At 60.2% G+C, this 115,343-nt stretch carries 97 protein-coding genes, 1 tRNA gene and 4 pseudogenes (1 of these 102 running past the window's edge); 42 read left to right on the forward strand and 60 right to left on the reverse strand.

Annotation, left to right across the window (positions count from 1 at the left end):
• Positions 1-94: 94 nt before the first annotated feature.
• Positions 95-718 carry a hypothetical protein gene (locus BEN47_RS11190; RefSeq protein ID WP_125921628.1) on the reverse strand — a complete coding sequence of 208 codons (624 nt, stop codon included), beginning with the start codon at positions 716-718 and terminating at the stop codon, positions 95-97.
• A 16-nt stretch (positions 719-734) separates the two neighbouring features.
• Here BEN47_RS11190 and BEN47_RS11195 point away from each other — a divergent pair, with 16 nt between their 5' ends.
• The 3 genes from BEN47_RS11195 to BEN47_RS11205 all read left to right on the forward strand — a co-directional run bounded on the left by BEN47_RS11195 (position 735) and on the right by BEN47_RS11205 (position 5,563).
• Positions 735-1,037: a hypothetical protein gene (locus tag BEN47_RS11195; RefSeq protein WP_070728510.1), complete on the forward strand. Its 303-nt coding sequence runs from the start codon at positions 735-737 to the stop codon at positions 1,035-1,037.
• A gap of 242 nt (positions 1,038-1,279) precedes the next feature.
• On the forward strand, positions 1,280-4,852 hold the full coding sequence (locus BEN47_RS11200) for a DEAD/DEAH box helicase (protein WP_070728511.1): 3,573 nt from the start codon (positions 1,280-1,282) through the stop codon (positions 4,850-4,852).
• A gap of 117 nt (positions 4,853-4,969) precedes the next feature.
• Positions 4,970-5,563: a Riean_0653 family protein gene (locus BEN47_RS11205; RefSeq protein ID WP_070728512.1), complete on the forward strand. Its 594-nt coding sequence runs from the start codon at positions 4,970-4,972 to the stop codon at positions 5,561-5,563.
• Positions 5,564-5,857: 294 nt separating this feature from the next.
• On the opposite strand, the gene BEN47_RS11210 is transcribed toward BEN47_RS11205, so the two are convergent.
• The 4 genes from BEN47_RS11210 to BEN47_RS11225 all read right to left on the reverse strand — a co-directional run bounded on the left by BEN47_RS11210 (position 5,858) and on the right by BEN47_RS11225 (position 12,193).
• Entirely contained in the window at positions 5,858-6,727 is an 870-nt protein-coding gene (locus BEN47_RS11210) for an FKBP-type peptidyl-prolyl cis-trans isomerase (protein WP_070728513.1), read from the reverse strand.
• A 164-nt stretch (positions 6,728-6,891) separates the two neighbouring features.
• Complete coding sequence (locus BEN47_RS11215; protein WP_070728514.1) at positions 6,892-8,055, reverse strand: serine hydrolase domain-containing protein; 1,164 nt, start codon at positions 8,053-8,055, stop codon at positions 6,892-6,894.
• A gap of 89 nt (positions 8,056-8,144) precedes the next feature.
• On the reverse strand, positions 8,145-9,566 hold the full coding sequence (locus BEN47_RS11220) for a Glu/Leu/Phe/Val family dehydrogenase (RefSeq protein WP_070728515.1): 1,422 nt from the start codon (positions 9,564-9,566) through the stop codon (positions 8,145-8,147).
• Positions 9,567-9,856: 290 nt separating this feature from the next.
• On the reverse strand, positions 9,857-12,193 hold the full coding sequence (locus tag BEN47_RS11225; RefSeq protein ID WP_070728516.1) for an efflux RND transporter permease subunit: 2,337 nt from the start codon (positions 12,191-12,193) through the stop codon (positions 9,857-9,859).
• A gap of 161 nt (positions 12,194-12,354) precedes the next feature.
• On the opposite strand from BEN47_RS11225, the gene BEN47_RS11230 reads away from it, so the two are divergent.
• The 3 genes from BEN47_RS11230 to BEN47_RS11240 all read left to right on the forward strand — a co-directional run bounded on the left by BEN47_RS11230 (position 12,355) and on the right by BEN47_RS11240 (position 14,189).
• The gene (locus BEN47_RS11230) at positions 12,355-12,594 is read left to right on the forward strand and encodes a hypothetical protein (RefSeq protein ID WP_070728517.1); all 240 of its coding nucleotides are present in this window, start codon (positions 12,355-12,357) and stop codon (positions 12,592-12,594) included.
• Positions 12,595-12,885: 291 nt separating this feature from the next.
• On the forward strand, positions 12,886-13,680 hold the full coding sequence (locus BEN47_RS11235; RefSeq protein ID WP_070728518.1) for a thymidylate synthase: 795 nt from the start codon (positions 12,886-12,888) through the stop codon (positions 13,678-13,680).
• Between the two features lie 86 nt (positions 13,681-13,766).
• Positions 13,767-14,189, forward strand: a complete 423-nt coding sequence (locus tag BEN47_RS11240) for an energy transducer TonB (protein ID WP_204378310.1) — start codon at positions 13,767-13,769, stop codon at positions 14,187-14,189.
• Here BEN47_RS11240 and BEN47_RS11245 read toward each other — a convergent pair.
• The 4 genes from BEN47_RS11245 to BEN47_RS11260 all read right to left on the reverse strand — a co-directional run bounded on the left by BEN47_RS11245 (position 14,176) and on the right by BEN47_RS11260 (position 17,086).
• Positions 14,176-14,979 carry an aminotransferase class IV gene (locus BEN47_RS11245; protein WP_070728520.1) on the reverse strand — a complete coding sequence of 268 codons (804 nt, stop codon included), beginning with the start codon at positions 14,977-14,979 and terminating at the stop codon, positions 14,176-14,178. The two genes, BEN47_RS11240 and BEN47_RS11245, sit on opposite strands and share 14 nt — an antisense overlap.
• Before the next feature lie 52 nt (positions 14,980-15,031).
• On the reverse strand, positions 15,032-16,156 hold the full coding sequence (dprA, locus tag BEN47_RS11250; RefSeq protein ID WP_070728521.1) for a DNA-processing protein DprA: 1,125 nt from the start codon (positions 16,154-16,156) through the stop codon (positions 15,032-15,034).
• Between the two features lie 9 nt (positions 16,157-16,165).
• A complete protein-coding gene (locus BEN47_RS11255; RefSeq protein WP_070728522.1) occupies positions 16,166-16,627 on the reverse strand; it encodes an endonuclease domain-containing protein in 462 nt (153 codons plus the stop codon).
• Between the two features lie 96 nt (positions 16,628-16,723).
• Entirely contained in the window at positions 16,724-17,086 is a 363-nt protein-coding gene (locus BEN47_RS11260) for a MerR family transcriptional regulator (RefSeq protein ID WP_070728523.1), read from the reverse strand.
• 82 nt (positions 17,087-17,168) lie between these two features.
• Here BEN47_RS11260 and alaS point away from each other — a divergent pair.
• The 5 genes and pseudogenes from alaS (at position 17,169) to BEN47_RS11285 (ending at position 24,982) form a co-directional block, all read left to right on the forward strand.
• Positions 17,169-19,860: pseudogene (gene alaS / locus BEN47_RS11265) on the forward strand (alanine--tRNA ligase).
• A 352-nt stretch (positions 19,861-20,212) separates the two neighbouring features.
• Positions 20,213-21,085, forward strand: a complete 873-nt coding sequence (locus BEN47_RS11270) for an energy transducer TonB (RefSeq protein WP_083322342.1) — start codon at positions 20,213-20,215, stop codon at positions 21,083-21,085.
• Between the two features lie 191 nt (positions 21,086-21,276).
• Entirely contained in the window at positions 21,277-22,140 is an 864-nt protein-coding gene (locus BEN47_RS11275) for a TonB family protein (protein ID WP_125921630.1), read from the forward strand.
• A gap of 120 nt (positions 22,141-22,260) precedes the next feature.
• Complete coding sequence (gatB, locus tag BEN47_RS11280; RefSeq protein WP_070728526.1) at positions 22,261-23,718, forward strand: Asp-tRNA(Asn)/Glu-tRNA(Gln) amidotransferase subunit GatB; 1,458 nt, start codon at positions 22,261-22,263, stop codon at positions 23,716-23,718.
• A gap of 253 nt (positions 23,719-23,971) precedes the next feature.
• The gene (locus tag BEN47_RS11285) at positions 23,972-24,982 is read left to right on the forward strand and encodes a TlpA disulfide reductase family protein (RefSeq protein WP_070728527.1); all 1,011 of its coding nucleotides are present in this window, start codon (positions 23,972-23,974) and stop codon (positions 24,980-24,982) included.
• A gap of 137 nt (positions 24,983-25,119) precedes the next feature.
• Here BEN47_RS11285 and BEN47_RS11290 read toward each other — a convergent pair whose 3' ends face one another.
• The 3 genes from BEN47_RS11290 to BEN47_RS11300 all read right to left on the reverse strand — a co-directional run bounded on the left by BEN47_RS11290 (position 25,120) and on the right by BEN47_RS11300 (position 27,311).
• Complete coding sequence (locus tag BEN47_RS11290) at positions 25,120-25,893, reverse strand: hypothetical protein (protein ID WP_070728528.1); 774 nt, start codon at positions 25,891-25,893, stop codon at positions 25,120-25,122.
• A 67-nt stretch (positions 25,894-25,960) separates the two neighbouring features.
• Entirely contained in the window at positions 25,961-26,476 is a 516-nt protein-coding gene (locus BEN47_RS11295; RefSeq protein ID WP_070728529.1) for an acyl-CoA thioesterase, read from the reverse strand.
• Between the two features lie 178 nt (positions 26,477-26,654).
• Positions 26,655-27,311, reverse strand: coding sequence for a protein-L-isoaspartate(D-aspartate) O-methyltransferase (locus tag BEN47_RS11300; RefSeq protein WP_070728530.1), 657 nt, complete (start codon positions 27,309-27,311; stop codon positions 26,655-26,657).
• Positions 27,312-27,473: 162 nt separating this feature from the next.
• Between BEN47_RS11300 and BEN47_RS11305 the strand changes: the two genes are divergently transcribed.
• From BEN47_RS11305 to BEN47_RS11315, 3 genes are all read left to right on the forward strand, one after another.
• Positions 27,474-28,895 carry a sugar transferase gene (locus BEN47_RS11305; RefSeq protein ID WP_239691570.1) on the forward strand — a complete coding sequence of 474 codons (1,422 nt, stop codon included), beginning with the start codon at positions 27,474-27,476 and terminating at the stop codon, positions 28,893-28,895.
• A gap of 158 nt (positions 28,896-29,053) precedes the next feature.
• Complete coding sequence (gene mnmA / locus BEN47_RS11310) at positions 29,054-30,211, forward strand: tRNA 2-thiouridine(34) synthase MnmA (RefSeq protein ID WP_083322343.1); 1,158 nt, start codon at positions 29,054-29,056, stop codon at positions 30,209-30,211.
• A gap of 30 nt (positions 30,212-30,241) precedes the next feature.
• Positions 30,242-31,048, forward strand: a complete 807-nt coding sequence (locus BEN47_RS11315; RefSeq protein WP_125921631.1) for a hypothetical protein — start codon at positions 30,242-30,244, stop codon at positions 31,046-31,048.
• A 39-nt stretch (positions 31,049-31,087) separates the two neighbouring features.
• On the opposite strand, the gene BEN47_RS11320 is transcribed toward BEN47_RS11315, so the two are convergent.
• The gene (locus tag BEN47_RS11320; RefSeq protein ID WP_070728533.1) at positions 31,088-31,297 is read right to left on the reverse strand and encodes a hypothetical protein; all 210 of its coding nucleotides are present in this window, start codon (positions 31,295-31,297) and stop codon (positions 31,088-31,090) included.
• On the opposite strand from BEN47_RS11320, the pseudogene BEN47_RS23100 reads away from it, so the two are divergent.
• From BEN47_RS23100 to BEN47_RS11340, 5 genes and pseudogenes are all read left to right on the forward strand, one after another.
• Positions 31,236-31,421, forward strand: a pseudogene (locus tag BEN47_RS23100) (peptidase S8); the annotation flags it as partial. The gene BEN47_RS11320 and the pseudogene BEN47_RS23100 overlap by 62 nt on opposite strands.
• A gap of 191 nt (positions 31,422-31,612) precedes the next feature.
• Positions 31,613-32,782 (forward strand): S8 family serine peptidase, encoded by a 1,170-nt coding sequence (locus BEN47_RS11325; RefSeq protein ID WP_070728534.1) that lies wholly within the window; start codon positions 31,613-31,615, stop codon positions 32,780-32,782.
• Between the two features lie 139 nt (positions 32,783-32,921).
• On the forward strand, positions 32,922-33,242 hold the full coding sequence (locus BEN47_RS11330; protein ID WP_125921632.1) for a hypothetical protein: 321 nt from the start codon (positions 32,922-32,924) through the stop codon (positions 33,240-33,242).
• Between the two features lie 112 nt (positions 33,243-33,354).
• On the forward strand, positions 33,355-33,945 hold the full coding sequence (locus tag BEN47_RS11335) for a riboflavin synthase (RefSeq protein WP_070728536.1): 591 nt from the start codon (positions 33,355-33,357) through the stop codon (positions 33,943-33,945).
• A 73-nt stretch (positions 33,946-34,018) separates the two neighbouring features.
• A complete protein-coding gene (locus tag BEN47_RS11340; protein WP_070728537.1) occupies positions 34,019-34,678 on the forward strand; it encodes a hypothetical protein in 660 nt (219 codons plus the stop codon).
• Positions 34,679-34,828: 150 nt separating this feature from the next.
• On the opposite strand, the gene BEN47_RS11345 is transcribed toward BEN47_RS11340, so the two are convergent.
• From BEN47_RS11345 to hemF, 3 genes are read right to left on the reverse strand one after another with little or no spacing between them, the layout of a single operon-like run.
• Complete coding sequence (locus tag BEN47_RS11345) at positions 34,829-35,416, reverse strand: flavodoxin family protein (RefSeq protein ID WP_070728631.1); 588 nt, start codon at positions 35,414-35,416, stop codon at positions 34,829-34,831.
• A gap of 11 nt (positions 35,417-35,427) precedes the next feature.
• Entirely contained in the window at positions 35,428-36,006 is a 579-nt protein-coding gene (locus BEN47_RS11350) for a phosphatase PAP2 family protein (protein WP_070728538.1), read from the reverse strand.
• Positions 35,999-36,931 carry an oxygen-dependent coproporphyrinogen oxidase gene (gene hemF, locus BEN47_RS11355; RefSeq protein WP_070728539.1) on the reverse strand — a complete coding sequence of 311 codons (933 nt, stop codon included), beginning with the start codon at positions 36,929-36,931 and terminating at the stop codon, positions 35,999-36,001. Before hemF ends, BEN47_RS11350 begins: the two co-directional genes overlap by 8 nt.
• A gap of 285 nt (positions 36,932-37,216) precedes the next feature.
• On the opposite strand from hemF, the gene BEN47_RS11360 reads away from it, so the two are divergent.
• Entirely contained in the window at positions 37,217-39,253 is a 2,037-nt protein-coding gene (locus BEN47_RS11360) for an alpha-ketoacid dehydrogenase subunit alpha/beta (protein ID WP_438830502.1), read from the forward strand.
• A gap of 70 nt (positions 39,254-39,323) precedes the next feature.
• On the opposite strand, the gene tamL is transcribed toward BEN47_RS11360, so the two are convergent.
• The gene (gene tamL / locus BEN47_RS11365) at positions 39,324-42,005 is read right to left on the reverse strand and encodes a translocation and assembly module lipoprotein TamL (RefSeq protein WP_125921633.1); all 2,682 of its coding nucleotides are present in this window, start codon (positions 42,003-42,005) and stop codon (positions 39,324-39,326) included.
• On the opposite strand from tamL, the gene BEN47_RS11370 reads away from it, so the two are divergent.
• A complete protein-coding gene (locus tag BEN47_RS11370) occupies positions 41,996-42,754 on the forward strand; it encodes an RNA methyltransferase (protein WP_070728541.1) in 759 nt (252 codons plus the stop codon). The two genes, tamL and BEN47_RS11370, sit on opposite strands and share 10 nt — an antisense overlap.
• A gap of 145 nt (positions 42,755-42,899) precedes the next feature.
• On the opposite strand, the gene BEN47_RS11375 is transcribed toward BEN47_RS11370, so the two are convergent.
• The 3 genes from BEN47_RS11375 to BEN47_RS11385 are packed head-to-tail and all read right to left on the reverse strand — an operon-like array spanning position 42,900 to position 45,669.
• Complete coding sequence (locus BEN47_RS11375; protein ID WP_070728542.1) at positions 42,900-44,039, reverse strand: porin family protein; 1,140 nt, start codon at positions 44,037-44,039, stop codon at positions 42,900-42,902.
• 18 nt (positions 44,040-44,057) lie between these two features.
• Positions 44,058-45,104 (reverse strand): hypothetical protein, encoded by a 1,047-nt coding sequence (locus tag BEN47_RS11380; protein ID WP_070728543.1) that lies wholly within the window; start codon positions 45,102-45,104, stop codon positions 44,058-44,060.
• A gap of 4 nt (positions 45,105-45,108) precedes the next feature.
• Positions 45,109-45,669, reverse strand: a complete 561-nt coding sequence (locus tag BEN47_RS11385; protein ID WP_083322345.1) for an RNA polymerase sigma factor — start codon at positions 45,667-45,669, stop codon at positions 45,109-45,111.
• Positions 45,670-45,875: 206 nt separating this feature from the next.
• On the opposite strand from BEN47_RS11385, the gene BEN47_RS11390 reads away from it, so the two are divergent.
• On the forward strand, positions 45,876-46,880 hold the full coding sequence (locus BEN47_RS11390) for an ABC transporter ATP-binding protein (protein WP_070728545.1): 1,005 nt from the start codon (positions 45,876-45,878) through the stop codon (positions 46,878-46,880).
• A gap of 118 nt (positions 46,881-46,998) precedes the next feature.
• Here BEN47_RS11390 and BEN47_RS11395 read toward each other — a convergent pair.
• Positions 46,999-47,832, reverse strand: a pseudogene (locus BEN47_RS11395) (IS5 family transposase).
• 279 nt (positions 47,833-48,111) lie between these two features.
• Here BEN47_RS11395 and BEN47_RS11400 point away from each other — a divergent pair.
• A complete protein-coding gene (locus BEN47_RS11400; protein WP_125921634.1) occupies positions 48,112-48,618 on the forward strand; it encodes a hypothetical protein in 507 nt (168 codons plus the stop codon).
• A 43-nt stretch (positions 48,619-48,661) separates the two neighbouring features.
• On the opposite strand, the gene BEN47_RS11405 is transcribed toward BEN47_RS11400, so the two are convergent.
• Both BEN47_RS11405 and BEN47_RS11410 read right to left on the reverse strand, forming a co-directional pair.
• Positions 48,662-49,021 carry a CoA-binding protein gene (locus tag BEN47_RS11405; RefSeq protein WP_070728547.1) on the reverse strand — a complete coding sequence of 120 codons (360 nt, stop codon included), beginning with the start codon at positions 49,019-49,021 and terminating at the stop codon, positions 48,662-48,664.
• 387 nt (positions 49,022-49,408) lie between these two features.
• On the reverse strand, positions 49,409-50,977 hold the full coding sequence (locus BEN47_RS11410) for an NAD(P)/FAD-dependent oxidoreductase (protein ID WP_070728548.1): 1,569 nt from the start codon (positions 50,975-50,977) through the stop codon (positions 49,409-49,411).
• Positions 50,978-51,131: 154 nt separating this feature from the next.
• Between BEN47_RS11410 and BEN47_RS11415 the strand changes: the two genes are divergently transcribed.
• Positions 51,132-52,454 carry an MFS transporter gene (locus tag BEN47_RS11415; protein WP_070728549.1) on the forward strand — a complete coding sequence of 441 codons (1,323 nt, stop codon included), beginning with the start codon at positions 51,132-51,134 and terminating at the stop codon, positions 52,452-52,454.
• A gap of 98 nt (positions 52,455-52,552) precedes the next feature.
• Here the strand turns inward: BEN47_RS11415 and BEN47_RS11420 are convergent, their stop codons facing one another.
• A complete protein-coding gene (locus BEN47_RS11420) occupies positions 52,553-52,822 on the reverse strand; it encodes a hypothetical protein (RefSeq protein WP_070728550.1) in 270 nt (89 codons plus the stop codon).
• A gap of 135 nt (positions 52,823-52,957) precedes the next feature.
• Positions 52,958-53,986, reverse strand: coding sequence for a tryptophan 2,3-dioxygenase family protein (locus BEN47_RS11425; RefSeq protein ID WP_070728551.1), 1,029 nt, complete (start codon positions 53,984-53,986; stop codon positions 52,958-52,960).
• A gap of 273 nt (positions 53,987-54,259) precedes the next feature.
• Between BEN47_RS11425 and sdaAB the strand changes: the two genes are divergently transcribed.
• From sdaAB to BEN47_RS11455, 6 genes are all read left to right on the forward strand, one after another.
• Positions 54,260-54,940, forward strand: a complete 681-nt coding sequence (sdaAB, locus tag BEN47_RS11430; RefSeq protein ID WP_070728552.1) for an L-serine ammonia-lyase, iron-sulfur-dependent subunit beta — start codon at positions 54,260-54,262, stop codon at positions 54,938-54,940.
• Between the two features lie 70 nt (positions 54,941-55,010).
• A complete protein-coding gene (locus BEN47_RS11435) occupies positions 55,011-56,558 on the forward strand; it encodes a TolC family protein (RefSeq protein WP_083322346.1) in 1,548 nt (515 codons plus the stop codon).
• Positions 56,559-56,658: 100 nt separating this feature from the next.
• The gene (locus tag BEN47_RS11440; RefSeq protein ID WP_070728554.1) at positions 56,659-58,050 is read left to right on the forward strand and encodes an efflux RND transporter periplasmic adaptor subunit; all 1,392 of its coding nucleotides are present in this window, start codon (positions 56,659-56,661) and stop codon (positions 58,048-58,050) included.
• Positions 58,051-58,168: 118 nt separating this feature from the next.
• Complete coding sequence (locus BEN47_RS11445) at positions 58,169-59,158, forward strand: NAD(P)H-dependent glycerol-3-phosphate dehydrogenase (protein WP_094123028.1); 990 nt, start codon at positions 58,169-58,171, stop codon at positions 59,156-59,158.
• Positions 59,155-59,637: a hypothetical protein gene (locus BEN47_RS11450; protein WP_125921635.1), complete on the forward strand. Its 483-nt coding sequence runs from the start codon at positions 59,155-59,157 to the stop codon at positions 59,635-59,637. The genes BEN47_RS11445 and BEN47_RS11450 overlap by 4 nt, the downstream gene beginning before the upstream one ends.
• Positions 59,634-60,062: an EamA family transporter gene (locus BEN47_RS11455; RefSeq protein ID WP_070728556.1), complete on the forward strand. Its 429-nt coding sequence runs from the start codon at positions 59,634-59,636 to the stop codon at positions 60,060-60,062. The genes BEN47_RS11450 and BEN47_RS11455 overlap by 4 nt, the downstream gene beginning before the upstream one ends.
• A 78-nt stretch (positions 60,063-60,140) precedes the next feature.
• Here BEN47_RS11455 and BEN47_RS11460 read toward each other — a convergent pair whose 3' ends face one another.
• The 4 genes from BEN47_RS11460 to pdxH form a co-directional block, all read right to left on the reverse strand.
• The gene (locus tag BEN47_RS11460; RefSeq protein WP_125921636.1) at positions 60,141-61,916 is read right to left on the reverse strand and encodes a hypothetical protein; all 1,776 of its coding nucleotides are present in this window, start codon (positions 61,914-61,916) and stop codon (positions 60,141-60,143) included.
• A 36-nt stretch (positions 61,917-61,952) separates the two neighbouring features.
• Positions 61,953-62,534: a Maf family protein gene (locus tag BEN47_RS11465; RefSeq protein ID WP_239691571.1), complete on the reverse strand. Its 582-nt coding sequence runs from the start codon at positions 62,532-62,534 to the stop codon at positions 61,953-61,955.
• Positions 62,531-63,850, reverse strand: coding sequence for a DUF1015 domain-containing protein (locus BEN47_RS11470; RefSeq protein ID WP_070728558.1), 1,320 nt, complete (start codon positions 63,848-63,850; stop codon positions 62,531-62,533). The genes BEN47_RS11465 and BEN47_RS11470 overlap by 4 nt, the downstream gene beginning before the upstream one ends.
• Positions 63,851-63,916: 66 nt before the next feature.
• On the reverse strand, positions 63,917-64,567 hold the full coding sequence (pdxH, locus tag BEN47_RS11475; RefSeq protein ID WP_070728559.1) for a pyridoxamine 5'-phosphate oxidase: 651 nt from the start codon (positions 64,565-64,567) through the stop codon (positions 63,917-63,919).
• A gap of 374 nt (positions 64,568-64,941) precedes the next feature.
• Between pdxH and BEN47_RS11480 the strand changes: the two genes are divergently transcribed.
• The 9 genes from BEN47_RS11480 (at position 64,942) to BEN47_RS20965 (ending at position 76,055) form a co-directional block, all read left to right on the forward strand.
• A complete protein-coding gene (locus tag BEN47_RS11480; protein WP_070728560.1) occupies positions 64,942-65,499 on the forward strand; it encodes a YqgE/AlgH family protein in 558 nt (185 codons plus the stop codon).
• Between the two features lie 99 nt (positions 65,500-65,598).
• Positions 65,599-68,025, forward strand: a complete 2,427-nt coding sequence (locus BEN47_RS11485) for a DUF349 domain-containing protein (protein WP_070728561.1) — start codon at positions 65,599-65,601, stop codon at positions 68,023-68,025.
• A gap of 131 nt (positions 68,026-68,156) precedes the next feature.
• A tRNA-Thr gene (locus tag BEN47_RS11490) sits at positions 68,157-68,229 on the forward strand.
• Between the two features lie 87 nt (positions 68,230-68,316).
• Positions 68,317-68,910 carry an EamA family transporter gene (locus BEN47_RS11495; RefSeq protein WP_239691572.1) on the forward strand — a complete coding sequence of 198 codons (594 nt, stop codon included), beginning with the start codon at positions 68,317-68,319 and terminating at the stop codon, positions 68,908-68,910.
• Positions 68,911-69,059: 149 nt separating this feature from the next.
• The gene (locus BEN47_RS11500) at positions 69,060-69,707 is read left to right on the forward strand and encodes an HD domain-containing protein (RefSeq protein ID WP_070728563.1); all 648 of its coding nucleotides are present in this window, start codon (positions 69,060-69,062) and stop codon (positions 69,705-69,707) included.
• Between the two features lie 61 nt (positions 69,708-69,768).
• Positions 69,769-69,999: a hypothetical protein gene (locus BEN47_RS20960; protein WP_125921637.1), complete on the forward strand. Its 231-nt coding sequence runs from the start codon at positions 69,769-69,771 to the stop codon at positions 69,997-69,999.
• A gap of 211 nt (positions 70,000-70,210) precedes the next feature.
• Positions 70,211-72,805, forward strand: a complete 2,595-nt coding sequence (gene gyrA, locus BEN47_RS11505) for a DNA gyrase subunit A (RefSeq protein WP_070728564.1) — start codon at positions 70,211-70,213, stop codon at positions 72,803-72,805.
• Between the two features lie 185 nt (positions 72,806-72,990).
• Positions 72,991-74,145: a tetratricopeptide repeat protein gene (locus BEN47_RS11510; RefSeq protein WP_070728635.1), complete on the forward strand. Its 1,155-nt coding sequence runs from the start codon at positions 72,991-72,993 to the stop codon at positions 74,143-74,145.
• A gap of 893 nt (positions 74,146-75,038) precedes the next feature.
• On the forward strand, positions 75,039-76,055 hold the full coding sequence (locus BEN47_RS20965; RefSeq protein WP_125921638.1) for a hypothetical protein: 1,017 nt from the start codon (positions 75,039-75,041) through the stop codon (positions 76,053-76,055).
• 75 nt (positions 76,056-76,130) lie between these two features.
• Here BEN47_RS20965 and hisIE read toward each other — a convergent pair whose 3' ends face one another.
• The 9 genes from hisIE to rpe form a co-directional block, all read right to left on the reverse strand.
• Positions 76,131-76,799, reverse strand: coding sequence for a bifunctional phosphoribosyl-AMP cyclohydrolase/phosphoribosyl-ATP diphosphatase HisIE (gene hisIE / locus BEN47_RS11515; protein ID WP_083322348.1), 669 nt, complete (start codon positions 76,797-76,799; stop codon positions 76,131-76,133).
• A 31-nt stretch (positions 76,800-76,830) separates the two neighbouring features.
• Positions 76,831-77,586, reverse strand: coding sequence for an imidazole glycerol phosphate synthase subunit HisF (hisF, locus tag BEN47_RS11520; protein ID WP_070728566.1), 756 nt, complete (start codon positions 77,584-77,586; stop codon positions 76,831-76,833).
• Between the two features lie 46 nt (positions 77,587-77,632).
• Complete coding sequence (gene hisA / locus BEN47_RS11525; protein ID WP_070728567.1) at positions 77,633-78,349, reverse strand: 1-(5-phosphoribosyl)-5-[(5-phosphoribosylamino)methylideneamino]imidazole-4-carboxamide isomerase; 717 nt, start codon at positions 78,347-78,349, stop codon at positions 77,633-77,635.
• Between the two features lie 32 nt (positions 78,350-78,381).
• A complete protein-coding gene (gene hisH, locus BEN47_RS11530; protein WP_070728568.1) occupies positions 78,382-78,969 on the reverse strand; it encodes an imidazole glycerol phosphate synthase subunit HisH in 588 nt (195 codons plus the stop codon).
• Positions 78,970-79,040: 71 nt separating this feature from the next.
• Positions 79,041-80,141, reverse strand: coding sequence for a bifunctional histidinol-phosphatase/imidazoleglycerol-phosphate dehydratase HisB (gene hisB, locus BEN47_RS11535; protein ID WP_070728569.1), 1,101 nt, complete (start codon positions 80,139-80,141; stop codon positions 79,041-79,043).
• Between the two features lie 46 nt (positions 80,142-80,187).
• Positions 80,188-82,599 (reverse strand): histidinol dehydrogenase, encoded by a 2,412-nt coding sequence (gene hisD / locus BEN47_RS22655; protein ID WP_317039507.1) that lies wholly within the window; start codon positions 82,597-82,599, stop codon positions 80,188-80,190.
• Positions 82,600-82,609: 10 nt separating this feature from the next.
• On the reverse strand, positions 82,610-83,461 hold the full coding sequence (hisG, locus tag BEN47_RS11545) for an ATP phosphoribosyltransferase (protein ID WP_070728570.1): 852 nt from the start codon (positions 83,459-83,461) through the stop codon (positions 82,610-82,612).
• A gap of 589 nt (positions 83,462-84,050) precedes the next feature.
• Positions 84,051-86,639: a TonB-dependent receptor gene (locus BEN47_RS11550; RefSeq protein WP_094123029.1), complete on the reverse strand. Its 2,589-nt coding sequence runs from the start codon at positions 86,637-86,639 to the stop codon at positions 84,051-84,053.
• 29 nt (positions 86,640-86,668) lie between these two features.
• Positions 86,669-87,388, reverse strand: a complete 720-nt coding sequence (rpe, locus tag BEN47_RS11555) for a ribulose-phosphate 3-epimerase (RefSeq protein ID WP_070728571.1) — start codon at positions 87,386-87,388, stop codon at positions 86,669-86,671.
• A 132-nt stretch (positions 87,389-87,520) separates the two neighbouring features.
• On the opposite strand from rpe, the gene BEN47_RS11560 reads away from it, so the two are divergent.
• Positions 87,521-88,117, forward strand: coding sequence for a beta/alpha barrel domain-containing protein (locus BEN47_RS11560; RefSeq protein ID WP_070728572.1), 597 nt, complete (start codon positions 87,521-87,523; stop codon positions 88,115-88,117).
• Positions 88,118-88,202: 85 nt separating this feature from the next.
• On the opposite strand, the gene trmB is transcribed toward BEN47_RS11560, so the two are convergent.
• From trmB to holA, 9 genes are all read right to left on the reverse strand, one after another.
• Positions 88,203-88,868, reverse strand: a complete 666-nt coding sequence (gene trmB, locus BEN47_RS11565; RefSeq protein WP_070728573.1) for a tRNA (guanosine(46)-N7)-methyltransferase TrmB — start codon at positions 88,866-88,868, stop codon at positions 88,203-88,205.
• 41 nt (positions 88,869-88,909) lie between these two features.
• Complete coding sequence (locus BEN47_RS11570; protein WP_070728574.1) at positions 88,910-90,229, reverse strand: bifunctional folylpolyglutamate synthase/dihydrofolate synthase; 1,320 nt, start codon at positions 90,227-90,229, stop codon at positions 88,910-88,912.
• Between the two features lie 112 nt (positions 90,230-90,341).
• Positions 90,342-91,223: a hypothetical protein gene (locus tag BEN47_RS11575; protein ID WP_070728575.1), complete on the reverse strand. Its 882-nt coding sequence runs from the start codon at positions 91,221-91,223 to the stop codon at positions 90,342-90,344.
• Between the two features lie 31 nt (positions 91,224-91,254).
• Entirely contained in the window at positions 91,255-91,671 is a 417-nt protein-coding gene (locus BEN47_RS11580) for an ExbD/TolR family protein (protein ID WP_070728576.1), read from the reverse strand.
• A 116-nt stretch (positions 91,672-91,787) separates the two neighbouring features.
• Positions 91,788-92,483: a MotA/TolQ/ExbB proton channel family protein gene (locus tag BEN47_RS11585; RefSeq protein ID WP_070728577.1), complete on the reverse strand. Its 696-nt coding sequence runs from the start codon at positions 92,481-92,483 to the stop codon at positions 91,788-91,790.
• Positions 92,484-92,491: 8 nt separating this feature from the next.
• Entirely contained in the window at positions 92,492-93,673 is a 1,182-nt protein-coding gene (locus BEN47_RS11590) for an HU domain-containing protein (RefSeq protein ID WP_070728578.1), read from the reverse strand.
• A 96-nt stretch (positions 93,674-93,769) separates the two neighbouring features.
• Entirely contained in the window at positions 93,770-95,494 is a 1,725-nt protein-coding gene (locus BEN47_RS11595; protein ID WP_125921639.1) for a TonB-dependent receptor, read from the reverse strand.
• A gap of 115 nt (positions 95,495-95,609) precedes the next feature.
• Positions 95,610-98,828: a tetratricopeptide repeat protein gene (locus BEN47_RS11600; RefSeq protein WP_070728580.1), complete on the reverse strand. Its 3,219-nt coding sequence runs from the start codon at positions 98,826-98,828 to the stop codon at positions 95,610-95,612.
• 170 nt (positions 98,829-98,998) lie between these two features.
• Complete coding sequence (gene holA / locus BEN47_RS11605) at positions 98,999-100,060, reverse strand: DNA polymerase III subunit delta (protein ID WP_070728581.1); 1,062 nt, start codon at positions 100,058-100,060, stop codon at positions 98,999-99,001.
• Positions 100,061-100,235: 175 nt separating this feature from the next.
• Here holA and tyrS point away from each other — a divergent pair, with 175 nt between their 5' ends.
• Entirely contained in the window at positions 100,236-101,555 is a 1,320-nt protein-coding gene (gene tyrS, locus BEN47_RS11610; protein ID WP_070728582.1) for a tyrosine--tRNA ligase, read from the forward strand.
• Positions 101,556-101,795: 240 nt separating this feature from the next.
• Here tyrS and BEN47_RS22660 read toward each other — a convergent pair.
• Positions 101,796-101,966: pseudogene (locus BEN47_RS22660) on the reverse strand (BF3379 family histone-like protein); the annotation flags it as partial.
• 254 nt (positions 101,967-102,220) lie between these two features.
• Positions 102,221-103,468 carry an aminotransferase class I/II-fold pyridoxal phosphate-dependent enzyme gene (locus BEN47_RS11620; RefSeq protein ID WP_070728583.1) on the reverse strand — a complete coding sequence of 416 codons (1,248 nt, stop codon included), beginning with the start codon at positions 103,466-103,468 and terminating at the stop codon, positions 102,221-102,223.
• Between the two features lie 341 nt (positions 103,469-103,809).
• Between BEN47_RS11620 and accC the strand changes: the two genes are divergently transcribed.
• The gene (accC, locus tag BEN47_RS11625) at positions 103,810-105,321 is read left to right on the forward strand and encodes an acetyl-CoA carboxylase biotin carboxylase subunit (protein ID WP_070728584.1); all 1,512 of its coding nucleotides are present in this window, start codon (positions 103,810-103,812) and stop codon (positions 105,319-105,321) included.
• 337 nt (positions 105,322-105,658) lie between these two features.
• Here accC and BEN47_RS11630 read toward each other — a convergent pair whose 3' ends face one another.
• From BEN47_RS11630 to BEN47_RS11675, 11 genes are all read right to left on the reverse strand, one after another.
• Positions 105,659-106,111 (reverse strand): RES family NAD+ phosphorylase, encoded by a 453-nt coding sequence (locus BEN47_RS11630; RefSeq protein WP_070728585.1) that lies wholly within the window; start codon positions 106,109-106,111, stop codon positions 105,659-105,661.
• Between the two features lie 9 nt (positions 106,112-106,120).
• Complete coding sequence (locus BEN47_RS11635; protein ID WP_083322352.1) at positions 106,121-106,561, reverse strand: Xre family toxin-antitoxin system antitoxin; 441 nt, start codon at positions 106,559-106,561, stop codon at positions 106,121-106,123.
• Positions 106,562-106,717: 156 nt separating this feature from the next.
• Positions 106,718-107,254, reverse strand: coding sequence for a bacillithiol biosynthesis deacetylase BshB1 (gene bshB1, locus BEN47_RS11640; RefSeq protein ID WP_317039508.1), 537 nt, complete (start codon positions 107,252-107,254; stop codon positions 106,718-106,720).
• Positions 107,242-107,436 carry a PIG-L family deacetylase gene (locus BEN47_RS22665; protein WP_317039509.1) on the reverse strand — a complete coding sequence of 65 codons (195 nt, stop codon included), beginning with the start codon at positions 107,434-107,436 and terminating at the stop codon, positions 107,242-107,244. Before BEN47_RS22665 ends, bshB1 begins: the two co-directional genes overlap by 13 nt.
• A gap of 117 nt (positions 107,437-107,553) precedes the next feature.
• Positions 107,554-108,696 (reverse strand): peptidoglycan DD-metalloendopeptidase family protein, encoded by a 1,143-nt coding sequence (locus tag BEN47_RS22670; RefSeq protein WP_317039510.1) that lies wholly within the window; start codon positions 108,694-108,696, stop codon positions 107,554-107,556.
• Between the two features lie 130 nt (positions 108,697-108,826).
• A complete protein-coding gene (gene trxB, locus BEN47_RS11650) occupies positions 108,827-109,762 on the reverse strand; it encodes a thioredoxin-disulfide reductase (protein WP_070728586.1) in 936 nt (311 codons plus the stop codon).
• A 144-nt stretch (positions 109,763-109,906) separates the two neighbouring features.
• Entirely contained in the window at positions 109,907-110,770 is an 864-nt protein-coding gene (locus tag BEN47_RS11655) for a sigma-70 family RNA polymerase sigma factor (RefSeq protein ID WP_035566352.1), read from the reverse strand.
• A gap of 122 nt (positions 110,771-110,892) precedes the next feature.
• Positions 110,893-113,064: a polyribonucleotide nucleotidyltransferase gene (gene pnp, locus BEN47_RS11660; protein ID WP_070728587.1), complete on the reverse strand. Its 2,172-nt coding sequence runs from the start codon at positions 113,062-113,064 to the stop codon at positions 110,893-110,895.
• A gap of 200 nt (positions 113,065-113,264) precedes the next feature.
• Positions 113,265-113,540, reverse strand: coding sequence for a 30S ribosomal protein S15 (gene rpsO, locus BEN47_RS11665; protein WP_070728588.1), 276 nt, complete (start codon positions 113,538-113,540; stop codon positions 113,265-113,267).
• Between the two features lie 146 nt (positions 113,541-113,686).
• The gene (locus tag BEN47_RS11670) at positions 113,687-115,132 is read right to left on the reverse strand and encodes an LptF/LptG family permease (protein WP_070728589.1); all 1,446 of its coding nucleotides are present in this window, start codon (positions 115,130-115,132) and stop codon (positions 113,687-113,689) included.
• A gap of 110 nt (positions 115,133-115,242) precedes the next feature.
• Positions 115,243-115,343, reverse strand: the 3' end of a protein-coding gene (locus tag BEN47_RS11675) for an START-like domain-containing protein (protein WP_070728590.1). 313 nt of this gene lie beyond the right edge of the window; 101 of the gene's 414 nt are visible here — the last part of the coding sequence; its start codon lies off the right edge, out of view — the gene reads right to left on this strand; its stop codon occupies positions 115,243-115,245.

Consider the following 115,343-nt stretch of genomic DNA (forward strand, 5'->3'; position numbering starts at 1 on the left):
AACCCACTTTCAGTGGTTTCTTTCAGTCGGCTTTAGCCGAAACCCGCGAATTCCATTCGCAACCCAAACCTATGGACTTCCAGTCCATAGTCGTTTAGTTCTTATTCTTGCGCCTCAGCGCCACCAGCAAGCCCACGCTCACTACCGCCAACAAGGCAATCAGCGCGTCGCGCACAAACTGGCCTTCCTTGGCTTCGGCTACCTCGGCCTGCAGGTCGCGCTGGCGGTCAAGCTGCTGTTTTTCGCGCTGACGCAGGTTTTCGGACTCATTTTGTAGCTCCGAGAGGCGCTGAGCGGTAAGGTTGCGGTCGTCGCGGCCGGTGCTTTCGAGCGTGGTGGTGGTGGCGGCGAGGCGCACCGAAGTGCTTTGGGCCTTACGGGCCGTTTCGTTCAGCACGTCCACAATTTGCTGGTCTTTGTCAACAATGCCCTGTAGGGCGTTTACCACTTCCTGCAAGTCCTTTTTGGAGGGCTTGTTGCCGAACAGGCTGTGACGCTGGGCCGTGGCGGCAGCGTAGCGGCGGGTGAGCACGCCGCGCTCGCGCAGCAGGCCGGGCAAACGGCTGTCGGGCGGGAGCGTATCGGGCTGCCCGAAAGCGGGCGAAATCAGCGCGCTGCCAAAAAAGGAGAGCAGGGCCAGCACGCCAACAACGGCCAATCTGGGCCGGGGCTGCGTTCTTTGTGGCAACAGGCAGGTGGGGTGCAGGGAAGATGTCATTATAAATTTAGCGGTGATGAAGAACTATACGGGGCTCCTGTGGGGTGTAGTTGGAATGCTGGCAGTGGGGTGCACGGCCAATCAAAAAGTGCCAGCCTTGTACGGGATGGCCGCCATGCCCGGTGCAGCCAGCGAAACCGCGAGCAGCATTAGTCTGCCCTTTGTGCTGCGGGACGTGAGCACGGATAAAACCTGCGGCTACAGCGAGAAAAACCTTGTGCGCGTGGGCGGTGCCCGCTCGGCCAGCCTGCGCAACCAGCTCCGCTACCTCAATGCCCTCAAAGGCCCGCAAGGCCAGGCGGTGCCGTATGAGCGTTAGGCCAGCTGCTGTGCTTTGAGGACCCGGCGCGGCGCTATAGACAATGCCGTGATGATTGATGTGTATGCAGTGACGTAGGCCGGCAAAAATACGCCCGTCACCCTGCACATCAACATGTGCCAGGGCGGAAAATTGCTGGCTCCCGTGGGCTTCACCGGCGCCCGCTAGCAGCGAACACGCGGCCGGGCGTTGGCCACAAATCCGTTACTTTTATAGGTATTGCCGTCGCTATTCTACCTTCAATGCCCACCCGCTACTATCCTCGCCTGGCAGCTTTAGCAGCCGATGCTACGGCCGCCCCCGCCGACCAACTCCCCAAGCTGCGCAAGCTGCTGGAAACGGTGCTGCGCGACGAATGCAAGCAGCAGGAAGCTCCATTTGTGAACCTGAACCAGGCCATTGGCCTGGTGGCGTATGGCCGCAGCCTGCCGCTGCCGCTCCGCCAGGAGCTGCAGGCCCTGCGGCTGTCGGCCAACCTGGTGGTGCACGAAAGCTATGCCGGAACCGTGGCCGAAGTGGCGCGTGGCTTCGCGGCCGTGGCCGCCCTGGTGCTCTACCTGACGGGCAAAGCCTACGAGGGCCCCGCCTGGCACCAGCCGCTGCCGGAAACCGAGCGCCCGGCAACCACCGCGGCCTCCAATAATTTCTTACCCGATGCCGGTGCCGCTGGCCGCGCCTGGCGGGTAAACGTGCTGCACGCTGATGAGGTCACCGGCGTCATCACCGTGGAAATGGCCACTTCCGCCGATGGCTGCCCCAGCGGCCCCTTCCAGCTGGAATTGCCCGCAGCTTATGTAAATGTGCTGCCGCTGGCCGCCGCGCTGCATCCCACGCTGCACCTCATTGGGCCGGTGCTACTGCCTGATGGCAGCGTGCGCGCCCGGCGCGTGGTGCTCGAACCCGACTACCTGATAAGCGTGACCACCGTGGCCGAATGCGCCCAGGCCACCGCCACCATCCCGGAATGGGCCCTGCTGAATGCGTTTCTGCCCGACGAAACTTCGCGGCCATTAGTTCTGGGGAACTTAGTCAATCTGCTGCTGGACGAAGAAGTAAGCCACGCCGCCCGCCAGGTAGAAAAAGCAGCCTTGGCTAAAACTCTGGCTCCGCAACTCATGCCAGCGGGCGAAGAGGAAAGTGCCGATGCCGCGCCGTCGGCAGACCCCAAGGGCGTCACTGCCAGCACCACCGTCGATGACGAAGACTTTAACGTTGATAAGTTTTTGCGGCAGCGGTTGTTTCGGGCGGCGCCGCTGGCCCTGAGCACGCTGCCCGAGTTCCAGACGCGCACCGGCGTGCCCGAGCTGCTCAACGACCTGCGCCGACACCACCGCACCCTGCGCGAAACCCGGGCGCAGGGCTTTGTGGCCCAGAGTCGCACCGGCTACCAGCAGGAGCCGCTCCGTCTGGCCGACTGCTTTCTGGAGCCTACGTTTCTCTCGGCCACCTACGGCCTACAGGGCCGGCTCGACTTGCTGCACGAAAGCGCCACGGGCTACGATTTGGTGGAATTGAAAAGCTCGACCAAAGTGCCTCACGCCGAGCCCTGGAGCAACCACGCCGCCCAGGCGCAGCTCTACCGCCTGCTGCTCGAATCCGTGTTTGGCGCCGATGGCGAAACCGCTGGCCGGGGCCGAACCAGCATCCTTTACTCCAACGCCGCCAGCGGCCAGGCCGCCGTGCGCCGCGTCGACCAGGACCAGGCAATGATTGACCGACTGCTGTCGGCCCGCAACCAGCTGGTGGGGGTGGAGCTGCAGCTGGCCCGCGCCACCGGCCCCCGCCAAACCGCCTACCTCTTGGCCCCGGTGCTCAAGCCCAACCTCGCCGCGCTACCATCCTTCGGCAAAGCCAAAGCTGAAAAAGTAGCCAACGCCTGGGCCGCCGCCGACCCCGTGGAGCGCGCCTACTGCCTGGAGCTGGCCCGCTTCTCGGCCCGCGAAATGCGCCTGACTCTGCTTGGGGATGAGGCCAGGCCCGGCGATGCCGGCGGCCAGGCGGGCCTTTGGCTGCTGCCCCAGGCCCGCAAGCACCAGAACTTCAGCCTGCTCGATGACCTGGTGCTGCTGGGAGACCACAGCAATGCCGATGACGACGCCCGCGACGGGCTGGGGCCGCACCTCGTTTTTCAGCGCCCCGCCGGTGGCCGGGAGGTGAACTTCCGCGCCGGCGATACGCTCATTCTGTACCCGCGCCGCCGCCACCGCAAGGAGGCCGATGGGGCGGGGCCGGCAACATCGCAACTCACGGTGCTCGATGCGCAGGTAGTGAAAGTGGTGCTGGCCGAAGACCTGGGCACCAACGGGCAAGTGGTGCTGAGCGTGCGCAACCGCCGCATGGCTCCGCGTTACCTGATGGGGCATTCGCACTGGGCGCTGGAGCCCGATACCTACGACACCTTTCGGCGGGAGTGGGCCGGCCTTTCGGCGTTTCTGTGCCTGGCGCCGGAGCGCCGCCGCCGCCTGCTGGCCCGCACCGGCCCCCGCGTGCCGGAAGGTTGGGCAGTGGCCAGCGCACCGGCCACCACGGCGCCCGAAGTGGTGGCCCGCGCCCTGGCCGCGCCCGACTGGTTTGTGCTCTGCGGCCCGCCCGGCACCGGCAAGACCCGCGCCGTGCTGCGGGAGCTAGCCGCGAGCCTCTATAAGCAAGACAAGCAGGTGCTGCTGGCTGCTTACACCAACCGCGCCGTGGACGAAATATGCGAGCAATTGGTGGATGCGGGCTTGCCCTTTATTCGGGTGGGGTCGCGGCTGGGCACGGCACCACACTACCGGCCTTACCTGCTGGACAACATGCTGCGCGACTGCCCCAATCGCCAAGCGGTGCGCGAGCGGCTGGGCAACTGCCCCTTTTACGTAGGCACGGTGGCCAGTCTGCTGGGCAAGCCCGAGCTGTTCGTGCTTAAGCAATTCGACGTGGCGGTGGTGGATGAAGCCAGCCAGGTGCTGGAGTCGCCCATGCTGGCGCTGCTAGCCAAGGTGAAGAAGTTTATTCTCATCGGCGACCACCGGCAACTGCCGGCCGTGGTGGCCCAGGAGCCCGAAACCAGCGCCATCGCCCCCGAGGTGGCCGACCTGCTGCGCCACGAGCTGGGCCTCACCAACCTGCGCAACTCGTACTTCGAGCGCCTGTTCCGCCGCGCCGAAGCCCAGTGGCCCCACGCCCACGGCACCTTGGCCGACCAGTACCGCATGCACCAGGACCTGGCCGCGCTGGTCAACCAGGACTTTTACGAAAACCAGCTGCGCTGCCCCCAGCCGTGGCAGGCCGCGCCGCTGGACCGGAATACCTGGCCAGTTCCGGCCGCCACCAATGAGCTGGCCGCCGCTGTGCGTAGCCAGCGGGTGGTGTTTGTGCCCACCCGCCGCCAGCCCGAGGATTTATCCATGAAAGAATCCAGCCAGGAGGCCGAGCTGGCTGCCCAGGCGGCGGCCTACGTGGTGCAGGGCTACGGCCCGCTTTTCAACCCCGAAACCACCCTGGGCATCATTGCCAGCTACCGCAACCAGTCGGCGCGCATCCGGGCCCGCCTGGCGCAGCTGGCCGTGGAACTGGAGTTGCCCGCGCTGGTGCTGGTGAGCGTCGATACCGTGGAGCGGTACCAAGGCAGCCAGCGCGAGGTGATTATCGTGAGCTTCTGCTGCCACCACGAGCACCAGCTGGAGCTGATGGTGTCGCCCGATGAAACGGGTAAAGTGGACCGCAAGCTAAACGTGGCCCTTACGCGGGCCCGCCAGCAGCTGGTGCTGCTCGGCAATGAGGAGGTGCTGAGCCGGGCGCCGCACCACGCGGCGCTGCTGGCCCGGGTGCGGTAAGCCGGTATTTGCTTTCAGCAGCCGGAGCCCTAAATTGTGCGTGAATAGAAACGCGCTGCATTGTGCCTAAGCTGCGTTAGGAAGTGGCTTCCAGTAATTTGTCTTTTGCGTCTGCCCATGAAAAATTATATCCCCGTCCTGCTGCTCCCGGCCCTGCTGGGCCTGACCCAGTGCATCATGCAGCGCGAAGGCGCCTACCCGGTGCAGCCCATGCCCGAAGCCACCCAGACCGGCGCGAACACCGCCGGCTGCCTCGTGGACGGCCTGCCCTGGGTCGCCCACCACAGCGGCACCGGCATTGGGGCCCTTCGCGCGTACGCCCTGACGGCCGAATGGGACAATTTCTCAGTCGGGCGGCCCCACCTCGCGCTTTCCTTCGCCAAGTACATTGACGACCAGGCGCAGGTGCATGACGCCACGGGCGTGAAACTTCACCTGCCCGGCATCACCCGACCCGGCACTTTTGTACTCGACCAGACCCCCCGCCCGCTGGTCAGCAGCGGCCCTATCGGCTACGCTGCCTTCACCTTCTACAAGACCAATCCGAACCGGGAGCTGCTCACGGGCCCCGATGCGCCTGGCCGCGTGGTCGTGACCCGGTTCGACACCCTGGCCCGCGTCGTGTCGGGCACGTTCGAGTTCACGGCCCGCCAGGCTTCGGGCGGAACCACCGTGCGCGTCACCGAGGGCCGGTTCGACTGTAAGTTTTAGGCACCTTACCGGTGCTTCCTCAGCCCGACTTTTAAATTTGTCGCCTTGATTCCATTGTTGATATAAAGAATCTTTTTTCATCCCAAACCCCCTTTACTAAAGAAGCTTTGTACCCTTCAGTTGCTGGCGCTGGGTAGCTCTTTCGCCAGCCGGCCCAGGCCCAATTCCGAGAGATGGCGCGAGATATCCAGTTCGCAGGTCTGCACCACGTAAGAGGGACGGCAGCACGAACTACTCAGTTCGCACTACCGCCCCTTACTTCTGTAGCTTCTTAATAAATTGGTGCTGCGCGGGCTATTTAACGTCTACCAGCTCCACCTCAAACCGAATTACCGAATTAGGAGCAATGACGTTTCCGGCGCCCGTAGAACCGTAAGCCAGGCCCGAAGGAATGATGATTTCGGCCTTTTCGCCTTTGCGCATCAGCAAAATACCTTCCTCGAAGCCCTTAATGACTTGATTGGAACCAATTACGAAACGCAGGGGAACGTTGTTCTGCCGGGAGGAGGCATCGAAAATGGTGCCGGCGGCGTCGAACAGGCGGCCGGTGTACAGCACCGAAACCGTGGAGCCTGCCACAGGCCGCGCCCCGTTGGGGTCGGTAGTGATGGGCAAGAAATACAAGCCAGAAGGCTGTTTCTGAGCCGTGGTAATACTTTTGTCAGTCAGGTACTTTGTGATTAGAGCGTCGTCCACGACTTTGTAATCGACTACTTCCACCTCGAAGCGCACCACCGCGTTGGCCGGAATGGCGCCGCTGCTCGACGAGCCGTAGGCCAGGGCTGAGGGGATATAAATTTCGGCTTTGTCGCCGTAATTCATGAGCGCAATACCCGACTCAAAGCCCCGAATCAACTGGTTGGAGCCCACAATGAAGTTGATGGGCACGTTATTTCGTTTGGAAGATGCATCGAACACCGTTCCCGCGGCATCGAGCAGACGGCCGGTGTAGAGCACTGAAGCGTAAGCGCCAGGCGTGATTTTGGCGCCGGTGGCACTCTTGGATATGGACCGGAAGTAAATGCCGTTGGGCTGCTTCACGGCATCGGTGATATTATTATCGGCCAGGTATTTTTTGATAATGTCGTCGTCGATTCCACTAAAATCCTTAGCCTCGGGAGTGTCTTTCTTGCAGGAGGTGGCGGCCAAGCCCGTGGCAGTCAACGATAGCAGTAAAAGGAAGCGGAGCGCAACCCGGTAAAACGGTGTTTTCATGTTTTGATTTTTGTTGTAAAAATACGCCCTGAAGGGCATAGATGTGCGCCCCGGACCCGCTGCCATAATGCCAGCCGCCTGCTGCTGAGTTCCCGGACTGCTTGCCGCAGTAATTATTTCAGCGCCGTGAGCACCCGCTTAATCAATTCGTTGGGGCTGCCGTTGTGCCAGCGCCACACCACCACAATGTCGTGCTCGGGGTCTACCCACACGGTGTTTTGGCCCGCGCCCAGGGCGGCGTAGCTGGTGGCTGGTGCATCGGGCCAGGCTTTTTGCTCGGTATTCAGCCACCAGAGGTAGCCGTAGTCGGGGCCTACCGGGCCGCGGGTAGTAGCCTGCTTTATCCAGGTAGGGGACACGATTTGGCGGCGGCCCCAGCGGCCCTGCCGGAGCATCAGGTACCCAAACCGGGCCTCGTCGCGGGCATTGATGACCAGGCCACCGCCCCAGCGCGTGCCACCGCTCATGGAGGGCATGGCCTTGCCCTGCACGGTGGCCACGGCGTTGGGGTAGGGCACCCACTGCCAGGTGCCGGAGGCGCCAATGGGGTCCATTATCGCTGTTTTCAGCACCGCGGGCAGGGGCTTCTCCCAGAGGCGCAGCAGCGACAGGGCCAGCCGGTTGATGCGGACGTCGTTGTACTCGTAATACGTGCCGGGGGCCTGAATGGCGCGGGGTTTACGCTCGCCCTTGCCGAAGGCTTCCTTCCCCAGGAAATTGGCGTTTTTGCCCCAGAGCTCGCCTTCCCACTCGCTGGTTTGGCGGGCGTGGTGCTCCCAGGTAATCTGCCGGTTCTGCTCGGAGTCATAGCCGCCGTCCTTGATATACCCGGCCACAGGGTCGTGAATGTCCTTAATCAGGCCACGGTCAAGGGAAATGCCCAGAATGGTGGAAAGTACACTCTTGGCCACGCTGTAGGTGGGGTCCGGGCGTTGGGTGTCGCCCCATTCGGCTACAATGTAGCCGTGGCGCAGGATGAGGCCATTTGTGGCCGCGCGGCTGGTGGGCATGGGCCCCAGGAGCTTCCCGAAAATCTCCTCCTGGGTGGAGAAGTTGGGCGTCATCTGGGTGGTTTCCTGGGTTTGAGCAAAGGCCACGGCGGCTGCCAGGCGGTCCGGGTCGAAGCCGGCTGCAGCGGGAGCCTGCCGCTGCCAGGCGGTACCGGGAGGCGGGAAATAGGCAGCGGGCCCGGCCGTGGCGTCGGTGGTGGGAGTGGCCGGACGGGTGCAGGCCGACACCAGGGGCAGCACCAGTAGCAGGAGTATTTTTCTTACCATAGGCCCAAAGTAAGGCCCCCTGCTATGTATGCCCGTAAAAAAGGGTTTGCGCTTGAGCGCAAACCCCCTTCGGGCCACTCGGAGCAAGCCTACGGAAAGATGCCGAGTGACTGGTAGCTCACGCCCACTTTCTCAATGGCGCTGTAAAACGCCGCCGTGCGCAGGTCCTGGATGCCCTTCACGTCGTTCATCACCGCCCGAATTTCGTGGTAGGCCACTATCATGGTGTCTTCCAGACCGGAGCGGACGAGGTCAATTTCGTCGGTGCCGTGCACGATGAGGGCGCGCTCCTGCGGGCTGATGCTTTTGCCCGTGCTTTGCTCAATGGTGTTCACCAGCCGCTGCAGGGAGGCCTCCTCCGCGCGCTTGCCCATGCGCCCAAAGCGGACGTTGGATAGATTTTTCAGCCATTCGAAGTACGAAACCGTGACGCCGCCGGCGTTCAGGTACAGGTCGGGCAGCACCACGATGCCGCGTTCGAGCAGAATCTTTTCGGCGCCCCGGGTAACGGGTCCGTTGGCTCCTTCGGCAATTACTTTTGCCTTGATGCGGGCGGCGTTGCCCTCGTGAATCTGGTTTTCGAGAGCAGCGGGCAGGAGCACGTCGCACTCATATTCCAGCAGCTCGGCGGTATCGGGCACGTTGGTGGCCCCCGGATAATCCAGAATCGAGCCGCTGTCGGTGCGGTGCTGCACCACGGCTTCCACGTCGAGGCCATCGGCGTGGTAGATGCCACCTTCCCGCTCGGCAATGCCGGTTATCAGGGCGCCGTCTTTTTGCAGGAAGTGCGCCGCGTGGTAGCCCACGTTGCCCAGGCCCTGCACGATGATGCGCTTGCCGCTGAGGCCGCTGCCCAGGCCGATTTTCTTGACCATGTCCTCGTCGTTGAACAGCTCACGCAAGCCGAAAAACACACCCAGACCGGTAGCTTCCGTGCGGCCCCTGATGCCGCCCTGGCCCACGGGCTTGCCCGTGACGCAGCCCAGTGCGCTGGTGTCGCCGTATTTAAAGGTGAGGTAGGTGTCGGCAATCCAGGCCATTTCGCGGCTGCCGGTGCCGTAGTCGGGCGCGGGCACGTCGGTGCCGGGGCCGATGAGGTTTTTCTTGATGAGCTCGCTGGCGTAGCGCCGCGTCACGCGTTCCAGCGTTTCGACGGAGCTGGTGCGGGGATTGATTTTTACGCCACCTTTGGCACCGCCGAAGGGTACATCGACCAAGGCACACTTAAACGTCATGAGGGTGGCCAGCGCCTTTACCTCGTCTTCGTCCACGTGCACGCTGTAGCGTATGCCGCCTTTGCTGGGCAGCTTGTGGTGGCTGTGCTGCACCCGAATGCCCTCAAACACCTGGATTTTCCCTTCGACCTCCACCGGGAAATTAACCTTGTAGATGCTGTTGCAAGCCTTGATTTGGGCCAGAATACCGGGGTCGAGCTTGGAGAAGCTAGCGGCCTGGTCGTAAAACTGCAGCACGCTGTCGTAGAAATCCTTTCCCTCTATTGGCTGGCTCATGCTTACAAGTTTAGGTGGCAGTATGCGCCTGCTAACGGCAAATCCTATTGCACCGTTGTCCGGTTGAGAACCAGCAGTGGGCGCGAAGCATCGCATCGTGCCCTATTCTTTATCTGGCCCTGGCCGTTGGCTGGCGCGCGTCTGCAACGCGCTGCCGACTGGCGCCGAGCCTGCGTCCCGCCGGTGAATGGCGCGCGTTAGGGCCGTAAAAAACTGCCGGCCCAAGTCGCAGGCTCGAAACCAGTCAGCCACGCGTCACAGACGCGCGACAGCCCAGCAACTAACGTCAGTTACTTTATCTGGCCTTGGTTCTGAGACTCGGCCACCAGCTCATCGGGCAGTACCACCTTAGCCTTGGGCCGCTTGTAGAAGTAGAGAATCAGAAGCGGCAGCAGCGTTAGCTCGGCCACCACGCCGAAAAGCAGCGTCAGGCCAATGAGCAGGCCGACGTAGAACGTGCCGTCGAATTTGGAGAAAAGCAGGGTGGAAAAGCCTCCCACCAGAATCAGGGAGGTAGTGATAACCGCCTTGCCCGCGAGCAGATACGTGCGGCGCACGGCCTTGAAAATGTCAGGTTCCTTCGCTAACGTCAGCCGCAGCTTCGAGATGAAGTGGATGGTGTCGTCGACGGCGATGCCAAAGGCGATGGTAAAAATGATGCTGGTGCTCACCTTCATGCTCACGCCGGCCAGGCCCATCACCCCGGCCACAATGACGATGGGCAGCAGGTTGGGGATGAGCACCACGATGGTCATGCGCAGGGATTTAAACAGCCCAAGCACAATCAGCGTCACCATCAGCACATCAATGGCCATGCCCTGAATCATGTTCAGGGTGAGGTTTTCGTTGTTTTTGTCGATGAGGTTAGACGAACCCGTGAGGCGAGTGGTCAGCACAGTGGAGTCAACGGTGGCGCGCAGGTGCTGGCGCAAGGCGTCGTTCAGCTTGCCGGCTTGCACGCTGCCCACGTCGGCCATGCGGCCCGTGAGGCGGCCGGCCGAGCCGTCGGGCAGGGCCAGGGCGCTGAATTCTGCTTTTTTGCGGAACAGCCTGAGCTTGCCGCGCAGGCGTTTCAGCTCCAGTGTGTCGGCCGGGAGGCGGTATTCGGCCATCCCGCCGCCGTTCAGGGCCTTGCGCACCGACTTGACCAGCGTGACGGGCGAGGCGGCGAAGCGCAGGCCGTAGGTAGTTTCGAGGTAGCCCTCAATTTTCTCGGTTTCCCGCAGCACGTCTAGGTCGTAGATGTTGCGGCCGGACGCCGGCTTTAGCTCCATCTCAAAGGGACGCACCCCGGCAAACTGCCGCTCAAAAAAGGCGAAATCCTGCCGCACCGGGTCGCTTTTCGACAGGTCGTCGAGCAGGGCCGAGTTGATGCGCACCCGCGTGGACAGGCCGATGGCCGTGGCCAGCACCAGCCCGCTCACGATGAAAACCAGCCGGCGGCGCAGCAGCACCTGTCGAAACAGGCGGCCCAGCACGCCGTCCCAGCTGTGGCCCTGGCGGCGCGGCTCGCGCAGCTGGGGCTTGCCCAGCAGCACCAGCATGGCCGGCAGCAGCGTGAAGCTGAGGATAAAAGCCAGGATAATGGCCACGCCCGTAAACAGCCCGAAATTGTGAATGGGCCGGATAGTGGACGTCATCAGCGTGAAAAACCCCAGGCTGGTGGTGAGCGCCGAAAGCCCTGACCCAAACCCGGATTCTTTGATGGTGGTCCAGAGCGCCTCCTTTTTACCGGCGCCGTAGCCCAGCTCGCTCACGTAGCGGCTGATGATGTGAATGGTATCACTCATGCCCACCACGAAGAGCATGAGCGGGAGCAGGGCCGTCATCAAGTCGATGCTCACGCCGAAGGCCGACATTACGCCCAGACCCCACAAAATGGCGCCCAGCACCACTATCAGCGGCAGCACCACGCCCCACCACGTGCGGAACGTGAGCCAGAGCAGCCCCGTGACCAGCAGCACCGACAGCGACATAAACACGACCAATTCCCACTTCAGGCGGTCGACAAACACGGACTGCGCCACCAGCTTGCCGGCGAAATGCACCTGCTCATCGGGCAGGCCCAGCCGGGTGATGCCGCCGCGCAGGGCCGCAAACAGCGAGTCGCCGGGCGGCTTTTCCAGGTCGGGGGTGATTTGGAGGACCAGCGCCACCGCCCGGGCATCAGGGCTGAAAACATTGCCCACTAGGCCGGGCGTGCGGTAAATCAGGGTGGAGTCGTCGGCCCGGCGGGCGGGCTCCTGCGCATAAGCGCCGGGGTGCAGGTACGGGATATTGAATACGCCCAGGCCCTCCACTACCGGGTTGGCCAGGGTGGTGGGGGAGGTCACGCTCAGCACGTGGCGCTGGCGCCGGGCCAGCTGCGTGAGGGAATCTACCTTCGCCAGGAAAGCGGGGTCGAAAACCGTTTTGCCGGCGGGGGCTTCCAGGCCCAGCAGCACGTAGTCGTTGTCGTTGCCGAAGCGTTGGGTGTAGCCCTGGTAATAGTCGAGGTCGGGGTCGCCGGCAGGGTAGAAGTCGTTGAAATTGTAGTTGAATCGCAGTTGCGCGGTCGAATACGCGCTCAGGGCGGTGATGAGGCCCAGCAGAACGAGGGTGAGGTGGGCAAGGCGACGGATGGGCATCGGGCAAGCCGCGCAGCCGGGACAAACCCCAACCCAGCAGCATCAAAATAGGTACAAACGAGTAACGCCGGGGGCCGATAAAAGCTACTGCCGCAGGTGTATCTTAGAGGCCACAAACCCGCTTTTTTCATCTTTTGTTTCTCCTTGCCTTCCCAATTATCATGAAAAAGACCCTGTTTGCCCTCGCATTGCTGGCTTTCACCGGTACCACCGCTTTCGCCCACGAAGGCGACGAAAAAGAAGGTAAGAAAGGCAAGAAGAAAGCCGTTTGCACCACTGAGGCTAAAGCCAGCTGCAGCAAGGAGATGGCTGCGGCCATGCCCAACTGCTGCATGAACAAAGGCGCCAAAACCGCTGCCGTGAAGCCCGCCGAGAAAGCCCCTGCCACGGTGAAGCTATAGTTGCTGCTGGCTTTGGCATTTATAGAAAAACAGAAAGCCGCCTTGGAAACGAGGCGGCTTTCTGTTTTTCTATAAATGCCAATCCGCCTCAGAACTTTCATGCTGAGCGGAGCCTCCTATTACCGCTGAACGACCGGTTCTGCCCTGATAGGATGCTTAGCTGCACTCAGCATGACAGTTTATATTGGGTACGTTCTAAGCAGAGTTGGACCGCTCCAAGGCTGTTTTGTGGCACAACGCGAATGCGGGCCTGTATGGGCGTGCTTATTTTTGCCTTTTACTCCTCTTGCTATGCGCCAATACCAAGCCCTGCTCCGCCAAATCCTCGCCACCGGCACCGTGAAAACCGACCGTACTGGCACGGGCACCGTGTCTATTTTTGGACCCCAGATGCGGTTCAATCTGGCTGAGGGGTTCCCACTGGTCACCACCAAAAAGGTGCACTTGAAGAGCATCATCCACGAATTGCTGTGGTTCCTGCAGGGTGACACCAACATTGCCTACCTTAGGGAGCACGGCGTGAAAATTTGGGATGAGTGGGCCGATGCCGCCGGCGAGCTGGGCCCCGTGTACGGCCACCAGTGGCGCAGCTGGCCCGATGGCCGCGGCGGCCATATCGACCAAATCAGCACCATCATCCAGCAGCTCAAGACCCAGCCCGACTCGCGCCGCATCCTCGTGTCGGCCTGGAACGTGGCCGAGCTGCCCGAAATGAAGCTGCAGCCCTGTCATGCGCTTTTCCAATTTTATGTGGCCGACGGCAAGCTTTCGTGCCAGCTCTACCAACGTTCGGCCGATGTGTTTTTGGGGGTGCCCTTCAACATTGCCAGCTACGCGCTGCTCACCCTCATGGTGGCCCAGGTGACGGGCCTGCAACCCGGCGAATTCATCTGGACCGGCGGCGACACCCACCTCTACAGCAACCACCTCGAACAAGCCAACCTGCAGCTGACCCGCGAGCCCCACGCCCTGCCCCAGATGCGCATCAACCCAGCGGTGATGGATATTTTCGGGTTCAAGTACGAAGACTTTAAGCTGGAAAACTATGAGCCCTGGCCCGCAATAAAAGCGCCGGTTGCCGTTTAGGTAACCGGATGAAACTATTGCTACTAACCGCTTTATATAGTGGCGTCTGCTGCTCAGCGCAAGCACAGACCTACTCCGCGCCCGGAATGCCACTGCATTTGCAGCGCCGGGTGCCGCCACCAGTAGCGAAGCCTAATGTGCCCGGTGTTGCTGTCGTTTCGCCTATGCTGCCGCGTTTCTGGCAGCAAACCGATACTGCCCGCCGCCGGGAATCTCATCAGTTTTACCACTTTATAAATAGCCAACTCAAGTATCCAGGTAATACGCTGCGAGCAGGAATTGACGGGATACTATATGTGCACCTGACAATTGCAGCCACCGGTGCTGTAAGCCAAGCAATGATTAAGCGGCGCGAGTTAAAAGCGGAAGGAGGAGAAGATTCCTATGCTGAAAAAGGCTATGCTGACCTAGACGCCGAAGTCCTGCGGGTGGCGCGTTTCCTGCGCTTTCAGCCCAATGGTGCGGCGACTGATACGATTACTATTGCTTATCGTTTCAGAATGCAGTAAAAACGGTGTTGGGAGCGTTAAATAATGTGTTTTTAACCCTTTGCAATGTTCTGACGGCCGCGATATTGGCCGTAAAAGCTGCATCCGCCGCCAGTAATTCTTTTTTTTCAAACAGCCCTTCCCGGCAGTCCATTCCCGCCGCCCGCGCCGCTCGCATCACCTGTGCCCGGCGCACGCCAGCCACGCAACCGCTTTCTAGCGAAGGGGTAAACAGCACGCCGTCTTTCTCCCAGAAAATAGCTGCCGCGCCCGCCTCTGCTACGTGTCCGTGGGCATCGCAGAGAATAATTTCATCGAGTCCACGCTGTTGCCGCTCGTGGGCGGCCCGCACGTAGAGCCACGCCTGCGGGCCTTTGCAAAAGCTGAGTGGGGAATAAATGGAATGGGTTTCGAGGGCAAAGTCAGCTTTGGCAATGGGCGAATCATCGGCGACAAAAGGCTCAGCGGTGGCCAGCCATTCGGCGGCATCGGTGAGGGGCGTGTAGCGCCCGCCGCCGCCGCGCCAGAGTTGCAGGCGCAGGCGGGCGTCGGGCAGGGCGTTGGCTTGCGCGAGGGCGGCCAGCGTGGTTTCCAGGGCTTCGGCAGTGGCCAGCGCGGCGGGCAGCGTGAGGTAGAGGGCCGCTGCGGCCTGCTGCATGCGGGCGTAGTGCTCGGCCGCGAGGCGCAGGCGGCCCGCCGTGAAAACCAGCGTTTCAAAAAAACCGTCGCCAAAGGCCAGTCCGCGGTTGGGCAGCGTCAGGCCAAATTCCTCCGTGGCCTGCAAGCGGCCGTTGTAAAGCAATTGCTTCATCGCGCCAGCCACAAAATCCGTAAAATCTGAAAAAGCCCCATGAATCCGTGGTTCAGAAGAGGAGAAACTTCTTGCCAGGCAGCGCCCGCACCACGCCCCGGAACTCCAGGGCCAGCAGCAGCGAAGCCACGGCGTAGATGGGCAGCTGGGCCTTCCAGGCCAATTCGTCCATTTGCAGCTCACGGCCGGGCGCGGCGGCCAGCACGGCTATCAGCCCAAATTCATCGGCCGTAAAATCATCGGGCGAATACGAAATGGTGGGTTTGAACTTGCCCGACTGGTGTAAAGCGGCGTCCCAGTTCAGCAGCTGTTCCAAATCGAGCGGCTCGGTGTAAATGGCCGCTTTGTTGGCTTTGATAAGCGCGTTGCAGCCGGCCGATGCCTCCGAGCCCAGGTTGCCGGGCACGGCCAGCACGTCGCGGTCATAGCTCAGGGCCAGCTCAGCGGTGATAAGGGCGCCGCCTTTGATGGCGGCTTCCACCACCACGGTACCGTCGGAAAGGCCCGCTATAATGCGGTTGCGGGCCGGAAAGTTGTAGCGGTCGGGCGGCGTGCCGAAGGGAAATTCGGTGAGCAGACCGCCCTGCTCGCGCATTTTATCGGCGGTTTTTTGGTGGGCGTGCGGGTAAATTCGGTCCAGACCGGTAGCCATCACCCCCACGGTTTCCAAGCCTTCCTGCAGAGCGGCGCGGTGGGCCATGATGTCGATGCCATACGCTAGGCCGCTCACTACCAACGGCCGGTGGGGCAGCAGCCCTTGTACAATGCGCTCGGTTTGCTCGCGGCCGTAGTCGGTGGCTTTGCGGGTGCCTACCAGCGCCACGGTTTTGGGGGCGTTCAGGTCGGCCGTGCCCTGATAGTAGAGAATGGCGGGCGCGTCTGGAATCTGTTTGAGGCGGTTGGGAAAGCGTTTGCTGGTGTAAAAAATGATTTCCACGCCGTCCTTCTCGGCTTTTTTCAGGTCGGCTTCGGCTTTGCGGAAAGCGGTTTCACGGTCCTTGCCAGTGAGAATAGTCACAGTGGCTGCACCCACACCGGGAATGCGGCGCAGCTTGCCGGGCGGCATCATCAGCACATTTTTGGCTGAGCCGCCGTAGCTCATCAGCTGCCGCGTGAGCTGCGGGCCGATGCCGGGAATCAGCGTAAGGGCCAGCTCGTGGAAGAGGAGTTCGTTCATCGGTTCACCTCACCCCCCGGCCCCCTCTCCTTGGGGAGAGGGGGAGCCTGATGACTTTGGGCTGGGTAAGTAGTTGTTGAGGTAGGTAGAAATTAGGTTTAGAATGTGGGTTGGGTGCTGTAGAACTTCTTCATTGGTAAAGCGCCTGTTGTGAAACCCCAATTCTTGTAAATCGTGCGTGCGGCCTCCGTCATATTGGGCTTGCTCTACTTCAAAATGATACTCGCCATCCACTTCAATAATAAGCCAGGCGGGTAGGCAAGTGAAATCAACGATGTATCGCTCGATAGCGTGTTGACGCCGAGAGCGCGGCGCCAAAATATTGCTCCTCAGCAATTGCCAAAGCGCATTTTCCGCCTTCGTTAAGCCATGACGATTCGAGTAGGCGAAGCCTTTTAGTATCCGCCACCGCTCTGCATTAGTCATGTAAGCGTGATAGTGTGACAGCTTATCATCTAATTCAGTGCGCATCAATTAAACGCGGTGAGTAGGATTTGAAAAAGTCGTCAGGCTCCCCCTCTACCCAAGGCTTCGCGCATTAAGCGGACCGGGGGCCGGGGGGTGAGGTTATTCCGGCTCCGCCTTTCCGGCCGTCTCCACCTCCTTCTTCAAACTCACCAGAAACGCCCTGATTTTCTCCAGACTTTGTACCACGTCAATCTTCTCCTTTAGCTGCGGGCCTTTTTGCTTGAGCATGTCGCGGGCGCCGGGAATGGTGTAGCCGCGTTCCTTCACCAAGTGGTAGATGGTGCGGAACACTTCGATGTCCTGTGGGGTGTAGAGGCGGTTGCCTTTCTTGCTGCGGCGGGGGCGCAACTCGTCAAATTCGGTCTCCCAGAAGCGCACCAGCGACTCGGCCACCTTGAACTGGGCGGCCACCTCGCCGATGGTAAAGTACTGTTTCTCGATGCTGCGCTCTTTATAGGGCATATGGCTACCTTTGCTTTTCAGCCGAAAAGTACCTAAAAAAACCGCATTCGCTGCTAATCCGGCCGCGTTGCCTTCCTTGTTTATGTCGCTCCCCACCGCCGCCGTTGTTCGCCAGCAATTCCTCGATTTCTTCGCCTCGAAAGGCCACCACATCGTGCCCTCGGCCCCCATTGTGGTGAAAGACGACCCCACGCTGCTGTTTATCAACAGCGGCATGGCCCCGTTTAAGGACTATTTCCTGGGCAACAAGCCCGCGCCCTACAAGCGCATTGCCGATACCCAAAAGTGCCTGCGCGTGAGCGGCAAGCACAACGACCTGGAGGAAGTGGGCTACGATACCTATCACCACACCATGTTCGAGATGCTCGGTAACTGGTCGTTTGGTGATTATTTCAAGAAAGACGCCATTGCCTGGGCCTGGGAGCTGCTCACCGACGTGTACAAGCTGGACAAGGACCGCCTGTACGTCACTTATTTTGAAGGCGACGCGGGTGACAAGCTGGCGGCCGACACCGAAACCCAGAACCTGTGGCGCCAGTACACCACCGACGACCGAATCCTGCCCGGCAACAAAAAAGACAACTTTTGGGAGATGGGCGACACCGGCCCCTGCGGCCCGTGCACCGAAATCCACATCGACCTGCGCTCCGAGGAGGAGCGGGCCGCCACCTCCGGCCGCGACCTCGTGAACGCCGACCACCCGCAAGTGGTGGAAGTGTGGAACAACGTATTTATGGAATTCCAGCGCCTCGCCGACAAGAGCCTGGTGAAGCTGCCCGCCCAGCACGTGGACACCGGCATGGGCTTCGAGCGCCTGATGATGGCTGTATCGGGTGTGAAATCGAACTACGACACCGACGTGTTTCAGCCGCTTATTCAGTTCATTGCCAACGAAGTAGGAGTGGAGTACCACGGCACCGCGCCCGCCAAGGTAACCGACCAGCCCACCACCGAAAACGAGAAAACGGACATCGCCATCCGCGTGATTGCCGACCACATCCGCACCATCGCCTTCACCATTGCCGACGGCCAGCTGCCCAGCAACGTGAAAGCCGGCTACGTAATCCGCCGCATTCTGCGCCGTGCCGTGCGCTACGCGTTTTCGTCACTCAACCAAAAGCAGCCCTTCCTTTTCAAGCTGGTGCCCGTGCTGGCCGACCAGATGCGCAATATTTTCCCCGAGCTGAAAGCCCAAACGGCTTTCGTGCAGCGCGTAATTGAGGAGGAGGAAATTGCCTTCCTGAAAACGCTGGAAACCGGCCTGCGCCGCCTCGACGCGCTGGAAGAAGCTGCCCGCGCCAACGGCAACCGCATCGACGCCAAAACGGCGTTCGAGCTGTCCGATACCTTCGGCTTCCCACTGGACCTTACGGCCCTCATCGCCCGCGAAAAAGGCCTGACCGTGGACGAGGAAGGCTTCCAGAAGGAGCTGGCGCAGCAGAAGAACCGCAGCCGCAACGCCCAGGAAACCGAGCAGAGCGACTGGACCGTGGTGGCCGATACCGACGAGCAGCCCGCCTTCGTGGGCTACGACCTCGACGCCGCGCCGGCCCGTATTTTGCGCTACCGCAAGACCACGGCCAAGGGCAAAACCGAGTACCAGCTGGTGCTCGACCAGACCGCGTTCTACGCCGAGAGCGGCGGGCAGGTGGGCGACACCGGCTTCCTGGAAGGTGATTTTGCCACGCTGCGGGTGATTGACACCAAGCGCGAAAACGACCTCATCGTGCACACCGTTCTGGATTTGCCCCAGGACCTGACCGGCGAATTCATGAGCCGGCCCGATGCCGCCCGTCGCACCCAGATTCGGCAGAACCACTCGGCTACGCACTTGGTGCAGGCCGCTTTGCGCGAGGTGCTGGGTAGCCATGTGCAGCAGAAAGGCTCACTGGTGAACGAGAAATTGCTGCGCTTTGACTTCTCGCACTTCACCAAAGTCACCGACGACCAGCTGCGCCAGATTGAGCGCATCGTGAACGAGAAGATTCGCCAGCAAATCCCGCTCGACGAGCGCCGCAACGTGCCCATCGCTAAAGCCAAAAACTTGGGCGCCATGGCCCTGTTTGGCGAAAAATACGGCGAGTTTGTCCGCGTCATAACTTTCGACAAAGGCTTCTCAGTGGAGCTGTGCGGGGGCCTGCACGTGCCCAATACCGGTACCATCGGCTACCTCAAAATCACGACCGAAAGTGCCGTGGGCGCTGGCGTGCGCCGCATTGAGGCCGTGACCGGCGCGGGCCGAAGCCTACGTGAACCAGCAGCTTGACCTGCTCAGCCAAGTGCGCGAGACGCTGGGCAACCCGCAGCATCTCATTCCCAGCATTGAAAAGCAGAGCGAAGAAATTACCACGCTCCGCAAGCAGCTGGAGCAGTTTGAGCAGCAAAGCCTGAACCAGCAGAAAGACCAGCTCGCCACTCAGGTGAAGGAGTTGAACGGCGTGAATTTCCTGGCCGCCGTGGTGCAGACCGGCTCCGCCGAATCCCTCAAAACCCTGGCCTTCAACCTCCGTCAGGTAGTGCCCAACTTGGTGTTGGTGCTCGGGGCCGAAATTGACGGCAAGCCCCAACTGGCCGTGATGCTGGACGACGAAATTGCCAAAATCGGTAAGCTAAACGCCACCACGCTGGTGCGCGAGTTGGCAAAGGAAATCCAGGGCGGCGGCGGCGGGCAGCCGTTCTTCGCCACAGCCGGCGGCAAGAACGTGGCCGGGCTGGCGGCGGCTATTGCTAAGGCGGAAGGGCTTATTAATGGCATTAAATTAAATGGAGGATAAAAACGGTTTCCCTGTTTTAATAATGATAAACATCTGCTTGAATACGGCAGCCTGGGAAAGCCTGAAGTATGACCTGAATCCGCATGCAGTGGGAACGTCTTATTTTGAATATTTGAAAGGGCATGAGTAATTCCACATAAATACTGCTCTTAAAGAGGGCTCTGCGTGAAGCTTGTTAGTTGAATTAAGTGCCCTAGCTGTGTTAATATGCGAATTATCAGAATCAAATGTTTGAATAATTTCGCAATCAAATAGCGGTTGGGTTTATGAATGCGTATGCACTGTGATGAAAGAATAAGAAGTGTTGATAACGACTAGGTTGCTCCATTCATGTCTTTTAAAACGTTCTTGCATGAAAACCTGCATATTCTACCTGGGATGGCTTCTAGCTTGGCCGTTGGCCGGCCAGGCCCAAGGGCCGGGGTTGCTCAATCCGGTTGCTTATTTCTTCACCGAGGACTTTAAGGCTACCACGGCCGACGACTCACTGGCATACTGCGTCGAAACCACGTTCCGCGACAGCCTGTCGGGAATGATGCGGGTGTATTATCCTTCGGGAAAGCTCAAGCAATTCGTTCCTCATGGTGATGTGCGGCGGCGCATAATTTACGGCACCCTCTCCAACTGGTACGAGAACGGCGCGATGCGCTCCAAGGAAGACTTTGTGATGGGCAAGCGCCACGGCGACCTGCTCACCTACTACCCGGATGGTACCCCGAAGCGCCGAGAGCAACATGTGCACGGACGGGGCGGCGTGGGGTCGTGCTACGCTCCCGATGGCTCTCCTGTGCCTTATTTCGGCTACGAGCAGCTGCCCCTTTACCCGGGCGGCGAAACAGAGCTGTTGAAAGAAATAACGCGAGGTGTACGCCTGAATCCGAAAGAGACGGCTGAAATGCGCCAGGAAATTGCGCAGGTAATGAACACGCCGCACAAAAACTGGAAACGTGAAGTGCTGGTTGAACTGGTCGTGGCCGAAGACGGCCGCCTGGCCGATGCCAGAGTAGTACTGTCCGGAAGCCCTTATCTGAGTGCCGCCACCCTGCGGTCCGTCGCTCAGTTGAAGCGGCAGTTCATGCCGGCCCGCCGCGACGGCCAAGTGGTGAAATGCCACTTTATAGTGCCGGTTTCTTTCACGCTCGAGATACCACCGCAAGCCGCTTCGAAGTTCTATGGGCAGCCTCCCGAGTTCTACGGGCAGCCTCCCGGGCTTCTCGGCCGCTAAAACATTTGGTGGTCTAAATCGGGGTGGTGCCACGATTATTTGGTCGTGGTACCACTAATTCCACAACGAGCTATGCCGGTGCTAGCGCTGCTAGTAGTGGTACCACGAACCCCTATGGGGAATTCGTGGCACACCCCCAGGGATATGCCTCCGTAAATGCCCTCCGCCTTTTATACTACCCCATACTGCCGGTGAAAACACTTCTCATCTGTTCCGCATGGCTACTGGCGTTCCCTTTCGCGGCGCAGTCGCAAGCTCCGGCGCCGGCTTTGCCGTTGCCCGGAAGCAGCTTTTTTCATGCCGATTTCAGCCCCGCTACGGCGGATGATTCTACGGCCTTTTGCGCCGAAACCACCTTCCGCGACAGCCTCACGGGGGTAACGCGCGTGTACTACCCCTCGGGGCGACTCCAGCAATTTGTGCCCTATGGCGACGTGCGCCGCCGCGTGCTTCACGGCACGCTCACTACCTGGTACGAGGACGGCACCATGAGCACCAAGGAAGACTACGTGGCCGGCCGGCGCCACGGCGACCTGCTTACCTACTACCCCGACGGGGCCCTGAAGCGGCGCGACCGGTTTGACAAGGACCGCAGCGGCGTTGGCAACTGCTACGCCCCCGACGGGACCCACCTGCCCTACTTTGCCTACGAGCAGCTCCCGCTCTACCCCGGCGGCGATGCTGGCCTGATGGACGAGCTGGAGCGCGGCTTGCGGCGCGGCCTGAGCCCGAAGGAAATCAATGCCATGTACAACGAAGGCCGCTGGGCCCTCACCGCGTCGCCAGGCAGTTGGAAGCGGGAAGTGCTGGTGGAACTGGTGGTGGCCGAAGACGGCCGCGTGACCAACTACCAGGTGGTGCGTTCCAACGCCCCCGCCCTGAACAACGCCGCGCTGCGGGCGGCGGCCAAGCTCTCCCGGCAGTTTGTACCGGCGCGGCGCGACGGCCAAACGGTGGTCAGCTACTTCGTGGTGCCCGTGAAGTATGCCGTGCCGCTACCCCCGCGCCAGGGGCAGGGGCTGAGCACGCCGCGCCCGATTCCGAGCCGCTGGTAGGACTGGGGCCGGCGGGCAGTAAGTTTTTGGAGCACGCCGCGCCCGGGGCCGCCGGCCAGCTTCTCCCCAGCCGTTACCTTTGCGAGCAATCAGCCCTTAGCCCCCTGCGTTTTTTTTATTATGGACGAAGCCCTGCTTGCCAAATACCAGCCCGTTATCGGCCTTGAAGTACACGCTCAGCTGCTGACTCACAGCAAAATGTACTCGTCGGACGAAAACGAGTACGGCGTGGCGCCCAACACCAACCTCTCGGTTATTACCCTCGGCCACCCCGGTACCTTGCCCAAGGTGAACCGTACGGCCGTGGAGTTTGCCATGAAAATGGGCCTGGCCACCAACTGCACCATCCGCCGCGACAACCTGTTTGCGCGCAAAAACTACTTTTACCCCGACCTGCCCAAGGGCTACCAGATTACGCAGGACAAAACCCCCATCTGCCACGATGGCCACGTAGACGTACGCCTGGCCGACGGCACGGTGAAGAAAATCGGCGTCACCCGCATTCACATGGAGGAAGACGCGGGCAAGAGCATGCACCTGGCCGGCGAAACCGAAACCCTGGTCGACCTCAACCGTGCCGGCGTACCGCTGATTGAGATTGTGAGCGAGCCCGATATCCGCACCGGCGAGGAGGCCTACAATTACCTCATCGAAATCAAAAAGCTGGTCGAGTACCTCGGCATCTGCGACGGCAACATGGAGGAAGGCTCGCTGCGTTGCGACGCCAACGTTTCCATCATGCGCGTGGGCGCCGATAAGTTCGGCACCAAGGTGGAGGTCAAGAACATGAACTCCTTCCGCAACGTGCAGCGGGCCATTGCCTACGAAATCGAGCGGCAGATTGCCATTGTGGAAGCCGGTGGGGAAGTGGGCAGCGAGACCCGCGGCTTCGACGCCGCCAGCGGCACCACCAACGCCCAGCGCAGCAAGGAAACCCTCAACGACTACCGCTATTTCCCCGAGCCGGACCTGCCGCCCCTCATCATCTCCGATGAATGGCTGCACCGCGTGGCCGCAGAGCTGCCGGCCCTGCCGCAGCAGCTCTACTCGCGCTTCACCGGCGAGCTGGGCCTGAACGACTACGACGCCTCGGTGCTGGTGGACCAAAAAGAAGTGGCCCTATTCTTCGACGACCTCTCGCGCCTCACACCCAACGCCAAGGCCGCGGCCAACTGGGTGATGGGCCCCGTGAAGTCCTACCTCAACGAGCGCGCCCTCACCATGGCCGATTTCCCGCTGGATGCGGCCCAGTTGGCCGGCATCATCGAGCTGATTGACGCCGGCAAGCTCAACTATTCGGTGGCTTCCAAGCAGCTATTTCCGCATTTGCTCGACCATCCTACTGCCAACGCAACCGGCGCGGCCGAAAGCCTGGGCCTGCTCGCCCAAGCCGATAATGGTGAGCTGGCCACGCTGGTGCAGCAAGTGCTGGCCGCCAACCCCGCCAAGGTAGCAGAATACCGGGGCGGCAAAAAGTCGCTCACCGGCATGTTCATGGGCGAGCTCATGAAACTAACCGGCGGCAAAGCCGACCCCAAACTGGCCAACCAGCTGCTGCGCGCGGCGCTAGAAGGGTAGAAGGCGGCTGGGCTAGCCGGCTCCTACGGCTGCGCTGCCGTCCTGACTCGGCTATTCGGTTGGAACAATACATTGAGTGGCCCGCGTTGGCATACTTCACGCACAAGCTTCGGCATATGCTTCATTTTCCCTCTATGATTAAAACTGTTTTCCTCGCTGCCACGGTGCTGGGCATGGCCAATTCCTGCCAAAATGCCGCCGCCGCGGACGGCTACGAGATAACGGGCCAGTTGAAAAACGCCCCGGCCGGACCGTGCTGCGCCTATCGGAGCTGGTGTCTAACCAGTTTGTTGAGAAAGGCCAGGCCAAAACCGACGCCTCGGGTAAGTTCGTGCTCAAGGGCACCAGCGCCCTACCGGGCATCTACCAGCTCAAAGTAGACGATGCCAATCAGGTGCTGCTGCTGCTCGACAACAAAACGCACATAGAGCTGAGCGGCGATGCCAAAAGCTTGCCGGCCACCTACAGCGTGAAAGGCAGCAAGGATACCGAAGTGCTGCGCAAGCTCACCCAGGTGATGGAAGGCAGCAAGACCGAGCTACAGGCCCTGGGCCAGCGCTACAACGCCGCCGGCCAGGCCGGCAAAGCCGAGGAGATGCAGGCCGTAGAAAAGCAGTACTACTCGATTCAGGCCCGTAACAATGCCCGCCTGAAAAGCCTGATTCGCAGCAATGCCACCTCCGTGGTGAGCGGCTTTGCCGTGGGGGCCTTTCTTAGCCCTGAAGAAGACTTTCAGTTTGTGGATTCCGTAGCCAGCGTGCAGCGCAAGGCCAACCCCAATTCCCCCTTTACCAAGGAGCTCACGGCGCGCCTGGAGCCCATGCGGACCACGGCCACCGGCGCCATGGCCCCCGAAATCAACTTGGCCAAACCCGAAGGCGGCACCATGGCGCTCAGCAGCCTGCGCGGCAAGTACGTGCTGCTCGACTTCTGGGCCAGCTGGTGCGGCCCGTGCCGCCAGGAAAACCCCAACGTGGTGCGTGCCTACAACCAGTTCAAGGACAAGGGATTCACCATTTATTCGGTGTCGCTAGACCAGGACAAGGGCAAGTGGCAGAAAGCCATTGCCGCCGATAACCTGACCTGGCATCACGTCTCGGACCTGGCGGGCTGGAATAGCGCCGGCGGCGCGGCTTACGGCGTCAAATCCATTCCTCAGTCGTACCTGATTGACCCCCAAGGCCGCATTATTGCCAAGAACCTGCGCGGCGAAGCACTGTCTGCCAAGCTTGAGGAGGTGCTGGGTAAGAAGCTGATGAAGTAGAACTTGCTGCCGCAGTGAAACGAAAAGGGCCCAATGGCATGCCGGTGGGCCCTTTTCGTTTGCACTGCGGTAGGGACGCGCCTTGGGGCGTTCAATCGTTGAATAATCAAGCCATTGCCCAAAATGCACCTGAAAATCTATTGGGCGTTGCTGAACATGGCTTGCAATCCGGGCCAGAGGCGTTTTTTGAGGCTTACGTCGTACTCCACCAAATCGACGGTGGCCGACGCCAGGTAGGAGAGGCCTAGCGTGGTGAACAACACGGGCTCGTAAATCTGGGTGTTGCGGATGGTCACGTCAAGCAGATTTTTGCCGAAGGCAATGATGTGGGTGGCGGCCAGCTCGCGGCGCAGGTTCTGCAACGCCACGGGCAGGTCCGATTCGACGTTTACCAGTACCACATCGGCCATAACTAGGCCCAGGGCCTGCAGCATTTTGTTCAGAAACACGTTGCGGTGCAGCTTCTGGAATTGCTCATTGGGCAAACGGAACAACAGCAGCACGCCCTGGGCATTGTCGCCCAGCGTGGAAAACTGCGTGAGCATGACCGGGGGCACCGCTGGCGCGGCAGCCGGCGCCGCTGTCTCCGGGGCCCGGGCTGGTGCCACCAGCCGGGGAGCCGGCCCGGCGGCCGGCTCCGGGTGAATACCCGGCTGGTTGAAGCCCGAAGCCAGCCGTTCGAGGCCGGCCGTGGGGTTGCTGTAGCTTCTGGAAGGAATGGGCAGGGAGGCGGGCGCTAGTGGCGCCGGGGCTACCGCCGGTGCTTTAGGCGCGAGAGGTGCCGTAACTGCCGCTGTCTGGGGCACGGGCGGCGCCACAGGAACCGGTGCCTCAGCAGCTGGCTCGGCAGGCAAGTACAGGGTTACATCGGTGTAAAAATTCTGCAGGAAAGCCAACTTTTCAGCGGACATGGCGAGGAGGCGTTGAAGGGTATTGCAGGGTAAAGTAATGCAAATCGGCGACTTGCGGGGCCCGAAGCTAAATCGCAAACAAGGCTTTGAGCTCGGACGCTTCGTCGGGTTTCATGCGGCCGGCCAGTACCAGGCGCAGCTGCCGCCGGCGCAAGGCCCCATCGTACAGCCGCACTTCATCGTCGGTGGTGGGCACGGCCTCGGGCACGTCGATGGGCCTGCCGGCCTGGTCCACGGCCACAAACGTGAAGAAGGCTTCGTTGGTCTTCATTTTGGTGCCGCTGGGAATGTCCTCGGCCCACACATCGATGTGCACTTCCATGCTGGAGCTGAAGGCGCGCGTGACCTGCGCCTGCAGCGTCACCACGTTGCCGAGGCGGATGGAGTCGCGAAACGACACGTTATCGACCGATGCCGTGACCACAATGCGGTTGGAGTGCTTTTGGGCCGCGATGGCGGCGGCAATGTCCATGAGGTGCATCATGCGGCCGCCCATGAGGTTGTTGAGGGTGTTGGTGTCGTTGGGGAGCACCAACTCGGTCATGATGACGAACGAGTCAGAAACGGGTTTTTGCTTGCGCATGGGGGAGGTATCAGTGGTAAATGGCGGCGGCGAGGGGTATCCGCACCGGGGCAAAGGTACGGCCCGGCCCCAGCCCGGCCGGGCACCAAAAAGCCCCAATTTCGGATTGGGGCTTTCGGGCGAAGTGTGGCGGGCGCTCAGGCCCGCTAATGCTGCCGTCCCCGGCCGGCGGGTGGGCTTACTGCTTCCAGCCGCTGGCCCCGAGCAGCGGCACGAAGCGAAAATCCTCAAACTCCTCCCGGATGAAAGACTCGGGGCCTTCCCGGGTCACGCGCAGCATGCGCTGCGTCTGATTGTCGCCCACGGGTATCACCAGCCTGCCGCCCACACGCAGCTGGCGCAGCAGCGCCGGCGGCAGGCTTGGCGCGCCGGCCGTCACCAGAATGCCATCGAAGGGCGCCCGGTTGGGCAGGCCTAGAGAGCCGTCGCCGCAATGCAGCGCGGCCGCCCCCGCGCCCAGGGCCGCCAAAAACTGCCGGGTGCGGCCGTACAGCACTTCGTTGAACTCAATGCTGTCAACATGGGGCGTGAGCTGCAGCAGCACCGCGCACTGGTAGCCCGAGCCGGTGCCCACCTCCAGCACGCGGTCGGTGGGCTGCACGCCCAGCAGCTGGGTTTGGTAGGCCACGGTGTAGGGCTGCGAAATGGTCTGGCCCTCGCCAATGGGAAACGCCTTGTCCTGGTAAGCGTGGGCCTCAAACGCCGGCGCAAAGAACAAGTGGCGGGGCACGGCGGCCAGCGCGGCCAGCACCGGCTCGGCGTGGATGCCGCGCTGCCGCAGCTCGCGTACCAGCGCGCGCCGCTGGCCTTGGTGGCGGTAAGTATCCTGAAGCATCGAAGCGGCCACAATTATTTGAATTAAGTACTGAATCAGGCTGGTGTTCGGCCCCGAAATGCGGCGAGCGGCCCGGCTTCTTCCCACAATACGCGCATGCCCTACCTTTGCCCGCCCCGGTTTTTGCGTTCCGGACGCTAAAATACTACCCAACCCACCGTTTTGCTGCTTATTCGCCGCTACCAATACGCCAAGCTCGTGGCTGCCGATTTCGGGGCGGCGTTGCTGGCGTGGATGTGCTTCTTTCTGTTGCGCAAGTATTTGCTCAACGAACTGACGGGCTATCATTTCAATGCGGCTGCCCTGTTCAACCTCGCCTCCTCTGCCCTGGCCATTGCCATTTTCTGGACCACTCTCTACGTCCTGATTGGGGAGTACCGGGACATTTACCGCAAGTCGCGGCTGTCCGAAATCATCCGCCTGGCCCGCGTTTCGCTGTTGGGCGCCATCGTTATCTTTTTTGTCTTACTGCTCGACGACGAAGGCGTGGTGAACTACCGGCTGTATTACAAGACGATATCGGCCTATTTTCTGGTCCATTTTTCTCTCACGGCCGTGTTGCGTACCTGGGCCGTGAGCAGCGTGCAACGCCAGATTCGCAAGGGCCGTATATCCTTTCCTACGCTACTGGTGGGTTCCAATGCTCTTGCGCTCAACACCTTTCGTGAGCTGGAGCGCACCAGCAAGCACCTGGGCCTGCAGCTGATAGGCTTCACCTCCATTACCGATACCGTGGACCCCGGCCTGGCCGCCGAGCTGCCCGACCGCGGCTCCTACCACCGACTGCCGGCGCTGGTGCGCGCCCTCAAAATCGAGCAGATTGTTATTGCCATCGAGCCCAGCGAGCACCGCCTCATTCAGGATATCCTGACCCTGCTGGAGGGCACGCCAGCCCGCATCAGCATCCTGCCCGACCTCTACCAGATGCTGCTGGGCTCGGTGAAAGTGCACCATTTGTTTGGCACGCCGCTCATCGAAATCAAACACGACCTGCTGTCGGTGTGGCAGGGGGTGGTGAAGCGGTTGTTCGACGTGGTGGGCTCGGCCTTGTTTATGGTGCTGGCCAGCTGGGTGTATGCTTTCACGGCCATCATGGTCAAGCTGTCGTCGCCCGGCCCGGTGTTTTACCGGCAGGAGCGAATCGGCATCAACGGGCACCCGTTCCGCATCATCAAGTTCCGGTCGATGTATCTGGATGCCGAGAAACTGGGCCCCGCGCTCAGCTCCGACCACGACCCCCGCATCACGAAATGGGGCCGGTTCATGCGCAAAGTCCGCCTCGATGAGCTGCCCCAGTTCTGGAACGTGCTCAAGGGCGACATGAGCGTAGTGGGCCCGCGGCCGGAGCGGCAGTTTTTCATCGACCAGATTGTGAAAATTGCCCCGCACTACCGCCACCTGCACCGCGTGCGGCCGGGCCTCACGTCCCTCGGCCAGGTGAAGTACGGCTACGCCGAAACCGTGGCCCAGATGGTGGAGCGGCTCAAATTCGACATTCTATACATTGAAAACATGAGCCTGGCCATGGATTTCCGGGTGCTGCTTTACACGCTCAAAATTATTATGGAAGGACGGGGAAAGTAGGCGCTTCGCTTAATGAGGAATGAAGAATGAGGAATGAGGAATTGGAGGCGTACGCTAATTCTTCATTCCTCATTCTCAATTCCTCATTAAGCGAAGCGTAAGGTACCTTTGCGGTTGCCAGCCGGAACCATTCAAGTCCCGGGTGAATTGCACCACCTATGAATACCGAAGTAAAAGGACGAGTACTCGTTGCGATGAGCGGCGGAATTGATTCCAGTGTCGCGGCCGTATTGCTGCACGAGCAAGGCTACGAAGTGGTCGGGATGACCATGAAAACCTGGGACTATGCCAGCGCCGGCGGGTCCAAAAAAGAAACCGGCTGCTGCTCGCTCGACAGCATCAACGATGCCCGCGACATTGCCGTGCAGCTGGGCTTCCCGCACTACATCATTGATATCCGGGACGAGTTTGGCGATTTCGTCATCGATAATTTCACCGACGAATACCTCGCCGGCCGCACGCCCAACCCCTGCGTACTCTGCAACACTCACATCAAATGGGACGCGCTGCTGCGCCGGGCCGACCAGCTTGGCTGCGAGTTCATCGCCACCGGCCACTACGCCAACATCCGTAAGGATGCCGAAACCGGCCGTTTCGTGGTGAGCAAAGGCCTCGACGAGAACAAGGACCAAAGCTATGCCCTGTGGGGCGTGAGCCAGGCGAGCCTGAGCCGCACGCTGTTCCCGCTGGGCGGCATGCGCAAAACCGAGATTTACGACGAAGCCCGGCGGCGCGGCTTCAACGAGCTGGTGAACAAGCCTGAGAGCTACGAAATCTGCTTTATTCCCGACAACGACTACCGGAGCTTCCTGCGCCGCCGCGTGCCGGGCCTGGAGGCCCGCGTGGCTGGTGGCAATTTCGTGACTAAAAACGGCCGTGTCATTGGCAAGCACGAGGGCTACCCGTTCTACACCATTGGCCAGCGCAAGGGGCTGGGTGTGGCCCTGGGCTACCCGGCGTTCGTGCTCGAAATACGCCCCGATACCAACGAAGTGGTGCTGGGCAACTACGAAGAGCTGGCCAGCACGGCCACCGTGGTCGGCAAGCTCAACATGGGCAAGCTGGCCAGCCTGGCCGGCCAGGGCTTGGTGCCCGCCGTGGTGAAAGTGCGCTATAACCACGACGGCGCCCCGGCCTTCCTGGAAGAAGTGGACGGCAAAATCCGCGTGTATTTTGAAGCGCCCGTACACGCCATCACCCCCGGCCAGGCCGCCGTGTTCTACGACGGCCATGACGTGCTGGGCGGCGGCTGGATTGAGCGCCACGTAATAGGGGAATTTCCGCTACCTTTTGCCGCCCTCGCGGCCGGCCAATAAGGCTGCTCCCGTTTTATTCTGCTCCGCTTTATGCTACCTATTTTATCGTCTTTGAACCTGAAGATTAGCGCCAGCCGCGCCGTCGTGGCTTTCGCTATTGCGGGTGTTGCCCTGGCAATGGCCGGCTGTAAATATGAGTCGGTGCCCGCGCCCGATTCCGGGGCCGGCTACTATCCGGTGGCAGTGGGCAATTTCTGGACCTACGCCGTGGCCGACTCCATCTGGAGCCAGGCCACGCAGACGGTGCCCAGTGTGGTCACGGCTACGGCTTACCAGTTCAAAGAAACGATTACGGAGGAGTTCACCGACGCGGCGGGCAAAAAGGTCTTCCGGCTGGTGCGTTCCAAGCGGCAAGGCACTTCCCAGGAATTCAAGAACGACAGCGTGTTTGTGTTGAGCGCCACCGGCCAGTCGGTGGTGCTCAATCGAAACAACACGCGCACCTTGGAATTGATATTTCCGGTTCGCGATGGCCGGCTCTGGAACTTCAATGCCTTCAACAACAACTTCAACGACACCATAACGGCCGAAACCCGCCGCTACAGCCGGGTGGGAGAGCCCTTTACCACCCGGGCAGTGGCCGGCAGCCCCGCCCAGACGTTCGCCAACACCGTCACCACCGCCAACGCCGGCACTGCGGCCGAAAACAGCCTGCTGAAACGCATTGGCTACCAGCAGGTGTTTGCCAAAGGAGTAGGCCCGGTTTATCGGCGGCGCGACTACTTCCTCAACTACAACTACACCGACTCCCGCACCGGCAACCAAATTTACGTGCCAGGGTCGTACTTCTTCGGTTTCTCGCGTCGCGAGACCCTTATCGACTACGGCCCGCGCTAAGTGCGCTGGGACGCCTTCCTAACTTATTTCCCGTTCCTGCTAAATGGCAGCTTCCTCGATTAAATGGCTGATTCTGGTGGTGGCGAGCGGGGCGCTCAGCGTGTTGGCGGCTGCGCCGGCGGCGGGACAGGGCACGGTGCGCCGGCATCTGGTGTACTTCCGCGACAAGGCCGGTACGCCGTTTACGGTGGCGCAGCCCCAGGCATTTCTGTCGGCGCGGTCGTTGGCGCGCCGCAGCCGGCAGGGCATTGCCGTGCTGCCCCGCGATTTGCCGGTGAGCCCGGCCTACGTGGCGCAGGTGCGGGGCGTGGCCGGCAAAGTCACGGTGCATTATACCTCGCGCTGGTTCAACGCCGCCGTGGTTTCCTGCGATTCTGTGACACTGGGCCGCATTGCGGCGCTGGCCCCGGTGCGTAGCGCCAGCACCCTCAACCGCAGCTTTCAGGCGCACACGCCGGTGCCGGCCCCCGCGCAGGTGCCACGCCCGCGGCCCGCACCGCCGCCGCCAGCCGCGCCCAATACGGCCCGGCCTACCGCCAAAACGAGCAGATTGGCGCCCTGGCCATGCACGACGCCGGCTTCCGGGGCGAAGGCATGCAGATTGCCGTCTTTGATGCGGGCTTTCCGGGGGTCGATAAGATTTCGGCCCTGCAGCCCCTGTTTCAGGACAAGCGTCTGGCGGGCACCCGCAATTTCGTGGACGGTGGCACCAGTGTTTACATCCGCAACGGCCACGGTACCAACTGCTTGTCGACCATGGCCGGCAACCAGCCGGGCTTCTACATTGGCAGCGCCCCCAAGGCGACCTTCCACCTGTGCATCACCGAAGACACCAACTCCGAGCACCCCATAGAAGAAGCCAACTGGCTGGCCGCCGCCGAATACGCCGACTCCGTGGGAGTGGATATCATCAGCTCCTCGCTGGGTTATACCACTTTTGACCGGCCCTCAAAATCCTATACTTACGCCGACATGAACGGGCGCACGGCCATCAGCACGCGGGCGGCTACGATGGCGGCGCGGGTGGGCATATTGGTGGTGAACGCGGCGGGCAACGAAGGCGACGACCCCTGGCGCTACATTTCGGCGCCCGCTGATGCCGATTCCATTATCTCGGTCGGTGCCGTGGATTCCCTGGGCAACCGGGCGAATTTCAGCTCCTTTGGCCCCACCGTCGACGGACGCATTAAGCCTACGCTGTCGGCCATGGGGCAGGCCGCCGCCGTGCTTTCGCCCAACGGCTCCGCGTTTCGCGGCAACGGTACTTCCTATGCCTGCCCGGTGCTGGCGGGCATGGCGGCCGGGTTCTGGCAGGCCAATCCCACGCTCACAGCCCAGCAAGTCATTGCGGCCCTGCGCGCCACGGCCTCACAAAGCGCCGCGCCCAACAACAACCTGGGGTACGGCATTCCGAACTTTGTGACCGCTCACAACGCCATTAACCCCGCCAAACCCCTGCAGCCCAACGGCCGGCAGCCTGCCGATGGCCTGGGCCTGTACCCAAACCCCACCGGCGACGGCGCCCTGACGCTGGCCCTGCCCGAGGCGCTGCGGGGCCAGCCGCTGCGGGTGCGCATCATCGACGGGCGCGGCGCGCTGGTGACGCAGCTGCAGCTGCCGGCGGCCACTGGCAGCGAGGTGGCCCTGCGGCTGGGCCACCTCGCCAAAGGCGCTTACACCTGCGAGGTGAGCGCCGGGAACACGCGCCGCTCGGCGCGGTTTGTACAGGAGTAGTCCAGATAGTTTTTTTGAGTGGAAAAGGCCGGCGGAAATGCCGGCCTTTTTGCATGATTTTACCGTGGATTTTGGCTTGTTTTTGAGGGCGGTATTTCGTAATTTTAAAGCTCAAACCCACCCTATTTTCTTGCATTACATGTTGCAAATGATGATTTCCAAGCGCATTGGGCGCCGCCAGTTTCACTTTACGGTGCAGGGCAATAATTTTCATGAAACCGTGGCCGAATACGACCGGCTGAGCTTTCCAGACGTGGCCGCGTGCGGCCTCTGCGGCTCCGACAACCTGGACCTGACCAGCCGCGTAGCCCAGGACAAATTCAAGTACACCTCCGTGAAGTGCCTGGACTGCCGCGCCGACCTTACTTTCGGCAAAACCCAGAAGGACGACCAGACCGTGTTCCTGCGCCGCCGCGAAGGTGGGGAACTGGACTGGAAAGCGCTCGAAAAAGCGGTTTAGCAAATCATTCGGCCGCCCGGCCGGTTACACCCCCTCGAACGGCATCCTGACAGCAGGGTGCCGTTCTTTGCGTTACCGCGTGGGGCTGTCCCACTCACTATGCCCCATTTTCATGTTCACCGGAATTATTGAAGCCCTCGGCACCATCGTCGCTGTGGAGAATCACGGCACCAACCGCCATTTCACCGTCGCGTCGCCTTTTGCCGCCGAGCTTAAAATAGACCAAAGCGTGGCGCACGACGGCGTGTGCCTCACCGTGGTGGCCGTGGACGCGGCCGCTGGTACCCACGTGGTCACGGCCATTGATGAGACCATGCGCGTGACCAACCTCCTTCAGTGGCAGCCCGAGCGCCACGTCAACCTGGAGCGCTGCTTGGCCGCTACGGGCCGTTTCGACGGCCACATTGTGCAGGGCCATGTCGACGCCACGGCAACCTGCCTGAGCGTGACCGACCAGCAGGGCTCCTGGCTGTTCCGGTTTGGGCACGAGCCCGGACCTGGCCGCCTCACCGTGGAAAAAGGCTCCATTTGCGTGAACGGCACCAGCCTGACCTGCTTCGAAAGCACCGACGACGGCTTCACCGTGGCCATTATCCCGTACACCTACGAGCACACCAGTTTTCAGCAGCTGCGAGCCGGGGAAACTGTGAACCTGGAATTTGATATAGTGGGCAAGTACGTGGCCAAGCTGCTGGGTAAATAAAAAACGAGCAAAGCGGGGGTGCAACGAATAAGACGGAATGCCGGTCAGGCAGTAAACCACAACCTTTTTCGTAATGAAAATACTGCACCCTCTAAACGTCTTATTTGCCCTGCTAACCTCCCTTAGCGGCTGCACCAAAGCGGACGGCCCCACGCCGGATGGTGACAGAAGCTGCCTCGAAAAACAGGAGGTACCCGTGAGCGCACACAGCATCAACGCGCGCGAAAAGGCCACGGCAGACCAGCTGTTTGCCGCCAACGGCATTGATAAGCGCAATTTCCGGTACACCGGCTATTTGCGGGAGGAACTGAAGACCTACTACCCGCCGTATGCTACGTTTGACGAGCAGGTGGTGCGGGTGGAGGAGTATACGAATGGCCTGCGGATATTCACCGGGCAGCTGAATTTTCTCTTTCGAAACGGCGCGTTCAACTTCCGTGCGGGCTCCGCCAGCGGAGGCACCAGCCTTGATGCTACTCCCAGCGGTACGCCGGAAAGCATCGGCGTGGTATTCCGTGCCGCCCTCAACGAGTACGGCGGCCCCGGTTCCCAGCCGTGTGTAGTGGTGGAGTTTGGGTATTACAACCTGAATGCCGGCACCAGCAATGCATCCGAGCGGCTGGTGAAAGCTTGGAAAGCCTCGCTTAAGGGCAGTGAGTATCCTTTCGCTTATTTCGAAGACAAGGAGGGCAAGCTTATTTACTACGACAACGGAATCAGGACCTTTCGGTAGATGGTAGCCAGGGGAGTAGGGCTGACTTGTAGTTGCCGCCCGTAACCCAGGGCGACAGGGACGACGGCCATCACGGCAACCGCAAGCCAGCCAGATAAGTAGCCCATCCGGCAGCGTTGTGGCCTTTTTAGGAGATAGCGGCAAGCCTCGTCAGTGTTTCCGGGGTAACAGTTGGGCAACGTCGGCAGGCGGGCCAAAAAAAGTTTCTGCCTCCCGTAGCGCCCGGGCATCGTCCTGAATGTCGTTGGGGCGGGAGCCTGAGCCGTAGAGCATGCCGCCCCAGTTCATCTGCATGAAGGCGGCGGTGAGCAGCAAGCTGCCTTCCAGGGGCTGGGCGTCGGGCCGGGCGCCGCTGCCTACCACTATCGACCACAGCGTCTTACCCTTCACCTGCTCCCGAAAATTAAGGTTGGCGGTACGCAGCCAGGCGCTCCAGTAGTCGAGGTACTGCTTGGCGTGCCCGGGCAGGTTGTACATATACAGCGGCGTGACCAGCACCACATCGGTGGCATGTAGGGTGGCCTCAAGCAGCAGGCGGGCATTGCCGACGGGCGGCTGGTAGCCGGCGCCGTGGCGCAGGTCCGTGAAATCGGGCAGGGGAAAATCGTGCAGATTCAGCCATTGCTGCTCGTCGTGCGCCGGCAGCGCATGGGCCGCGCAATAGGCCAGCTGTTCGCTGTTGCCAAGGCGGCGCGAGCTGGAGAGCAAGAACAGAAACCGTCGCCCGGGACTAAGCATGATAATAGTGACTACGTAGTGAGCGGCCCCCACCGTGGCGCCCAGTACCGGTAAACGAAGCCCGCCAGCACTCCCAGCAAGCCCCCCAGAAAGGCTCCACCCAGCACATCGGTGGGGTAATGGGCCCCAAGATACACGCGGCTGTAGGAAAGCAGTGCGGCCCAGGCAAATACGCTCAGGCGGAGAAGTTTGAAACGACCCTTCGGCAACGTAGTAGCCATAAACACGGCCAGTGCCATGGAGTTGGAAGCGTGCGAGGAGAGGAAGCCAAATTGCCCGCCGCAGCCACCGGGTAGGTAGAGCTGCGAGAAAATAGCGGGGTCGTGACAGGGGCGAAGGCGCGCAAAAAACGGCTTAAACAGCCGGCTGGTAATGATGTCGGCCAAGCCCACTGCTGCCAGCACCAGCGGCAGCAGGAGGATGGCCCGGCGGCGAAACACGTAAATGAACCAGCCAATGAGTAGGGCATACACCGGAAACCACACCAGGCGGTCGGAGGCGAATACCATCACGGCGTCGAGCGCCGGGCTGCGCAGGTGGTTGATGGCCAGCAGCAATTGCCGGTCGAGGTGCTTAATGGTTTCAATCATCGGCGAGCCAGTCTACTCCTTTGCGCAGCCAGGCCAGGGTGGTAGCCTCGGGAGAATGGGGCGCGGGGGGCGCCGGATTGTAGGCCCAGCCGGTGCGGGGCGGCAGGCTCATGAGAATGGATTCGGTGCGCCCGCCGGTTTCGAGCCCGAACCGGGTGCCCCGGTCAAAAGCCAGGTTGAATTCGGCGTAGCGGGCGCGCCGCAGGCTTTGCCAAGCCTCTTCCCTTGCCGAAAACGGCAGGGCATGATTCTCGGCCATCAACTGCGTGTAGAAAGGCCCAAATAACTCGGCCACGTCCTGCACAAAGTGGAACAACTCCTCGGCCGAGCCGTCGGTGCCCACGGTCAGACGGTCAAAGAAAATGCCTCCTACGCCGCGCGTTTCCTGGCGGTGGGGTAGGTAAAAATAATCGTCGGCCCAGCGCGTGAATTTGGGATAATACGCCGGGTTGTGCCGGTCGCACACGGCGCGCAGCCGCTCGTGGAAGCGCCGCGCCTGGGCTTCGTCCACGTAAATGGGCGTCAGGTCGATGCCGCCGCCGAACCACGCCTCGCCGTTGCCAGCCTCAAAGTAGCGCACATTCATGTGGATGATGGGCACCCGCGGGCTGTGCGGGTGCAGCACCACGCTCACGCCCGTGGCATAAAAAGACGGGTCGGGCATGTGCAATTGCCGGGCCGCCGCGTCGCTCATCTGCCCCCACACCGCCGAAAAGCCAACGCCGCCTTTCTCCAGAATCCGGCCGTTTTCCAGCACTTTGGAGCGGCCGCCGCCGCCGCCTTCGCGCTGCCAGGCATCGGTGAGAAACCGGGTGGGGCCAGCATCGGCCGTTTCCAGCTGCTGGCACAGCCGCAACTGGAAATCAGCCAGCCACGCTTCAATTTCGGGACGGATGGTAAGCGAAAGGGAGGAAGATGCTAACATTTGACCGCAGTAGGGGCAGAAGGGTACGCTGGGGCAAAATACCAGAAAGCCCCAAGCGGCCCGCTGGTCTTTGCCGCTACAAAGATAGGGCGGCGGGGGAAGCGTACTTTTGTGCCCTAACTTCTCCTGCCCCTGATGTCTGAATTCGCAGTTTCCGATTCCACCAACCTGGCCTCCACTCGTGTAACCGCTGCGGCGGCAGCGGCGGCTGCTGCTTTTACTGCCCCCACGCCCTCCTCAACCGCCCGGCCTACGCCGGAACTGCTGCGCCGCGCCTACAGCCTGATGCACACGGCCGCCGCCATGGCCACGCTCTACGAAGAGGAGAAAGCAACGGCCGCGCGCTATGTGCACGCCACCGCCCGCGGCCACGAAGCCGTGCAGCTGGCGGCCGCCTTCCTGCTCACCGAAACCGACTACGCCGCGCCGTATTACCGCGACGATGCCCTGCTGCTGGGCCTGGGCCTGCGCCCCTACGAGCTGATGCTGCAGCTGCTGGCCAAAGCCGATGACCCGTTTAGCGGCGGGCGCACCTACTACGCGCACCCCTCGCTTCGGCGGGCAGGCATTCCGGTCATTCCCCATCAAAGCTCGGCTACCGGCATGCAGGCCATCCCGGCCACCGGCATGGCCCATGCCATTCACTACTTTGAAAAGCAGGGCCTGCGCATTGACGCGCCTCAGGGCAAACAGGGCGGCGGCCACGATAAGCCCCTGGTGCTGTGTTCCATCGGCGATGGTGCCATGACTGAAGGCGAAGTAGCCGAGGCCCTGCAAATGGCCGTGCTGCACCAGCTGCCCATCGTGTACCTGGTGCAGGACAACGACTGGGGCATATCCGCCACCGGCCGCGAGATGCGGGCCATGAATGCCTACGAGTTTGCCGCCGGCTTCCCGGGCCTGCACCGCCTGCAGGTAGACGGGGCCGATTTTGGCTCCTCGTACCAGGGCCTAGCGGCGGCGTTTGCGCACGTCCGGAGCCGGCGCGGCCCCGTTTTGGTACACGCCAAATGCCCCTTGCTGGGCCACCACACCAGCGGCGTGCGCCGCGAGTGGTACCGCCACGACTTGGCCAGCCACCAGGACCAGGACCCACTGCCCCGCCTACACGCGCAGCTGCTGCAAATGGGTTTTGCCGAGAAAGAGCTGGCGGCGTTGGAAACGGCCGCCCAGGCTACTGTGCGCGCCGACTGGGAAGCTGCCGTGGCCGCGCCCAATCCCGACCCCGCCACCTTCGCTGACCATGAATTTGCGCCCGCCGCCGTGACCGCCGAAACCGGCGAGCGCAGCCCCGCCGGAGCCGAAAAAGCCCTGATGGTGGATGCCGCCCTGCACGCCGTGGACGATATTCTGCGGGAGTTTCCGGAAGCTCTTTTTTATGGGCAGGACGTGGGCGGCGAGCTGGGCGGCGTGTTCCGCGAGGCCGCGTTGCTCGCCAAAAAATACGGCGAGAGCCGGGTATTCAACACCCCCATTCAGGAGGCCTACATTGTGGGCAGCACGGCGGGCATGACGGCCGTAGGGGCCCGGCCCATTGTCGAAATTCAGTTTGCGGACTACATCTGGCCGGCGCTCAACCAGCTGGTGGAGGAACTGTCCAAGTCCTGCTACCTCACCATGGGCAAGTTTCCCGTGCCGGCCCTGATTCGGGTGCCGATTGGGGCCTATGGCGGCGGCGGTCCGTACCATTCCGGCTCCATTGAAAGCACGTTGCTCACCATTAGAGGCATAAAAGTAGTGTACCCCAGCAATGCGGCCGACATGAAGGGCCTGATGCGCGCCGCCTTCCTCGACCCCAACCCCGTGGTGATGCTAGAGCACAAAGGCCTGTACTGGAGCAAAGTGCCCGGCACCGAGGAAGCCAAAACCGTGGAGCCCGCCGCAGGCTACGCCATTCCCTTGGGCAAAGCGGCCGTGGCCCAGAGCGCCGACCCCGACAAGCTGCGCCGGGGCGATACTGCCCTGGTAGTGACCTACGGCATGGGCGTGCACTGGGCCAAAGCCGCCAGCCGCGACTTTGCCGGGCAGGTCGAGATTCTGGATTTGCGCACCCTCAACCCCCTGGATTTTGACGCCGTGACGGCCGCCACGCGCCGCCATGGCAAGGTGCTGGTGCTCACCGAAGAGCCGCTCATGAACAGCTTTGCCGAAAGCCTGGCGGGCCGCATTCAGCGCCACTGCTTTGAGGTGTTGGACGCGCCCGTATTCACCCTGGGCGCCGCCAACATGCCCGCTATTGCCCTGAACGTAGAGCTGGAGCGGCAAATGCTGCCCAGTGCGGCCAAAGTAGCCACGGTACTGGGGGAGTTGCTGAGCTACTGATGCATTTGAATCATAAAAAAGAGAGGCGGCACCAAGTGGTGTCGCCTCTCTTTTTGGCGGAAAGCCTGCCCTAGAAGGGATAGCCGATGCCCAAGTTGAAGGCCGGGCGGTTGGCATCGGTATTGAAATTGCGGATTGCCCAGCGTTGGGCCGACGGGGCAGTGGGGTCGTATATCTTGGCCGCAATGTCGAGGCGCAGGATGAGAAAGGTGAAGTCGAAGCGGATGCCAACGCCCGAACCAACGGCAATCTGCCGGTAGAAGCTGTTGAGCTGGAACTGGGCCTCGGGGCGCTTGTAGTTGCCAATCGAGTCTTTCTGCTCCTGCAGGCCCCATACGTTGCCAAAATCCGTGAAAAAGGCTCCTTTTATAAAATTGTAGATGGGGAAGCGGTATTCGGCGCTGCCTTCCAGCAGCAGTTCGCCCGGTTGCTCGGTGAGGTAGTCGCGCACTACCTTCCCGTCCTCGAGGCGGGTGGGCGTGAAGCCACCGGGGCCCAACCGGCGGGGCTGCCACGCGCGCAGGCTGGTGGAACCGCCGGCAAAGAAGGACTTGTCGTAGGGCACCACGTACTGGCTGGCACCTGTTTCCCGGTCTTTGGAGCGCGTGAGCGCGTGCACGAGGCCCCCGTTGAGGCGCCATACAAAATACGTTTGGGGCGAGAGGCGGTGGTAGCGGCGGTAGTCGGCGCTGAACCGGGCAAAATCGTACACGTTGAGCCCCGCTTGCTCAAAAAGTGCGTCCTGGTACAAGCTCCGGGTTACGCCCCCGATTTCGGCAAACATGCGCAGGTATTTGGCGTCGCGGGTCTGGTTGAAGTCGTTGGAGTTGTAGAGCGAAGTGAAGCTAAAGCTGGGTTCGAGCAAGCTCACAAAAGAGCGGAACAGCGAGGAGCCATCATTCTCCCGCAATTCTTTGAGCCGTTGCGTGAAATCTTTGCTTTGCTTGGGAGTGTTCACCAACGTCACAATCACCGGCGAAAACACATACTGGTGAAAGGGCGAGCTTTGCCAGAGGTAATCGTAGGCAAACTCAAAGTTGGAGCGCGTGTATTCGGGCCGCTTCACGTAGGTCTCCGACAAGGAAAACCGCGTTTTGGGGTTGAACCGCGCCATTCGGTTGTTGAAGTTGAAGGGCACCAGAAACCGCGGCAGCACCAGCGCCGCCGTGGCTCCCAGTTGGGTTGTGTACACGGCCTGGGTATTGTCACCCGTTACGCCCGCTACACGCACTGATTGGCCTTCAAAACCAGCGCGCACGCCCAATTCCAGCACTTCGGCCCCGCCGAAAGGGTTCCGGGTTTTCAACCGCAGGTTGATGAATGGTCCGGGTAAGTAGGCTACGTAAGTGCCGCCCACTTCGCTGGTTTCAGAGAACTTGGGGGCCGGCGAGGCGTTGATAACCGCCACCAGCTCCCCGGTACTGGGCTTCATTCCGGTGCTGTCGGCGTTCGGCGGGTCGTCTACCTTCTGGTAGGTGAGGGTATTGAACCGGAACATGTCCAGGTCGGCCAGCAGGCGCTGGGTTTGCAGGGTGCGGGCCAGGCTGTAGCGCTGCCCGGGGCGCACCAGCACCTTGCGCGCCAGCGTGCGGGTGCTGAACTTCTGCTGGTAGGCCGCGAAATGAACCGAGTCAGTTACGGCGGTGTCGGTGCGCACGCCCAGGCTGGGGCGCTCGCGCAGGGCGCCGGCGGTGCCGGCCCGGCGCAGGGTGTCGCCGGTAGCGCTGCGCAGGGTGCGGCCCACGCCCGCATCGGTCACAAACCGCACCTGCTGCACGGTGTACACGCGGTGGCCCTGGCCGGGGGCAGGGTTGGCAATGAGGGTGCGCAGGCGCACTGTAAACGCCTCGTAGCTGGTGTCGGCCTCCAGGGTGATGTACTGCTGCCGGAAATCGTAATAGCCGGCGTTCTTCAGAAGCGTTTCGAGGCGGGCGCGCTCTTCGCCAATCAGTACCTCGTTGTAGCGGTCGTTTTCCTTGAGCAGCGTGGCCGCCTGGCCGCTGCGCACCACGGCCGCCACGCCCGAATCCGGAATGCTGGGCTCTTGCAGGCGGTAGAAAAAGGGCTTATTCTCGACGACGTTATACGTCACCGATACGCGGCGGTAGCGCTTGGTCGCATCGAGGGAATCAGGCTTGCTGGGCAGGATGGACCCTATCGATTTAAGGGCCCGCGTCACCAGGCTGGGACGGTAGCGGGCGGTGTCATCGGCCGTGACCCGGGCCCGGAAAAAACCCTGTGAATGCAAATAAACAGTCATTTGTTCCACCGAGCGCCTGGTCAGGGCCGTGTCGTACACCACGGGGGGCTCGCCCAGCCGCATGATGGAGTTGCCTTTGTCGAGCACCAGCTGCTTGCGGTTCAGCTGGCGCTCGCGCCGCACCAGTAGCTTGCCCAGCTCGGCCGAGTCGGTGCCGGCGGCCCGCATGCGGGCATCGTATTTGTTGCGGATGGCCCGCTGCTTTTCGCGAATGCGCGCCGAGTCGTATAAGCTATAGCCCAGGTGGTATATGGCCAGCTTGGGCAGGGGGAACCGCGTGTTGGGCTGTTGTTGGGCCAGGGCTACGAGTCGTTCCTGGTCGGCCTGTTCCACGCCCTGCACCTCTACGCGGCTGAGCAGGCGCTGGCCCGGCCGCAGCAACTTAAACGGCGAGCAGGCGGCCAGCACCAGCAGCCCCAGCAGCGAGGCGGCGCGCCAGCTCAGCCGGCTGGGCCGTAGCTTCGGGGTATTATTAGACGGTAATGATTTCAAAAGCACTTGGCAAATACGTGCAGTCGCTGCACCAAAAAAAATACCGGCAACGCCACGGCGCGTTTCTGGTGGAAGGCGGCAAAAGCGTGTTGGAGCTGCTAAGTTCTGACCTGGAAGCCGAACACGTGCTAGTCACGGCCGAGTTTGTTGCCCAGCACCGCGCGCATCTGCCCGCGCACCTGGCCCTCACTATATCCACAGAATACGAATTAACGCAGCTGGGCACGCTGGCCACCAATACCACCGCCCTGGCCGTGGCCCGCCTTCCCGCCGAAAAACCTTTGCCTGCAACGCTGCCCGAAACCGGTTTGTTGCTAGCTCTGGACGAAGTGCGCGACCCCGGCAACCTCGGCACCCTGCTGCGCCTGGCCGACTGGTACGGCCTGCCCGGCGTGGTGCTCAGCCCCGGCTGCGCCGACGCCTACTCGCCCAAAACGGTGGCCGCCACCATGGGCGCCTTCGCGCGGGTGCACGTCTGGGAGCGTGACTTGGCCGCGTGGCTGCCCACGCTGCCCGCGGTCGTTGGTGTTTTCGGCGCCGACCTGCAGGGCGACAACGTGCATCGCCTCACCCTGCGCCCTTCCGGCGTGCTGGTGATGGGCAGCGAGTCGCATGGCCTCACGCCCGCGGTGGAATCCTGCCTTACGCGCCGGCTGCACATTCCGCGGGGCGCCACCGGCGGCGCCGAAAGCCTGAACGTGGCCATTTCAGCGGCTATTCTGTTGGATAATTTTTTCCGTAATCAATAGCAGGAATTCTTTCGCTTCATAACGGGCAGGAGAAGGTGTCAGCAGTTTGCCAACGCATTCAACAGGCAATCAAAAGCCCCGACTCTTGCAGGAGTCGGGGCTTTTGCTGGTGGCAGAGGGACGTGAGCGTAGTAGAAAGTAATGGTTAGAAAATACGTACCCCGAAGCTGAGCACCTGCGCCTGGGGACCGGCGTTATTTTTGAACAGGTCGTTCATGTTGTACTTGGCAAAAAACTCCAGGCTGCCGTAGCCAATGGTGCCCTGGGCGCCGTACAGGAAGTTTTCCAGGTTGTAGCGGCCTTCCTCTTTCTCCTTATCGCTATTGCCATCGGTGAGGTACTTTATCTTGGTGTGCGAGCCGAGGCGGTAGCCCACAAACCCGCCGGCTCCCAAGCGGAAAGTTGGCTTATAGTGCGAATCGCGCAGCTTGAGGTGCAACATCAGCGGTACGTTGATGGAGGAAGTGGCAAGCTTCGATTTCTGCAATTGGCGGCCGTCCGAAATTTTCTCAATGCTGGTGATGCCGTTGGCGTTGACCCACTGGTTGTTGCCGCTCAACATGTAGTTGTTGAACGCGAACTGGGAACCGAGCGCCAGGCTTAAGGGGCTGCGTTTGCCGCCGAGGCGGGTCCCCCAGTCAAACCCGATATTGAAGTAACGCGAGCCCGCCGTGCGTAGGTGATACTCGCGGGTGCCTTGCGCGGTGCGATTTTCTTGATTGACCAACGCATTCAGTCCCAGGTCTATGATGAAGTTGGAGTAGCTCCGTTTGTTCTCAAATTGTTTTAGGCGGGTAGAATCGGCCTTGGCCTGGCGCTGCTCCTTCGATTTGCCCTCCGCTTTGTTGTAGGATTTACTGCCGTCTTCGTCGGTGGTCACCGTCACGCCAAAGGTCTTGTTCAGCACCACGTCCACGCGGTTGGTGTTGGCCGTTTTCTTGCGGGTGGTGATGCGGATTTGCTCTGGCAGGTTTTTGCCGGGCTGGTCTTTGTCGGGATAGAACTGCAGCGTTACCTGGTCGGTTTTGGCCGTTTTGGCCGCCGTTTCGGCTTGCGTGATATAGCCGGCCAGCCGCGAAGTGAGCGAATCGAGCTGGTAGTTTTTCATCTGGCGCAGCTGGGCCGCGTCGCGCACCACCAGCGTAAGGGTGGCTTGGTTGGGCAAGCGCACCACAATGGTGTCTTTGGCCAGCGTGCGGGGAGTGAGCGGGGCGGCCTGAACGTCGGTAAGGCCGCCGCTCAGGGCCACAGTAAGCAGAAATAAGGGGAGAAAAGCGCGTTGCATGATTTCTAAAGTTGAAGATTAGAGCTGAATGGATTTGGTGAGGGTGCGGCCGGCGATGACGGCCTGCACGGTCACGTTTTGGGGCAGGCCCGCGGCCTCGGCCAAGCTCACCCGCTCGCCCCGCACCAGGTTTCCGGCTTGCTGGAGCAGGCGGCTGCCCAAGCGGCGGCGGTCGTCGGAGGCCGCCATGGCAGCGGCCACGCTGCTGGCCCGGCTGGGCCGAGCGTCGGGGCTGCCGCCGTTGCGAACATCCACCGTAATGATTTCGGCGGCGGCCACGATGGTGGCGGGTACTGCGCTGGCGGGGACGATTTCCGCCGCCGGCGCAGGTTTGGAATTGCTGGCCACTACCGGCCCCGGCTTGGTAGCCGGCACCTGCTCGTCAGCAGGGGTAGCAGAGGCCGGGCGGCTGGCCGACCGAGTAGTAGTCCGGGCTACCAGGGGAGCGGGGGCGGGGGCCGCGTCCGGCCGCCGGTTCACTCCTTTCAAGTAGCGAGGCGACTGCTCGGAAGCGGACATCCTGGCCTTTGGTGCGGTAGATGCCACCTCGGTAGGGCGGGTTGCCTGCGCCGTAGAAATATTTTGTTGGACAGGCGAAAGTGCATTTGCGGCCGGCTCCTGGGCGTTGTTAGCTACGGCAAACTCCTCCACCGCCGCACTGGGTCGGATGTCGGTAGCGGCTGCCGGAGTAGTACGGGTGGGCTGCATGGCTACGGTACCCGCTGGCGTATTGCCCGAGGGAAAGCCCAGCCACAGGCCCGCGCCGCCCACTACCAGCAGCAGGGCCACGGCCGCGGCCAGCGCCATGGGCCACCACGCGGCGGCGCGACGCTTTTTGGGGCGCAGGTGCTCGTCTTCGAGGCGCTCCCACAGCTGGCGGGCGGGCGTCGTGGCGTGGCCATTGAGGCCTTGCTGGAACAGGTGGTCGAGCCGCTCGGGACTGGGGGAGTCCGTGCCGGCCGCGGTGGACTGGGCCTGCAGGCGCGCCCATAGGTCGTCGGCGGGCGGGGTGGGGTGCCCGTCCAGCTTCTGCCGGAATAAGTCGTCTATATCTTCAGGAGGCATAGTATTAATTACTGGTAATGGCGGAAAACTGCACCCGCCGCTGAAGCATGGCGCGGGCCTTGCTCAGCTGCGATTTGCTGGTGCCCTCGGTGATGCCCAGCAGCTCGGCAATTTCCTGGTGGCCGTAGCCTTCCAGGGCGTAGAGGTTGAACACCGTGCGGTAGCCAGCGGGCAGGGTGGCCAGCAGGCCCATTAGGTCCTCGGCCTGCAGCTGCGTGTCGGCGGTGGCGGCGGTCACGGCCAAATTTTCGGGCTGCGCAAACTCCTCAAACGACACGGTCATCATTTCGCGGTGGCGCAGCTGCATCAGGGCTTCATTCACCATAATGCGCCGCACCCAACCCTCGAAGCTGCCCTCGAAGCGGTAGTTGGGCAGGGCCCGAAACATCTTGGCAAACCCCAGGATGAGGGCTTCTTCGGCATCTTCGCGCCGCTTGAGGTAGCGGCGGCACACGGTCAGCATCAGCCCGGCCAGGCGGTCATAGAGCTGGCGCTGGGCCCGGTGCTCGCCCCGCACGCACGCAGCGATGAGTTCGGCTTCGGTGGTCACGGTAAGAGTAGGCAAAGGGCAGAAACGCTGGTGAGACAAGGCGGCAGATGCGAAAGTAGGAAGAAGGGTTGCCCGGGGCGCTAAAAAACTTTGCCAGCAGCGCCGGGTAGTTATGCATGCAGGCCCGCTGCCGCGCCCGTGGGTAGCTTGCGGCTGGCCGGTCACCACCGACCAGCCCCGAATCAAGAACGATTCGGGCCGTTTTTGCAGATTTATCCCGCATGGAGTTGCTTTCAGTATCAGGCATCAGGTTAGAAGAGCGCGGGCAGGAGGTGCTGCAGTCGATTAGTTTCACACAGCAGGCGGGCCAGAAGCTGGCCCTGGCCGGCGAGTCGGGCACGGGCAAAAGCACCCTACTGCAAGTCATTGCGGGCCTTATTCAACCCAGTGTGGGCACCGTGCTGGTGCAGGGCCAACGCGTGCGCGGCCCCGCCGACACGCTGGTGCCCGGCCATCCCGGCGTGGCCTACCTCACCCAGACCTCCGAACTGCCGCATTCCCTACGCGTGGAGCAGGTGCTACGCTACGCCAACAAGCAGCCCGCCGCCGCCGCCCATTCTCTGTACGAGCTTTGCCGCATCGACCACCTCCTGGCGCGGCGTACCGAACAGCTCTCCGGTGGCGAGCAGCAACGCGTGGCCCTGGCGCGCCTGCTGCTCAGTACCCCGCAGCTGCTGCTGCTCGATGAGCCCTACTCCAACCTGGACCGGACGCATAAGCAGGTGCTGCAGCAGGTGATAGCGGACGTGAGCTCGCGCCTGAATATTACCACCCTGCTGGTTTCGCACGACCCTGCCGACATACTGTCCTGGGCCGACAGCATCCTTGTGTTGCGCAAAGGTCACATCGTGCAGCAAGACATCCCTGAACGCATTTATTACCAACCAGCCACCGAATACACTGCTGCCTTATTCGGTGATTACAGCCTGGTACGCGGCGCCGACCGCCAGGCCCTGAAGCCCGTAAGCGCGCGCCGGGCGGATGCTACGGTGCTGCTGGTGCGGCCGGAGCAGTTCCAGCTGGGGCCAGCGAAAAACGGCCCCCTGCGGGGTACCGTGAGAAGCGTCCGGTTCTTCGGCAGCTACTATATCCTTGAAGTTGAATTACCGGAAACAATCGTCCGCGTTCGAGCGGAGAAAGATGCCTACCGGCCCGGTACTGTCGTTGCGGTTTCCCTAAAGTCCCGAGCAGGATGGGACATGAAAGCGCCTAAGGACATTAAGTAGCGACTTGGATTGGGGTAATTGTGCCCGGCAGGCGTCCGATGGGGGGGGGGGACGCGCAGGGAACGCGGAATTAGGTATCGGATGACTCCTTAGAGCCTATCCGAAAAGGGAAACAGCGTCACCCAAAAAGACAATTATACCACGTAATTCGAGCGCAGGCAAAATGGAGCATCGCCAGGTAATTTTCTGGTTTTTGGCCCAGCGAATCAGCAGGTGCCGAAAGCGGTTGAGCCAGGAATGGGTGCGCTCCACGACCCAGCGGCGGGCCTTCTGCCCGGCTTTTTTGGCCTGCGCCTCTTCGCCTCGCGGCCGGATGTGGGCCGTGTAGCCATGGGCGGCCACGATTGCGCGCACCTGGGCGTAGTCGTAGCCCGCGTCCAGGCACAAGCCCTGCTCGCCGCCGCCGGCCACGTGGGCCTGCCGGGCCGCTTCAGCGGCGGGCGGCAAGCTGTTCAACGTGCTTTCCGTCAACTTCATGTCGTGCCGGTTGGCCCCCTCCAGCACCAGCCCCACCGGCATGCCCCGCGCCTCGGTCAAGAGGCTGCGCTTGACGCCGCCTTTGGCGCGGTCCGTGGGGTTGGGGCCGGTTTTTTTTCCCGCCCAACGGCGCTTTGTGCAGCGAACCGTCGAGTGCCAGCCAGTCGAAGTCGAGGCCAATCAAGTCCTCGTAGTCCTGCAACGCCTCGTTCCAGAGCCGGGCAAAGACGCCGGCCTGCACCCACTGCTGGAACCGGCTATGGGCCGTGCTCGACGAGCAAATCCCCGTCGCACTCAGCGCTTTCCATTGGCAGCCCGTGCGCAGCACGAAGAAAATACCGTTCAACACTTGCCGATCGGGGATGCGCTGGCGGTGTCGGCCCAGCGGATGGGGCTTGGGCGTGTGCACGGGCAGTAAGGGCGAGAGGCGTGCCCAGAGCGTGTCGGAAATCGTGAACTCTTGTGTCGTGGCCATGCCGCTAAAATACCACTTCTTCAACTCCTATCCGGATAGCCTCTAAGTGGAGGTGCAAAAGCCCTTGATAACGGAAATGAACAATCCCGGCTTTATAATGGACAAAAAAATTATAATGCAATAGGTTCAGTATAAGTAGCTGTAAACCAATAATATACAGGTAAACTTATTTTATATAAACAATCTTATTGCTGTTTAATCATGTTTTTGATATGATATATCGCAGATAAAGTGGTTATTTGGTCAGAACTAAATCATCCAATGCTTAACCAGAGCCGTTTGTCGACCCTTTCGTTGCCCTCGCTGCCGTTTTTTCCGGTTACCTGCCGGGAAGGCTCCACGTTGCTGAGGGGCCGCACCCGGCGGGCCCTTACGGCGGAGGAAATCACGAGGACGTGCGAGGTATTGCTGGCAGCCGCGATTCGGCGAAGGTGTGCGTTCTGGCTGCTTGACGGCCGCGTGAACACCACGGTCCACCCCGCAGAGCTGCACGAATGGCTACAGGAAGACTACTTCCCGCGGGTGCGAGTGCAATTGGGCCAGCCCCCGTGCATTGCCCTGCTCGTGGCTCCCTGCTTATGGCAGGATATGTTCAGCATGGGCCTGGACGCGCCCGCCCAGTGGCCCACGTGGAGCGCCCGGGTTGGATGGTTCAAGGAAGAGCGCGACGCCTTGGCGTGGTTGCGCCACCAAGGCGCTCAGGCACGCACCCGCCTGCAGCTGGCCGGTGAGGAACGGCAGCCGCTTCAGGCGGGCCAGTACCAACAATTGTCGTTCAACTTTTAGCCAGCACCTGAGGGTTGATTTTCAGCACCGTCTGGGCTGCGTTTTAGTATTGGCCAATGGAGAGCAGGACCAGCGTGCAGGCTTCCTCCGTAAGAATGCCGCGCTCGTGCGCCATTCGCTCCAGCTCCGGGTTCTCGGTGCCAGGGTTAAACAGAATGCGGCGAGGTTTCAAATCCAGAATGTAGTAGTACCAGCCTGGCTGATTCTGCGGACCCACGTAGAGCGTCACGGTATCAACGTCGGGAGCCTGGGGCCGGTCGGTATGAATGTTCAGGCCGGCAACCTGGCCTTTGCGAATGCCCACGGGCAGGACTTCGTGGCCGTGGTTTTTCAGCATGTGCACCGCTCGGAAAGAATACCGGGCAGGATTATCAGAAGCGCCGAGAACGAGGGTCTTTTTCATATCAAGCAGTGTAAGGGGGAAAGAGCTAACGATTTTGAGCGTAGCCGAAAGACTTAACTTCAGGGCTCACTGTCTGCTGCCGCTGTTGGCTGCAGAGCCAGACCATTCAAAACTGCTTTATGAGTACTCGTTCAGCAGTCAACGGGTTATTAAGTAGTCATGCAGCAGTAACGGTAATACGTTTGAACGTCATGCTGAGCTTGTCGAAGCAGCTCGCCCGCGCAACCAATTAGGTTTGCTGACGCGGTAGAGATGGTTGGACAAGCTCAGCATGACAGTTTTTAAGTTACTGTTGCTGCTGTGCGACTGCTTAATACCTAACCATCGGTTGTGAGACAAAGCGTTAGCCACATACCAACAACGAACAACCACCAACTCAAACGGCCCTTACGCGAAAACCGCCATCACCGCTTCAGCGCACCGCTCGCCGTCCATCGCGGCCGACACGATGCCGCCCGCGTAGCCGGCCCCTTCGCCGCACGGAAACAGCCCCGCTACCACGGGGTGCTGCAGCGTATCCCGGTCGCGGGGAACGCGCACGGGGGCCGAGGTGCGGCTTTCGACCCCCACAATCTGGGCGGCGTTGGTGGCGAAGCCCGGAATTTTGCGGCCGAAGTCGCGGAAGCCTTGGCGGAGCCGCTCGGCAAGGGCGGCGCCCAGCACTTCGTCCATGCGCACCGAAACCAGGCCCGGCTGGTAGGAGGTTTCAAGCAGATGGGCCGAAAGCTTGTTATCGAGGAAATCCCCGAGCAGCTGGGCCGGGGCGCGTTGGGTGCCACCCGCCGCCTGGCAGGCACGCTGCTCCACCGCCTGCTGAAACCGCAGCCCGGCCAGGGGGCCGTATTGCTCCAGATCCAGGTCTGACAGCTCCACGGCCGCCACAATGCCCGAATTGGCAAAACGGGAGTCGCGGCGGCTCGGCGACATGCCGTTTACCACTACCTCGCCCGGCGCCGTAGCCGCCGGCACAATAAAGCCACCGGGGCACATGCAAAACGAAAACACCCCGCGCTGCTCGCCCTGCACTTCGGTTTGGTGCACCAGTGCGTAGGACGCCGCCGGCAGCAAGCCCCGCTCGGGGCGCCGATATTGGGCCTGGTCGATTAGCGCCTGGGGGTGTTCCACGCGGACCCCCAGGGCAAAGGGCTTGGCTTCGATGAGCACCCCGCGCCGGTGGAGCAATTCATAAATGTCGCGGGCCGAATGGCCGGTGGCCAGAATGGTGGCATCAGCTTCCAGCACTTCGCCGCTGGCCGTTACCACTCCCCGCAGGCGGTTGTCGTCCAGGAGCAGGTCGGTCACGCGGGTATCGAAGCGTACTTCGCCGCCCGCTTCGATGATGGCCTCCCGCAGGGCCTGCACCACGGCCGGCAGCTTGTTGGTGCCGATGTGGGGGTGGGCGTCAATCAGAATATCGGGGGTGGCGCCGTGCTGCACAAAGCGCCGCAGCACCCGGCCCACATCGCCGCGCTTCGTGGCGCGGGTATAAAGCTTGCCGTCGGAGTACGTACCGGCGCCGCCTTCGCCAAAACAGTAATTCGAATCGGGATTTACCAATTGCTCTTTATTGATGGCCGCTAGGTCGCGGCGTCTTGCACGCACGTCACGGCCGCGTTCCAGCACAATGGGTTTCAGCCCAAGCTCAATGCAGCGCAGGGCGGCAAAAAGGCCGGCTGGTCCGGCACCAATGATGAGGACGGCGCGAGCCGTTATATTAACATTTGGATAAATAAACCAAGGGCCGATAATATCCATTGGCGTGCCATATGTGTATATGTCGGCGCGTAACCTCACTACCGCCTGCCGGCCACGCGCATCAATTGAACGCTTGCGTAGATGCACAAAATCAACTTCTCCCGGCTTGTAGCCAGCGTGTTCAATTAGTGCTTCGTAGCGGGCAAATTCATCGAAAGCTACTTCGGGAGGAAGTAGGGCTTCTATTTCTAGTTTTAACATTTGTGTAATAAGAAAGGTAGCTATCCTTTATGTGGTTCTGCGGCAAAGTGCAACACCAACGCAAAGTTACAAGCGGTGAAGGGGGCAAGCAGTGGGTGCCGAAACAGGCGAATGAAGAGTCCATTGACCAGCCTTCTGGGTATTACTTTGCTGCATGATGCCACTGCCCGCTCCTCAACAAACTGTTTCGCGCCTGCGCTCCATCGTCAGTGGCTCCATCGGTAACCTGGTGGAGTGGTACGACTGGTATGCTTACTCGGCCTTTGCATTGTATTTCGCTCCGGTTTTCTTTCCCAAGGGCAGTACCACCGCGCAGCTGCTGAATACGGCGGCCATTTTCGCAGTGGGTTTCCTCATGCGTCCGCTCGGGGCATGGCTGCTGGGCATCTACGCCGACCGACACGGGCGACGGGCCGCGCTGTTGCTTTCGGTGCAGCTTATGGCGGGGGGCTCGCTGCTGATTGCCGCAACGCCGGGCTATGCCACCATTGGGGTAGCGGCACCGGCCCTGCTGCTCCTGGCCCGCCTGATTCAGGGCATCAGCGTGGGCGGAGAATACGGCACTTCGGCCACCTATCTCAGCGAAATGGCGGGGGCCCGGCACCGCGGCTTCTGGTCTAGCTTCCAGTACCTCACCCTCATGGGCGGGCAGTTGCTGGCCCTCACGGTGCAGCTGGGCTTGCAGCGCACCCTCAGCCCGGAGCAGCTGGGCGAATGGGGCTGGCGGATTCCTTTTGTGATTGGGGCTGTGGCGGCCATTGGTGCCCTGTACCTGCGCACCCACATGGGCGAAACCGCCGCCTTTGAGGAGCAGCAACGCGTGCGCGTCACCGACGACCCCGAGGGCGAAGGCTTGGCTCCATCGCCGGGCCAGATGCGGCAGCTGCTCCAGCACCCACGGGCCGTGCTCACGGTGGTGGGGCTCACCCTGGGCGGGACGCTGGCGTTCTACACCTTCACTACCTACGCGCAGAAATTCCTGGTCAACACCTCGGGCTTCTCCAAAGAGCAGGCCACGCTTATCTCCTTTGTGGTAATGGCCGTGGCCCTTCTATTCCAGCCCTTGATGGGGGCCATTTCGGACAAGGTGGGGCGGCGGCCGGTGCTCCTGCTCTTTGGTATTGGGGCCACCCTGGGCACGGTGCCGGTGCTGCGGCTTCTGGCATCTACCACCGATGCGTGGCTGGCAGCCGGCTTGCTGGTGGCCGCGCTGTTTGTAGTCAGCGGCTACACGTCCATCAGCGCGGTAGTAAAAGCCGAGCTATTTCCCACCAGCATTCGGGCTTTGGGCGTGGGGCTGCCCTTTGCCCTCACGGTAGCCATTTTTGGCGGTACGGCAGAATACGTGGCGCTTTTTGCCAAAAACCAGGGCGTGGAAGAGTGGTTTTATTGGTACGTCACGGTGTGTGCTTTCCTGTCGCTACTGGTGTATTGGCGCATGGGCGAGCCCCGCGCCTCGGGCCTCATGGATGACTAGCCCTGACGTTACGTTCGAACCAGTGACATTCCGTTGTTGCACAAAACCTTCAGCCGGCGCGGTTGCTACTCAAGCGTACGCCAGACCTCCGCCAATAACTACTTCCCCGGAGTGCCTTCAGCAGAGGAAAAGCCCTGGGTAAGCTTGCCCAAGTCGGTGTGGGAGCGGGCCGTGTTCTCATACACTTCGGCTACCATGCTCATAATGGCCTGTGCTACCTCAGGCGTGTGGCGGGCCACCGTCCCGCTCAGGACGTTGTAATAAAACGCCGCCATGGCGTCGCCGTCCCACATGTTCTTCATGTTGTGGTGCAGGCTTTGCAGCTGGGCCAGAGAGGAGTCGATGGTCTTTTGGTCGGTTTGGGACATGGGGTTCAGCGGTTAAAAAGAAAAGGCAGGTTGTCCAGTACGGAAACCTGTCCTTGTCGTGTTGCAAAAAGCGAAATATCTCATTGCTGGCCCAGCCTTGCGCTGGCCTGTTTGTGGTGGTACGCTGCCCAATACTTAGGTGTGCACACGGCTGCTGCGCGCCGTCTGCGGCGATGCGCCCGCGGTTTCATCCAGCACTTGCTCCACCCAGCCTTTGCCCCAGTCTTCCAGCTCCTGGGCGCTCCACAGCTGCGGGTAGAAAATGCGGCGCTGGAACTTGGGAGGCAGGTAGTTGCGCCAGTTGGTGCCGCCCGTGGCGGCCACGTCGGTGGGGTTGCGCTGCAGGTAGCGCACCGCCGACTTGAAGTGCATCAGGGGCCAGTTCACGTTCACGCTGACGTCGAGCTGGCGCAGGGCGCGCAGCAGGCGCGGGTGCTGCTGGTCATCGGCGGGCAGGCGCTGCACTATGGCCCATACGTTGCGCTCCTGGTAGGCCGCGGCGTGGCGCACGAGGTCGTCCGTGTACTTGCGCTCAAACTCTATCAGGGTAAGCGCCTTGGCGCCACTCTCTTCGATGGTGGCGCCGGCTTTCCAGTAAATGCAGCCCAGCATCTGGTCGTGGTCGTGGGCCGCGGCTTCGCCCAGGGCCTGGCGCTTGGCCTCGTCGGTGAGGTTGGCGAGGCTGGTACTGGCAATTTCTATCATACGGTACTGCACCGACTGAAACCCCGAAGCCGGCATGAGGGCCATGCGGAAATCCAGGAACTGCTGCTTGTCCATGCCGTCGACCATCACATCAAACGAGTCAATGAGGTTATCGAAGTAGCGGATTATGCGGCCCAAGCGCAGCACCACCTCGCCCAGGGTGGGTTCGGTGAGGTCGCCTATCTGTTCGTATTCGCAGAGGCAGAGCTTGAAGTACAGCTCCGAAATCTGGTGGTACATGATGAAAATTCGCTCATCGGGTACGTTCGTGAGCGGGCGCTGCAGCGAGAGCAGGGTGTCGAGCTCGATGTAGTCCCAGTAGTTGACGTATTTGGCGTGGTACAGGCCTTCGAGGTAGGCGGCCAGGTCCTGGCCATCGGGCGCGTATTTGGTTTGCAGCAGGCGTAATTGCGCCAGCACGGCCGGCGAAAATTCGTCCGGGGAGGGGTGGTCGGACATAGGAAAGAGGGGTGAGGGAGGTGGGAAAAGCCTGGGTGGGCCCGTGGCAAATATCGGCAAAATCCTGACGCAACCCCGGTCCGGGCCTGGCGTCTGTAAGCATACTCCGCACTTGCCCGGTTGTGCCGCATCTTTGCTGCCTAAGAGTGCCGCCCGCGGGCTGGGCCACTTCGGCTTTTGCTTTGCAGCAGGTAGGTTTGCCTGGTATTTGCCTCTCAGGCGGCGTAATTTCTCTATTTTTAGCCCCGTAATCTCAACCCCCGGCGCAAGCCCATGGCCGAAAAATCCAGCATCTTCGATATGATTGGGCCCGTGATGATTGGGCCCAGCTCCTCGCACACGGCGGGCGTGGTGCGCATTGCGCGCGCCGCCATCCGCATCCTGGGCGCCGTGCCCACCGAGGCCGTCGTCACGTTCTACAACTCCTTTGCCCGGACCTACGAAGGCCACGGCTCCGACCGCGCCATTGTGGCCGGCCTGCTGGGCTATGCGCCCGACGACACCCGCATTCGCACTGCGTTCGACCACGCCCGGGAGGCCGGGCTGCAGTTCACGTTCCAGAGCGTGGGCAATGCCTCCACCATGCACCCCAACACCATCAAGCTCAACTTGCTGGATGCCAATACCGGCCACCGCGTGGAGGTAGTGGGCCAGAGCCGCGGCGGTGGCGTGATTCGGATAGTGGAAGTGGACGGCTTTCCATCCGATTTCTCTGGGTCGCTCCACACGCTCATCATTGATGCCAACGATGTGCCGGGCTCCATTGCCTTCATCGCCTCGGTTATTGCCCACGACCAGTGCAACATTGCCACCATGTTTGTGAGCCGCAAGGGCCGCAACGACGCCGCTCGTCAATTCATTGAAATGGACAGCCCCATCAAGGAAATAACGCTGTCGTATCTGCGGCAGCTGAGTTGGGTGCAGCGCATTACCTACATTCCCACCCTGGAATAGCGCCTGGCCGCTGTAATAAATAAGGCCTTCCACCGATTACCACACCCAAGAAGCACCATTTCTCTGCAAGATGAAACGAGGGAATACAATGAATGCCCCCGGCACGATGGCCGTGCTGGTGGGCGCCCTGCTGGCAGCCAGCCCCGCCGCTCGTGCCCAAGCCCCCGCCACGCCCCCGGCACCGCCCGCCGCGGCCCTGGGCAACGGCGTGCCCGCACCCGCCGGCCCCTGGACGCTGCAAAGCGCCGTGGACTACGCGCTCAAAAACAACCTGACCGTGCGCCAGAGCGAGCTCACGGCCCAGCAGCAGGAAGCGGCGCAGCGCCTCAACCGCGCCGCGCTGCTGCCCACGGCGGGCCTTTCAGGTTCCCAGGGCTTCAACTTCGGCACCAACCGGGACCCGTTCACCAACCAGTTCCAGCAGCTGAACGTGCGCTCGAACAACTTCTCGGCCACGGCGCAGGCCACCTTATTTTCCGGTTTCCAGCTCCGCAACACGGTGAAGCAGGGCGTGCTGGACGCGCAAGCTGCTCGTATCGACATCGATAAAGCCCGCAACGACTTGTCGTTGAACGTGGCCTCGTCGTTTTTGCAGCTGCTGCTGGCCCAGGAGCTGATTCGGGCCTCTGAAGCCCGCCTGGGCTCGGTACAGGAACAGGTGACGCGCAGCGAGAAGCTGCTAAAGGCCGGCGCCGTGGCCGAGGGCAACCTCCTGGACAGCCGCGCGCAGCTTGCCAGCGAGGAGCGCACCCTGGTGACGGCCCAAAACCAGCGCGACCTGGCCCAGCTTGCCCTGGTGCAAAACCTGAACCTCGACCCGGCTTCGGCCGGGCGCTTTGAGGTGGTGGTACCCGTCCTGCCCGACCCCTCCCAATACGGGGCCACCACGGCCAATGTCCTCGACCCCAATGCCACGTTTGAGCTGGCCCGCCAGCGCCTGCCCGAAATTAAAGCGGCCGACCTGCGCGTGCAGAGCGCCCGGCGCGGCATCGACATTGCCCGCGGGGCCTACTACCCGCGTCTGACCGTGGCCGGGGGCGTGCAAACCGGTTTTTCGTCGGTGCGCACCCAGTCGGTGGTTAGTTCCAGTGGATTTAGCACCACTCCGATATTTCAACCCAATCCGTCGTCACCGACCGGCTTCTCCGAAACATCGTTTGTGGTCCTACAGCCCAAGTTTGACAGGCTTGACTATAAATTTCTGGACCAATTAGCCGACAACCAGGGCGAGTTTGTGCAACTCAGCCTGAATATTCCGATTCTCAACGGCCTGCAGACCCGCGTGGGGGTGCAGCGGTCCCAAATCAACCTGCAGCAAAACGAGCTGCGGGCCGAGCAGGTGACGCTGCAGCTGCGCCAGACCATTCAGCAGAGCTTTGCCGATGCCCTGGCCGCCCAGCGCCGCTACGAGGCCAGCTCCCGGCAGGTGGACGCCCTCACGCTGGCGTTCCGCAACGCCGAAATCCGCTTCAACAACGGCCTGCTGAACGGCACGGACTTTAACATTGCCCGCAACAACCTCACCGCGGCCGAATCGGACATGATTCAGGCCAAGTACGAATTCGTTTTCCGCCGCAAGGTGCTTGAGTTTTACGAGGGCAAGTCCTTGACCCTGTAACAGTTGTTGGGTGCCCGCTGGTGGGTGCTGGCTGCGGCTTGCACTGGCAGCGGGAACGAAAACACGCTGACAACTGACCTTAAACAACCGAACATTCAACATGAAAAACAACCGTCTACTCTTCATTCTGCTTGGCATTCTGCTGGTGGGAATTGTGGGTTATGTACTGGCCAAAAAACAGGGCTGGATTGGTAAGCCCACCGGCGTGGAAGTGCTGGTGGCTAAGGCCGGCCCCGCCAATATTGTGGAGAAAGTAAGTGCCTCGGGCAAGGTGCAGCCCGAAAACGAAGTGAAAATTTCGCCCGACGTGTCCGGCGAAATCATTGAGCTGTATGTGCAGGAGGGCGATTCTGTGCGCAAAGGACAGCTGCTGCTGCGCATTCGGCCCGACAACTACCAGGCGCAGGTGGCCATGCAAAGCGCCCAAGTGGGCACCCAGCGTGCCAACGTGGGCCAGGCCCAGGCCCGTCTGCAGCAACTGCTGGCCAGCGCCAAGCAAACCGAGTTAACGTACCGCCGCAACGCCTCGCTCTACAAGCAGAAGGTGATTTCGCAGGCCGACTACGAAGCCAGCCAGGCCGCCTACAACGCCTCGCAGGAGGAGATAAACAGCGCCCGCCAATCCATCCGGGCCTCCCAAAGCACCGTGAGCGCGGCTTCGGCCTCGCTGGAAGAAGCCCGCAAAAACCTCAACAAAACCACCATTTACTCGCCCGTGAGCGGTACGGTGAGCAAGCTCAATGTGAAAAAAGGCGAGCGGGTAGTGGGCACCACCCAGATGGCCGGTACCGAAATCATGCGCATTGCCAACCTCAACAACATGGAGGTGCGCGTGAACGTGAACGAGAACGACGTGAACAACGTGAACATCGGCGACTCGGTGCTGGTGGAAGTGGACGCCTACGCCAGCAAGAACGAAAAATTCCGCGGTTTGGTGACCAACATCGCCAACACGGCCAAGGACGCGCTGACGGCCGAGGCCGTGACCGAGTTTGAGGTGCGCATCCGCCTGCTGCCCGCGAGCTACCGCCACCTGCAGCGCACCGTGGCCGGCAAGACCATCGTGCCGTTCCGCCCCGGCATGACGGCTTCGGTGGACATCATCACCGACCGCAAAGCCGGTGCCCTGAGCGTACCGCTAGCCGCCGTAACCACGCGTTCGGACTCGGCCAGCACGAAGGATAGCAAAGACAAGGAGGCTGCTCAAGGGGGCGTTGCTAGTGGAAACGCGGCAGCCGGTCCTAAGTCGGAGATTCAGGAGGTAGTGTTCATCATCAAAGACGGCAAAGCAGTGATGACGCCGGTGAAAACGGGCATCAGCGACTTCCAGAATATTGAGGTGCTGAGCGGCGTGCCCGCCGGTGCCCAGGTGGTGAGCGGACCGTTCCGGGCCGTGGCCAAAACCCTGAAAGACGGGTCCATGGTAGACATCAAGGACGAGAAAACCCTCAATAAGGAAGCCCTCAAAGAGGAGGGTGGCGAAGACAAGTAAGCCGCCTGCTGCACCTATAACTTTTAATTTCAGCCCGTGCCCGTCCTAAAATCCCTCTCTTTAGAAAAGGAGAGGGATTTTACGTTCTTGCGGCTCTTTACTCACCAGTTCTGTACTCTTGGAAAAAATAGCCATGCTCGGCGGGGGCTCCTGGGCCACCGCTCTCACTAAAATTCTCAGCGAAAACGGTTCCCGCGTGGACTGGTGGCTGCGCTCAAAAGACGACGTGCAGCACTTGTTGCGCACCCGCCACAACCGCCGCTACCTCTCGGCCGTGCAGTTCGACCTGAACCGGGTGTACCCCAGCAGCGACCTGGAGGATGCCATTGAGGACGCCGACTGGCTGGTGCTGGCCGTGCCTGCTGCCTTCGTGCAGCCGGTGCTCGATAAGCTGGGGCGCGATGCCCTCAAGCACAAGCGGGTGGTGTCGGCCATTAAGGGCATGATTCCGGGCAAAAACCAATTGGTGACCGACTACGTGGCCGAGCGGTTTAAGCTGGGCCGGAACCAGCTGGGCGTAATTGCCGGGCCGTGCCACGCCGAGGAAGTGGCCCTCGAAAAACAGAGCTACCTCACCATCGGCTCGCCCGATGCCGAGCTGGCCCAGGAGTTCTGCGAGCTGCTGCGCAACCGCTACGTGCGCGCGCACCCCGCCACCGATTTGGACGGCATCGAGTACTGCGCGGTGATGAAAAACATCATTGCCCTCACCGGTGGCATTGCGCACGGGGTGGGCTACGGCGACAATTTCCTGGCCGTGCTGGTGAGCAACGCCGTGCAGGAAATCCGGCGCTTTCTGCAGGTCATCAGCCCGCAACCGCGCGATTTGTCGGCCTCGGCCTACCTCGGCGACTTGCTGGTGACGGCCTACTCGCAGTTTTCGCGCAACCGCACCTTCGGGGGCATGGTGGGCCGGGGCTACTCCGTGAAATCGGCTCAGCTGGAAATGAACATGGTAGCCGAGGGCTACTACGCCGTCAAGTCCATCCACGAGCTCAATAAAAAGCTGAAGGTGAACATGCCAATAACCGAAGCGGCCTACAACATCCTCTACGAGCGGATTTCGCCGGCTGTGGAGATGGAATTACTAAAAGAGAAACTGCGGTGAGAATCACGGCCAACGGATTATTTCTAATCAGCGTAGGCGGAGCTGCAGCGTCTGCGGTAGTCATTGCTGCCAGCCACATGCTATGGTTCGCGCCGGTCTGGACGTATGCGCCGCTCATCCCCAATTCTTCGGTGCTGCCGGCCCTTGAAGGCGGTGCGGGCTTGACGCCGGCGGATTTTGATACGTTTCACGGCATGTTGTTGGCTGCCATCGCGGCGGCGGGGGTGGGGTTTAACGCCTGGTTTTCGGGTATTCTTATTCTTAGGCACCAGGCGCGCGCCGGAAAAGTCGCGCTGTGGTTGAAAGTATTGCCGCTTATGCTTTTAATTCCCTGCGCCGTGCATTTTGCTGGCATGAGGAATTATCACAACAAAACTATTGCACTCAACCAGGAATGGATGAAAAATTACCTCCTTAGAAAACGGACCGTAAAAAAGCCTGCTGCTATTCTGCCCCAGCAACGCAACCCAACAAAATGAACTGGCTTCCGCTTGCTTTGCTCACGGCCCTGTGCCTAGCGCTCTACAACTTTTTTATCAAGCTGGCCGCCGACCACATTCCGGCGGCAGTGGGAGCGGTGGTGCTGCAGCTGGTGGCTGCGGGCCTGGGGGCCGGGTGGCTGCTTTACCTGAAGCTGCAGGGCCAGCCGCTTATCATCACGTCCAAGGGGTTGGGGCTGGCTGCATTGGCCGGTGTGGGCGTTGGCCTGGCCGAAATCCTGACTTTTGTGGTGTTTCAACGCGGCGTGAATTCCTCCGTGGGTACCCCGGTTATCGTGGGCGGCTCGGTGTTGCTCACGGCTGTACTGGGCCTGGTGGTGTTGCGGGAGGCCCTGACGGTGCCGCAGGCCGGCGGCCTCGTGCTGATTGTGGCTGGTATTGCATTGCTGGCGCGCGGGCACTAAGCAAATAGGCCCTCACAGCAGTGCTCAAGTTAGTGTATGGGCTCAGCAGTAGCCCGTATACCAACCTGAGAACTGCTCTTAGTGAAACCAGGGTTTGATGTTGAGCGAAAGATATGCAGGTACCTGGTAGATTTCTACTTCCTGATTTTGGTAGGCGGGCGGAAAGTTAAACAGCGGCTGGAAGTAGCCCCGTTTGTTGGGGAATGCCACCACGTAGCGGTAGCGGGTTGTGCCGCGCTGGTCGCTGTCGATTTGCCACTGGCGTTCGGGCATTTCCGAGTGGGCATAAAACCGAAAAAATAAGTTGTGGGTAGGTTCGGGAATCAAGACCGGGCCGGAGGGCTGCCCCGCCAGCCACTGCAGGCCGGCGTGGTAGGCGCCGTTGCTGGCGCGTGCTACGGGATTCACGCGCACCACCGAATAGGTTTCGTAGGCCACAAATACGGTGATGGCGAGGGCCAGGAGGGGCCGCAGCAGTCGGCGCGTTGCCTCGGCGCTGTAGGTAAGCAGCCAGTCGAGCACCAGGCCCACCAGGATAAAGAAGAAAAATGCTTTGTAGAGCATTACCCGCTCGGGTGGGAAAACGCGCTGCACTACAATGAGGGCATATGGGAAGCTCATAAACCAGAGCGCCGGCAAGCCCAAGCGCCACAGGCGGTGCTCCACCGCCACGGGCAGCCGGTGCTGGCGCGACAAGTACCACAGCCTGCCCACCAACGCGAGCACCGGGATGGTAACGAATAGGGGCCCCAGCGACCGCTGCCCCGCCAGGAAACCCTCGTTGTGCCACACATAATCGAGAATGCCCGCCCAAAACCGCGCTGGCGTGAGGGAGGCCACGTACCCATTGCCCAGCAAGTGCCCCGGCCCGGCCACGAATAGGAGCGGCGCATACAAAGCCACCGTGCCTGCCCCAATAATTCCGCCCACTATCACCGCCAGCCCCAATTGTGGCCAGTCCCGGCGGCGAATCATAGCAATGCCCAGCCAGGAAAATGCCGACGCCAACACGTACACAAACGGCGGCACCGTGTAACAACCCAGGATGCCCGCCAGCGTCATTGCCGCCCAGGCCGCCCGATGGCGTCCTGCCTTCGCGGTAAGCACAAGCGTGCTAAAAAACACCACCCCCGCAAAACCAATCATCAACCAGTATCCCCGGCCCACCCCCGCATGGTAGAGGCCGAGCTGCAGGCAGCTAAACAGGGCAGTGGCCGCCAAAGCCACCCGAAATCCCGCCAGTCGCAATAGGCCGGCAAACAGGAACACCGTGACTCCCGTGCAGGTAAGTAGCACCGGCACCCGCATGCTCCACCAGAACTGCGGGCTGAGCTGATGAAACAGCACGCTGATGGTATTTGACAGGACGTGGTTGTTGGGAATGGGGTAATAGGCCGCCGTGGCCAGTAGCCCCTTGCTCACAAACACTTCGTACGACACGGCGTCGTCGTATTCGGGATTATCGAAGCTGAAAAACACCCGCACCACCGTAAGCGCTACCAAAATCAGTCCCGCCCACAGGCGCTGCGTCCGGGTTAGGCTGAATATACGTTGGGTGAGCTCCTGCCATAGCGTGTTGATTTCAGCGCCCAACAGCTTGAATTCCTGGCGGGAACTGCTCGACTTAATGGCCACGCCGAACATGACGGAAAAAAGCAAGCCGGCACCGGACAATACCAGCTGGGCCTGCCTGAACTCCGCCGCTGAAAACAGCCGGATTTTTTCGTTGTAAAAGGGGAAGAGGAGGTCCATCGCCTGTACTTCGGCGTAGCTGGCGCGGCCCAGCACCAAGGCCGCATAGCCGGTGCACAGCGCGAGCACGCCAATTCCAAAAACCACTAAAAACCTTGTCACTGAATCAAATTTGATGTTATGCCGCTACGCTCTGCTTTAGCCGCGGGTGGGCAGGGCGCCCAGCTTTTCAAGCTCTTCCCACACGCGATGCGTGGGCAGGCCCATCACCGTAAAATAGGAGCCTTCAAGCCGGCTGATGCCCACCATGCCCAGCCAGTCCTGCGCGCCGTAGGCGCCAGCTTTGTCGAAAGGTTGGGCGGTGGCTATGTAATGGCTTATCTCGGCCGGACTGAGGGCGCGAAAATGAACGGTGGTCTGGTCGGAGAATACCACCTGGCGGCCATCGCCGCACCGCAGGCACACGGCCGTAAAAACGTCGTGGGCCCGGCCCTGCAGTCGGGTGAGCATGGCGGTGGCCTCGGCCACGTCGGCCGGTTTGTTCAGCACATCGTTGTCGAGGCACACGATGGTATCGGCGGTGAGCACCAATTCATCGGCGGCCAGGCCCGGAATGTAGGCGGCGGCTTTGTGGGCCGCCAGGTATTCGGCAACCTCGGCGCGGCGCAGGTGAGCCGGGAAGTCCTCCTCTACTTCCAGCAGGCGGATTTTGTAAGTCAGGCCCAGGTCGGTGAGCAGCTGGCGCCGGCGGGGCGAGTTGGAGGCAAGTACTAGTTTCACGCGGTGGGGACTTGGAATTGTTCGGCAAAAAGATTGCCCGCTTCGTCCCCGGCAATGCTGCTGAAGAGGAAGCCGCCGATGGTTTTGGGGTAAAAGAAGGTTGATTTGGGCGGCATCACCGCCCCCGAATGACACACGGCCTCTACCTCGGTCATAGTCACTTCGTTGACGATGAACGCGGCGCGGGCCTCGCCGCGGTCCACGCGCTGCAGGCACTCGGTGAAGTTGCGCACGTACGCCACGCCCGGCCAGGCCCGCTGGTTATCGGGGCCCACAATGCCCAGCACTTTTTCCAGAACGAAAAAGTGGAGCACAGTCAAATCCAGGTTCTTCACCTCATCAGTAGTGTCCCAATTTAGTAGTGCATGCGCCTCGGGCTTGAGCCGGAGCTTATAAGCCTGCCCGTCCAGGTACAGGCCGAAAGCCCAGCGTTTGCCTGCAATAATTTCCGGCAGGTCGTTGGCATCTTCCTTAGGCAGCACGGTGAAATATTCCGCGAGGCGGCCAAGCATTTCTTCGCTCGAAAGGCCGTTCATATCCAGCAGCAGGCGGTGCGTGGCCAGAATGCGCAGGTCGTCGGCCGCCGCATTGGTCAGGTACATCAGGTGATAGTTCCAGGGTTCGTGGCCGGTGGTATTGCCGGCGGCGGCCCGGGCGTGCCGGTACGCCAGGGAGCCTTCGTAGCGGTGGTGGCCATCGGCCAGAATAACCTGCCGCGCCCCCAGTACCTCCTGGAAACGCCGGATAACGGCCGCGTTCTGGATAACGGCCAACACGTCGCGGGCGCCCTGGTAGTCCTCCTCGGTCTCGTAAAGCGGCGAACGCATGGCCTCATCCAGGTAGGCTTCCAGCTCAAAATCCTCGTCGCGGTACAGCCCATGCGTGGCGCTGGTTTGTAGTTGGGTGCGAGCCAGGAGCTCTGCCCGGTCGTTCACTGAGGCCGGCAGAGTATTTTCGTGCCGGAGGACCACGTTTTCGGCCCAGTCGTAGGCCCGAATATGGCACATGAAGCCCTTGCGACAATACTCGCGGCCACTGCCCGGCAGCCGGAAATACTGATAATAGGCATAAATGCCGGGTAGCTGGTCCTGCCGCAGTATGCCGGTGGCCTGCCACTCCTGCAGCCGGGCCAGAGCGGCCGCGGCCGGGTCCTGGGCCTGCGGCACCGACAGGTGAATGGAGTTCAGCGGGTTGCGGTATAGTGCTTCACGCTGTCTGGCCGATACCACGTCGAACAACGGAGAAACGTACTCGTCAATGTTGGCGCTGAGCGTGGGGTTGTAGCGCCAGCCGCGCAGGGGTTGTATTTCGGCCACAGGGTCGGAAGGGTAATGTCGGAAGAAAAGCACGGCCGTAGCAGGAGCGAGGCCCGCGCGCCGCCACTAGGGGGCCAGCCGGCTGCGGCGCCACGCCGTGCCGTCCAGCTCGTAGGCTATCCGGTCGTGCAGGCGGCTGGGGCGTCCCTGCCAGAACTCCAGGCGGTGGGGCCGCAAAATGTAGCCGCCCCAGTGCGGGGGCCGGGGCAGCGGGTCCTGTGCCCCAAATTCGCTGGCCATGGCCGTTTCCCGGGCTTCGAGCTCCTCGCGGCTGCCAATCACTTGGCTTTGGGGCGAGGTCCAGGCCCCGAGCTGGCTGCTACGGGGCCGGCTCTGGAAGTACTCAGTCGACAGCGCCTCGGGTGCTTTTTCAACCCGGCCTTCTATCCGCACCTGCCGTTCCAGGCCGGGCCAGAAGAAGTTCATCGCCGCCAGCGGGTGCGCGCTGAGCTCCTGGCCTTTGCGTGATTCGTAGTTGGTGTAGAACAGGAACCCGGCTTCTTCGGGCAATCCTTTCAGCAGCACCACCCGCGAGGAAGGCTGGCCCGCCGCCGAAACCGTGCTCAGCGTGAGCGCCGTGGGCTCGTCTAGTTGGGCAGCTATGGCTTCATCCAGCCACACGCGGAACTGCTGAACGGCGTCGGGCAGGACGTCGGCTTCGGAAAGGGTGCGCTGCGCGTAGGTTTTGCGCAGGTCGGCAAGGTGCGGGTCGGTCATGTTTGGGAAGTCAGGCAATGCAACAACGCCTGCCAGGCAGGTCGTCAATCAAAATTCTGGAAGCAATACTTATCGGCCGGCAGCCAGCAATCCAGGGAACATTTTCAGGAATCCAATAGTCTTGGTAAACCAGGGAAAAACCTGAAATACTTTTTCGGCCGCAAGTTACTACCTTCTATAGGCCTGTTGCGAAGTACTGCGGTTTGGCTCGGTGGGCTCAGATATCGTATACCTGTTGCCTTGCGAATAACCACTCAAGAGGAAATGAGTTGCCGTTCCCCAAGCTCATTATTCTGCCAACACAACTTCAGCAGGCTAGCAACTGACAACCAGCAACAGACAACAATTCACCTCCTCCTTTTAAGCTCACTCTTATGCGGCCAGGTACCCTACTTATCTCGCGGCCCTTTCTGGGCGACCCCAATTTCGAGCGCAGTGTGGTGCTGCTGTGCCGCGATGAGCCCGACGACGGCACCTTTGGATTAGTTCTCAACCGGCTGTCCTCGCTCACGCTGGGCGATGTGCTGGAATTGCCGCCGGAAACCGGAGTCGCAGCAGCAGGCCTGCCCATCCATGTGGGCGGCCCCGTGGAACCTGATACCCTGCACTACCTGCACCGCCGTTCCGACCTGCCCGGTGCTGCCCACTTGGGCCAAGACGTGTACTGGGGTGGTGATTTTATGCTGCTACTCGCTCTCATTGGCAGCGGCGATGTGGCGGCCGATGAAGTGAGGCTATTTGCGGGCTACTCGGGCTGGGGTGTGGGCCAGCTGGCGGGCGAAATGCAGGGTCAGAGTTGGATACGTCACCCCGCAAGCGCCGGGAAAGTGTTTACTTTGGCATCTGATGCCTTTTGGCGGGACATCCTACGCGAAAAAGGCGGCCGGTTTAAAGTCCTGGCCAACTATCCCGTCGACCCCCGCCTCAATTAGCCTTATCAGCACGGGCGGTGCTATTTTCGTTGTTATATTCCATTCTTTTTTTGCTCTCTTCTCTGGCCTCCATCGCGGGGCCGGCTTTTACGAATTTTTATGGCTGCTGAAGAAAACCCCACCGCTCCGCTTGCTGGCGGTACCGACCCTTCCGGCGAAGACCGGATGACCATTTTGCAACGCCGTCTCGCCGAGATTGAGGGAGGTGCCGCGCCGGCTTCGGCCAGTGAGGCCACGCCCGAAGGGCAAGTTGAGATGCCAGCCCAGGGCACGCCCGCCCTGCCCGCCGACCAGCCCGCCGGGGCTGGCACCGCCGAGCCCCTGGCCTCGGACGCCCTCTCAACGCCCGATGCCGGCACGCCCGAAGCTGCTGCTGCCGCCGAAACGGCCCTGCACGTACCCCACTCCGTGTCGGACAAGGCCCATCCGGTCTCCGCTTCGCGGGCCCGTGCCCTGGCCCACTACGGCGATGATTCCAGCATTGGCACCGAGCAACTGCCGGTCACGCCCTATCCCGAGGCGCTGCCTGCCGATGAGCACACCACGCCTGCTGACCCGGCGCCGGTGCCCGACCCGGAGTCGTTGAGCACGCCGCCCAATGCTACCGTGGAGGAGCAGGCCCCAGAGCTGCCCACCGTCAGCCTGCACGATGCGCAGGACCTGGATGATGCCCCGGAAGCCCTGGCCAACCTGACCACTTCAGAAGAAACGCCACTCAACGCCCTGCCCGCCACCGGCGCCGATGAAACGGCCGATGCCGAGCAGGAAGCTTCCGAAACATCTGAGTCCGTTGCGCCTGACTTCACCGCGTTGGATTTGCCCGCTCAAGCCGCTTACCTGGTGGAGTTGATTCGTCGTCCCACGGCCCGCCAGAACCGCAAGCAGATTCAGGACTTCACGCGCCAGTACGAAGCCAACGTGGGTCTGGCCCGCAGTGCCGCCCGCCAGAAATTTGCTGAAGGCGGCGAGGGCGCCGAAGCCTTTGCTTTCCAGCAGCCCGAAGGCCAGCAGGAGCTGAACAAGGCCCTGCAGGAATTTCGGGAGAACCGCGCCAAGGACGCCAAAGCCGAAGACGCCAGCCGCGGCGACAACCTCAGCAAGAAGAAGGAACTGCTCGACCAGCTGCGCCTTTTGGTGGAAGGGGCCGAAACCAAGGACAGCTCTGCCAAACTCAAGGCATTGCAGGCCGAATGGAAAGCTACCGGGGCCGTACCCCAGTCCGATAGCCAGGCTATCTGGGATACCTACCACGGTCTGCTCGATATTTATTACAGCAAGCAGGGCCGGTTCCTGGAGATGAAGGACCTGGACCGCCGCCGCAACCTGGAGGCCAAAGAAGCCCTCATCAAGCGGGCCGACGCCCTGGCCCAGGTGCCGGGCATCAACAAAGCCCTGGACGAACTCACCAAGCTGCACGAGGAGTGGAAGCACATCGGCCCCGTGCCCAACGACCAGCGCGAGCCGCTCTGGCAGCGCTTCATTGCCGCCTCCGACGTGCTGCACCAGCGCCGCAAGGAGTTCGTGGACCAGCGTTCCACCCAGGAAAAGGCCAACCTGCTGGTGAAGCAGGCCCTGCTTGAGCGGGTGCTGCCCTTCGCGGCCTTTGAGACCGACCGCGTGAATCTGTGGCGCTCGAAAACCGATGAGCTGCAGGAAATTAAGGTCGAGTGGGAAGCCGCCGGCTTGGTGCCCCGGGCCCAGGCCGATGCGCTCAATAAACAGTATTGGGCCGCTTATAAAGCTTTTTTCAACCGCAAAAACGAATTCTTCAAGTCATTGGACAACGAGAAGTCGGCGAACGTGAAAGCCAAAGTGGCGCTCATTGAGCAAGCCGAAGAAGCGGCTAACAACCCCGATGCCGATGCGGCCCGTCAGGTTATCATCCGGGTGCAAAAGGAGTGGAAAGACGTGGGCCGCGTGCCCGACAAGCTCGCCGATAAGCTGTGGCACCGTTTCCGCGCCGCCTGCGACACCGTATTTGACCGCCCGCGCCACGAGTCCCGCCAGCGCGACGAGAGAGTGCAGCAGTCCTCGGTAGAGCAAACCGCGCACCTCGATAAAATTGGCGAACAGGTGAATGCCCTGACCGCCGAGAACCCCGGTTCGCTTGAAGGCTACCGCGACATCGTTGCGGGGTGGTCGGCCGAGTTCGACCCCACCGACGAGCAGCCCGGTGGCAGCACTTCCGACCGCAGCGAGGAGCAGCTCGTGTCCTTTCTGGGCAAATACCTGGACCACGTGCCCGGCCTGAGCTACGCCGACCGGGCCGACTTGCTTTTTCAGGTGGAAGTAGGCCGCCTCAAGGCCCGTCCCCAGGCCCAGCAGCAGCTCACCCGCAAGGAAATGGCCCTGCGTAAAGAAATCAACGAGCTGGAGAACGACCACGCTACGCTGCAAACCAACCTGGATTTCTTTGCCCGCTCAAAAAATGCCAACCAACTGCGCGAGGAATACCAGGGCCGCATCGCCGAAGGCCAGAAGCGCATCGAAACCCTCAAGAAGCAATTAAAAATTATTCGCAGCTAGCCCTGCGGTAAAATTGCTGTTAGTCAATTGAAAAGAAGCCCGCCACATCCAGTGGCGGGCTTCTTTTTTGTCCGGGTCCGCAAATAAGCTGGCAAAAGCCCTTCCGTTGCTTACTTTTGTGGCACCTCAATGCCTCCTTAGCTCAGCTGGTAGAGCAACTGACTTGTAATCAGTAGGTCGCTGGTTCGATCCCGGCAGGAGGCTCGTGATGTTGTGAAAGCCTTGTAAGTCTTTGGATTTGCAAGGCTTTTTTTATGGTTAAAATTCTCGATGTGGCTTGTCATGCTTGTCATGCTTCGCAGGGTTCAGCATGACAAGCCTAATAAGGTCCTACGCAAGCTCAGGGTGACAGACTTTCTGACTTGCCAATCAGCTTACGCGTGTGAAACTGCCAATGCCACATTTATCCTGATTGCCCCCTGGACGCCTCACGGCGTCGATGTCCTCGGAGCGGTTTATGCGCTATTAGCCGGGGCCAGTTGGGCGGCCTACATCGTTTTGGGTGGGCGCGTGGCAGCTGTGATGCCGGGCAGTGGGGCCGTGGCCATTGGGATGATTTTCGCCACCGTGACGGTGCTGCCCTTTACGATGGTTAGCGGTGGGCTGCAGCACCTTACCGTGCCCTTGCTTTTGGCGGGATTGGCCCTGGCGGCGTTATCGAGCGCGCTGCCATTTACCCTGGAGATGAATGCGCTTGGGCGGCTCCCGGCCCGCACATTCAGCGTGCTTATGAGTATGGAGCCGGCCGCGGCGGCCCTGTGCGGCTTGGTATTCCTGGGCGAGCACCTGGGCTGGGGGCAGTGGCTATCGGTTGTGCTCGTCATGGTGGCCAGTGTTGGGGCTACTGTCACGGCCCCCAAGCGCCCGCCTCTTGTTGAAGTATAGAGAGCCATACCCTGCTCACCACACTGTGGGGAGCTTGTTACCTTGCTCTCTGCTTGCTGAAAATTTCCTACTAACCGACCCGAAACGCGTATCAACTACACGCTCTCGACTTCCCACTTCTTCTTATTTTAATACCCCAAATTTTCCCCTTGGATACTATCACTGCCACCGCCCTATTTATTGAACAGAAATTTGCCGACGAAGGCAGTGGTCACGACTGGGCCCACATCCGCCGGGTATGGCTGCTGGCCAAGCGCCTGGCCCAGGCCGAGCCCACCGCCAACCTTGAAGTGACCGAGTTGGCCGCGCTGCTGCACGACATTGCCGACTGGAAATTTCACGACGGCGACTACGAAGCCGGCCCCCGGGCGGCCCGGGAGTGGCTAGCCAGCCAGCATGTGCCGGAGGCCGTGATTGCACAGGTGCAAACGATTATCCGGGAAGTGTCCTTCAAGGGGCTGGGCGTGGAAACGCCAGTGTCGTCCATCGAGGCCGCTTTGGTGCAGGACGCCGACCGACTCGATGCCATCGGGGCCATTGGCATCGCAAGGGCGTTTGCTTACGGTGGCCACAAGGGGCGGCCCCTGCATGACCCGGTCATTGTGCCCGTGGCCCACGACAGCTTCGCCAGCTACCAAAAGAACGACGCTCCCACGTTGAACCACTTTTACGAAAAGCTGCTCCACCTCAAAGACCGGCTGCACACCGACGGGGCCCGGCAGATTGCGGCGCAGCGCCACGAATTCATGGAAGCTTACGTGGCCAGGTTCCTGGCCGAGTGGGACGGTGAGGACTAGCGGCACGTGGTGTACGGGCTGCGGATAGGCGAGGGGTGTTGCCAGCCACTACCTTTGCAGCATGAAGCTTTTCCTCCGCCTGGTGCCGTGTGTGCTGTTATTAGTCGTCAGCAGTTGCCGAACCTGTCCCATTGAAACCTGCCACGTACGCAAGGTGCACATGCACAGCGGCAATAAGTACCGGGGCCAGCCGATATTCAAAAAGCAAAATCCCGCCATTGGCGAGAAAATCAAGACCCACAATCCCAAGTCGGGCACGCATTCCAGCGACAAGAGTAAGCCCTTGAAGTGAGAATGCCCCATAGCCGGTGGGCACGGCTTCCCTGGATTACGAGTTGAAGTTATACCCACCCGCGAGGAGCTGGGATAGTACCCAAAAAAGGCCGTAGCGCTTGTCGTTACGGCCTTTTTGTTGTAACTTCGCACGCATATAAAGAACCATTCACCTGCGGCTTAAAAGCCCCCTTTTAAGGGGTTTCCAGAAGCTGCCTATAAACCCCCAAATGGCGGAAGGCGAAAAAATCATTCCGATTAACATCGAAGACGAGATGCGGGGCGCTTACATCGACTACTCGATGTCGGTTATCATCTCCCGGGCCCTGCCCGATGTGCGCGACGGCCTGAAGCCCGTGCACCGGCGCGTGCTCTACGGCATGAGCGAGCTGGGCGTGGGTTACAATAAATCCTACAAAAAGTCGGCCCGTATCGTGGGCGAGGTATTGGGTAAGTACCACCCGCACGGCGACACATCCGTGTACGACACCATGGTGCGCATGGCCCAGGACTGGAGCCTGCGCTACCCGTTGGTGGACGGCCAGGGCAACTTTGGCTCCGTGGATGGCGACTCGCCGGCTGCCATGCGCTACACCGAGGCCCGCCTCAAGCGCATTGCCGACGAAATGCTCAACGACCTGGACAAGGACACGGTGGACTTCCAAGCCAACTTCGACGACTCGCTGGAAGAGCCCAGCGTGATGCCCGCCAAATTCCCGAACCTGCTGGTCAATGGCACGTCTGGTATTGCCGTGGGCATGGCCACCAACATGGCCCCGCACAACCTGACGGAAGTAGTAAACGGCATTATTGCCTACCTCGACAATCCCGACATCACGATTGACGAGCTGATGCAGTACGTGACGGCGCCCGACTTCCCCACGGGTGGCATCATCTACGGTTACGAGGGCGTGAAGCAGGCTTTCCACACCGGCCGCGGCCGCGTGGTGATGCGGGCCAAGGCCACGTTTGAAACCAGCAAAACCGGCAAGGAGCAAATTGTCGTCACCGAAATTCCCTACATGGTGAACAAGGCGTCGATGATTGAAAAGACGGCGGCGCTCATCAACGACAAGAAGATTGAGGGCATTTCGGACATGCGCGACGAGTCGGACCGCGACGGCATGCGCATCGTCTACGACCTCAAGCGCGATGCCATGCCCAGCGTGGTGCTCAACAACCTCTACAAGTACACCCAGCTGCAAAGCTCCTTCGGCGTCAACAACGTGTGCCTGGTAAAGGGCCGTCCCATGACGCTGAACTTGCAGCAGCTGATTCACTACTTTGTGGAGCACCGCGCCGAGGTTATCATCCGCCGGACCAAGTATGAGCTGGCCGAAGCCCGGAAGCGCGCCCACATCCTGGAGGGCCTGCTCATTGCGCTCGACCACCTCGACGAAGTTATTGCCCTGATTCGCGGCTCGCGCGACCCCGAGGTGGCCCGTGGCCAGCTCATCTCGCGCTTTGCCCTGAGCGAAGTACAGGCCCGTGCCATTCTGGACATGCGCCTGCAGCGCCTCACCGGCCTGGAGCGCGACAAGATTGTGGCCGAATACGAGGAGCTCATGCGCCTTATCGACCACCTGAATTCTGTATTGGATTCGGATGTGTTGCAGCGTGGCATCATCAAAACCGAGCTGGTCGATATCCGCGAGCGGTACGGCGACGGCCGCCGCACCGAAATCAATTACGTGGGTGGTGATTTCTCGACCGAGGACATGATTGCCGACGAGGCCATGGTCATCACCATCAGCCGCGAAGGGTACATCAAGCGCACTAACCTGGACGAGTACCGCGCCCAGGGGCGGGGTGGTGCCGGCTCGCGGGGTGCCATCTCCAAGAAGGACGACTTCACCGAGCACTTGTTTGTGGCCACCACGCACGAGTACCTGCTGTTCTTCACGGAGCTGGGCCGCGTATTCTGGCTCAAAGTATACGAAGTGCCGGAAGGAGGGAAGGCCACCAAAGGCCTGCCCATCCAGAACCTCATCGAAATCCCCCGGGAAGACAAGGTTCGGTCAGTGCTCAACGTGCGCGGCCTCAAAGACCCGGACTACCTCGAAAACACCTTCCTCATGTTCTGCACCGAGCAGGGCACGGTGAAGAAAACGCCGCTGGAAGCGTATTCGCGCCCCCGGACGGCGGGCATTAACGCCATTACCATCAACGAAGGCGACCGGATTCTGGACGTGCAGCTGTTGGCTCCGAACTCCGAAGTGGTGCTGGCCCTGCGCTCCGGCCGCGCCGTGCGCTTCAACGAATCCAAGGTGCGTTCCATGGGACGGGCCGCGGCCGGCGTGCGCGGCATCAGCCTTTCTGACACGCCCGGCGACCGGGTAGTGGGCATGGTGTGCCTGTCTGACCCCTCGCAGGAATTGCTGGTGGTGACCGAAAACGGCTACGGCAAGCGCAGTTCGCTCGACGAGTACCGCGTTACGAACCGTGGTGGCAAGGGCGTGCGCGCCATGAAAATCACCGATAAGACCGGTAATCTGGTTGCCATCAAGGACGTGAACGACACCGATGACTTGATGATTATCAACAAGTCGGGCATTACCATCCGGCTGCGTATGAGTGACTTGCGTACCATTGGACGTGCCACGCAAGGCGTGCGCCTGATTAAAATTGGCGGCAACGACGAAATATCTTCTGTAGCAAAAGTGGCTGCCGAGGAGAAAGATGAAACCGAAACGGACCTGGTGCTCGAGGGTGCTTCGGCCGAGTTGGCAGAAGGTGCCATTAGCAGCCCTGTTACAGGGGCTTTGGACCAGAATACCGAAGAGCCTGAAGAAGGCGACGAAGCCGAGTCAGAAGACTTGGCATAATTCCTGAATAGGGGCGGGGCGGTCCATTTGGGTCGCCCCGTTTACTTTTGGTGCGGTTCCCGGGCATCATTGCGCGCTCAGGGCCGTAGTTTAGCTCACTTTCTTTTCCACCCATTCATTCAGCTTCTGCTTCACGTGTTGATTATCAAATATAACCGAGAGGAGTGGAGCGCAACTCGAATCATATGAAGAAGACTTTTTTAACGTTTGCAGCAGCTACCTTTTTGGTCGCTGGTCTGCCAGCAGCGGTATCGGCTCAAAATTCAGCTGTTACTAATGCCATCCTGAACCAGCGTTCGGGCCTACTCGACAAAGCCCGTGCTGAAATCGACAAGGCTATTGTAAACGAGAAGACCAGTGGTAAAGCCAAAACGTGGTATACGCGCGGCGAAATTTATCAGGGCATGATGGAAAGCCCCATCTACGGCAAGCAACTGCAGGCTGGTGAAGGTCTGCAGAAGGCGTACGAGTCCTACAACAAGACCATTGAGCTCGACACCAAAACCGGCGAGTTTGGCAAGCAAGCAGTAGTCAAAGTAGAGAGCCTCTACGGTCAGGCGTTTAATGACGCTGTGAGCAGCTACAATGCCAAGGAGTACGACAAGGCCATTGCTAGCTACAAGATGGCCTCACAGATCAAGCCTCAGGATACCACGGCTGTGTTGTATTCCGCCTACGCTTCGGAGGCCAAGCAGGATTACGTCGGTGCCCGTGCCAGCTATAACCAGCTGCTTGCTATGAATTATAAATCAGTAAACATGTATTCTCGCTTGCTGCAAATGGCGAAGGAGGAAAAGGATAATGCGGCGGCAGCAAAAGTTCTGCAGCAGGCACTGGCTGCTTATCCCACCAATAAATCCTTTATGTTGGAGGATTTGAACGTTTCTTTGGCGAGTGGTAAGGGGGAAGATGCTTTGGGTAAAATTAACAAGTCCATTGCCGCTGACCCTTCTAATTCTAACCTTTATGCGGTCCGGGGCTCGCTTTACGACCAGCAGAAAAAGACCGAATTGGCAGTGGTAGATTACCGTAAGGCTATTGAGTTAGATGCGAATAACTTCGATGCACAGTTTAACTTGGGCGTCTACAATTACAATCGCGCTGCTGATGCTTATACAAAAGCCAGTAAAATGGACTTGAAGACGTATCAAGTATCCGGTAAAAAGTACGAGACCGAAGGCAAGAAATTCTTCGAAGCTTCGGTTCCTTATTTTGAAAAGGCACTTCAGTTGCAGCCAGATGATCGTAACACGATGACTTCTCTGCAGAAAGTCTATTTCCGTCTGGGTCGTAACTCTGATTCTGACCGCTTGAACGCTAAGTTGAAAGCAGGGAAGTAGAGGTTATATCAAGAGAAGCTTAATGGCCTACCCAAATTCATTGGGTAGGCTTTTTTGTATGCTAAGTGAAGTAACGCCTTTGTCAATTTAACATAATATAAATTATAAGACTTAAGTTTTATGCGTTAGGTCAGTACGTTTATATCTGTTTTTTTATGGTCGTATAGATGTTTTTAAGTAAGCTTATTTTAGCACGTTCTCTAGTGCATCATAACCTTCGTTTTGCTTGCTTTAGTTTAGTTACTTGAGCGTCTGTTCGGCTCCCATTGTTTTTTTCTTCTCGATTCGAAACGTCACTGGACTTGGAGCGTAAATCCTTTTAGTCCGCCTTCCGAGATAGTTCGGGCTGTATCAATGGTGCGGTCACGCAACAAAGTCTTCGCTACTTACGGTTGTTCGACAGTAGTTAATTAACCGTCTTCTGCAATTGTTAACCCTTTTAGACGTTCAGTTCGTGCAGTAATATGGTGCGTCTTGTAGTCTCAGACAAGAAGATAAAAAATGGTATATAATTGAAAATGATTAAATACTTTTAAATACTTTTTTACTCTATTCAGTAATTGTATTCTCTTAACTCTACGCCTACTTTCGGTGCAATAGAGTCTTTAATAACTAAGGACTCTCTGGAATCTTAAGTAACGAACGATGATTTTTTATTTACTGCCAGCTATTTATACCAAATTGCAAGAAGATTTACACAATAGATATACCATGGCTTATGATAATAAGTGTAACGCTGAGTGTCGAAGTATTAGATTGCACGAATAGCTTTGTATATAAGTAATTAAAAGTATAAAATAATTAGTAATTTAAAACTTTTTTATACTTTAAACTTAATAACCGTTAAACCGTTCAAAGACTAACCTTTGGGTCTAATACTTCCAATCACAGACATGCCTAAATTGATTGATTACCCTCGGACTACTTATGCTGGGGCCTGGGAACTAGCTGAGATAACAGACGATACAGGCGGAAAATGCGCAATAGAAACGGCAGCACGAAAATTAAACCGAAAGGTCAGCGGGTCTTTTAAAGCAATAATTGGCTCAGCGGTTAAGTTTGGTCTGCTAACGAGCAAACGGGACTTGCTTACTACCACCACTCTATTCAAGCGAATAAAACATGCCTACGACAAGCAGGAGGAACTACTGTTTCATAGAGAAGCATTTCTCACACCTCCCCTTTTCACCCAACTTTGCCGGAAGTTCCGTAGCCGCGAACTGCCCGTGCAAATGCTGGATGTTATGCTGATTCGGGAATTCGGAGTGGAGGAAATTAACGCGCAAGGGGTAGCCAAGGCTTTTGTGGAAGGCTGCCGCATGGTGGGCCTTCTGGATGAACGCAATATTATTGCTGACATTGATGCACCAACGAACAAGCCTGGCCCACGCAGGGAGTTGGCCAGTCCGGCCCCAAGCACCAATTCCTTTCGCCCAGCCCTAGAACCCGCTTCTGCGCAAGAGGACCAGAATTTCGACCCCAGCGTCCAGCACACGGAATCTTTTGCCTCATCCGAAAACAGTGCCTCCACAATTCCTGAAACCTACGCATCGAGTAGAAGCTCAACCAAACCGGCGTCCGATGGTCAAACCCGCCCCGATGCAATAGCGAGCTTATTTGGCCTACTCCATCCTGATACTGATGTGATAACTACAGGTCAGACGTCGCATGATAGACAATACGAGGCACCCGGTCTATCTCAAACGCCAAACGGCTATACAACTGCCCCGACAGCCACCCTACCTGTACAGGCACCCGCTGTTGAACTACCCCAAACTTCCCCTCCAACCTACCAAATTCAGGTGAGCGGCCCCGGAGTTAACACGCTATTATCGATTACCGACGAGGACGACATTGCAATTGCAGTTGCCCTTTTACAAAAAATAAAACGTCAACTAAACGCCGTTTAAACCTACCTTCTTAACAGAAAAAAGGGCCTACTATATAATATAGAAGGCCCTTTTTTCTGTTTCGTAACTCAGGCTTTAGCCCTCGGTTAGGTGCCGGGTGTTGGGCAGGCGGTGACGCTCTTGCAGAACAGCAATAACCTCCTGTAGCGGAACACCCGAGGCCACCAGCAATACCAGCAGGTGGTAAAGCAAGTCGGCAACTTCGCTGGGAAGGGTAGCGCGGCTACCACCTACGGCATCAATAACCGTTTCCACGGCCTCCTCTCCCACTTTCTGGGCAATTTTGGGCATCCCCTTCTTGAAGAGCGAAACCGTGTAAGACGTGGGCGCGCGTTCCGGGAACTGGTGCCGCTCTACGATAAGCCGCTCCAAGTCAGCTAAAAAGCCAACTGGCGCGGCTGGCACGGCAGACTGGCCCAATTGCTCGAAGCAGCTGATGGTGCCGCGGTGGCAGGTAGGGCCGGCCGGTACGGCCCGCACCAAAATGGCGTCGGCATCACAATCGATGTGCAGGCTCACAACGGTTAAGAAGTTGCCGCTACTCTCCCCTTTTACCCACAAGCGGTTTTTGGAACGCGAGAAAAAAGTCACTTTTCCGTCCGCCTGGGTGCGTTCCCACGCCTCCGCGTTCATGTAGCCGAGCATGAGCACTTGGCCGGTATCAGCATCCTGAATGATGGCGGGCAGTAGGCCGGTAGCTGCGTCGAAGCGCAACGCCGCCGGAGGTGAGGTAACAGGGGTCATGGAGGTAAGTTAGTCAGGTAAACCGTCTTTGCTACAACCGGATGGCAATGCCTTCGGCGTGCAAATACTGCTTCAACGCGGGCAGAGCCGTTTCATTGAAGTGAAAAATACTAGCTGCCAGGGCTGCATCTGCGCCCCCAGCCCGAAACACGGCCGTAAAATCAGCTGGCTGGCCGGCACCGCCCGACGCAATAACCGGAACGGGCACCGCTTCGCTAACGGCCCGCGTCAGTTCGAGGGCAAAGCCGGCTTTGGTGCCGTCGTGGCTCATGGAGGTAAGCAGTAGCTCACCTGCGCCCAGCTCGGCCGCCTCACGGCACCAGTGCACCGCCTGCCACCCGGTGGCCACGGTGCCGGCCCGCGTCATTACCTGCCATTCCCGGTCAACCAGGCGGGCATCAACGGCCACCACCACGCACTGCGAGCCAAAGCGACGCGCTAATTCGGAGATAAAAGCCGGCCGCGCCAAAGCCGCGGAGTTAATGGACACCTTGTCGGCACCGCTCATCAGCAGCGCCTCCACGTCGGCTACCGTGCTGATGCCACCGCCAACGGTAAAAGGAATATCCAGCACCCGGGCCACGTCGCGCACCAGGTCCGTGAGGGGTTGCCGGCGCTGGTTGGTGGCCGTGATGTCCAAAAACACCAGCTCGTCGGCTCCTTCCTGGGCATACCGGGCCGCCAAGGAAACGGGGTCCCCGGCATCGCGCAGGCCCTCGAACTGAATGCCTTTAACGGTTCGGCCGTCCCGCACGTCGAGGCAGGGAATAAGACGCTTTTTAACCACGAAACAAGAGCATTAATGGGGTTGAAAGTACTGTGGAAGCAGATAACTACAGGAAGGGCTTCAAATCGGGCGGCTTGATGGTTCCCTCGTACAGGGCCTTGCCGATGATGGCGCCGTGCATGCCGGCGGCGGCAAGGGCCTCCACGTCGGCAATGGTGGTAACGCCGCCACTGGCTACAAAGCGGGCCGTGGGAAACTGCTTGATAAGCGTCTGGTAGATTTCCAGCGAAGGCCCCTGCAGAAGGCCGTCTTTACTCACATCGGTGCAAATGAACGTGCTGGCCCCGGCTCCCAGATAGCTAGTGATAAAGTCCACCAGAGTCAGGGCGCTTTTATCGGCCCACGCATTAATCATGATATGCTCCCCCTTGAAATCAGCGCCAATAAAGATGGTATCGGAGCCGTACCGGGCCAGCCAGGCTTCCACGGTGGGTTGTTCGCGCACGGCCAGGCTACCGGCCGTCACGTGCCTGGCGCCGGCATCGAGTACCTGCGTTAAGGAAGCTTGCGTCTGGATGCCGCCACCGGCATCAATGTCCAGCGTTGTGGCGGTGGCGATGGCCTCCAGAACTGCCAGATTGACCGGATGGCCGGCCCGGGCTCCGTCCAGGTCCACGAGGTGCAGGCGGCGCATGCCCGCATCAGCAAAGCGTTGGGCCACGGCCACGGGGTCGGAATCGTAGGTGGTTTGCCGCGCAAAGTCGCCGGCGCTGAGCCGCACGCATTGGCCATTGACCAGGTCGATAGCAGGAATAATTTCCAAAACAGTTGCAGAATTGATGGAGAGATATAAACCTACAGGTTCAGAAAATTGGCGAGAATGCGTGTACCCACCGCACCGCTTTTTTCGGTATGGAACTGCACGCCGTGGAAATTACAGTGCTGCACCGCCGCACTAAACGGAGCCGGGTGGCTTGCCTGAGCAGTGGTGTAGTCCCCCACTGGCGCGTAGTAGCTGTGCACGAAGTATACGTGGTCGGCATCCGTTAAGCCCGCAAACAACGGGCCCAGCAAACGCTGCAGGTTGTTCCAACCCATATGAGGGACCTTGTGCGTAGCGTCGGGCACGAACCGCTGTACGTTGAAGGGCAATAGTCCCAGCAAGGGCGTATCATTCTCTTCGCTGTGCATGCCCAGTAGCTGCATGCCCAGGCATATGCCCAGGAAAGGTTGCGTCAGGGTGGGCAGGACTTCGTGCAGGCCCGCAGCCCGCAGGGCCTCCATGGCCGAGGCAGCTTCACCCTCACCGGGAAAGAGGACCTTGTCGGCTTTGCGCAGCATTTCCGGGTCAGCGGTGAGAGTGGCCTGCGCGCCTAGGCGCTCCAGTGCAAATAGCACCGATTGAACGTTGCCGCCTTTATAGTCAACTACCGCAATTTCCATGGGCTATATATTATTCATTTGTATATATCATCCGCAAACGAATATTAATCCATTTGTGAACCAATGTCTTCCTACAAAATTCCCTTGGTGCTCGGAATAGCCGCCGACTCATCGCGTTGCAAAGCCATTTTAATGGCCTTGGCAACTGCTTTGAAAATGGCTTCTATCTTGTGGTGCTCGTTGTCGCCGGTACAGGAGATATTGAGGGTGGCCCGGGAGTTGTCGGTAAAGGACTTGAAGAAGTGAAAAAACAGCTCAGTGGGCAGGTCGCCGACCCGCTCCCGCTTAAACTCGGCATCCCAGACCAACCAAGGGCGGCCAGCGAAATCGATGGCCGCTTGAGCTAAGGCTTCGTCCATGGGCAAAAGAAAACCATAGCGGGCCAGTCCTCGCTTGTCGCCCAGGGCTTGCGAGAAAGCCGTGCCTAGAGCCAGAGCCGTATCCTCCACTGTGTGGTGCTCATCAATGTGCAAATCGCCTTTTACACGAATGTGTAAATCAACCCCACTGTGCCGGCCCAACTGCTCAAGCATGTGGTCGAAGAAGCCCAGCCCGGTATGAATGTCCGTTTTGCCGGTTCCATCCAGGTTGAGCTCAATGGCAATCTGGGTTTCGTTGGTATTACGCTCAATGACTGCGATGCGCGCCGGGTAGCGCAGGTGTTGGTAGATGGCTTCCCAGCTGGTGGTGGTGAGGGCGGCGCGCGCGTTGGGCTCCTCTCCTATCAGAATGGCGCGGCTGCCCAGGTTGATGGCCAACTCAACGTCGGTAAGCCGGTCGCCGATTACGTAGGAATTGGCCAGGTCGTATTCATTGGCCGGGTCCAGGTATTGCCCCAGCAAGCCGGTACGGGGCTTGCGGGTGTCCAGGTTTTCGTGCGGAAAGCTGCGGTCAATCAATTCGGCGGCAAAGTGCACGCCTTCGCCGGCCAGAATCTCCTGCATCAACCGATGCGGCGGCCAGAACGTGTCTTCCGGGAAGCTGGCAGTGCCCAGTCCGTCCTGGTTGGTCACGAGCACCAGCTCGTACTCGGGCAGGTCGCGTGCAATGCGGGCCAGCGCGCTGATGCAGCCGGGCAGAAACGCAAACTTTTCCAGGCTGTCTACCTGCTGGCTGGGCTGCGGCTCGACAAGGATGGTGCCGTCGCGGTCGATAAAGAGGGCCTTTTTCAAAACGTGTGTTACTATGGGAAGCGAATGGGTAATAGCGCTGGCGCGCTTACTGGGCGGTGGCAACCGAGGCGGGCCGCGCTGCTCCTATTTCCTGCAGCGCCGCCAATAGTTGGGCATTTTCGGCACTGGTGCCCACCGTCAGGCGCAAGCAACCGGCGCAACCGGGCTGGCTGGTGCGGTTCCGAACCACAATGCCGCGGGCCTGCAACTGGTCGTACACCGCCGTGGCATCCACATTGAAGCGCACCAGCAGGAAGTTGGCATCCGAGGGAAATACGTGCTCCACGATGGGCAGCGCGGGCAGGGCGTCATTAAGCAGTTCACGCCCTTGCAGCAGCTCCGCCTGCATCTGTGGCAGCTGCGAGGCCGCATTGAGGGCGGCCAGCGCGTGCTGCTGCGTGGCAGCGGAAATATTGTACGGAGGCTTTATTTTATTGAAGTAGGCAATGACAGCCGGGGCGGCGTACGCCACGCCCAGTCGCAGGCCGGCCAGTCCCCAGGCTTTCGAGAAAGTCTGGAGCACCACCAAGCGCGGAAATTCCGCCAGGCGCGTAACCCAGCTTGGCGCATCAGCGAAGTCGGCATAGGCTTCATCAACCACCACAAATCCCTTGAAGGACTTCAGGATTGTCTCCAATGCTTCCTGCGCAAGCAGGTTGCCCGTTGGGTTGTTCGGCGAGCACAGGAACACCACCTTGGCTTTGGAAGCGACCAGCACGTCGGCCGCATTGGCGGGCAGCTGATAATCGGGCGTGAGCAGTAGCCGCTCAACGCGCACATCGTTGAGGTTGGCGGCCACCTCGTACATGCCGTAGGTGGGCGGACACACCACAATGCTGTCCTGACCGGGAGTACAGGCCAGGCGTACGAGCAAATCAATGGCCTCATCGGAGCCATTGCCCAGGAAAATATTCTCCGGCCGCACGCCTTTCAGGCGCGCCAGTTCCACTTTGATGGCGCGTTGGTGCGGGTCGGGGTACCGGCTGAAATCATCGGGGCCGACCGAGCCCAGGCTGTTTTCGTTGGCATCGAGCATCACGGCCGCCATTCCTTCAAACTCATCCCGAGCTGAGGAATAAGCCTGCATACGCTCCACGCTGGGCCGAATCAGGCCAGCGTAGTGATTTACAGTTGCCGCCACCTCTTCAAGCGGCGCGGCGGAACCGTCAACTTCCAATGAAGCCAGCCGCACGCTCACGGCACGGGCGTGGGCCGATAATCCTTCGGCCTCGGCCATGGTTTCTACCACGGGGCCCAGAGCACGCAGCCCCGTTTCCGTGAGCCGCTGGAAGGTGATTTTTTTGACGAAGGAGTCGAGCGAAACCCCGCTGTACTGGCGGGCGTAACCGCCCGTGGGCAAGGTGTGGTTGGTGCCGGAGGCGTAGTCGCCCACCGCCTCGGGCGTGAGGTGACCCAGAAATACGGAGCCCGCATTGGTCACCTGGGCTGCCAATTCTTCGGCCTGGTTGGTGGCCAGAATTAGGTGCTCGGGGGCGTATAGATTGGAGAAGCGCATCATGGCCTGGGCATCTTCCAGCAGCAGTGCGCGGCTGTTGGCCAGCGCCGTGGCGGCAAGGTCCCGGCGGGGCAGCGTGGCCAACTGGCGTTCCAGCTCCGCCTTCACTTCTTCGATTACTGCGGCGGAGTCGCTAAGCAACACCACCTGTGAATCCGGGCCGTGCTCGGCCTGGGACAGCAGGTCGGCCGCCACGAAGGCGGGCGTAGCCGAAGCATCTGCCATCACAAGCACCTCCGAGGGTCCGGCGGGCATGTCGATGGCCACGCCGTAGTCGGCGGCGGCGAGCTGCTTAGCCGCCGTCACGTAGCGGTTGCCCGGGCCAAATATCTTATCCACGGCCGGCACGGAGCCGGTACCGAGGGCCAGCGCCGCTACAGCCTGCGCCCCGCCGGCTTTCACTACGGTGCGGATGCCCAGCACTTGGGCCACAAACAGGATAATCGGGCTCACTGAGCCGTTCGGCTGGGGCGGCGTGCATACTACAATTTCGTGGCAGCCGGCCAGCCGGGCCGGCACACCCAGCATCAGCAAGGTGCTGAACAAGGGAGCGGAGCCCCCAGGCACATACAGGCCCACGCGCTGCACCGGTACCGACCGGCGCGAGCACGCCACGCCGGGCAGGGTTTCCACGCGCAGCTCGGGGTCGCGCTGGGCGGCGTGAAATGCCTCGATGTTGGCTTTGGCCTGCATAATGGCCGCTTGCAACTCGGCAGGTACTTGGGCGGCAGCGGCGGCAAACTCCGCCTCTGACACCCGCAGCTCCCCCACGGTGGCTTTGTCAAGCTCCAGGGCCAGGGCGCGCAGGGCGTCATCGCCCCGCTCCTGCACCTGAGCAAAAATGCTGCGCACCCGGGCCGCTACCTGCGGGGCTTCGGCAGCGGCGGGGCGCTGCAGCAAGCCGGTCCACGTGCTGGGGTCGGGATAGGAATATACTTGCATGACGAAACGGCTAGGCAATCATTTTTTCAATGGGCAATACCAGAATGCCCTCGGCACCCACGGCCTTGAGCTGGCTGGTGATGTGCCAGAAGTCGTCTTCCTGCACCACCGACTGCACCGACACCCACCCGGCTTCGGCCAGCGGCGTGACGGTGGGCGACTTGATGCCGGGCAGCAGCCGGCGCACTTCCTCCAGGGCCGAAACGGGCGCGTTGAGCAGGATGTACTTGCTGCGCTTGGCCCGGCGCACGGCCTGCATCCGGAACCGCAGCTGCTCAAGCAGGTCGGTTTGCTCAGCCGTGAGGTTGGGCTGGGCAATGAGTACGGCCTCGGAGCGAAACACGGTTTCTACCTCGCGCAGACCATTGCCGAGCAGCGTGGAACCGCTGCTAACAATATCGCAGATGGCCTCGGCCAGCCCGATGCTGGGTGCAATTTCAACCGACCCGCTGATGGTGTGCAGGTGCGCCTGAACGCCGTTTTCGGCAAGGTAACGGCCCAGAATGTTGGGGTACGAGGTGGCAATGTTCTTGCCCTGCAACGCGGCAATGGATGCGTAGGCATCGGCGCGGGGCACGGCCAAACTCAAGCGGCACTTGCTAAAGCCTAGTGCTTCAACTTCCAAACCTGGAAAACCGGCTTCAACCAATACATTCTGGCCCACAATGCCCAAGTCGGCCACGCCATCCTGCACGTAGCCTGGGATGTCGTCATCGCGCAGAAACAGGATTTCGAGGGGGAAATTGGTGGCCTCCGTTTTCAGCTTATAGGAGCTGCTGATGAAGTTGATGCCGCACTCGCGAATGAGGGCAAGGGAGTCCTCGCTGAGGCGACCGGACTTTTGAATGGCTAAACGTAGCATGTATGGTAATTGTGGCGGGCCGTACCCGGCTGGTGCCAGGAATAACGGTGAAAGCGGTGCGAAACCGACTTAAAAACCCACCCGAAAAAATATGTTGGTTGATGCCCGGCGCGTACCGCTCCGGGGGCGGAGGTGGAGACGCGGGCGGCGGGTACTAGCTTAGCACCCGGCACACAACCCGGCCTCCCACAGATGGTGGTGGCGATGATGGGCAGCTACAACATAGCCTGTAACCGCACGGAACGCCGGTGCGGCACTTGCATCAAAGCAAAACAGGGGAGCTGAAGGGAACATCTTGTGGCAAAGGTAGGCGAGAAAATGGAACCAGCGTGCATTGCCGGCGCTATTCCATTTCGCAACTTCATACCCATTAAGGGTAACGAATGTTTGTTATACGATAGAAAATAGTTTGCAACAGAATCAGCGACTGGTGGTGATATTGGCAGTAGCAGGCGTTATTACCCATCAATTAGTCAGGTTTTAAGCGGTTTGCTGACAATCCTGGTATTCTGCCATTATCAACTTTGCACCCCGTTATATTACCCTGTTACGAGGAATTCAGACCGGTAATAAGGTTCTTCGCAGGGGCTTAGAAACGGGCAATCAGACGCAGATTTATTACCCGCTGCGAAAGGTAATTGGGCACCGAATAGGTCACGCCGTTCACGTCCTGCAGGTAATTGTAGCCGCCCACGTTGTTTGCCGCCAGCACGTTTAGCACCTCCAGTCCCAGCCACAGGCTCTCGTAACTGTAGACATGGGCTTTGGGGGCATCGTTGTTTTTCAAGCCAATAACCTTGGAGAACCCCAGGTCGACGCGGGTGTAATTAGTCGACAGGGCATCGGTGCCGCGCAAATCGGGCTGGTTGGGCGGCGAGAACGGGAGGCCTGTTCCAAACACCACGTTCACGTAGCCGCGCACGGAAGGGTTGTTCGGCAAATGGTCCTGGAAGAACACGCCCAGGTTCAGGCGCTGGTCCTGCGGGCGGCGGATGTAGCCTTTGGCATCGCGGCTCAGCTGCCGGCCGTTGCTGTCGAAGGTGCTGATGGAATCGCCCTCCACGTTCTCGCGGGTGGTGAGCAGGCCCAGGCTGAACCACGACTCCGCGCCTTTCACGAACTCACCGCTCACGCGGGTATCAAACCCGGCGGCGTAGGCGGTAGCGTTGTTCTTGGCGAAGTAGCGCAGCCGCACGTTGTCCACGTCGTAGGGCACCACGTCGGTGAGGTACTTGTAATAAGCCTCGGTGGTGAGCTTAAACGGACGGCCGAATTTCTGGAAGCTGAGGTCGCGGCCCACAATAAAATGGTAGGCTTTCTGGGCGCGCAGCGCCGGATTCAGGAAGCCTTCCTGCACACCAAGCTGCGTGGTTTGCTGGTCGCGCAGCTCGCGGTAGAACGGCGGCTGGTAGTACGCGCCCACCGCCGCCTTAAAAGACCGGTTAGGGTGGCTAGCGCTAAGCTGCGAAAACTGCACCCGCGGGCTGACGACCAGCTGGCCGTTGGTGGTCCAGTAGTGCGCCCGGGCCCCGTAAGTGAGCGTGCGCAGGGAGTCCAGGGCCCAGGTGTCCTGTAAGAATCCCTGGCTGCGGGTACTAAGCAGGCTTAAATCGCTGCGCAGGCGCAGGCGCCGCGCGTCGGGCACGAAGTCGGCCGAGTCTGCGAAGCTGTACTCGTCGAGGGTGTCTTCTACTTTTTCGCGGCCGATTTTGGCGCCCCAGCGTACCGTGTGGCTGCCGGTCGGCGCCCACCGGCCCCGGGTTTCGGCGGTGAAGATGCGGGCGGTGAGAAAATTGCGAGAGTGCTTAAACTGAGACCCGATGTCGCGCTGCCGTTGGGGCTGGTTAAACTCCGGCGAGTTGGGGTCGCGGTTGATGTCGGCAAAGGTGTAGGCCGCTTCCACGTCGCGCAGCTCGAACTCACGCGAAATCAGGGCCGACCCCAGCACCTCGACCTGCAGCCGGGACGAAAAATCGTGCTTCAGATTAAGCCCCGACTGATAGGTATCGAACTGCATCCGCTCGCGCCCCCCGTAGGCAATGAAAACCCGCGTAAACTGATTGGTACCGGTGGAAAACGTGGCCTGGCCGGTTTCGGGCGAAAAGCGGTAGTCGTTGTGGGCCAGCACGCCCATCAGCCCCAGGGTGGTGCGCTGCATGTCGTCCTTGCGGCCCAGGCCGATGTTGACGAAGGCCTGCGCATCGTAGAACGTGGGATTGTAGCCGCCCTGGGCCTGCCGCAACGAACGCAGCACGTACTGCGCATTTTTGTAGCGCACCCCGGCCAGGTAGCTCACCCGACCATTGGCCGAGCGGGCTTCGGCGTGGGCCGCGCCACCTACCAAACTACCCGTGAGGGAAGCCGCGAACTTCTCGGGCGTTTTGTAGTCAACGCTCAGCACCGAGGCCAGCTTGTCGCCGTACTTGGGCTGCCAGCCCCCGCTGCTGAACTCAATCTGCTTCACCAAATCGGGGTTGATGAAGCTAAGGCCCTCCTGCTGGGCCGCGGTCACGAGGAAGGGGCGGTAAATCTCGAACCCATTGACGTACACGAGGTTCTCGTCGTAGTTGCCGCCGCGCACGTTGTAGGTGCTGCTCAGCTCGTTGTTGCCGCTGACGCCGGGCAGGGTTTTAAGAATGGCATTGAAATCGCCAAAAGCGGAAGGAATTATCTTGGCCGAAGCAGGGTCGATGCGGGTAATGCTGACCTGCTCGCGCTCATCGGCCTGGTTGGAACGGCCCACTACGCGCACACTACCCAGGGCGCGGGCATCAAGCCGCATGGTCAGGCGCAGGGGCTGCGCGGCCTCGGCCGGCAGCTGCAGGGCCTTGCGGATGGTGAGGTAGCCCAGCCGGCGCACCACCAGCACCACCGGCTGCCCGGCCGCCGGCACGCGCACCTGTAGCGAAAAAGCACCTTCGGCCGTGGTGTTGGTGCCGCCAGCCTGGCCCTCCACTCCCACCGCCGCCAGCTCCAGCGGCTGGCCACTGGCGTCCACGAGGGTGCCGAAAAGCGTAACGGTCCCAGCCGGGGCCTGCGCCACACCGGCGGGCGCTACCTGGGCCCGGCTACTGGCTGTGGCCAGGAGCAGCAACACGCCCACGGCGGCAACCGGCAGCTTGCGGCCGCACTTTCTCTCCCTTAAATGACGACAACCCGGCGTAGCGTTTTTTTTCACGGTGCGGTAGTAACGTGCCAGCCGAGAAGCTATTGCCTGCGGCTCAGCGACGAGCCTTCGGCCCACTGGTCCAGGCCGGCCAAATGGTCGCGCAGGCGGGCCAGCGTGGCAACCGGCCCCGCAGGCGCGCTGAAAACGAAATTGCCGGCCACCAGTACGTCGGCCCCGGCCTCTACCAGCGGGCCGGCATTATCCAGGCTCACGCCGCCGTCAATTTCAATCAGAGCATCGGAGCCAGCGTCTACGAGCAGCTCTTTCAGCATGGCCACCTTTTTTAGGGTGTTGGGAATGAAGGCCTGGCCCCCAAAACCGGGATTGACGGACATCAGGAGCACCACATCCAGTTCGGCGGCAATGTCTTCGAGCATGGCCACCGGCGTGTGGGGGTTGAGAGCAACCCCGGCTTTGCAGCCCAGCTGCTTAATCTGCTGCACTACGCGGTGCAAATGCGGGCAGGCTTCGATGTGCACCGTGATAATGCTGGCGCCCGCATCGCGGAAGGCCGAGAGGTACTGCTGCGGCTCCTCTATCATCAGGTGCACATCGAGGGGCTGCTTGGCGTGGCGGGCCACGGCCTGCAGCACCGGCAAGCCAAAGGAAATATTGGGCACAAAGCGGCCGTCCATTACATCGAAGTGCAGCCAGTCGGCGGCGCTCTCGGCGAGCCGCTCGGTTTCCGCTTGCAGATTGGCTAAGTCAGCGGCCAAAAACGACGGGGCCAGCAACGGTGCGCGACGGGTTGTATTCATGGGGCGAAGATACAGCCGCCGTTCGCTCTGCCGGTGCGGCCAGCCAGCCCGGCGGCTTTACTTTTGTGCGGAACCCATTACGGGCCGGCTTTCGCGCCGCGCCTTCCCCATTTGCCTTATTCTCTTTAACCAGTGCCCCACCTCGTTCCCCTCCTTATCCGCGGCATCAACAACCTTTCCGACGCCCGCTACTGCGCGGGCATGGGCGCCGACAAGCTCACCTTTATCCTGGACCCCAGCCTGCCAGGGGCCATCGACACCAAGACCGTGCAGGAGCTCACCGGCTGGATTGCCGGAGTTGAACTAATAGGTGAGTTCGACCAGCTTACGGCACCCGAAATCAATAGCATAGCTGCAGCTTGCGCGCTCGATGCCGTGCTCCTGCGCCAGCCCCGCTCAGAGGCCGAGCTAGCCGAACTAGCGCCGCCCGTGTACGTGGAGCTGGCGGTGGGTGCAGTAGCCATCAGTCCCTACCTGTCCGACGTCCCCACCGGTTGGGTGGTGGAACTGGTAGAGCACCTGACCACCGAAACCCTGGGCTACCTGAGTAAAATCGCGGCCCAGCGCCCGCTCTGGCTCGGCCCCGGCCTGCACCCCGAGCAGGCCCGCGAGCTGGTGAACCTGTTGCCTTTGGCGGGAATCGTTTTGCCATCCGGCGACGAAGTAAAGCCCGGCCTACGCGACTTCGACCAGCTCGAAGCCGTCTTCGAAGCCTTGGAAATAGATTAGGCAGGGTACCGATGTAAAACGATGTGTACGCAAAAGGCCGGTTGCAATGGATGCAGCCGGCCTTTTTTCTATCAAGCAATCAACGCTACGTCAGCCGGAACTGAACGTATTTGATGGGCACGCCCACGGCGCGGTACTTACTCTCGAAGTTGGTTTGAATAGCCTGCGCTTCGGTGAATTCAGGAGCGGTTTCGGCGTATAAGTTGCGGGTGAAGCGCTCAACGGTAGTGCCTAGGCGAGCCGCCAGCGTTTCCAGCGTGTACTCAAACAGGCCTTCATTATCTGTTTTGAGGTGCAGCAGGCCTCCTGCAACCAGCAATTGCTCATACAAACCCAAGAAACGGGGCGAAGTCAACCGCCGTTTGATGTCCCGGTCCCGCGGGCGGGGGTCGGGGAAGGTAATCCAGATTTCATCCAGCTCGCCCGGCCCAAACTGCGCCGCCAGCGCTTCGGCACGCATTCTCACGAAACCCACGTTGGTTAAGCCCATCTCGGCGGCCCGGGTGCTGCCGCGCCAGATTCGCTCCCCTTTGATATCGAGGCCCAGAAAATTGCGCGAGGGATGCCGCTGAGCCAGGCCCACCGTGTATTCGCCTTTGCCACAGCCCACTTCGAGGGTTACGGGGTTGGGCGCCTGAAAGAAATCGGTGCGCCACCGCCCGCCCAGCTGCTCGTATTCGGGTTTGCCGGGCTCAATAATGTCGGGCCGGGAAGCATTGTCGGTGAAGCGGTAAAGTTTTACGCGAGGCAAAATAGAAACTGAATGGATGGTAAACGAAAGAATATTGCCAACTAGGCTTGAGCGTACAGCTCCTCAACTTCGGCCACCACAAACGTGCTACCGCCGATGAAAACGACATCCTCGGGCTGGGCCGCGGCACGGGCTGCCGCCACAGCCGCCGCAACCGAGGCATAAGATTCGCCCCGCAGGTCCAGTGTAGCCGCCTGTTGCGCGAGCTGCCCGGCAGGCAGGGCCCGCGGAATGTTGGCCGCACAAAAATAATAGGTGGCGGCCAAAGGCAGTAATTGGAGCATCCCGGCCACGTCTTTGTCATTCACCGCGCCAATCACCAGATGCAGCTTCTGGTGCGGCAGTCGCTGCAGCTGCGCCATGACCAGCTGCAGGCCGGCGGCATTGTGCGCAGTGTCGCACACCACCGTGGGCCGCTGACCGATGATGCTCCAGCGGCCGCGCAGGCCCGTGAGCTGCGTCACCTGCCGGAGGCCGGTGCGAATGGCTGCCTCCGTGAGCCGAAACCCCAACGCCCGGAGCTCATCCAGGGTAGCCAGCACGCCAGGCAGGTTGAGCAGCTGGTAGTCGCCGGGCAAGCCGAGCTCGGCATTAGGCAGATACGGGCGGCCGTGCTGCGTAACAGCCACGGCGCGCAGCGCCGTATCCGGAGCAGGCTCGTTGGCAAACTCAGCTTGGTAAATCTGGTCAGCATAGACCAAATGAGCCAATTTGGCGGCCGCCTCGCGCTCAAATACGCCCGCCACTTCCGGCTGGGTCTGGCTAATGACCACGGGAACGCCCGGTTTGATTATGCCCGCTTTTTCGCCCGCGATTTCTACGAGGGTATTGCCCAACAGTGCCTGGTGGTCGAAGCTGATGTTGGTGATGAGGGAAACCAGCGGCGTGATGATGTTGGTAGAATCCAGGCGCCCGCCCAGCCCAACTTCCACGATGGCCACATCCACGCGCTGTTCCGCAAAATAGGAAAAGGCCAGCGCCACGCACATCTCAAAAAACGACGGCTGGATTTCCTCAAACAACGGCCGCCAGCGCGCCACCCACGCCACCAGGTAATCGGGCGTAAGCTCCTGACCATTGACCCGCACCCGCTCGGTAAACTCCTGTAGATGCGGCGAAGTGTACAGTCCAACCTTATAACCAGCGGCTTGCAAAGCCGCAGATAACATATGTGAACTGCTCCCCTTGCCGTTGGTGCCCGCCACATGCACGCTCCGGAACTGCCGTTCGGGGTGCCCCATGGCTTCGGCCAGCACCAGCGTGTTGCCCAGTCCCTTCTTATAGCCCGAAGCGCCCACCCGCTGAAACATGGGCAATTGGTCGTAGAGATAAGCTAAGGTTTCGGAGTAAGTCAATGACATAAAAAAAGCAACGCGTTGAAAGGCACAAATTAACGGCAGCAGCTCTGTAGTTAAGCAAAAAGCCCCAGAGCCTTTCGAGAAGGTTCTGGGGCTATGGCTGTAATCGAATGGATTATCGCACCGTGATTTTGAAAGTGTAAAATCCGGTGGCTCCACCAGCAGCTGAATTGGTACGCCGGAAGGTCATATCGTTGAGTGCATCCCGGCACAGCTTTTCCTGCGCTGCCGACACGTTACCAGAAACCTTGTTGATGGACTGGATTTCCCCTTCTTCATTAATCCTAATCTTGAAACGTACCACTCCTGAATTGTCGTCAACTGCCCGAACGTTGGGACTCGAATCAGGTGCCCAGCCGCTCATCTCCAGCCCCCCGCTACCGGGGCTGCTGCCGCTGCCACCTCTGCCGGGGGCACCATATAGCGCTTTAGCATCCAGGGAGCCATTGGGGTCGCCTTGGTCACCTGTTTCGCCGGGGCGGTCACCGTTGCTGTTGCCTGTGGGGGCGTTGCTGGTGCCGTTTACGCCGTTGCCGCCGCCCGTGGCGTTGCCTTTGGGCGAGTAAACGGCCAAGGGCTTGCGCACAGGGCGGGGAGCAACTTTTACTTCTTCCTTGGGCGGCGCCGGTGTTTCAGTGGGAGCTTCAGAAACCGGGCTTTCCTCGGCTTCGCTGGTGATTATTTTTTGTTGGGACGGCGGCGTGGGGTCCGGCGTGGCGGCAGTGGCCGGGCGGGGCTGCGGGTCGGGGCTGGCAATTGGAGGCCGGCTGTCTTCGCGATTTTGGGATTTGTTGGCCATGGCCATGCTCTGAATATCTCCGGAGCCGGCTTCGTCGAGGCCGTAGTTCAACTCTACGCCGTCACCGCCCAGGGCGGTAAGCGGCGGGTTCGGGCCCTTGAAAACGGAAAACACAAATAGCAGCAGCAGCAACCCGTTGATTATCAACGTGCCAATCAGGGCCTCGCGGCGGTGCGGTTCGGGATAATCAATAGCCATGGTAGTTGTACGATTAGGCGAGCAAAGGAACCTATTTGCCCGCCTGTTGGGCCTGGGTGGCCATGACCATTTTCAGCTTGAGGCGGTTGCCAATCTCTAGAATGTCAACCAGCTTCTGAACGTTCAACGAATTATCGACCCGCAACACCACAGTGGACTGCTCCGCAGTGGGTGCCGTGCCCACCAGGGCCAACAACTCCGCCTCGACCCCAGTCGGGCTGACAGGCTTTTTGTTGACAAAATAAGTGCCCGCGGCATCCACCGACACCGTAATGGGCTGTTTCATGACCTGCTTGCTCGACCGGGCATTGGGCAGCATGAGCTTGATAACGTTGGGGTTTACCAACGTGGAAGCAATCAGGAAGAACAACATCAGGAAAAACATGATGTCGTTCATGGCGCCGGTCTCAACGTGTGAGGTGAGGCGATGACGACGGGATAAATTCATAACTAGCTGAGTTATGAATTATGAGTTATGAATTATGAAAAGTGAAATGTGAGAACCCAAATCAACAGATTCAGCGCCCCAAATTCATAACTCATAATTCTTAACTCATAACTCAATTAGTTGTCCTGCAGGATATCCATGAATTCGATGGCCGAGTTCTCCATACGGAACACCATGCGCTCGACCAGAATGCTCAGCCAGTGGTATCCTACGTGGGCAATGATGCCCACAATGAGGCCCGTGGCCGAGGTCACCAGCTTCACATACAGTCCGTCGGCTACCTGCGGAATACCGAATTCCTGGGTGGCGGCAATGGAATAGAAAATCTTGATAACCCCGATGATGGTACCCACAAAGCCAATCATGGGCGCAATACCGGCGATGATGCCCAGGATGCTAATGTTCTTTTCGAGGCGGGCAATTTCGATTTTGCCCACGTTTTCGACGCTGGTTTCAATTTCCCGCAGGGGCAGGCCGATGCGGCGCAGGCCCTTTTCCACCATGCGGGCCAGCGGCGAAGCTGTTTGGGCACACAACAGCTTCGCCCCGGATAAGTCGTTCTTTATCATCAACGAACGAATGCTGTTCATAAAGAAATCGGGGTTGCCGGCAGCCTTCCGGATGGTGAGGTAACGCTCGATGATGATGTATATCGATACACTAAAGAGGGCTACCAGGGGAATCATTACCGGCCCGCCGCGCAGAAGCAAGTCGATAAGGGGAACATCGGCGGGCACTATCGGGGCGGCCGCAAGAGCGGTATTAACAGTATCGGCCGTTGTAGCGGCGATTTGCAAGAAAAAAACAGACATGCGGACAGTTAAAATTTCAGAGTATTGTAATCACTGCGGGTCGTGACGCGTAAGCGCTGGGCTTCGCGTTGGGCTGAGGCCAGGTCAGGATAATCGGCGGCGGTAAGACGGAACAGGCGGCTGCCGAAGGGCGGCAAAATGATGTGGGACGCGTGGCCGGTGCGGGCCAGCACTTTGCGGCCCCGCTCGGCGCCCGCCATCGTGCGATAAGCTCCTGCAATGACGTAGTAACGACCAGTGCGGTTTTTAATTGTGACGGCGGCAGCCGTGTTCGCTGGCTTGGCGGGGGCCACGGCAACTGCCACGCGAGCAGCAGCCACCGGAGCGGCGGTTTCAACGACGGGAACGGGCGCAGCAGACGTAGTGGTGGCCACGGCGGGCGCAGCAACAGCCGGAGCGCTAACTACCGGGGCTGGCTTCACTTCCGGCACAGGCACAGAGGCAGCCGGGCTTGCCCCCAGCGCTGTCATACCCTCAGGCGCGGCGGGCTGGGCAGTAGTAAAGTTGTGCTGGCCGAGGTTGGCCTGTTGGGGCTCATTGGCGGTGGGCGGAGTGGCTGCCACCTGGGGCCGCGACCATTCCAGGTTGGGAAGCTGCGCCTGCCAGCCCGTGGGCGCATAGCCCGCATTGATTGCCCATTGGTAGTTAGCGAGCAGCAACAGGCCGGCGGCCATGGCGATGACGCCGCCGGGTAGCAAGCGCGTCCAGCGCGACCGCCGGGTAATGGCACCGCGCAGCGCGGGCTGCGGGCGTTTCACCCGCGCATCGGTAGCGCGCACGGGGCGGGCCGCCAGCTCGGGCAAGCCAAACGATGAAGCCAGCAGATTATCGGTGCCAGTGTACTCAAAAGCCAGGCCCCGGCCCACCGAGCGCCGGAAAATGCCGATGCCGGGCAATTCGGTGCGGTTGGTTTCGTCGAGCTCCTGCTGCAGGCCGGCCACGGCCTGGCGCACCGCCTCGCGCGCCTGCGCAATAGGCAGGTTGAGGTGCTGGCTCAAGGCGTCCACCAGCAGGCCGTCGTTGCGGGTCAGAGCCTGGTTAAAGGCGACCAGCTTGGTGGGCGGGCTCAGCGACTGCCGGCCGGGCTGGGCCCGCGCCGACGACACATCCGCCACCAACCCGCCAAAGTCCGGGATAATCACGCAGTCGTGGTCGCGGAGCAGGGGGCGGATGTGGTCGGCAAGGTGCATGGGGAGGATATTAAACGTAACAACGGCTACCCCAGCACCTGATTATCAAGACGGACTCGACATAAAAGCGCAGCTGGCAGCCTGCAACGGCAAGACTTAAAACATATAGGAAGCCCCGGCCAGTACGTTGATGCCCTTCACCGGATAGCCGTAGAAGCGCTGGTACTGACGATTGGCGAGGTTATTACCCATTACAAAGATGGATATTTTTGGCGTAATAAGGTAGTCGGCGCGCAGGTTTAGGTCCACAATCGGGTCGGTGGCCCGGTAAAAGTCGGCGCTTCTCACCTCGTTGGGCCGCGTGGCCGGGCGGTAGCTAATGCCGTAGCTGGCCGAGTAGAAGTAACCTTCCACGCCCAGCGTCAGCTTGTCGATGACATTATAGGTGCCAAATACCGACCCCTGAAACTCGGGGCGGTGAAAGGGCTGCGGCAGGTTTTTGAGGGCGTACTTATTAAAATCCATCCGGCTGCCGAGCCGGAACTTCTCGGCTGCGGTGTACAGTAGCTCGGCGTGGAGGTTGAGCACGCCGGTGGCATTCTGGTCGTACACCAGGTCAAAGCGGGTGGGGTCGATGGGATTATTGAGGTAGAAGTACAGGTTGCGGTCGCGGGCGTAGGTGGCGCGGCCGTTGAGCTCCAGGCCCCTGGCCGGTGCGGAGTTGAAGCCGGCGTAGATGGTGGGTCCGCGGTGGGTGTCGGCCAGGTTCAGGCCCCGGTTAAGCCAGGGGTTCTCGGTGGTCAGGTCGTAGCGGGTCACGCGCTGCATGGAGCCCCCCAGTCCGGCATAGACCGTGAATTTCTCCGGGGCCAGCGTGTAGCCCAGGCGCACGGCCGGGTACACCACCGTCCGGCTCACGTTGGTGGCCGTGTCGGAAGAGTAGCCCAAAGTGGCCCCCAGCGTGAAGGCGATGCGCTTGTTGGTGAATTGGTAGGCGGGAGTGGCCTGCACAAAATTGCGGCTGCGCGACACCAGCGCGGCCGGTTCGGGCCGGGCCAGGCTACCGGGGGCAATGTCTTTCTCGGCAATGAAGGAGCCATCGGCCGCCAGCGTGATGCGCCCGGCCTCTCCCAGCGCGTAGCCAAGCTTGGCGTTCAGCAGAAGGTTATTTTCGCTGGCGTCATAGATGTCGTTCCAGTACTGGTAGCCGATGCTGGCATCATACTGGAATACCTGTTCCGGGTCGCGGTTGCGGGCGTAGGCCTTCACCGCAAAGCGGTTGAAAACCTGCTTAATAGCGCTGGCCTCGGGAACGGGCGTGGCATCGGGCGTATTAGCCGCTTTTTCGTAGCCGTAGAAATTATACCGTTCGCGGCCCAGGTCCAGGGTGGCCCCAAAGGCGCCCGTGCCCCGGTACAGCTCCCCCATCAGGTGGGCACTGGTTTGGGACACGCCGGAGTTTTTGCCATCCACGGGGCCCGTCAGGGAATTGACGTGCTTGAGGTCGAGCCCGTAGGCGTGGTCGGTGTTGCGGGTACTGTGGAAATATCCGCGCCCGTAGAACGTGCCGTAATTGCCCAGCCCGGCCTTCACAAAATTTCCGGTGAGCGGAGTGGGCTCCTCGGCCCGAATGGTCAGCACTTTCACCGATGGAGACAGCCGGTTGGCGGGCAGCCGGAAATCAGGAAAGGTGTACGTCACCTTGCGCTCTACTTTGGGGGGCGCGGGCAGCTTGATTTTTTCGAAGTTGCGGGTGGCTTCGGGCAGTTGGTTTACCCGCTCCTTCACAATTTCAATCTCCGCTTCCTCAATCTGCCCCGTCTTGGGCCGGGGTTTGGTGGTTTGGGCGCTGGCGGTGGTGCCGGCAGCCCCTACTAGCATGGCGGCCAGGTACAAGCCCACTGCCACGCCCGCCCGGGGGCTTCGTACCGACCTGGCTATAGTTAAAGACAAACGCTTCATCAGCAAATTGTTATTCAATGAAAGGATACGCTGCTTAGCGCTGGGTAGCCGTGTCGGCGGGAGCGGCATTGTCGCCGGTCAGCTTGGCGCGGGGTACGGTGGTGCCTTTGGCCGGCTTGGTAGCCGGAGCGGCTGTGGTTTTTGCGGGGGTTTTGGCCGGGGCCGGCTTGGGGGCGGCGGGCGGCGGCGTGGCTTCGGGCTGGTCGGCGCCCAGGGTTTTCAGCCGCTGCTTAGCCGCTTCCACTATCTCAGCCACCGGGAACTTGTTGTCGATGATAGAGTTGAGCGTGCCGCGCGCCTGAAAATTATCGCCATCGGCGGCGTACACATCGGCCACCAGCAAGAATGCCCGGCCCTGCCACAGGGCATAATTGCCAAAATCCGAGTTCACTTTGAGCGCGGCCGCAATGGCCTCCTCGTTCTTCTTTTGTTTGAACAGGGTTTCGGCCAGGTAGTACTGCGCCTCGGCGCCGTTCACGTCGTTGGGCGCGGCCTTGGCGGCGGCGGCCAGCTCAGTGGCGGCCTGGTCCAGGTTGCCAGCGCGGTAGCTGGCCTTGCCCAGGTAGAGCAGGGCGGCGTTGGTGGCGTTGGCGGTGGCGCCGGCCTGGGTGCGCAGCTCTTCGGCTACGCGGCGGGCGCCGGGGTAGTCGCCAGCTTCATAGAGGCTGCGCATCTGGCCCAGCGTGGCATTGGCTACTTCGCGGCGGTTGGTGCTGGCGCCGCGCAGGCGCTCGTAGTTTTTGGCGGCTTCCGCGTAGTTATTGTTTTCAAACTCTAGGTCGGCGAGGCGGCCCACGGCGCGGTTCACAAACTCGCTTTTGCCTTCGGTCACCACGTCGCGCAGGCGGGTCAGGCCTTGCTGTTTATCACCCGTTTTCAAGTAAGAATCAGCCAAGAAGAAGCGGGCATCAGCCCCCAGCGCTGACTGCGGGTATTGCTTCAAGTAAGACTCCAGCCGTAGAATAGCAGGCTGGTATTTCTCAGCTAGATACAGCGACTTGGCTGCTTCGAATTCCACACTCTCGGTAGCCTTGCTGTCGGGGTTCTGCACCTTAAACGAGGCCAGCGCGGCATCAAACTCTTCGGTGCGGCCCAGCGCCGACAGGCTTTCCTGCAGGCTGTATAAGGCCTGCGAGGCGGCCTCGCTACGCGGGTAGCTGCTAAGCACACGCTGGAAGTCGGCCACGGCTTTTTCATGCTGCTGCAGGTTGGCGTACGATACGCCACGCTTCTGCAGGGCCTGGGGCACCAGGGGGCTGTTGGGCCGGTTGTCAATCAGGCGCGTGAAGCCGGTGGCGGCGGGCTGGTATTCTCCGGCCTCAAACGAGAGCTGGGCCTGCTGAAACACGGCGTCTTCGGCGTAGCGCGAGCTGGGGCTGGTTTTGAGCAAGGACGCGAGCGTGGCGTTGGCTTCATCGCGGCGGCCCATCAGGCCCAGCGTCCGGCCCTTCTGGTAGTAGGCGTAATCTTTATCGGCCGCGTTGGCCCGAATTACCTTATCGTAAAGCTCCAGGGCCTGCGCGTAGCTTTTGGCCACGTAGTAGGTGTCGGCCAGCCGCATGGTAGCGTCGTAGTAGTTAGGGTCGTCCGGCCTGGCGCTTTTGTCGTTGAGAAACGCCTGGAATTGGGGCCGGGCCCGGTCGTACTGCTTGGTGTTGTAGTAGGCATAGCCCAAACCGTAGCGCGCCTTTTGCTCAAACTCAACCTCCTCGGCGCTCACGCCGCCCTGCCGGGCCGCGCGGGCTGCCGCTACGTAGGCGCTGATGGCATCGGGGTATTGCTGGCCCACGCTATAAATCTCGCCGCGCAGCACCTGGGCGGCGGCCCGCAGGGCATCATCGGCCGGGTACTTCAGGGACTTGTCCAGCAGCGGCAGGGCGGCTCCGTAGTTGCCGTTGTTGTAGAGGGTAGCGGCCTGCGAGTACGCCACGCGCTGGTAGGTGGCATTGAGCTTATCGCTCCGGTCATCCAGGCCTTCGAGGTAGGACAGCGCCTGGGTAAAGTCGGTCGACTGTAGAAAGCCGGTGCTCAGCAAATCGTCGACGATGGGTTGGTTAGGAGAACGGGGGAATTTCTTTTGAAAATCGCGCAGCACGGCCACTACTTCGGGCAGATTGCCCAACTCGAATTGCACCTGCCCCAAACGCAGCGTGGCGTTTTCGGCCACGTTCTTGTCAAATGTGGCCTGCCGGGCCGCCTCAAAACCCGTAACGGCCTGGGGCTTCTGGTTGGCCTGCACGTAGCTCAAGCCGAGGTGATACGCCGCGTTCTGCCCCAGGGAATCGCGCAGCACGGCCACGTTTTTCAGGCTGGCAATAGCGCCCTTAAAGTCGCCCATCTTGTAATTGGCAAAGCCAATCTTGTACTGCAACGCCGGCTCGATGCGGCCCTTGTGCACAGTGGCGTACCGGTCGAAGTTCTCCGCCGCTTCCTTGTAGCGCTCCTTCTGGTAGTAAGCATCGCCGAGCAACAGCTGGATTTCGTCGGAGTTCTGGGGCGGCGGCGTGGTTTTCAACGCGTTTGAGGCGTAGCGAATCAGCTCATCGTAATTGCCCTCTTTGTAGTAAATCTGGGACATGATGGCCGGCACAACCGGCTTGTACGCGTCGTTTTGCTCGGCCACGGCCAGGTCGGCGCGGGCCGCGGCGTAATCACCGGCGCGGTAGGCCAGGTAGCCGGCGTAGTACGAGCTGGCGTATTTAAACTCCGTCTGGGCCTGCTTGCTGCGGTCAAACAGCAGGCGCGCTTTCTCGTATTCCTTCTCCTCGAAGTAGCTGTAGGCGAGTTTAAAGTCTGATTCACCGCGCTGGGCTACGCTTAAGTTATCCGGGGCTACTTTCTGGAAGTACTGAATGGCCGAGGCGTAGTTTTTCTGGTCGAAATAAAACTTGCCCAGCTCAAAATAGGCCACGGCTGAACGCGGATGCGCCGGGTGCTGCTCGGCAAAAGCCAGAATGAGGCCTTCGGCATCGGGGTGCAGCAGGTAGAGGCCGCTCACGGCGTAGTAGTACTCGGCATCGGCGGTGCGGTCGCCGGCCGTGGGGCCGCCCTGGCCGGTGGCGCGGGGCTCCACGGCCAAATACTGCCGGAATGCTTCCTGGGCCGCGCCGTATTGGCCACGGTCAAACAACTCCAACCCTTCCTGAAAAAACCGCTCGTCGGCGGCAAAAACCTGGGTTTGCTGGGCCTGGGCTGCCATTGGGGCCGCGGCACTCAGGGCGGCGGCCAGCGCGAGCCGGGGAAATAGCTTCATGTAAATACCGTACGTGGAGGGCCCGCACCGGGCCCGGGAAGTAGCCAAAAGTAGCGAAAAATGCCTGCAGGTTGCCCAATCAACGCAAATACTCCCCATCTGTTGCGGTGGTACCAGGCCAATTCCCCACCGGCAAACCGGGCGCAGCTCAACCCCCTACCTTCAGCTTTCTAGCCCAGCACGCCTTCCGGCACGTTGTGCAGAATCAGCCAGACCAGCTCGCGCAGGATTTCCCCGTCGTCCATCGAGCCGCTTTCTATGCCTTTGCTCTGGGCGTCGGCCCGGCGAACGAGGTGGATGATGTTCACTACCCGCTCGGCCGGATACGCCCGCATGGCCTGCTGGTACTCCTTTTGTGCAAAGCTGTTCATAATACCCAGCTTCTTGAACTCGCCATCGCCCGGATTGGGGCCGGCCTGGTGCAGCACCAGCAGCTTGGTGAAGAAGCCAAAGAGCAGCGTCAAATTGGGAATCAGTGGATTGGCCTTGGGGTTGGCGGCGAAGTAGCCCAGAATGCGGTTGGCCTTGAGTACGTCGCGCTGCACCAGGGCTTTTTGGAGCTCAAAAATGTTGTAGTCCTTGCTGATGCCCACCAGCCGCTGCACCAATTCCTCGTCGATGGCTTGGCCCGGCTGCAGGTTCAAAACCAGTTTGTCCACTTCGTTGGCCAAGCGGCCCAAATTAGCCCCCATGTACTCGGCCAACATGGCCGTGGCCTGCCCCGTTATCTGTTGGCCGCGGCTGCGCACGTTGGCCGTGAGCCACTGCGGCACCTGGTTGTCGTAGAGCTTTTTGCTGGTCATGAGCACCACCGGCGACTCTTTGCCGCTGAGCAGCTTGCCCAGCTTCTTGCGGCTGTCCAGGGTTTTGTGCTTGTAGCAAAACACCAGCACCGTGCTGGCTAAGGGGTTTTTGAGGTAAGCTTCCAGAAAAGGCCAGCTCCGCTCCTGCTCCAGGTCGGCCACGGTCTGGGCCTCTTTCACGATGACCACGGACCGCTCGGCCATCATCGGAAACCGCTTGGCCTGGCCCAGTATTCCGGTCACGTCGATGTCCTTGCCGTACACCACCACCTGGTTGAAGCTGCGCTCGTGCTCAGCCAGCGCGGTTTTCTCGATGAGGTCGGCTACCACGTCGATGTAATACGGTTCCTCGCCTTGCAGGAAGTACACGGGCTGAAACTGCCGCTGCTGCAGCTGCTTGAGGATGGCATCGGCGTCTAGTAGGGGCATGGAATTGGGGAACTTGGGGCTTAGCTGCTGTTCCGGCCCAAAATTAGGCCTTGGCAAAGGGCTGCCCTACCTTTGCCCACCTTTATTACAGCGGTATTTTTGAGCTTAGGAAGTTTCTGGTTTATCCAAGTCCCTAAGTCCCTAAGTCCCTAAGTTCCCAAGACCCCAACATTCCATGTCTCTCATAGAAGAACTCACCTGGCGCGGCATGTACCACGACGCCATGCCCGGCACCGCCGAACACCTGGCCACCAACGCGCCCATCACCGGCTACATCGGCTTCGACCCCACCGCAGCCTCCCTGCACATCGGCAACCTGGCCACCATCATGCTGCTGGTACACCTGCAGCGCGCCGGCCACCGGCCGGTGGCCCTGGTGGGCGGCGCCACCGGCATGATAGGCGACCCCAGCGGCAAATCGGCCGAGCGCAACCTGCTCGACGAGGACACCCTGCGCCTTAACCAGGCCGGCATCCGGGCGCAGCTGGAGAAGTTCCTGAACTTCACGGAGGGTCCCACCGGAGCGCTGGTGGTGAACAATTACGACTGGTTCAAGGAAATCGGCTTTCTGGGCTTCCTGCGCGAAGTGGGCAAACACCTCACCGTAAACTACATGATGGCCAAGGATTCGGTGAAGCGCCGCATCAGCGGCAACGAAGACAGCGGCGCCGACGGCCTTAGCTACACCGAATTCAGTTACCAGCTGTTGCAGGGCTACGACTTCGTACACCTCAATAAAACGCTGAATTGCACCCTGCAAATGGGCGCCAGCGACCAGTGGGGCAACATCACCACCGGCACCGAGCTCATCCGCCGCCTGAGCAACGCCGAGGGCCGCGAAGCCAAGGCCTATGCCCTCACCGGCCAGCTCATCACCAAGGCCGACGGCACCAAGTACGGTAAGTCCGAAACCGGCACCGTCTGGCTCGACCCCGCCCTCACCTCGCCCTACCAGTTTTATCAGTTCTTCTACAACGCCGCCGACGCCGACGCCCCGCGCCTCATCCGCGTGTTCACGCTGCTCACCGAGGCCGAAATAGTAGCCCTGGAAACCGAGCACGCCCAGGCCCCGCACCTGCGCGTGCTGCAAAAGGCCCTGGCCCGGGACGTGACCGCCCGCGTGCACTCTGTTGAAGCTACCGAGGCCGCCATCAGCGCCTCCGAGGTGTTATTTGGCCGCGGCGACCTCGCGGCGCTGCAGGCCCTGGACGAGGCCACGCTTCTCGACGTGTTTGCCGGCGTGCCCCATCTGCGCGTCCCGCGGGCCGATTTGGCGGGCCTCACCGCCGTGTCGTTGCTCAGCGAAGCCACCATGGGCAAAATCTTTCCCTCGAAGGGCGAGGCCAAAAAGATGATGAAGGACGGCGGCGTGAGCATCAACCGCGAGAAAGTAACCGTGGCCGAGGCCCCGGTTGATACCATGCCCCTGCTGGCCGGGAAGTTTCTCGTCGTTCAGAAAGGCAAAAAAAACTATTTCCTGGTGGAGGTGGCGTAACGCCAGGCAGCCCGCTCGACTACTTTAGCACGCACTACCACAAAAAAAGGCCCCGCTGCATGCAGCGAGGCCTTTTTGTTGGCATGAGCCTGGGCACAGCACCCACGAGCTTCAAAAGCCCGCCAGACGCCGTGGTTCAGACTACTTCTTCTTTGCAGGAGCAGCCTTCTTAGCAGCAGCAGGAGCGGCTTTCTTAGCAGCAGGAGCAGCCTTTTTAGCAGCAGGAGCAGCAGCAGCACCGGTGTTCTTGGTGTTCTGCACCTCGGTGCGGAACGCCTGAGCCATGGTCTTCAGCTCCTGCATGCCCTTGCGCACGCGGGTGCCGGCAGCAGCGTTCTGCTTGTCGTAGAATTTCGAAAAGTCGTCTTCGAGCGACATTACGAGGTCCTTCAGTTTGCCGAAATTGTTCATTTGGGTTTAGGGTTTGGGGTGAAAAATGAATTTGGTATGGTGTTAAGCCGGCCCTAATATACAGGGATTTCAAATGCAAGCAAGTTTTTCAATTTATTTCTAAAACCCCCTCCCCTGCTTTCAGAGGCCGATTTTGTTAAAAAAAAGGCCATTTCCGAAAAATCATTCCCACCCCGTTGTATTGGGATAGTACAAAAACAAAAACGCCGGCTGCCCTCATCGGCAACCGGCGCTAACTACGTCAGGAGGCTTTTTTAAGCAGTTTGGGGCGTGGCCGCCGCCTTGCTGTAGAGCCCTTTGTCGAGCTTGGCAGCCATGGCTTCAAAGGCCACAATCGTTTCCTGCACGTCGGAGAGCGTGTGCGTGGCCGTGGGGATGAGCCGGAGCATAATCACGCCCTTGGGAACCACGGGATACACCACAATGGAGCAGAAAATGCCGTGATTCTCGCGTAAATCGAAGGTTAGGGCCGTTGCGTCCGACAGTTCACCGTTGAGGAAAACGGGCGTCACCGGCGATTCGGTGGTGCCAATGTTGAAGCCTTTTTCGCGCAAACCGCTCTGCAGGGCCCGCACGATGGTCCAGAGCTGCTCACGGTATTCGGGGTGGTTGCGAATCAGCTCCAGGCGCTTGAGCGCGCCTATTACTAACGGCATGGGCAGCGATTTGGCGAAAATCTGGCTACGCATGTTGTATCGCAAATATTCAATCACACTTTCTTGTCCCGCCACGAATGCGCCAATGCTGGCCATGCTCTTCGCGAAGGTGTAAAAAATTAGGTCTACGCCGTCCTGGCAGGCCAAATGTTCGGCCGTTCCGGCGCCCGTGGGGCCCAGCGTGCCAAAACCATGAGCATCGTCCACGAAGATGCGGAAGTCGAATTTCTCCTTCAATTTCACGATTTCGGGCAGCTTACCCAAGTTGCCCGACATGCCGAACATGCCCTCGGTAATCACCAGGATGCCGCCGCCGGTTTCGTCGGTGAGGCGCTTGGCGCGCTCCAGCTGCTTTTCGAGGCTGGCCATGTCGTTGTGGTTAAACACGAACCGCTTGCCTTGGTGCAGGCGCACCCCGTCGATGATACAAGCGTGCGACTCGGCGTCGTACACAATGACATCGTGGCGGTTCACCAGCGAATCGATGATGCTCACCACGCCCTGGTAGCCGAAGTTGAGCAAGAGGGCACCGGGCTTGTTCACGAAGTCGGCCAGCTCGTTTTCCAACTGCTCGTGCAGGCTGGAGTTGCCGCTCATGATGCGCGCGCCCATGGGATAGGCCATGCCGTATTCGCTGGCGCCGTCCACGTCGGCCTGCCGCACCTCGGGGTGGTTGGCCAGGCCCAGGTAGTTGTTCAGGCTCCAGGTCAGCACCTCTTTGCCACGAAACTGCATACGAGGTTGGATTTGACCTTCCAGCTTGGGAAAGGCAAAATAGCCGTGGGCGTAGTGCGATTGCGAACCCAAAGGGCCGCGGTTGGCCGAAACCCGGTCGAAAATATCCACTGAAAAAACGGGGTGTTAGTTGAAGGTTAAATGCAGAAGAAGGGCCAGTTTAGCTGGGTACCGTCAATTTAGACTGGCCTATTTACAAAGATAGCCCCAGGCCGCCCATGTACACAATTTGGGCTTAATAACGCCATCATGCGGCTGATGTTTGCAACTGGCGTGCAGTTTCCAACTTTCTTTGTGGTCGACTTCCGCCTGCACCGAGCCCCGCAGCCCGTTTTACCGGGTGATGCGTAGCCCTCTGCTGGCCCCTGCTTCGGCCTGTTGTACCCACTGAAACGCGTTTTTGCGCTTTTCGAGGCCAACTTACTCACCCAACTTTCCGCTCCCCCGCACCCATGAAAAAAATCACCAAGCTGCTCGTTGCCAACCGCGGCGAAATTGCCCTGCGCATCCTCCGCTCCGCCAAGGAAATGGGCATTTCCACCGTGGCCATCTACTCCGAGGCCGACCGCAACGCCCTGCACGTGCGCTACGCCGACGAAGCCGTGTGCGTGGGCCCGCCCGCTTCAAAAGACAGCTACCTGCGCGGCGACAAGATTCTGGCCGTGTGCCAGGAACTGGGGGTTGATGCCATTCACCCCGGCTATGGCTTTTTGAGCGAAAACGCTGGCTTTGCCCGCGCGGTGCGGGCGGCGGGCTTAATTTTCGTGGGGCCCTCGCCCGAGGCCATGGAGATTATGGGCGACAAGCTCTCGGCCAAGCAGGCCGTGAAAGCCTACAACATCCCGCTGGTACCCGGCACCGACGAGGCCATTTCCGACGTGCCCGCCGCCAAGCGGATTGCGCAGGAAGTGGGCTTCCCCATCCTCATCAAGGCCTCGGCCGGCGGTGGCGGCAAGGGCATGCGGATTGTGAACAACGCATATGAGTTTGAGGAGCAGATGCAGCTGGCCATCAACGAGGCGGTTTCCGCCTTTGGCGATGGGGCGGTGTTCATCGAAAAATTCGTGACCGGCCCGCGCCACATCGAAATTCAGGTGCTGGGCGATGAGCACGGCAACATCGTGCACCTGTTCGAACGCGAGTGCAGCATTCAGCGCCGGCACCAGAAGGTAATTGAGGAGGCCCCTTCCTCGGTGCTCACGCCCGCCCTGCGCGCCCAGATGGGCCAGTGCGCCGTGGACGTGGCCCGCGCCTGCGACTACACCGGCGCCGGCACCGTGGAATTCCTGCTCGACGACCAGCACAACTTTTATTTCCTGGAGATGAACACCCGCCTTCAGGTAGAGCACCCCGTGACGGAGCAAATCACGGGACTGGATTTGGTGAAGGAGCAAATCCGGGTGGCCCAGGGCGAGCCCCTCGCCTTCGCACAAGAGGACCTCACTATCACCGGCCACGCCCTGGAGCTGCGCGTGTACGCCGAAGACCCGCAAAACAACTTCCTTCCGGACATCGGAACCCTCACCACCTACGTGCGCCCCCAGGGCCCCGGCGTGCGCGTCGACGACGGCTTCGAGCAGGGCATGGACATCCCGATTTACTACGACCCGATGATAGCAAAGTTGGTCACTTTCGGCGCCGACCGCGCCGAGGCCATTGCCCGCATGCTACGGGCCATCGAGGAATTTAAAATCGTCGGCATCGAAACCACGCTGCCTTTCGGGGCCTACGTGCTCCGCCACCCCGCCTTCGTAAGCGGCGATTTCGATACGAACTTCATCAAAGACCATTTCACTCCCGCCAACCTCGCCCCCACCGCGCCGGACGAGGCCACGGCCAAAGTTGCCGCCGCGCTGGGCGCAATGCTGCTGGAGACGAAAAAACCCAAGACGGCATCAGCAGCTGGCGGGACTGCCAACGAAGAGGGTTCGGGTTGGCGCAGGAACCGGGCGGGCGGGCGGTAGGGCTATTGTGTTGAAAAGGGAAAGCCTAGCTATTTGCCGGGCGTTTCTTTTTCAAGTGCTACTATCATTTTGTTGAGCCGGCGCTTCGCATGGTCGCCAAGAAGTATTTGCATGCATCACCTTCGTTGATAAAAGTTTTCAAAATCGATTTTTTGCCTCTCTCGCTGTAATAAACCTCCCATCCATGGGGAGCTTTGTCAATGGTATAGGTCTCATCCAGTAATCCTCGGCTGAGGTATAAACCTCGCAACTTCTCTGCGATAAGGGCTTCTTATAAAGCTTTGAGATTCATTTTTCGTTACTAAAGATTTGAGAAGGAGATTTGGGGACTTCGCTTTCAACCTTCCTTAATCCGCGGGTCAAACTCAAAATCCTCCCAGCCTACAATGCGAACCTGCCCAAAATCCGGGTGGCGGGTATTGAGCACGTAATTGTGCTCGTGGGCGATGATGGAGGACGGCACCCGCAGGATGGCCGCTGTCTGGCGCTGATACCAATTGGCGCCCAAGGGCTGGCAGCGGGCGTAGTGGCGCGGCAGATGCCACTCAGGAGGCATTTGGTTCAGGGCTAATTCTTCTACTGCTAGAGAACCCGGCACGTCGATGCGGATGACTTTGAAGAGGCTGTTGAGGCCTTCGCCGCTGCGGTGCACCACGTTTTCAAGGCAGGCTAGGGCGCGGCTGCCGGCGGCGTAAATGACCAGCTGGCCGCGCAGGTTCCAGCGGCCGGGGTTGCCGGAAGCCACTAGTTCCTTGGCGTACTTGGCCAGGCAAATACGGTAGATTTCCACGCGTTGGGCTTAGGCCAGGTCGCCGTGGGCAATGCGGTCCACTTCATCGGCCACTAGGTCGATACCGCCGCTGGTTTCGAGCAGTAGCAGCGGTGCTTGGTTGTCGAGGCCGTAGGCGGGTTTGTCGAGCCAGCGCCGGAAAGCGGGGACCGAGCCAAACACTTCTTCGCCCTGGCGCGCCAAGGTCAGCAGCTTCAGCACCTGCTCACTCGGGGCCGGCGCCAAGCGCTTCTTGGCCTGGCGGTAGGTGCGCATGGTTTTGGTGGTGGTATGCAGCAGGTCGGCCAATTCGTCGGCGCTTAGTTGCAGCAGCTCAGCCACGGCAAATGCGGTATTGGCCAGCACGCCGGTGCGCGCTTCCATCACCAGCGCGAAAGAATCGGCCACGGTGGCTTGCAGTCCGAGCAAGGCAGGCGAATAAACAGCGGAAGAATGAGCAGCGGCAGTCATGCGAACAGGCGAAGGAAACAAACCCGATAATGGGAATATTTTCCCTAATAACGGGAAAATATTCCATTTCGTTTCATAGCCCCGTCCAACGCAATGCGCTGGCGCCCCCAATATTACGCACAAGGCGCATCATCAGCACCTGATTAACAATGGGTTTTACAGCAGCGTCGTCACGTCGCGCACGCCCACCGGCCGGTGCACCGTGAATCCCTCGCCAAACTCCACTCCTATCATGTGCCCAAATTCCCGGGCCCGGGCTTCTAGAAACTTAGAGAACTCCTCGCTCGACAGATAAGTACTCGGCTCGTCGATGTTGGGATTAAAAAACTGCGTACCGTAGGCCTGAATGGAAGCCCACTTGCCCGGCCAATGCGCCGAAATGTCCACCACAAATGCGGGCACAATGGCCCGGTCCTGGACGTAGTGGTACACATTTTTAGGCCGCCAAGGAGCTTGCGGCTGCCCATCCGGGCCCATGGTCTCTATCATGCGCAAGCCGGCCAGGAAGCAGGCATCGGTAGCTAATTGGGCACCCCGGCCATGGTCGGGATGCCGGTCATGTATGGCATTGCAGAGCACTACTTCGGGCTGGTAGCGCCGAATGGCGGCAATGAGCGGCAGCTGATGCTCCCGGTCGTTGCGGAAGAAGCCATCGGGCAAACCCAGGTTCTCCCGCGCGCTCAGGCCCAGCACCAAGCTGGCCGCGGCGGCCTCGGCGGCCGGGTGGCCGGGGTGCCGCGGGTACCCAGCTCCCCCCGCGTGAAGTCCACTATCCCAATTTTCTTGCCCGCGGCGGCGGCGGCCAGCATGGTTCCGGAGCACGACATCTCCACGTCATCGGGGTGAGCGCCCAGGGCCAGAATGTCGAGCTTCATATGAAATGGATTATTGGTGATGGATTGTCTATGAAAATAAAAAAGCGGGGGATGCCTGTGACCAGAACGCAAACCGGCCTGCACTCACCGGCAAAGGGCAGTGCAGGCCGATAAGTGCTACTTTATCCGGAGCTTGCGGCCGGGCTGCAAGGTCTTCACCCCAGGGTTAAGTCGCTTCAGGGTGCTTAGTCCCACGCCGTATTTTTCGGCCACTTCGGAGAGCGTATCACCAGACCGCACCGTGTGGTTCACTGTTTGCCGCGCGCGGGATGGGCTGTTCTTGCTACTCCGGCTACTACTGCTCCGGCTGCTGCTACTTCGGTGCCCCACAGCCCGGCTGTAATAGTTGAATAGCTGGGAGGTTATGGTAAAATTATCCTGCCGCAGCTTATACCCGGGAAAGTCGTAAATCAATGCCGGGTCGATGGGATTGCCCTGGTAGCGCACCTCGAAGTGCAGGTGCGAGCCGGAACTGCGCCCCGTGCTGCCGCCGTAGCCAATGAGCTGGCCTGCTTTCACAAACGTGCCCACTTTCACCAGCGCTTTGCTCATGTGGCCATAAATGGTTTCGAGGCCGTTGTAATGCCGCACCAGCACGTAGTTGCCGTAGCCGCCGCCGTCCCAGGCACTGATGCGCACCACCCCGTCATAAGCCGATTTCACCGAGTCGCCGGTGGCCAAGTCCAGGTCCATGCCGTAGTGCCAGCGGTATCCCCGGAAGGCAAAAGCCGACGTAATGGGCGTGGTAACCAGAGGCATTTTGGCGTAGCGCTGCCGGGGCGGGTCCACCAGCCGGAGCTTGAGCGAGTCGCGGTAGCTGCGGCCATCCACCCGGTAAGGGTTCACGCTGTGCGTGTCCCAGATGGAGTAATAGCCCGCCACCTTCACCCACGAGGAGTCAATGAGCACTTCCTCCGACATCTCTACGATTTCCTGCCCGCCTTCATTCAGGCGCGACGTGTCCTCGCTCACAATGCTGAGCTTTTTGGCCGGATTAAAGTAGATGGATTTGGCCGCGTCCGAGCCGTCGTCAGGCAATTCTTCCGTCTCAATAACGGTGGTAGTGTCGGGGCGCACGTAGCGCATTTTGGGCGTTTTAGCCCGGAAAAAGTCCGAGTTGCCGGTGGTGGTACCGGCCCGGGCTTTGGTGCGTGGCGTCTTGCGGCGCTGCGCCTGGACCGAATTGAGGCCCGCCAGCACCAGCAATAGTGCCAGTAGCAGCAAGACCGGCCGCCAGGTTGTTGTTTTCAGTAAGGTCAAAAGCGAACAGGAATAAGGCCGTGAGCGCAGGACCAAGCAGTCCCCGCCCACGTGCCATTCAGTCTAAGCAAAAAAGTCAGAAAAGACGAGCCACAAAGCTCCTCCTTCCTAACACGTCGATGCAAGGGTTTTAGTGTGCGCCCAGCGCCGCTAAATAGCGTTCTGCGTCGAGGGCCGCCATGCAGCCCGTACCGGCCGCCGTCACGGCCTGCCGGTAGGTGTAGTCCTGCACGTCGCCGCAGGCAAATACGCCGTCAATGTTGGTCTTGCTCGTACCGGGAATGGTTTTCAGGTAGCCTTGCTCGTCGTGGGTCAGGTAGGACTGGAAAATCTTCGAGTTGGGCTCGTGGCCAATGGCAACAAAGAAGCCGGTCAGGGCTATTTCGCGCGTTTCCTGCGTCAACAGGTTCTTCACTCGCACCCCTTCCACGACGTGCTCCCCCAGGATTTCATCCGTCACGGTATCGAACAGCACCTCAATCTTGGGATTGTCCAGCACGCGCTGTTGCATAATTTTTGAGGCTTTCATCTCGCCCTTGCGCACTATCATGGTCACCTTGCTGCACAGGTTGGCCAGATACGTAGCCTCTTCCGCGGCCGTGTCGCCGGCGCCCACAATGGCCACTTCTTGCCCGCGGTAGAAGAACCCGTCGCACACGGCGCAGGCCGATACGCCCGAGCCATTGAGCCGTGCCTCCGATGGAATGCCCAGCCATTTAGCCGAAGCACCGGTGGCGATGATGACGGTGTCTGCCGTCAGCTCCAGCGTTTCGTCAATGGTGATTTTACGCGGCGTCACCGTGAAATCTACCGCCGTGGCAATGCCGTAGCGAATATCGGTGCCAAAGCGGGCGGCCTGCTTTTTCAGGTCTTCCATCATCTGCGGCCCGTTCACGCCATCGGCGTAGCCGGGAAAGTTCTCCACGTCGTTGGTAATGGTCAGCTGGCCACCGGGCTGCAGGCCCATGTACATAACGGGTGCCATATTGGCCCGCGCCGCGTAGATAGCAGCCGTGTAACCAGCAGGGCCGGAGCCAATAATCAGGCATTTAATGTGTTCAGCCATTGCATTGTGCGGTAAGCTTTAGCTTGCCGTCTTGAATGTGAATTTCAAAATAGAATTCCTCCGGCAAGCCACAGCTTACCGTGTGAGTTGTACAAAAAACCCCAACCTGACGGTCGGGGTTTCTTATTCTGCAAAACTAATTGATTAGCCGAGATAAGGCTTCAGGGCTTTCGAGCGCGAAGTGTGGCGCAGGCGACGAATGGCCTTCTCCTTAATCTGACGCACCCGCTCGCGGGTCAGGTTAAATTTCTCACCGATTTCCTCCAAAGTCAACGCCGCTTCGCCGTTCAACCCGAAGTACAAAGTAATAACATCCGCCTCGCGCTTAGTGAGCGTGCTCAGGGCGCGCTGCACTTCCTTGCGGAGCGAGTCGTTCATCAGGGCCATGTCCGGCGACTCTTCGTCCTCGTTTTCGAGCACGTCGAGCAAACGGTTTTCCTCACCCTGCACAAACGGCGCATCCACCGATACGTGGCGGCCCGAGATTTTCAGGGTGTCGACCACTTCAGAAGTAGTCAACTCCAACACTTCAGCAATTTCTTCAGGAGAAGGCTCGCGCTCAAACTTCTGCTCCAACTCCGAGAAGGATTTGCTGATTTTATTCAGCGAACCCACGCGGTTCAGGGGCAGACGCACGATGCGGCTCTGCTCGGCCAGTGCCTGCAGAATGGACTGGCGAATCCACCACACGGCGTAGGAGATGAATTTAAAACCACGGGTTTCGTCAAAGCGCTTGGCCGCTTTGATGAGGCCGAGGTTGCCCTCGTTGATGAGGTCGCCCAGCGAAAGGCCCTGATTCTGGTACTGCTTGGCCACCGACACCACGAAACGCAGGTTGGCTTTGGTCAATTTCTCCAGCGCTTGCTGGTCTCCGTCGCGGATGCGCTGCGCTAACGTCACTTCCTCGTCGGGCGTGAGCAAATCAACCTTGCCAATCTCCTGGAGGTACTTGTCCAGCGACTGGCTTTCGCGGTTGGTAATCTGCTTACTAATTTTTAGCTGTCTCATGGGACTAGGTAAGAACGATATCTGATGGGGTTAATACGTAAGAAAAAGCCGCCCGGCCCGTCCCTAAGTCAGAGGTAGCCAACAGGCTTCCTCCAACATTAGTTCGGGACCACGGCGCCTGACTAAGCCTGAGCTTCGCCGTTGCTGGCCGCGGCCGCTTCGGGCTTGGGCAGCAGCACCTTGCGCGAGAGCCGGTACTTGCCCGTTTTCTTATCGATTTCCACCAGTTTTACGTCAATGTCCTGGCCCACTTCCAACAAACCCTCCAGCGTCTGAATCCGCTCGTGCGTCACCTCCGAGATGTGCAGCAGACCGTCTTTGCCCGGCATGATTTCCACGAAAGCGCCGTAGGGCTGGATGCTGCGCACTTTGCCTTTGTACACTTCGCCCACTTCCGGCTGCGCCGCAATGGCGCGGATGCGGTCGATGGCGCCCTGCATGTCGTCCTGATTGGCCGCGTAAATGCTTACGTGGCCTTTCTCGTCCTTCTCCTCGATAATAACCGTGGCATTGGTGTCCTTCTGAATCTGCTGAATCACCTTGCCGCCCGGGCCGATAATGGCGCCGATAAACTCTTTGTCAATCAGCATTTTGTGCGAGCGGGGCGTGTGCGCTTTCAGCTCGGCGGCTGGCGCGGCAATGGTCTTGGCCATTTCACCCAGAATGTGCAGGCGGCCTTCGCGGGCCTGGTGCAGCGCGGCGGTCAGAATCTCATTGCTCAGGCCCTGGATTTTGATGTCCATCTGGCAGGCGCAAATGCCTTTCTCAGTGCCGGTTACTTTGAAGTCCATGTCGCCGAGGTGGTCCTCGTCGCCGAGGATGTCGCTCAGCACGGCGTAATCGCCGGTTTCCTTATCCTGCACCAGACCCATGGCGATACCAGCCACGGCAGCCGAAATCTTCACGCCCGCGTCCATCAGCGCCAGCGAGCCGGCGCAGACGGTGGCCATCGAACTGGAACCGTTCGACTCCAGGATGTCCGACACGATGCGGATGGTGTAGGGGTTTTCGTCGTCCGAAGGCAATACCTGCTTCAGCGAGCGCAGGGCCAGGTTGCCGTGGCCGATTTCGCGGCGGCCAGCGCCCCGGTTCGGCTTTACTTCGCCGGTCGAGAAACCGGGGAAGTTATAATGCAGCATGAATTTCGAGTAGCCCTTGCTCAGCGGCTGGTCCACAATCTGCTCGTCGAGCTTGGTACCAAGCGTGGCCGTGGTCAGGCTTTGGGTCTCGCCGCGGGTGAAGATGGCCGAGCCATGCGCACCGGGCAAATAGTTGATTTCCGACCAGATGGGGCGGATTTCGGTGAGCTGGCGACCGTCAAGACGCACCCGTTCCTTCACCATCATATCGCGAATGGCCTTCTTCTCAGCCGAGCCATAGTAGCGGCTGAACATCTTCATGTTCAGCTCCGCATCCACGGCCAGCAAGTGCTCCAGCACGGCTTTTTTCACCTTGCCAAAGCCTTCCTTGCGGCCGCCTTTGCTGGTGTTGCCGCTGCGGGCCACATCGTAGGCACCTTGGTACACGGCGTCGAGAATAGTCTTTTTCAGTTCCTCGTTCTCCTCGTACTTGGGATACTCGCGGGTGGGCGAGTCGGCCGTGCGGCCCACGGCCTCAGCCAGGTCCTTCTGCAACTGGCACTGGGCCTTGATGGCTTCGTGGCCGAAGGCAATGGCCGCCACCATTTCTTCTTCGCTCACTTCCTTCATGGCACCTTCCACCATGGCCACGGAATCGGCGGTTGCGCCCACCATCAGGTCCATGTCGGCGCGGGCCAGGTCCGAAGTCTTGGGGTTAATCTGGAACTGGCCGTCGATGCGCGCAACGCGCACTTCGGAAATCGGACCAGCAAACGGAATGTCAGAAATCGACAGCGCGGCCGAGGCAGCCAAAGCGGCCAGGGCATCGGGCTGAACTTCTTTGTCGGCCGAGATGAGGGTAATCATTACCTGCACCTCGTAATGGTAGTCCTTGGGGAACATCGGCCGCAGGATGCGGTCGACGAGGCGGCACACCAGGATTTCGTAATCGCTCAGGCGGCCTTCGCGGCGCTGAAACGAGCCGGGAATCTTGCCGGCCGAGCCGAATTTCTCCTGGTAGTCCACCGACAGGGGCAGGAAGTCAACGCCGTCGCGCTGGCTTGGGGCCGAAACCACCGTGGCGAGCAGCATGGTATCGCCGAGGCGAACAACGACCGCACCGTCGGCGAATTTGGCCAGGCGGCCGGTTTCAATGGTGATAACACGGCCGTCGGGCAGCGCTAAAGATTTGGTAATGGCGTGGGGTTGGGACATCAGCGGGATTTGCTTGGAAAAGCGACAGCGGGCGAGCAGCCAAAAACGAGCGCCTCGGCGGCCCTCGTTACTCAAGATATTTCAACAACAGTGCGCCGATGCAAATCAGTGTCACGGGCCAGCCTCGGCGCAAAACCGACCCGAACAAAAAAAGAGTAGGGAACCTTCGTTGGAAGGCTCCCTACTCTCAGATTCTGGACTTACTTACGGATGCCCAGTTCCTTGATGATGGCGCGGTAGCGATTGATTTCGCGGTGCTGCAGGTAATCCAGCATGCTGCGACGCTTACCTACGAGCTTCAGAAGGCCCAGGCGGGTGCTGTGGTCCTTCTTGTTCACCTTCAGGTGCTCGGTGAGATGAATAATACGGTGGGTGAAGAGTGCAATCTGCGACTCGGCCGAACCGGTATCGGACTTTACTTTCTGCAGGCTGTTCTTTTCGAAAATGGCCTGTTTCGCTTCGGTGGTTAAAATCATCGGCTGATAGGTATTACCCCGTCTTAGATTTAAAGATGTAAAAAATGTTGATTTGATACCCCACACATTGGGGTGCCGCAAAGGTACGCAATTTTAGAACAGGATAAAAGCGCGAAACTGGAATTTTTCGGCATCCTGCAGCAACGCTACTCTTCTACCGGCTGCGTTATTTTTCGCAAACCGGGAATTCCCAAGCGTTGGGGCAGGCGCCGCCAGAAGTCCAACTCCAACAGGCCCGAATCGTTGTAAGCCTGGTAGAGGAAGAAAAGTCCCGCGGGCAGCAGCAGCAGGTTTGACATCCACATGCCAATGCCCACCGGCATCACAAACTCCCGGCCGTACTTCTCCCCCATGATGCTGAGCACGTAGTAGATGATGAAGAACAGAATGGAAACCAGAATGGGCACGCCCAAGCCGCCTTTCTTGATGATGGCGCCCAGCGGTGCCCCAATCAGGAACATGAGCAGTACGGCCACCGACTGCGAGTATTTGCGGTAAACTTCGATACGGAACATGGCCGAATTGCGGGCGTAGTCGTCGAGGCGCTCGGCGGTGGAGCTGGCAAAGGCCCGCAGGTTGTTGGCCCGGTTGCCGGCCTGCTGGAAAATAGTGGCCGATGGCGGAGCCAGCCGGGAAGCCGGCACCACCAACGCTTCAACTTTGCGGTTGGCCGCCCGGCCCGTGGTATCAAACCGCAGAAAGGTAAAATACGCGTTGGTTTGGCGCACAACCAAGCTCTGCTCGGTACGCATTCGTTTCTGTACCGAATCAGCCGCGCTGTGCAGCTGCGGGATGTTGAGCATCATACGGTTTGTCGAGAACAGTTCCTCCTGCGTCCGGCCCAAATCGAAGGAAGCCAGGGAAAACGTGACCAGGTTGTGGTCGAACCCCTGGCGCGTGAACGACGCGCCAGCCCGGTTCTGCATGTCTGGCTGCTCGATGTAGGTATTGCCGTGAAACAGTTCCAACCCCAGGTAGGCGCCTCCAAAACGGGTAAACATCCGGCCCGAATCTGCCAGGATAACCGTGGCATTGCCCGACTTCTGGGTGTGGTCATAAATCATGACGCCGTGCAAACGGTCGCCGTTTTCGCCCGTTTTCCTATCTACCTTAATGGTGTAGCCGGGAATACCGTTGTAAAAGACACCTTCCCGGATATCGAGGGCTAGCTTCTGCTGCCGCACATCCCACAGCAGGCTGTACGCTTTCAAATTAGCCCGCGGCACGATGGTTTCATTAAACCAAAACGCCCCCACCGCCAGGCCAATAGTAACCAGTAACACCGGCCGCAAAATACGGGTTAGAGCAATGCCTGAGGCCTTGATGGCCGTAAGCTCGTGGTGCTCGCCGAGGTTGCCATACGTCATCAGCGAAGACAGCAACACGGCCAGGGGCAACGATATGGGCACGATGAGCACGCTGAAAAAGAACAGCAGCTGCAGCAGCACCCCGGTGCCCAGGTCCTTGCCGATGATGTCATCGAGGTACTTGAGCAGCGTGTGCGTGAGCAGTATGAACTGCACCACGGCAAACGTGAGCAAAAAAGGACCGGCAAAGGCCTTTAAAATAAGCTTGTCGAGCTTTTTGAGCATAGGTACGGCACCGGCTCCAAGTGAGCGGCCAGCGCAGAAACGTGGGTTGAGACAAAAAAGTACCGCACAGGGCAATCAGAAAGCTTGTGCGGCGGAAAGCACCAACGTGCTTACCCTCCTACCTGCTCACGCAGCTTGGACACCAAGCTTTCCCACATTTCCTGCTGCTCGTCGTTGTCCTGGGACGGGGAGTAGTCAATTACCCGCAGGT

It is taken from the genome of Hymenobacter lapidarius, assembly GCF_001816145.1.
GTDB lineage: Bacteria > Bacteroidota > Bacteroidia > Cytophagales > Hymenobacteraceae > Hymenobacter > Hymenobacter lapidarius.

Bases quoted from the DNA above. Each gene is read 5' to 3' on its own strand.
- hisG (WP_070728570.1), bottom strand. From the start codon at position 83,461: ATGCTACGTTTAGCCATTCAAAAGTCCGGTCGCCTCAGCGAGGACTCC.
- gatB (WP_070728526.1), top strand. From the start codon at position 22,261: ATGGACGAAGCCCTGCTTGCCAAATACCAGCCCGTTATCGGCCTTGAA.
- BEN47_RS11320 (WP_070728533.1), bottom strand. From the start codon at position 31,297: ATGCCCTGCCGGCTGCGGCGCGCCAACGACCGCGCCGACAGAAATGCC.
- BEN47_RS11435 (WP_083322346.1), top strand. From the start codon at position 55,011: ATGAAACGAGGGAATACAATGAATGCCCCCGGCACGATGGCCGTGCTG.
- BEN47_RS11200 (WP_070728511.1), top strand. From the start codon at position 1,280: ATGCCCACCCGCTACTATCCTCGCCTGGCAGCTTTAGCAGCCGATGCT.
- gyrA (WP_070728564.1), top strand. From the start codon at position 70,211: ATGGCGGAAGGCGAAAAAATCATTCCGATTAACATCGAAGACGAGATG.
- BEN47_RS11370 (WP_070728541.1), top strand. From the start codon at position 41,996: ATGATTTCAAAAGCACTTGGCAAATACGTGCAGTCGCTGCACCAAAAA.
- hisD (WP_317039507.1), bottom strand. From the start codon at position 82,599: ATGCAAGTATATTCCTATCCCGACCCCAGCACGTGGACCGGCTTGCTG.
- BEN47_RS20960 (WP_125921637.1), top strand. From the start codon at position 69,769: ATGAAGCTTTTCCTCCGCCTGGTGCCGTGTGTGCTGTTATTAGTCGTC.
- sdaAB (WP_070728552.1), top strand. From the start codon at position 54,260: ATGGCCGAAAAATCCAGCATCTTCGATATGATTGGGCCCGTGATGATT.
- BEN47_RS11215 (WP_070728514.1), bottom strand. From the start codon at position 8,055: ATGGTAAGAAAAATACTCCTGCTACTGGTGCTGCCCCTGGTGTCGGCC.
- trxB (WP_070728586.1), bottom strand. From the start codon at position 109,762: ATGGCTGAACACATTAAATGCCTGATTATTGGCTCCGGCCCTGCTGGT.
- BEN47_RS11205 (WP_070728512.1), top strand. From the start codon at position 4,970: ATGAAAAATTATATCCCCGTCCTGCTGCTCCCGGCCCTGCTGGGCCTG.
- BEN47_RS11635 (WP_083322352.1), bottom strand. From the start codon at position 106,561: ATGACTGCCGCTGCTCATTCTTCCGCTGTTTATTCGCCTGCCTTGCTC.
- BEN47_RS11600 (WP_070728580.1), bottom strand. From the start codon at position 98,828: ATGAAGCTATTTCCCCGGCTCGCGCTGGCCGCCGCCCTGAGTGCCGCG.
- rpe (WP_070728571.1), bottom strand. From the start codon at position 87,388: ATGAATACAACCCGTCGCGCACCGTTGCTGGCCCCGTCGTTTTTGGCC.
- BEN47_RS11240 (WP_204378310.1), top strand. From the start codon at position 13,767: ATGCCACTGCATTTGCAGCGCCGGGTGCCGCCACCAGTAGCGAAGCCT.
- BEN47_RS11655 (WP_035566352.1), bottom strand. From the start codon at position 110,770: ATGAGACAGCTAAAAATTAGTAAGCAGATTACCAACCGCGAAAGCCAG.
- BEN47_RS11510 (WP_070728635.1), top strand. From the start codon at position 72,991: ATGAAGAAGACTTTTTTAACGTTTGCAGCAGCTACCTTTTTGGTCGCT.
- BEN47_RS11480 (WP_070728560.1), top strand. From the start codon at position 64,942: ATGCGGCCAGGTACCCTACTTATCTCGCGGCCCTTTCTGGGCGACCCC.
- BEN47_RS22665 (WP_317039509.1), bottom strand. From the start codon at position 107,436: ATGAAGCTCGACATTCTGGCCCTGGGCGCTCACCCCGATGACGTGGAG.
- BEN47_RS11440 (WP_070728554.1), top strand. From the start codon at position 56,659: ATGAAAAACAACCGTCTACTCTTCATTCTGCTTGGCATTCTGCTGGTG.
- BEN47_RS11495 (WP_239691572.1), top strand. From the start codon at position 68,317: ATGCTTCGCAGGGTTCAGCATGACAAGCCTAATAAGGTCCTACGCAAG.
- pnp (WP_070728587.1), bottom strand. From the start codon at position 113,064: ATGTCCCAACCCCACGCCATTACCAAATCTTTAGCGCTGCCCGACGGC.
- BEN47_RS11485 (WP_070728561.1), top strand. From the start codon at position 65,599: ATGGCTGCTGAAGAAAACCCCACCGCTCCGCTTGCTGGCGGTACCGAC.
- BEN47_RS11595 (WP_125921639.1), bottom strand. From the start codon at position 95,494: ATGCTAGTAGGGGCTGCCGGCACCACCGCCAGCGCCCAAACCACCAAA.
- pdxH (WP_070728559.1), bottom strand. From the start codon at position 64,567: ATGACCGACCCGCACCTTGCCGACCTGCGCAAAACCTACGCGCAGCGC.
- BEN47_RS11415 (WP_070728549.1), top strand. From the start codon at position 51,132: ATGATGCCACTGCCCGCTCCTCAACAAACTGTTTCGCGCCTGCGCTCC.
- BEN47_RS20965 (WP_125921638.1), top strand. From the start codon at position 75,039: ATGCCTAAATTGATTGATTACCCTCGGACTACTTATGCTGGGGCCTGG.
- hisIE (WP_083322348.1), bottom strand. From the start codon at position 76,799: ATGACCCCTGTTACCTCACCTCCGGCGGCGTTGCGCTTCGACGCAGCT.
- BEN47_RS11590 (WP_070728578.1), bottom strand. From the start codon at position 93,673: ATGCACCTTGCCGACCACATCCGCCCCCTGCTCCGCGACCACGACTGC.
- BEN47_RS11350 (WP_070728538.1), bottom strand. From the start codon at position 36,006: ATGATTGAAACCATTAAGCACCTCGACCGGCAATTGCTGCTGGCCATC.
- BEN47_RS11330 (WP_125921632.1), top strand. From the start codon at position 32,922: ATGTTGCAAATGATGATTTCCAAGCGCATTGGGCGCCGCCAGTTTCAC.
- BEN47_RS11360 (WP_438830502.1), top strand. From the start codon at position 37,217: ATGCACACGGCCGCCGCCATGGCCACGCTCTACGAAGAGGAGAAAGCA.
- holA (WP_070728581.1), bottom strand. From the start codon at position 100,060: ATGCCCCTACTAGACGCCGATGCCATCCTCAAGCAGCTGCAGCAGCGG.
- BEN47_RS11340 (WP_070728537.1), top strand. From the start codon at position 34,019: ATGAAAATACTGCACCCTCTAAACGTCTTATTTGCCCTGCTAACCTCC.
- BEN47_RS11220 (WP_070728515.1), bottom strand. From the start codon at position 9,566: ATGAGCCAGCCAATAGAGGGAAAGGATTTCTACGACAGCGTGCTGCAG.
- BEN47_RS11245 (WP_070728520.1), bottom strand. From the start codon at position 14,979: ATGAAGCAATTGCTTTACAACGGCCGCTTGCAGGCCACGGAGGAATTT.
- BEN47_RS11405 (WP_070728547.1), bottom strand. From the start codon at position 49,021: ATGAAAAAGACCCTCGTTCTCGGCGCTTCTGATAATCCTGCCCGGTAT.
- BEN47_RS11225 (WP_070728516.1), bottom strand. From the start codon at position 12,193: ATGCCCATCCGTCGCCTTGCCCACCTCACCCTCGTTCTGCTGGGCCTC.
- BEN47_RS11580 (WP_070728576.1), bottom strand. From the start codon at position 91,671: ATGAATTTATCCCGTCGTCATCGCCTCACCTCACACGTTGAGACCGGC.
- BEN47_RS11455 (WP_070728556.1), top strand. From the start codon at position 59,634: ATGAACTGGCTTCCGCTTGCTTTGCTCACGGCCCTGTGCCTAGCGCTC.
- rpsO (WP_070728588.1), bottom strand. From the start codon at position 113,540: ATGATTTTAACCACCGAAGCGAAACAGGCCATTTTCGAAAAGAACAGC.
- tyrS (WP_070728582.1), top strand. From the start codon at position 100,236: ATGTCTCTCATAGAAGAACTCACCTGGCGCGGCATGTACCACGACGCC.
- BEN47_RS11585 (WP_070728577.1), bottom strand. From the start codon at position 92,483: ATGTCTGTTTTTTTCTTGCAAATCGCCGCTACAACGGCCGATACTGTT.
- BEN47_RS11270 (WP_083322342.1), top strand. From the start codon at position 20,213: ATGAAAACCTGCATATTCTACCTGGGATGGCTTCTAGCTTGGCCGTTG.
- BEN47_RS11230 (WP_070728517.1), top strand. From the start codon at position 12,355: ATGAAAAAGACCCTGTTTGCCCTCGCATTGCTGGCTTTCACCGGTACC.
- BEN47_RS11425 (WP_070728551.1), bottom strand. From the start codon at position 53,986: ATGTCCGACCACCCCTCCCCGGACGAATTTTCGCCGGCCGTGCTGGCG.
- BEN47_RS11290 (WP_070728528.1), bottom strand. From the start codon at position 25,893: ATGTCCGCTGAAAAGTTGGCTTTCCTGCAGAATTTTTACACCGATGTA.
- BEN47_RS11295 (WP_070728529.1), bottom strand. From the start codon at position 26,476: ATGCGCAAGCAAAAACCCGTTTCTGACTCGTTCGTCATCATGACCGAG.
- accC (WP_070728584.1), top strand. From the start codon at position 103,810: ATGAAAAAAATCACCAAGCTGCTCGTTGCCAACCGCGGCGAAATTGCC.
- BEN47_RS11375 (WP_070728542.1), bottom strand. From the start codon at position 44,039: ATGCAACGCGCTTTTCTCCCCTTATTTCTGCTTACTGTGGCCCTGAGC.
- BEN47_RS11190 (WP_125921628.1), bottom strand. From the start codon at position 718: ATGACATCTTCCCTGCACCCCACCTGCCTGTTGCCACAAAGAACGCAG.
- BEN47_RS11235 (WP_070728518.1), top strand. From the start codon at position 12,886: ATGCGCCAATACCAAGCCCTGCTCCGCCAAATCCTCGCCACCGGCACC.
- hisH (WP_070728568.1), bottom strand. From the start codon at position 78,969: ATGGAAATTGCGGTAGTTGACTATAAAGGCGGCAACGTTCAATCGGTG.
- BEN47_RS11420 (WP_070728550.1), bottom strand. From the start codon at position 52,822: ATGTCCCAAACCGACCAAAAGACCATCGACTCCTCTCTGGCCCAGCTG.
- BEN47_RS11575 (WP_070728575.1), bottom strand. From the start codon at position 91,223: ATGGCTATTGATTATCCCGAACCGCACCGCCGCGAGGCCCTGATTGGC.
- BEN47_RS11570 (WP_070728574.1), bottom strand. From the start codon at position 90,229: ATGTCATTGACTTACTCCGAAACCTTAGCTTATCTCTACGACCAATTG.
- hemF (WP_070728539.1), bottom strand. From the start codon at position 36,931: ATGTTAGCATCTTCCTCCCTTTCGCTTACCATCCGTCCCGAAATTGAA.
- BEN47_RS11325 (WP_070728534.1), top strand. From the start codon at position 31,613: ATGCACGACGCCGGCTTCCGGGGCGAAGGCATGCAGATTGCCGTCTTT.
- BEN47_RS11390 (WP_070728545.1), top strand. From the start codon at position 45,876: ATGGAGTTGCTTTCAGTATCAGGCATCAGGTTAGAAGAGCGCGGGCAG.
- BEN47_RS11195 (WP_070728510.1), top strand. From the start codon at position 735: ATGAAGAACTATACGGGGCTCCTGTGGGGTGTAGTTGGAATGCTGGCA.
- BEN47_RS11345 (WP_070728631.1), bottom strand. From the start codon at position 35,416: ATGCTTAGTCCCGGGCGACGGTTTCTGTTCTTGCTCTCCAGCTCGCGC.
- dprA (WP_070728521.1), bottom strand. From the start codon at position 16,156: ATGAACGAACTCCTCTTCCACGAGCTGGCCCTTACGCTGATTCCCGGC.
- BEN47_RS11255 (WP_070728522.1), bottom strand. From the start codon at position 16,627: ATGCGCACTGAATTAGATGATAAGCTGTCACACTATCACGCTTACATG.
- BEN47_RS11335 (WP_070728536.1), top strand. From the start codon at position 33,355: ATGTTCACCGGAATTATTGAAGCCCTCGGCACCATCGTCGCTGTGGAG.
- mnmA (WP_083322343.1), top strand. From the start codon at position 29,054: ATGAATACCGAAGTAAAAGGACGAGTACTCGTTGCGATGAGCGGCGGA.
- BEN47_RS11260 (WP_070728523.1), bottom strand. From the start codon at position 17,086: ATGCCCTATAAAGAGCGCAGCATCGAGAAACAGTACTTTACCATCGGC.
- BEN47_RS11380 (WP_070728543.1), bottom strand. From the start codon at position 45,104: ATGCCTCCTGAAGATATAGACGACTTATTCCGGCAGAAGCTGGACGGG.
- BEN47_RS11300 (WP_070728530.1), bottom strand. From the start codon at position 27,311: ATGCTTCAGGATACTTACCGCCACCAAGGCCAGCGGCGCGCGCTGGTA.
- BEN47_RS11410 (WP_070728548.1), bottom strand. From the start codon at position 50,977: ATGTTAAAACTAGAAATAGAAGCCCTACTTCCTCCCGAAGTAGCTTTC.
- BEN47_RS11670 (WP_070728589.1), bottom strand. From the start codon at position 115,132: ATGCTCAAAAAGCTCGACAAGCTTATTTTAAAGGCCTTTGCCGGTCCT.
- BEN47_RS11315 (WP_125921631.1), top strand. From the start codon at position 30,242: ATGCTACCTATTTTATCGTCTTTGAACCTGAAGATTAGCGCCAGCCGC.